81 protein-coding genes, 1 tRNA gene, 1 pseudogene and 1 other annotated feature (1 of these 84 cut by a window edge) are annotated in these 88,704 nt (G+C 59.7%); of the genes and pseudogenes, 31 read left to right on the top strand and 52 right to left on the bottom strand.

The genetic code is table 11. The annotated features are described in order from the left end of the window. Positions 1-125: 125 nt before the first annotated feature. Complete coding sequence (locus AGR13A_RS05710) at positions 126-1,094, bottom strand: LysR family transcriptional regulator (RefSeq protein ID WP_035217769.1); 969 nt, start codon at positions 1,092-1,094, stop codon at positions 126-128. Between the two features lie 150 nt (positions 1,095-1,244). Between AGR13A_RS05710 and AGR13A_RS05705 the strand changes: the two genes are divergently transcribed. Further along, positions 1,245-1,862 (top strand): FMN-dependent NADH-azoreductase, encoded by a 618-nt coding sequence (locus AGR13A_RS05705; RefSeq protein ID WP_035217771.1) that lies wholly within the window; start codon positions 1,245-1,247, stop codon positions 1,860-1,862. A 30-nt stretch (positions 1,863-1,892) separates the two neighbouring features. On the opposite strand, the gene AGR13A_RS05700 is transcribed toward AGR13A_RS05705, so the two are convergent. From AGR13A_RS05700 to ilvA, 3 genes are all read right to left on the bottom strand, one after another. Next, positions 1,893-3,158, bottom strand: coding sequence for a GGDEF domain-containing protein (locus AGR13A_RS05700; RefSeq protein ID WP_080834134.1), 1,266 nt, complete (start codon positions 3,156-3,158; stop codon positions 1,893-1,895). A 115-nt stretch (positions 3,159-3,273) separates the two neighbouring features. Then, positions 3,274-3,582 carry an HlyU family transcriptional regulator gene (locus AGR13A_RS05695; RefSeq protein WP_035217775.1) on the bottom strand — a complete coding sequence of 103 codons (309 nt, stop codon included), beginning with the start codon at positions 3,580-3,582 and terminating at the stop codon, positions 3,274-3,276. Positions 3,583-3,657: 75 nt separating this feature from the next. Then, a complete protein-coding gene (ilvA, locus tag AGR13A_RS05690; protein WP_080722820.1) occupies positions 3,658-4,932 on the bottom strand; it encodes a threonine ammonia-lyase in 1,275 nt (424 codons plus the stop codon). 80 nt (positions 4,933-5,012) lie between these two features. Here ilvA and AGR13A_RS05685 point away from each other — a divergent pair, with 80 nt between their 5' ends. Beyond that, positions 5,013-6,470: a TrkH family potassium uptake protein gene (locus tag AGR13A_RS05685; protein WP_035217776.1), complete on the top strand. Its 1,458-nt coding sequence runs from the start codon at positions 5,013-5,015 to the stop codon at positions 6,468-6,470. A 107-nt stretch (positions 6,471-6,577) separates the two neighbouring features. Beyond that, complete coding sequence (locus AGR13A_RS05680) at positions 6,578-6,832, top strand: heavy-metal-associated domain-containing protein (RefSeq protein ID WP_003496638.1); 255 nt, start codon at positions 6,578-6,580, stop codon at positions 6,830-6,832. A gap of 498 nt (positions 6,833-7,330) precedes the next feature. Here the strand turns inward: AGR13A_RS05680 and AGR13A_RS05675 are convergent, their stop codons facing one another. The 16 genes from AGR13A_RS05675 to AGR13A_RS05600 all read right to left on the bottom strand — a co-directional run bounded on the left by AGR13A_RS05675 (position 7,331) and on the right by AGR13A_RS05600 (position 23,224). Next, positions 7,331-8,824, bottom strand: coding sequence for an ABC transporter substrate-binding protein (locus AGR13A_RS05675; protein ID WP_080834132.1), 1,494 nt, complete (start codon positions 8,822-8,824; stop codon positions 7,331-7,333). Between the two features lie 240 nt (positions 8,825-9,064). After that, complete coding sequence (locus tag AGR13A_RS05670) at positions 9,065-10,075, bottom strand: ABC transporter ATP-binding protein (RefSeq protein ID WP_080834130.1); 1,011 nt, start codon at positions 10,073-10,075, stop codon at positions 9,065-9,067. A gap of 12 nt (positions 10,076-10,087) precedes the next feature. Next, positions 10,088-11,149 carry an ABC transporter ATP-binding protein gene (locus AGR13A_RS05665; protein ID WP_080834127.1) on the bottom strand — a complete coding sequence of 354 codons (1,062 nt, stop codon included), beginning with the start codon at positions 11,147-11,149 and terminating at the stop codon, positions 10,088-10,090. A gap of 108 nt (positions 11,150-11,257) precedes the next feature. After that, positions 11,258-12,163, bottom strand: a complete 906-nt coding sequence (locus AGR13A_RS05660) for an ABC transporter permease (RefSeq protein ID WP_051795859.1) — start codon at positions 12,161-12,163, stop codon at positions 11,258-11,260. Continuing rightward, complete coding sequence (locus tag AGR13A_RS05655; RefSeq protein WP_035217782.1) at positions 12,153-13,097, bottom strand: ABC transporter permease; 945 nt, start codon at positions 13,095-13,097, stop codon at positions 12,153-12,155. Before AGR13A_RS05655 ends, AGR13A_RS05660 begins: the two co-directional genes overlap by 11 nt. A gap of 72 nt (positions 13,098-13,169) precedes the next feature. Next, positions 13,170-13,658, bottom strand: a complete 489-nt coding sequence (gene cueR / locus AGR13A_RS05650) for a Cu(I)-responsive transcriptional regulator (protein WP_080834125.1) — start codon at positions 13,656-13,658, stop codon at positions 13,170-13,172. Between the two features lie 11 nt (positions 13,659-13,669). Next, entirely contained in the window at positions 13,670-14,692 is a 1,023-nt protein-coding gene (locus tag AGR13A_RS05645; protein ID WP_080834123.1) for a 2Fe-2S iron-sulfur cluster-binding protein, read from the bottom strand. Between the two features lie 12 nt (positions 14,693-14,704). Further along, positions 14,705-17,209 (bottom strand): heavy metal translocating P-type ATPase, encoded by a 2,505-nt coding sequence (locus AGR13A_RS05640; RefSeq protein ID WP_167377418.1) that lies wholly within the window; start codon positions 17,207-17,209, stop codon positions 14,705-14,707. Between the two features lie 246 nt (positions 17,210-17,455). Beyond that, positions 17,456-17,541: transfer RNA gene (locus AGR13A_RS05635), tRNA-Leu, on the bottom strand. A gap of 140 nt (positions 17,542-17,681) precedes the next feature. Next, the gene (locus AGR13A_RS05630; protein ID WP_080834119.1) at positions 17,682-18,398 is read right to left on the bottom strand and encodes a thermonuclease family protein; all 717 of its coding nucleotides are present in this window, start codon (positions 18,396-18,398) and stop codon (positions 17,682-17,684) included. Positions 18,399-18,585: 187 nt separating this feature from the next. Then, positions 18,586-19,119: a MerR family transcriptional regulator gene (locus tag AGR13A_RS05625; RefSeq protein WP_080834117.1), complete on the bottom strand. Its 534-nt coding sequence runs from the start codon at positions 19,117-19,119 to the stop codon at positions 18,586-18,588. Between the two features lie 273 nt (positions 19,120-19,392). Beyond that, positions 19,393-19,731: an integration host factor subunit alpha gene (locus tag AGR13A_RS05620; protein WP_035217795.1), complete on the bottom strand. Its 339-nt coding sequence runs from the start codon at positions 19,729-19,731 to the stop codon at positions 19,393-19,395. 243 nt (positions 19,732-19,974) lie between these two features. Next, positions 19,975-20,946: a beta-ketoacyl-ACP synthase III gene (locus tag AGR13A_RS05615; protein ID WP_080834116.1), complete on the bottom strand. Its 972-nt coding sequence runs from the start codon at positions 20,944-20,946 to the stop codon at positions 19,975-19,977. 4 nt (positions 20,947-20,950) lie between these two features. Then, on the bottom strand, positions 20,951-22,012 hold the full coding sequence (plsX, locus tag AGR13A_RS05610; protein ID WP_035218905.1) for a phosphate acyltransferase PlsX: 1,062 nt from the start codon (positions 22,010-22,012) through the stop codon (positions 20,951-20,953). 100 nt (positions 22,013-22,112) lie between these two features. After that, positions 22,113-22,676 carry a YceD family protein gene (locus AGR13A_RS05605; protein WP_035217799.1) on the bottom strand — a complete coding sequence of 188 codons (564 nt, stop codon included), beginning with the start codon at positions 22,674-22,676 and terminating at the stop codon, positions 22,113-22,115. Between the two features lie 8 nt (positions 22,677-22,684). Continuing rightward, positions 22,685-23,224, bottom strand: a complete 540-nt coding sequence (locus AGR13A_RS05600) for a ubiquinol-cytochrome C chaperone family protein (protein ID WP_035217802.1) — start codon at positions 23,222-23,224, stop codon at positions 22,685-22,687. Between the two features lie 269 nt (positions 23,225-23,493). On the opposite strand from AGR13A_RS05600, the gene AGR13A_RS05595 reads away from it, so the two are divergent. Beyond that, complete coding sequence (locus tag AGR13A_RS05595) at positions 23,494-24,024, top strand: outer membrane protein assembly factor BamE (protein WP_035217805.1); 531 nt, start codon at positions 23,494-23,496, stop codon at positions 24,022-24,024. Positions 24,025-24,101: 77 nt separating this feature from the next. Here the strand turns inward: AGR13A_RS05595 and AGR13A_RS05590 are convergent, their stop codons facing one another. The 12 genes and pseudogenes from AGR13A_RS05590 to AGR13A_RS05535 form a co-directional block, all read right to left on the bottom strand. Next, positions 24,102-26,240 (bottom strand): sodium-translocating pyrophosphatase, encoded by a 2,139-nt coding sequence (locus AGR13A_RS05590; RefSeq protein ID WP_080834115.1) that lies wholly within the window; start codon positions 26,238-26,240, stop codon positions 24,102-24,104. A gap of 220 nt (positions 26,241-26,460) precedes the next feature. Next, positions 26,461-27,684 (bottom strand): MFS transporter, encoded by a 1,224-nt coding sequence (locus tag AGR13A_RS05585; RefSeq protein ID WP_035217809.1) that lies wholly within the window; start codon positions 27,682-27,684, stop codon positions 26,461-26,463. Between the two features lie 21 nt (positions 27,685-27,705). Beyond that, the gene (gene nusB, locus AGR13A_RS05580) at positions 27,706-28,203 is read right to left on the bottom strand and encodes a transcription antitermination factor NusB (RefSeq protein ID WP_004441180.1); all 498 of its coding nucleotides are present in this window, start codon (positions 28,201-28,203) and stop codon (positions 27,706-27,708) included. 4 nt (positions 28,204-28,207) lie between these two features. Beyond that, positions 28,208-28,687: a 6,7-dimethyl-8-ribityllumazine synthase gene (locus tag AGR13A_RS05575; protein ID WP_003520804.1), complete on the bottom strand. Its 480-nt coding sequence runs from the start codon at positions 28,685-28,687 to the stop codon at positions 28,208-28,210. Between the two features lie 131 nt (positions 28,688-28,818). Next, the gene (locus tag AGR13A_RS05570) at positions 28,819-29,451 is read right to left on the bottom strand and encodes a LysE family translocator (protein WP_080817239.1); all 633 of its coding nucleotides are present in this window, start codon (positions 29,449-29,451) and stop codon (positions 28,819-28,821) included. A gap of 294 nt (positions 29,452-29,745) precedes the next feature. After that, the gene (locus AGR13A_RS05565) at positions 29,746-30,357 is read right to left on the bottom strand and encodes a riboflavin synthase (protein WP_003520802.1); all 612 of its coding nucleotides are present in this window, start codon (positions 30,355-30,357) and stop codon (positions 29,746-29,748) included. Next, positions 30,357-31,604: pseudogene (gene ribD, locus AGR13A_RS05560) on the bottom strand (bifunctional diaminohydroxyphosphoribosylaminopyrimidine deaminase/5-amino-6-(5-phosphoribosylamino)uracil reductase RibD). Before ribD ends, AGR13A_RS05565 begins: the two are co-directional and overlap by 1 nt. A 2-nt stretch (positions 31,605-31,606) precedes the next feature. Continuing rightward, positions 31,607-32,086 (bottom strand): transcriptional regulator NrdR, encoded by a 480-nt coding sequence (gene nrdR / locus AGR13A_RS05555; protein ID WP_003496675.1) that lies wholly within the window; start codon positions 32,084-32,086, stop codon positions 31,607-31,609. Positions 32,087-32,098: 12 nt separating this feature from the next. After that, entirely contained in the window at positions 32,099-33,388 is a 1,290-nt protein-coding gene (gene glyA / locus AGR13A_RS05550) for a serine hydroxymethyltransferase (RefSeq protein WP_035217816.1), read from the bottom strand. A 204-nt stretch (positions 33,389-33,592) separates the two neighbouring features. Continuing rightward, entirely contained in the window at positions 33,593-34,924 is a 1,332-nt protein-coding gene (locus AGR13A_RS05545) for a L,D-transpeptidase family protein (RefSeq protein WP_080834114.1), read from the bottom strand. 374 nt (positions 34,925-35,298) lie between these two features. Next, positions 35,299-35,808, bottom strand: a complete 510-nt coding sequence (gene ldtR, locus AGR13A_RS05540) for a transcriptional regulator LdtR (protein WP_026363448.1) — start codon at positions 35,806-35,808, stop codon at positions 35,299-35,301. A gap of 234 nt (positions 35,809-36,042) precedes the next feature. Then, positions 36,043-36,480: a DUF6163 family protein gene (locus AGR13A_RS05535; RefSeq protein ID WP_035217818.1), complete on the bottom strand. Its 438-nt coding sequence runs from the start codon at positions 36,478-36,480 to the stop codon at positions 36,043-36,045. A gap of 173 nt (positions 36,481-36,653) precedes the next feature. Here AGR13A_RS05535 and hemB point away from each other — a divergent pair, with 173 nt between their 5' ends. From hemB to AGR13A_RS05515, 3 genes are all read left to right on the top strand, one after another. Next, complete coding sequence (hemB, locus tag AGR13A_RS05530) at positions 36,654-37,667, top strand: porphobilinogen synthase (RefSeq protein WP_080836601.1); 1,014 nt, start codon at positions 36,654-36,656, stop codon at positions 37,665-37,667. A 97-nt stretch (positions 37,668-37,764) separates the two neighbouring features. Beyond that, positions 37,765-38,223 carry an RDD family protein gene (locus tag AGR13A_RS05525; RefSeq protein ID WP_035217820.1) on the top strand — a complete coding sequence of 153 codons (459 nt, stop codon included), beginning with the start codon at positions 37,765-37,767 and terminating at the stop codon, positions 38,221-38,223. Positions 38,224-38,401: 178 nt separating this feature from the next. Next, on the top strand, positions 38,402-39,160 hold the full coding sequence (locus AGR13A_RS05515; RefSeq protein WP_080834112.1) for an arginyltransferase: 759 nt from the start codon (positions 38,402-38,404) through the stop codon (positions 39,158-39,160). A gap of 89 nt (positions 39,161-39,249) precedes the next feature. On the opposite strand, the gene parC is transcribed toward AGR13A_RS05515, so the two are convergent. Further along, complete coding sequence (gene parC, locus AGR13A_RS05510) at positions 39,250-41,502, bottom strand: DNA topoisomerase IV subunit A (RefSeq protein ID WP_080834110.1); 2,253 nt, start codon at positions 41,500-41,502, stop codon at positions 39,250-39,252. A gap of 229 nt (positions 41,503-41,731) precedes the next feature. On the opposite strand from parC, the gene AGR13A_RS05505 reads away from it, so the two are divergent. Beyond that, positions 41,732-42,922: a hypothetical protein gene (locus AGR13A_RS05505; protein ID WP_035217826.1), complete on the top strand. Its 1,191-nt coding sequence runs from the start codon at positions 41,732-41,734 to the stop codon at positions 42,920-42,922. 41 nt (positions 42,923-42,963) lie between these two features. On the opposite strand, the gene AGR13A_RS05500 is transcribed toward AGR13A_RS05505, so the two are convergent. From AGR13A_RS05500 to aspS, 4 genes are all read right to left on the bottom strand, one after another. Further along, complete coding sequence (locus tag AGR13A_RS05500) at positions 42,964-44,445, bottom strand: SulP family inorganic anion transporter (RefSeq protein ID WP_080834108.1); 1,482 nt, start codon at positions 44,443-44,445, stop codon at positions 42,964-42,966. Positions 44,446-44,519: 74 nt separating this feature from the next. Further along, positions 44,520-44,575 (bottom strand) — a sequence feature (sul1 is cis-regulatory element that is thought to sense ions involved in sulfur or methionine metabolism; They are found in Alphaproteobacteria). A gap of 75 nt (positions 44,576-44,650) precedes the next feature. After that, complete coding sequence (locus AGR13A_RS05495; protein WP_080834105.1) at positions 44,651-46,762, bottom strand: methyl-accepting chemotaxis protein; 2,112 nt, start codon at positions 46,760-46,762, stop codon at positions 44,651-44,653. 103 nt (positions 46,763-46,865) lie between these two features. After that, positions 46,866-47,342, bottom strand: a complete 477-nt coding sequence (locus AGR13A_RS05490; protein ID WP_080834103.1) for an FUSC family protein — start codon at positions 47,340-47,342, stop codon at positions 46,866-46,868. A 1-nt stretch (position 47,343) separates the two neighbouring features. Beyond that, positions 47,344-49,131, bottom strand: coding sequence for an aspartate--tRNA ligase (gene aspS, locus AGR13A_RS05485; protein ID WP_080836597.1), 1,788 nt, complete (start codon positions 49,129-49,131; stop codon positions 47,344-47,346). Positions 49,132-49,310: 179 nt separating this feature from the next. Here aspS and AGR13A_RS05480 point away from each other — a divergent pair, with 179 nt between their 5' ends. The 8 genes from AGR13A_RS05480 (at position 49,311) to AGR13A_RS05445 (ending at position 56,977) form a co-directional block, all read left to right on the top strand. Next, positions 49,311-50,582 carry an MFS transporter gene (locus tag AGR13A_RS05480; protein ID WP_080834102.1) on the top strand — a complete coding sequence of 424 codons (1,272 nt, stop codon included), beginning with the start codon at positions 49,311-49,313 and terminating at the stop codon, positions 50,580-50,582. 82 nt (positions 50,583-50,664) lie between these two features. Next, complete coding sequence (gene rnd / locus AGR13A_RS05475; RefSeq protein ID WP_035217843.1) at positions 50,665-51,825, top strand: ribonuclease D; 1,161 nt, start codon at positions 50,665-50,667, stop codon at positions 51,823-51,825. Positions 51,826-51,904: 79 nt separating this feature from the next. Then, complete coding sequence (locus AGR13A_RS05470; protein WP_080834100.1) at positions 51,905-52,513, top strand: hypothetical protein; 609 nt, start codon at positions 51,905-51,907, stop codon at positions 52,511-52,513. A 183-nt stretch (positions 52,514-52,696) separates the two neighbouring features. Next, a complete protein-coding gene (locus tag AGR13A_RS05465; protein ID WP_035217846.1) occupies positions 52,697-53,725 on the top strand; it encodes an adenylate/guanylate cyclase domain-containing protein in 1,029 nt (342 codons plus the stop codon). Between the two features lie 141 nt (positions 53,726-53,866). After that, positions 53,867-55,225 carry an esterase-like activity of phytase family protein gene (locus AGR13A_RS05460; RefSeq protein WP_080834099.1) on the top strand — a complete coding sequence of 453 codons (1,359 nt, stop codon included), beginning with the start codon at positions 53,867-53,869 and terminating at the stop codon, positions 55,223-55,225. Positions 55,226-55,376: 151 nt separating this feature from the next. Further along, on the top strand, positions 55,377-55,724 hold the full coding sequence (locus AGR13A_RS05455) for a YunG family protein (protein ID WP_080834097.1): 348 nt from the start codon (positions 55,377-55,379) through the stop codon (positions 55,722-55,724). 137 nt (positions 55,725-55,861) lie between these two features. Next, complete coding sequence (locus tag AGR13A_RS05450; protein ID WP_080834095.1) at positions 55,862-56,209, top strand: hypothetical protein; 348 nt, start codon at positions 55,862-55,864, stop codon at positions 56,207-56,209. 135 nt (positions 56,210-56,344) lie between these two features. Next, entirely contained in the window at positions 56,345-56,977 is a 633-nt protein-coding gene (locus AGR13A_RS05445) for a DapH/DapD/GlmU-related protein (protein WP_080834093.1), read from the top strand. Between the two features lie 63 nt (positions 56,978-57,040). Here AGR13A_RS05445 and ppx read toward each other — a convergent pair whose 3' ends face one another. The 4 genes from ppx to AGR13A_RS05425 are packed head-to-tail and all read right to left on the bottom strand — an operon-like array spanning position 57,041 to position 62,749. Then, the gene (ppx, locus tag AGR13A_RS05440) at positions 57,041-58,564 is read right to left on the bottom strand and encodes an exopolyphosphatase (RefSeq protein ID WP_080834092.1); all 1,524 of its coding nucleotides are present in this window, start codon (positions 58,562-58,564) and stop codon (positions 57,041-57,043) included. Then, positions 58,561-60,807 (bottom strand): RNA degradosome polyphosphate kinase, encoded by a 2,247-nt coding sequence (locus tag AGR13A_RS05435; protein ID WP_167377519.1) that lies wholly within the window; start codon positions 60,805-60,807, stop codon positions 58,561-58,563. The genes ppx and AGR13A_RS05435 overlap by 4 nt, the downstream gene beginning before the upstream one ends. Before the next feature lie 53 nt (positions 60,808-60,860). Continuing rightward, on the bottom strand, positions 60,861-61,589 hold the full coding sequence (gene hdaA, locus AGR13A_RS05430; RefSeq protein WP_080834090.1) for a DnaA regulatory inactivator HdaA: 729 nt from the start codon (positions 61,587-61,589) through the stop codon (positions 60,861-60,863). Between the two features lie 2 nt (positions 61,590-61,591). Beyond that, positions 61,592-62,749 (bottom strand): AI-2E family transporter, encoded by a 1,158-nt coding sequence (locus AGR13A_RS05425; RefSeq protein ID WP_035217867.1) that lies wholly within the window; start codon positions 62,747-62,749, stop codon positions 61,592-61,594. A gap of 294 nt (positions 62,750-63,043) precedes the next feature. Here AGR13A_RS05425 and purM point away from each other — a divergent pair, with 294 nt between their 5' ends. The 3 genes from purM (at position 63,044) to AGR13A_RS05410 (ending at position 65,855) form a co-directional block, all read left to right on the top strand. Beyond that, complete coding sequence (gene purM / locus AGR13A_RS05420) at positions 63,044-64,117, top strand: phosphoribosylformylglycinamidine cyclo-ligase (RefSeq protein ID WP_080834088.1); 1,074 nt, start codon at positions 63,044-63,046, stop codon at positions 64,115-64,117. After that, a complete protein-coding gene (gene purN / locus AGR13A_RS05415) occupies positions 64,114-64,788 on the top strand; it encodes a phosphoribosylglycinamide formyltransferase (RefSeq protein WP_080834086.1) in 675 nt (224 codons plus the stop codon). The genes purM and purN overlap by 4 nt, the downstream gene beginning before the upstream one ends. Before the next feature lie 131 nt (positions 64,789-64,919). After that, on the top strand, positions 64,920-65,855 hold the full coding sequence (locus tag AGR13A_RS05410) for an omptin family outer membrane protease (RefSeq protein ID WP_080834084.1): 936 nt from the start codon (positions 64,920-64,922) through the stop codon (positions 65,853-65,855). 261 nt (positions 65,856-66,116) lie between these two features. Here AGR13A_RS05410 and AGR13A_RS05405 read toward each other — a convergent pair whose 3' ends face one another. After that, on the bottom strand, positions 66,117-66,734 hold the full coding sequence (locus AGR13A_RS05405; RefSeq protein WP_080834082.1) for an NUDIX domain-containing protein: 618 nt from the start codon (positions 66,732-66,734) through the stop codon (positions 66,117-66,119). A 58-nt stretch (positions 66,735-66,792) separates the two neighbouring features. Next, a complete protein-coding gene (locus AGR13A_RS05400; protein ID WP_167377518.1) occupies positions 66,793-69,015 on the bottom strand; it encodes a molybdopterin-containing oxidoreductase family protein in 2,223 nt (740 codons plus the stop codon). Positions 69,016-69,043: 28 nt separating this feature from the next. Here AGR13A_RS05400 and AGR13A_RS05395 point away from each other — a divergent pair, with 28 nt between their 5' ends. Continuing rightward, positions 69,044-69,907 carry a 23S rRNA (adenine(2030)-N(6))-methyltransferase RlmJ gene (locus AGR13A_RS05395; RefSeq protein ID WP_080834081.1) on the top strand — a complete coding sequence of 288 codons (864 nt, stop codon included), beginning with the start codon at positions 69,044-69,046 and terminating at the stop codon, positions 69,905-69,907. A 2-nt stretch (positions 69,908-69,909) separates the two neighbouring features. Here the strand turns inward: AGR13A_RS05395 and AGR13A_RS05390 are convergent, their stop codons facing one another. Continuing rightward, a complete protein-coding gene (locus AGR13A_RS05390) occupies positions 69,910-70,857 on the bottom strand; it encodes a lysylphosphatidylglycerol synthase domain-containing protein (RefSeq protein ID WP_080834079.1) in 948 nt (315 codons plus the stop codon). A 208-nt stretch (positions 70,858-71,065) separates the two neighbouring features. Between AGR13A_RS05390 and AGR13A_RS05385 the strand changes: the two genes are divergently transcribed. Both AGR13A_RS05385 and AGR13A_RS05380 read left to right on the top strand, forming a co-directional pair. Next, positions 71,066-71,824 (top strand): ribonuclease T2 family protein, encoded by a 759-nt coding sequence (locus AGR13A_RS05385; protein ID WP_080834077.1) that lies wholly within the window; start codon positions 71,066-71,068, stop codon positions 71,822-71,824. Positions 71,825-71,936: 112 nt separating this feature from the next. Further along, complete coding sequence (locus AGR13A_RS05380; protein ID WP_035217884.1) at positions 71,937-72,533, top strand: glutathione S-transferase; 597 nt, start codon at positions 71,937-71,939, stop codon at positions 72,531-72,533. Positions 72,534-72,650: 117 nt separating this feature from the next. Here AGR13A_RS05380 and AGR13A_RS05375 read toward each other — a convergent pair whose 3' ends face one another. Beyond that, positions 72,651-73,307, bottom strand: coding sequence for an outer membrane protein (locus tag AGR13A_RS05375; RefSeq protein WP_035217887.1), 657 nt, complete (start codon positions 73,305-73,307; stop codon positions 72,651-72,653). Between the two features lie 350 nt (positions 73,308-73,657). On the opposite strand from AGR13A_RS05375, the gene AGR13A_RS05370 reads away from it, so the two are divergent. From AGR13A_RS05370 to AGR13A_RS05350, 5 genes are all read left to right on the top strand, one after another. Next, the gene (locus tag AGR13A_RS05370) at positions 73,658-74,446 is read left to right on the top strand and encodes an SDR family oxidoreductase (protein ID WP_035217889.1); all 789 of its coding nucleotides are present in this window, start codon (positions 73,658-73,660) and stop codon (positions 74,444-74,446) included. Continuing rightward, positions 74,443-76,494, top strand: a complete 2,052-nt coding sequence (gene uvrC, locus AGR13A_RS05365; RefSeq protein ID WP_167377417.1) for an excinuclease ABC subunit UvrC — start codon at positions 74,443-74,445, stop codon at positions 76,492-76,494. Before AGR13A_RS05370 ends, uvrC begins: the two co-directional genes overlap by 4 nt. A 102-nt stretch (positions 76,495-76,596) precedes the next feature. Next, positions 76,597-77,184: a CDP-diacylglycerol--glycerol-3-phosphate 3-phosphatidyltransferase gene (pgsA, locus tag AGR13A_RS05360; RefSeq protein ID WP_035217896.1), complete on the top strand. Its 588-nt coding sequence runs from the start codon at positions 76,597-76,599 to the stop codon at positions 77,182-77,184. Beyond that, on the top strand, positions 77,184-77,438 hold the full coding sequence (gene moaD, locus AGR13A_RS05355) for a molybdopterin converting factor subunit 1 (RefSeq protein ID WP_080834076.1): 255 nt from the start codon (positions 77,184-77,186) through the stop codon (positions 77,436-77,438). Before pgsA ends, moaD begins: the two co-directional genes overlap by 1 nt. Positions 77,439-77,442: 4 nt before the next feature. Beyond that, complete coding sequence (locus tag AGR13A_RS05350) at positions 77,443-77,910, top strand: molybdenum cofactor biosynthesis protein MoaE (protein ID WP_035217904.1); 468 nt, start codon at positions 77,443-77,445, stop codon at positions 77,908-77,910. 46 nt (positions 77,911-77,956) lie between these two features. Here the strand turns inward: AGR13A_RS05350 and AGR13A_RS05345 are convergent, their stop codons facing one another. Next, positions 77,957-78,853: a branched-chain amino acid ABC transporter permease gene (locus tag AGR13A_RS05345; protein ID WP_080834074.1), complete on the bottom strand. Its 897-nt coding sequence runs from the start codon at positions 78,851-78,853 to the stop codon at positions 77,957-77,959. Between the two features lie 61 nt (positions 78,854-78,914). Here AGR13A_RS05345 and AGR13A_RS05340 point away from each other — a divergent pair, with 61 nt between their 5' ends. After that, positions 78,915-79,466: a CGNR zinc finger domain-containing protein gene (locus tag AGR13A_RS05340; RefSeq protein ID WP_080834072.1), complete on the top strand. Its 552-nt coding sequence runs from the start codon at positions 78,915-78,917 to the stop codon at positions 79,464-79,466. After that, positions 79,463-79,975 (top strand): hypothetical protein, encoded by a 513-nt coding sequence (locus AGR13A_RS05335; protein WP_080834069.1) that lies wholly within the window; start codon positions 79,463-79,465, stop codon positions 79,973-79,975. The genes AGR13A_RS05340 and AGR13A_RS05335 overlap by 4 nt, the downstream gene beginning before the upstream one ends. A 265-nt stretch (positions 79,976-80,240) precedes the next feature. Here the strand turns inward: AGR13A_RS05335 and ndk are convergent, their stop codons facing one another. Both ndk and AGR13A_RS05320 read right to left on the bottom strand, forming a co-directional pair. After that, positions 80,241-80,663 (bottom strand): nucleoside-diphosphate kinase, encoded by a 423-nt coding sequence (ndk, locus tag AGR13A_RS05325; RefSeq protein ID WP_003496769.1) that lies wholly within the window; start codon positions 80,661-80,663, stop codon positions 80,241-80,243. 103 nt (positions 80,664-80,766) lie between these two features. After that, a complete protein-coding gene (locus tag AGR13A_RS05320; RefSeq protein ID WP_080836585.1) occupies positions 80,767-81,462 on the bottom strand; it encodes a glutathione S-transferase family protein in 696 nt (231 codons plus the stop codon). Positions 81,463-81,718: 256 nt separating this feature from the next. On the opposite strand from AGR13A_RS05320, the gene AGR13A_RS05315 reads away from it, so the two are divergent. Both AGR13A_RS05315 and AGR13A_RS05310 read left to right on the top strand, forming a co-directional pair. After that, a complete protein-coding gene (locus AGR13A_RS05315; RefSeq protein ID WP_167377416.1) occupies positions 81,719-82,765 on the top strand; it encodes a GGDEF domain-containing protein in 1,047 nt (348 codons plus the stop codon). A 69-nt stretch (positions 82,766-82,834) separates the two neighbouring features. Continuing rightward, positions 82,835-84,718, top strand: a complete 1,884-nt coding sequence (locus AGR13A_RS05310) for an ABC-F family ATP-binding cassette domain-containing protein (protein WP_080836579.1) — start codon at positions 82,835-82,837, stop codon at positions 84,716-84,718. A 72-nt stretch (positions 84,719-84,790) separates the two neighbouring features. Here the strand turns inward: AGR13A_RS05310 and AGR13A_RS05305 are convergent, their stop codons facing one another. The 4 genes from AGR13A_RS05305 to AGR13A_RS05290 form a co-directional block, all read right to left on the bottom strand. Further along, positions 84,791-85,273, bottom strand: a complete 483-nt coding sequence (locus AGR13A_RS05305; protein WP_080834068.1) for a GlcG/HbpS family heme-binding protein — start codon at positions 85,271-85,273, stop codon at positions 84,791-84,793. Positions 85,274-85,376: 103 nt separating this feature from the next. Beyond that, positions 85,377-85,985: a response regulator transcription factor gene (locus AGR13A_RS05300; RefSeq protein ID WP_080834065.1), complete on the bottom strand. Its 609-nt coding sequence runs from the start codon at positions 85,983-85,985 to the stop codon at positions 85,377-85,379. After that, positions 85,982-87,643, bottom strand: a complete 1,662-nt coding sequence (locus tag AGR13A_RS05295) for a sensor histidine kinase (protein WP_080836577.1) — start codon at positions 87,641-87,643, stop codon at positions 85,982-85,984. Before AGR13A_RS05295 ends, AGR13A_RS05300 begins: the two co-directional genes overlap by 4 nt. A 115-nt stretch (positions 87,644-87,758) precedes the next feature. Beyond that, positions 87,759-88,704, bottom strand: the end of a protein-coding gene (locus tag AGR13A_RS05290; RefSeq protein WP_080836575.1) for an EAL domain-containing protein. 995 nt of this gene lie beyond the right edge of the window; the window shows 946 of its 1,941 coding nt (coding positions 996-1,941); its start codon lies beyond the right edge, outside the window — the gene reads right to left on this strand; its stop codon occupies positions 87,759-87,761.

Here is an 88,704-nt window from a genome sequence, read left to right as displayed (position 1 = left end):
GCAAGCTCTCGGTTTATTACGAACGTTGCCCCCTCATCCCGCTGCCGCGGACTTCTCCCCCTCGGGGAGAAGAAACACGCGGCACCTTCTCAGCCAAAAAGCATTTGTCGCGGTTTCAAATAATTTCACTCAGCGGCGACAGAAATATTCCTCTGTTTGCTTCCGGCAACTATCCTGTTGAAATCCTTCTGGTTCGGACAGGCCGACAGGCGCTGCTGGAATGCCGTGGCCAACCACTGGCCGGCGGGACCGGCGGGTGAATCGACACGGCGGAGCGCAAAGAGCGGGTACTCGCCCTGCTCATAGGCCTCGAGGTCCAGCGCCTTCAGGCTGCCATTGGTCAGATCGTTGCGGACGATCGATGCGGGCAGACCGCCCCAGCCGAGCCCCCCCTTGATGAGCTGATATTTCGTGGCGATGTCGCTTACCCGCCAGGTCTTGTAGGACAGAACGTTGAAGTCGCGTCCCTTGGTCAGCCCTGACGCGTCGGTGACGACGAGTTGCACCTCCTCACGGACATCGCCAAGGACCAGCGGCCGTTCGATCTGCGCCAGAGGGTGATCCGACGCGACGACCGGCAACATGAAGGAATGGCCGACCTTTTCGACGACCAGTTCGTCATCCTGGCGCAACAGCGCGCCGCCGATGCCAATGCCGGCCTTGCGGGAAAGCACCATGTCCATGACCATGCCCAGCTCGCCGACATTGAGGCTGAGGGTGACAGTGGGGAATTCGCTGCGAAAATCCCGCAGCACGGCAACAACCGCCTCTGCCGGCACCATGGTACTGATGGCGACAGAGAGTTCCGCCTCAAGCCCCTGCTTCAGCCCCTTGGCGCGGGCGCGCATTTCCTGCAGGCCGGCGACGATGCGCCTTGCATCCTCAAGCATGGCGCGGCCCTCATCGGTCAGCCGCGGTTGGCGAACGCCATTGCGCTCGAACAGGGTGACTTCCAGCTGCGCCTCAAGATTGGCGATGGTGTAGCTGACCACCGACTGGGCGCGATTGAGCGTCCGCGACGCAGCGGAAAAGCTGCCGGTCTCAGCCACCGTCAAAAACACCTGCAATTGGTCGAGCGTCGGGTTCGCGTCCATGTCCCATCCATTTCATCGATAGATGGCTTCCACATTATCACAGTTTTCTTGATGGCAGCAATTCCTCATATAGGGGGCAATGGAAGGGCGTCATGCTCTCCCGCCATCCCAAGGCGCCCGTCAATTCATCGCATATTGCAAGGAAAGACCATGTCCAACATTCTGCTCATCACCTCCAGCCCGCGTGGCGAGGAATCGGTCTCCAACAAGTTTTCCGGCGAACTCGCCAGCAAGCTGAAGGCCAAGTCGGCGTCCAACACCCTGGTCCACCGCGATCTCGCAGCCGACCCCATTCCGCATCTCGACACCGTCAAGACCGCCGCCATCCGCAAGCCGGCTGACCAGCGCACGGCTGAAGAAGCTGTTGCCGCAGACTATTCCGACAAGCTGGTTGCCGAGCTTCTGGCTGCCGACACGGTCGTTATCGGCACCGGCCTCATCAACTTCAACATCTATTCCGGCCTGAAGTCGTGGATCGACAATGTCGCCCGCGCCGGCCAGACCTTCCGCTACACCGAAACCGGCCCTGAAGGTCTTGCCAAGGGCAAGAAGGTCTACATCGTGCTCGCAGCAGCCGGCGTTTATTCGGAAGGCCCCGCCGCTCCGCTGAACCATGCCGTGCCCTACCTCAAGACCGTTCTCGGCTTCATGGGCATGACCGATGTGGAAGTGATCTATGTCGAAGGTCTGGCATTCGGCCCGGAAGCAGTCGAGAAGGCCGTTGCAGCCGCCGGCGCCAAGGTTGCCGAACTGGCGCAGGCCGCCTGAGCCTGTCTGATGGCGGCGTGATTGCCGCTATCAGCCGACCCACAATCCGTGACGGCCGTGGACCTGGTCCCGGCCGTTATTTTTTGCCGCGTAAAGCCGCGCATCGGCCTCCGATAGAAGCGCGCGAAAAAGCTGTCCGTCCTCGAAAGCCGTGGCGACACCGATGCTGACGGTCAATGGTGTGCCGTCCGGCCGTTGCAGGTCCGCGAGGATCGCCATTCTGAGATTGGCCGAGAAGGTAAGCGCGGCCTCATGCGGCACCGCCGGCAAAAGCGCCACGAACTCCTCACCGCCGAAGCGATATAAATGGCCATGCGGCTGCACGATGCGTTTCAGCACAGCGGCGAATTCCCGCAATATTTCATCGCCCTGCAAGTGCCCGAACGTATCGTTGACGGTCTTGAAGTGATCGATATCGACGATCAGCACGCTGACAGGGCGCTTTTTTTCCAGGCATTCCACGACGACCGAAGGCGCATCGAGTTCCATGCGGGCGCGGTCCGATACGCCGGTCAGCATATCGCGGCCGGAGCGGGACAAAAGCTCCTCGTAGCGTTCCCTGAAGGTGAGGTCGTTGAAAACATCGGTAACGCTGCGGCGCGTCAGGAAGCGGCCCTTTGCCACCGTCAGTTTGAGATAGATGGCGAAGAGCAGAGAATAAATGGCGACCGCCGCCATTTTCGCCTTCCAGCCATCGTAAAAAACATCGATCGGCGCGTTCAGCATATATCGCAACGCCGCGTAAAAACCGGCCTGATCCAGGCTTAGAATTACGACGCCGCAGATTGCGAAACGCAGCACGATATGGCGCTGCAAATAGCGCCCCAGCTTTTCGTAGAAAAGGATGATGGCGATGGCATCGATATAAAGAAGGCTGGTTCCCCAGACCATCAGCACACCCATCTCATCCAGAAAACCGGCGCTGACCGATTGTCCGGGCACAATCGCCACCGTCTGATGAAAATGGATGATCTGCGCCATGATGACGGTCAGTATGTTGCCGAGAAGCAAGCCGTAGATCGGCTGGCGGACGACCGCCGCATCCTCCCGCATATAAAGCATCAGGATCATCATCAGCTTGCCGGCAAAAAGGATCGACGAGCCGGGAGATGCCACGCCGAAGGGCAGCTCGACGTAAAAGACGGCCGCCAGATAGGTCTCCAGAAAATGCATTACCCCCAGCGCGGTGAGAAAAACACCGATGCCGAGAATATGCCGGTAATGAAGGAATGCCGTCATTACCGCGAAATAGACGATGGCCTCCGTCGCGAAGAGTGCCAGATTTGCCCATTGCATCGGCACATGCCCTATCTATCCACGTCGCGCGTTCATTGGCGCGACTCCATGCTCCTCGGGGACGATAGGCCGAAGCAACCAACGGAATCTTAATGCAAGTCGCAAGAAACCGTCATCATTTTCCTGGGAAAAGCGATGCGCCGTTCTGGTCGATGATCAATCTTGCCTTGCGGACCGTAAACTCGACGGCATCGTCCAGGCTGGTGAAGACATCGGCGCGCACGAATTCATGCACCAGTACTTCATCACCGACCTTTTTCTCGATACGGCCGGCCAGCCGGAACTGTCCGCCTTCTTTGAGAGGCGTCGCATAGATCAGATATTCGCCATGCGCATGTGGCTCCGCCTGCGCCGTCTTCTGGGGCGCGTCGGACGGCTGGCCGGAGCCGAAGGCCGAGAGGATTTTGGAAAAAAACGATGCCATGGCTTTCACTCCCTCAATCTATGTCACGTTCGAAGGGCGGAGATGATCCGCCCTTCCCTGTCTTTAACTCCCCGATCAGATGATCAGGTTCGACAGGATGTCGTTTTCAGTGATGTCTTCATAACCGAGACCAGCCGCCTCGAAGCGCTCCAGCAGGCCGGCGAAATTCTCCTTCGCGCTGGTTTCGATACCGATCAGGATCGAACCGAAATTGCGGGCCGATTTCTTCAGATATTCGAAACGGGCGATATCGTCGTCCGGGCCGAGCAGGTTGAGGAAATCGCGCAAGGCGCCGGGGCGCTGCGGCAGGCGTAGAATGAAGTATTTCTTCACGCCGGTGTAACGCATGGCGCGTTCCTTCACATCCGGCAGACGCTCGAAATCGAAATTGCCGCCGGAGACGACGGCGATGACCGTCTTGCCTTCCAGCTTCTCACGGCCGAGCTTTTCGAGCGCGGCGATCGCCAGCGCGCCCGCCGGCTCCAGCACCACACCTTCGAGGTTCAACATCTCGATGATCGTGACACAGATGGCGTTTTCCGGGATGAGCAAGACCTGCTCGGCCGGAAAGTCCTTCAGCGCCTTGAAGTTCAGGTCGCCGATGCGGGCAACGGCGGCGCCGTCGACGAAATTGTCGACCTTGTTCAGCGTCACCGGTTCACCGCGCTCTATGCTCTTCTTCAGGCTCGGCGCTCCTTCCGGCTCGCAGAACACGAAGTTCTCCTTGCGGACCGTGCCGGCGAGAAAACCTGAAAGACCCGCAGAGAGACCGCCGCCGCCAACGGGCATGACGACGATATCGGGCTTCGTGCCTTCCGGAAGCTGATCCATGATTTCGGCGGCGACCGTCGCCTGCCCCTCGATGATGTCCTCATGGTCGAAGGGCGGCACCATGTATCCGTCATTGTCCTCAACATATTTGCGGGCAGCGGCGTAACACTGGTCGAATATATCACCCACCAGACGGATGCTGATGAATTCACCGCCGAAGATGCGGGTCTTTTCGATTTTCTGCTGCGGTGTCGTCACCGGCATGAAAACGACGCCGTGAACGCCGAAATGGCGGCAGGCGAAAGCAAAACCCTGCGCGTGGTTACCGGCCGACGCACAGACGAAAATCTTGTTCTTGCCAGCCTTGGCCACCGCCTTGCGGAGAAAATTGAATGCGCCTCTAATCTTGTAGGAGCGAACCGGGGACAGATCTTCACGCTTCAGCCAAATCGACGCGCCATACCGACGGCTGAGATGTTCATTCAACTGCAACGGCGTTTCCGGGAATATTTCCCGCACTTCCCGCCGCGCTGCTTCCACAAGCTGCTTGTCCACGATAGTCAATCCATTGAAATTCATAATGGCACCCGCTATGCCATAGGAAGGCGTCCGAGACAAAGACTCATTTCAGCGCGGCAACGAACTCCGGGTTTCATTTCTTGAACAGTAACCTTCTGCGCTCGGTCATCTATGTGGCTTCCATCTTCGGGCTTTACATGGCGACGGCCATGTTTCTGCCGGCGCTCACCGATCTCTATTACGGCAATGACGACTGGATGGTGTTTGCGCTGTCGGGTTTCATGTGCGGCGGTTTTGCGCTTGCCTGTGCGCTGGCGACCCGTGGGCCGATAGCCTCCTTCAACAAACGTTTCGGCTTTTTGCTCGTCAACCTGCTCTGGCTGGTCTTTTCCGTCGTCGGCGCGGTTCCGCTTTACCTGTCCGAACTCAACCTGACGCTCGGCCAGGCAATATTCGAATCCGTTTCGGCCATTACCACGACAGGATCGACAGCCATCGCCGGTCTCGACAACGCGCCGCAGGGCATCCTTCTCTGGCGTTCGCTGCTGTGCTGGCTTGGCGGTATCGGTATTGTCGCGCTCGGCCTCTTCATCCTGCCGCTGCTGCGCGTCGGCGGCATGACCTTTTTCCGCATGGAATCGTCCGATACCGGCAACGACCGGCCTTTTGCGCGGCTGGCGAGCTTCACCCGGGCTTTCGTGGCCATTTACATCATCATGACGCTCGCCTGTACGATCGCTTACGATTTTGCCGGCATGTCGCATTTCGATGCGCTAAACCATGCGATGTCGACGGTCGCGACCGGCGGTTTCTCCACCCATGACGCGTCTTTCGCCTATTTCAACAATACGGCGCTGCTTTGGATCGCCACCATCTTCCTGATCTTCGGCAGCCTGCCCTTTTCGGTCATGATCCTGCTTGCGGTGCGCCGCCGGCTGGAAACACTGCGCGATCCGCAGATTGCGGTCTTCCTCGGCTATCTCTGCGCGATCTCGATTGCGGTCGGCGTCTACCATCATTTCAGGAACGGCGTGCCCTTGGATGACGCGCTCAGCCATTCCTTCTTCAACATGACCTCGATCCTTTCCACCGGCGGTTTTGCGAGTGATGACTATACGCTCTGGGGGCCCTTCGTTGTCGTCGTCGCCTTTTTCGCGACATTCATGGGTGGGTGTTCCGGTTCGACGGCGGGTGGTATCAAGGCCTACCGCTTTCTCATCATGTTCAATGTCGTGCGGGCGGGGCTGAAAAAGCTGATCTATCCGAACGCCGTCTATTCCGTTCGTTACGGCCAGCAGGTGGTCGATCCCGATACGATCAGAACGATCTTCCTGTTCGTCAGCTGCTTCATCGCGCTGTGGATTGCCGGCAGCCTCGCCATGAGCCTGATGGGCTATGATTTCCTGACAGCCACCTCGGCGGTGGCGACCTCGCTCGCCAATGTCGGCCCCGGCATTGGCCCGATCATCGGACCGGCGGGCAATTTTTCCACGATCAGCGATCCGGCGCTTTATCTGCTGTCGGTGATGATGCTGCTCGGACGCCTGGAAATCCTCACCGTTCTCGTGCTGCTGATGCCGATTTTCTGGCGCAGCTAAAATGGCAGCGCGCTCTTTCAGCCTTTATGAATAAAGCGCTTGACCTTCCCACGTTGGAATAGTCCAGGCTCCTCCTGTCACGACTTCCAAACCAAGGAGAACCGCCTATGTGCACCGCCCACCAGCATCACCCCGAAACCGCCGCCGCACCTGTTGATGCCGACCTTTCTTTCCATGTTGAAGACATGACCTGCGGTCACTGCGCCGGGGTGATCAAGGGCGCAATCGAAAAGACCGTTCCCGGTGCCGCCGTGCATGCCGATCCGGCAAGCCGCACGGTCGTGGTTGGCGGCGTCTCCGACGCGGCCCGTATTGCCGAAATCATCACCGCTGCTGGCTATACGCCGGAAGCGCGCGCCTGATCGGATGAGATACCGGCGGCGCCTTATCCCCGCTGCCGCCGGCTTCGCCTTGCCTGCCCCGTTTCACGCTGACTGTGCGTGACAATCTTTGGACGACATCGGTCGTCGCCCCTTCTCCCTCCCCAGATGGCAGATGCCCTCTCCTTTTTTGATCAGGGGTGGTGGTGGAGGTTTTCCGGTTTTAATGAAGCGAACACCATCCACATGCCGTTACATACCGGGCTTGTGCACACGTCTGACTTCAGTTTTTGGCCGGTAGATAAAGCCACAACATTTGTTGTATTCGTGACGTTCCCCTCCTCCGTCATTCCGGCCTTGAGCCGGAATCCAGCCAGCCCAAGTCCTTGGGCTGAAAGGAATCTTCCCGTCGTGCAGACGCACGTCGGCTGGATTCCGGCTCAAGGCCGGAATGACGGAGGAGAGGTTCGAGGGCCTTCTCATAAAAAAGACCCGGCTCTTGCGAGCCGGGCCTCTGTTCATCAGCAACATCACGCTGGTTTACTTCGTCGTCAGATCCTTCGTCATGATAAAGTAGTTGAGCGGATGCGGCTTGTAGTTTTCAAGCTTGGCCGAATAGGCGTCAAACACGGTTTCATGGATGAGGAAGACCGAGACGGCCTCGTCATAGATCTTTTTTGCCGCTTCGCCGTAGATGGCGTAACGCTTGGCGGGCTCGGCCGCAGCGTAAGCGGATTTGATCAGCTTGTCCGTATCCGCATTGCAATAATGCGAGATGTTGTAGCTGCCGCCACAGGTATAATCGGCGTTGAGGAAACCGGCCGGTTCGGCAACGTCAGTAGCGTAACCACGCGACAGCAACGCCATGTCGAAATTGCCGGCCAGCATATCCGGTTCGATCGCGCTATAGTCGGCAACGCGCACATCGACCTTGATGCCGACTTCCTGCAACTGGGCCTGAATGATCGCCGCGACATCCTTGAGTTCCGTCTTTGCCGTATAGGCGAGAAGCGTCACTTTCAGACTGCCGGGTGCGACACCCGCCTCCTTCAGCAGAGACTTTGCTTTTTCCACGTCATAGGTGGACTTGGATTCCTTTTCAGCCCAGGGCTCACCCGCTGCGAAGGGCATGGCCGCGCCCTTGACCACACCTTCATAGATACTGTCGGCGATGCCGCCCGTATCGATGGCAGCCTGGATCGCCTGCCGGACTTTGATATTGTTGAAAGGCGGTTTCGAATTGTTCAGCAACAGTTCCGTGATGCGGGGCGATGGGATCGGCGCAACCTTGACGCCATCGGTGGATTCGATGGTCTTGACCGTCCATGGCGGGACGAGACGCGAAATCTGCGCTTCACCGGTGCGGGCCTGGGTAGCGCGGGTATCGGCATCGGGCACGAAATTCACGCGTCCGCCCGCAAGTTTCGGCATGCCGCCCCAATAATCGTGGTTGGCCTCCAGAACCATATGCTGGCTGGGGTCAACCTCCGTGATCTTGAAAGGTCCGGTGCAGGTTCCCACCGGATCGACCTTGCCGTCCTTATAGGCGGATGGAGCAAGGATCGAGGTGGCGGGGCTCGCCATCTGCGCCGGCAGAAGCACCGAGGGCTCGATGGTGGTTATCTTCACGACATCGTCGCCGCCTGCCTCGACGGCGGCGATCAGCTTCGGCGAAAAGGCGCGGGCCGGAACGGGCGCCTTCAGAAGATTGCTCAGCGCATTGACCGCGGCCTTGGCATCGAGCGGCTCGCCGTTCTGGAACTTGACGCCCTTGCGCAGCTTGAATTCCCACACCTTGGGATCCGTCTGCTTCCAGGACTCGGCAAGGCTTGGCTCCAGCTTCATATCATAGCCGACGCGTACGAGGCTCTCGAAACAACCCGCGCGTGAGCCGAGATAGGCGTCGTCAGAAGCCATCTGCCAACCGGTTTTCACACCAAAATTATCGTCATAGGTAATCGTGGCGGCCTTTGCCGCGTCAGCTCCTAACGAAACCACAATGGCGCATGTCGCCAAAAGTGTGTGTTTGACCATAGAATATTCCCCTTTTATTTTTGATGACAACGCTCACAATTCATTTACATTCACAAAATTTCCAATTTTCATTTATTATTTTTTTGAATGACAAAGCATATCCTCTAGATGTTTACTCAACATCCATCTGAATATTATTCATTTTATGTTTTTATACTCGGAATATAATTCCGATATTAAATCGCAAACGCACTATTCATCTGTTTTTATCGGGTCAGAAGACTGTTATTGCGTTGTCCCTCAGCCCCACTCGCGCCAATGGTGACAGCGTGCGGAATGCTCCCCGGCGACCGTTTCCAGAACCGGTTCCTTTTCGCCGCAAATCTGCGTCGCATATTTGCAGCGGGTGTGAAATTTGCAGCCGCCGGGAGGATTGAGCGGGCTTGGCAAATCTCCGTCCAGAAGCATTTCCGGCGCATATAGTCCGGTCTCATCCAGCATCGAAGAGGCGATCAGCGCCTTCGTATAAGGATGCTTCGGCGCCCGGAAAAGCTCCTCGCGGTCAGCGATTTCAACGATGCGCCCGAGATACATCACCGCGATGCGGTCGCAGAGATAACGCACAACGCGAAGGTCATGGGAAATCATCAGGACCGTCAAACCGTGACGGCGCTTCATGTCCATCAGAAGGTTGAGGATCTGCGTGCGCATCGAGGCATCGAGCGCCGATGTCGGTTCATCGCACACAAGGAAGCTCGGATTGAGAAGAAGCGCACGTCCTATGACGACACGTTGCAATTGCCCACCGGAACACTGGCTTGGATAACGATCATAAAAGGAGGCATCGAGGCCGACTTCTTCCAGCATCTTGAAAACACGGGCCACACGTTCATCGCGTGTGCCGATGCCATGCTGGGCAAGCGGCGCTTCCATGCTTTGTCCGATGCGCATGCGCGGATCGAGTGCGGAATAAGGGTCCTGAAACACCAGCTGCACGACCCGGCGCATGCGCCGGAGCGTCTCGCCCTGCATATGCAGAATATCGTGGTCGCCAATGCTGACTTCGCCTTTTGTCGCGTGGGTCAGCCGCGTTATCAGCCCGGCGACGGTGCTCTTACCGCAGCCGGATTCACCAACGAGACCCAGCACTTCGCCTTCGCCGATGGTCAGGGAAACATCGTCGACGGATTTCACCACCCGGTGACCAAGCCCGGATATCGGGTAATATTTGCAGAGGTTCTTCGCCACCACATAGGGGTGGTTCTTGCTGTCCGCCGATGGCGGGGTCTGTGTCTTCTCTGTCGATAACATCGCTACCCTCCCTCAGCAGACCGCGTGACTGGTATGGCTGGCATGGTCATCGTCAACCGCCCAGCACCGTGCTTTGCGCCCCTCGGGCAAGCTATTCAGATCGGGTTCCGATGCCATGCACCGGCTGCCCATGCCAGCCGACTTGGCCAGCGCGCAACGCGGATGAAACCGGCAGCCGCAGGACATGTCATGGGCCTGCGAACTGGAGCCCGGGATTGTCAGCAACTGGCCTTCGCTGTCTGTCGTCAGAAGCGAGCAGCTGATCAGCGCCTTGGTGTAGGGGTGTTGCGGTGACTTGAGGATTGCCTGGGTCGGCCCCTCCTCGACAATGCGACCGGCATACATCACCGCTATCCGGTCCGCGAATGCGGCGACGACCGACAGGTCGTGGGTGATGAGCAGTGTCGCAAGCCGGCGCTTGCGGCGCTCATCGTCGAGCAACCGCAATATCTGTGCCTGCACCGTGACATCAAGCGCCGTTGTCGGTTCGTCAGCGATCAGCAGTTGCGGATTGCCGGAGAGTGCCGCCGCGATCATGACACGTTGCGCCATGCCGCCCGAAAGCTCATGGGCGAAACATTGCGCCCGCGCCGACGGATCGGGAATTCCGACATCCGACAAGAGGCCGACAACCCGGCTGAGCGCCGCGTGCCGGCTCATCTTGCGATGTATCCACAGCGGCTCGGCAACCTGTGTCCTCACCCGGCTGGTCGGATCGAGCATGGCCTGGGGTTGCTGGAACAGCATGCCGATATCGGCACCGCGCAGCGCATCAAGCTCGGAGGATGACAAGGCCAGAATATCGCGACCGGCAAAGGAAATACGGCCGGAATTGATTTCCGCGCCCTGCGGCAAGAGCCGCATCAGCGACAGCGCCGTCATGCTCTTGCCCGATCCGGATTCGCCGACGAGAGCGACGACTTCGCCAGCATTGACGGAAAGCGTCAGACCCGAAATAACAAACTTGCGGCCATTTTGCGCCGGCACCGAAACATGCAGGTCCTCGATTTCCAGAAGCGGCGTCCGCTCCGGAGATATGGCCGTATTGGCATGCGTTTGTCCTTCGATATTCATAAGAGTTCCCCTTATTATTTTTGAATCGGAGGCATTTGCGTATTTTCATGCGGCTTTAGACGATATTACTCTCCTTCCGGCTCTCGATCATCGTTTGTTTCATGAACCTCAGTGACCGTTCGTTTTCTTGGTCTCCAGGTTGAGGCCATGGCCGATCCACGTGACGCTGAGCGCCGACAGGAAAATCGCCAGACCCGGTGCGATGACGAGAACGGGCATCCGCTCCGCATAAGCCTGCGCATCCGCCAGCATCAGCGCCCAGTCGGCGGCCGGCGGTTGCACGCCGAGGCCGAGAAACGACAATCCACCCACCGTGATCAGCTTGTGGCCGAAGCGCAGGAAGGCAACGGCTGCGATGGGCCAGATGGTGTTGGGGATGACATGCCGGAAGATGATGAAACGCCGCGTGCAGCCCAGTACTTCGGCGGCGCGGATATATTCGCGTGAATTGATGGAAAGCGTCAGCCCGCGTGCCAGCCGCGCAAAGGGTGTCCAGCCGACAATGGTCAAAGACGCGATCAGCGTTCCATATCCCGGGCCGAAAATGGCGACGAGGAAAATGGCGATCACCACATCCGGTATGGCAATGAGCAGATCCACCACGCGCATCAATATCTCGTCAAGGACGCCACGGCTGCGGCCGCTGATAATGCCGATGAAGGTTCCGATGACGACCGACAGAATGACCGTGATGGCGGCAATCGTGACCGTGAAACGGCCGCCGATCAGCAGCCGGCTCAGGACGTCGCGCCCGAGATGGTCGGTTCCCAGCCAATAGGCGGCGCTGGGGGCATTCAGCCGCAGGCGCAGATTCTGCTGCGCGGGATTGTAGGGCGAAATCCACGGCGCGATCACCAGCAGGAGGATGATGACGAGAAAAATCGCCGATCCCGCATAGAAGGTCCAGTGCCGCCGGCTGATGAAGTCCGTGAACCGGGACAGTGTCGAGGGGCGCTTGGGCGTGGTCATCGGCATGGCGGCAGCTGTCGCGCTCGGAAAGTGACTAATGGTCATGGTGACCTCGCATTGCAGGATTGATCAGGACATAAAAGCCGTCGGCCAGGGTATTGATGAGGATGGACAGGGCGACGATGCAGATGAAACCGCCCTGCAGCATAGGAATATCCCGATTGACCACGGCGTCGTAGAGCAGCCGGCCCATGCCGGGGATGGCGAATATCACTTCCACAACCACCGATCCGCCAAGCAGGCCGGCAAGCCACAATGCAAAGAAGGTGACGACCGGAAGCGAGCCATTGCGGACACCGTGCCGCAGGACCGTGCTATGCATGCCGAGGCCGCGGCTGCGGGCCGCCGTGATGTAAGGCGCACGAAGAACCTCGGCCATGGCGGCGCGCGTCACCTGCGTGAAATAGGCCAGCGGACGCAGGGTCAGCGTCAGGGCGGGAAGCACCAGCGAGCGCCAGCTATCCCATCCCGCAGATGGCAACCAGCCGAGATAAAGCGCGAAAACCAGCGCCGACATCGGCGCGAACCAGTATTCCGGCGTTGCAACAAAGGTCTGGATCATCAGCGTCGCGAAATTGTCCAGCCGTCCGCCAGGGCGCATCGCTGCCAGCGTGCCGAGCGGCAGGGCGACGGCGACGGCAATCGCAAGGGCAGTCAGCGCCAGTGTCACCGATACCCAGAGCGACCGCAAAAGCTCGGCGGCTACCGGCTGGCTGCTGGTGAAGGAAAAACCGAGATCGCCCCGCAGCGCGCCAGACAACCACGCGAAATATTGCACATAAAGCGGACGGTCCAGTCCGAGGCTTACCCTCAGCGCCTCGACCGCATGCGGATCGAGCGCCGTATCGCGCATGCGCGACATGAGAATGGTACGGGCCGGATCGCCCCCCGCCATATAGGGCAAAAGAAACGCGATGACGGAAACGATCGCCAGCATCAGGCACAGAATAAGAAAGCGCTGTAATATCTGTATCCACATGGCCTGGTCTCCTTCACCACAATTGGTGTTTGCACTGCAATCTTTTGCCGGTGCCCGACAGGGAACGGCTGTTTATTTCACGAGGCGATGTAGTTCCGTCAGCGGACCGGACGTACCCTTCAGCATGCCGGACCGCTTGGGCACCGCCGCCACCGCTACAAAATCGGGATCTTCGGATTGCGCCAGGTCCTGGATGATCGGGCAATCCGGCTCACCATTATCAGGGCAATAGGTCGCGAGATTTCGAAGCGTATCGGCCATGTCCCGAAGCGAATGCATCTTCGCTTCCAGGTCGACGACATGTTCCATGACGATGCGCTTGACATCGCAGGACGCGCCGCCCGGATCGCGCCACAGGGTCATGAGCTGCCGGATCTTTTCGATTGAAAAACCGAGGTCGCGACCGCGCCGGATGAAGCGCAGCGTTTCCAGATCGTTGGCGGTATAGACCCGATAACCGGATTCCGTGCGGTTTGCCGATTTGATCAGGCCGATCGTTTCGTAATGGCGGATCATCTTTGCAGAAACACCGGATGCGGTGGCGGCTGTGCCAATATTCATCGATCCTGCTCCTATCTTTCGGGAGTGAAAAACACGTCTGCATGAATGTCGGCGGTGCGAATGCCCCTTGCCAGAAGCTGTGGCACCGTCGCCTCGATCATCGCCGGCGGACCTGCGAGATAGGCCTTCCAGCCATCGAGATCGTCAAAGTCATTCGCCACGGCTGAGCCGACATAACCGCACCGGATTTGCGCATGTTCTTCATTCGAGAGAACCGGAATGAAGCTCAGATTACGGTGCGTTGCCGCAAGTTCCTCGAAACGGTCGACCATATAGAGGTCACGCTGCGCACGGGCGCCGAAATAGACGTGGATCGGGCGCTCGCGACCCGTGGCCCGGCCCGCGGCAAGCGCTGCCTCCACCACCGCCTTCACCGGCGCCAGCCCCGAACCGCCGGCAATGCCGAGGATCGGTCCGCAATGTTTTTCGCGCAGGTATGAAGACCCGAAGGGACCGACGAGCGTGACAGGATCGCCAGCTCTGGCATTCGCGAAAATATGGCCACTCGTGACGCCGCCGGGGACATGCCGGATGTGGAATTCTATCAATTCCTCATCAATGCGGCTGGCGATGGAATAGTCACGCGGCGAACAGTCCTGATAAAGCAGGCGCACATATTGCCCTGCCTTGAAGGTGAACAGTTCGCGGTCGTTGAGCCTGATCCGAATGAGCTTGATATCATGCGTCGCGTCAATCGCTTCAGCAATAACGCCTTCGAAACGGCCGGTCGGAATATCGGCGAACTCATCCTCGCCGTCGAGCCAGCCGATGGTCACGTCGCTGAGCGGCACGGCGCGGCAGGCGAGCGTCAGGCCCTCGACCTTTTCTTCTTCGGTCAATGAAAAAGGCGTGTGCTTGAGAAGGTCGATCTCACCCGAGACGAGGTGCGACTTGCAGGCCCCGCACCGGCCCATGCGACAGCCATGCGGATAAGAAATCCCGGCGGCAAGGGCGGCCTGAAGCACGGTTTCACCCTGCGCCGCCAGAATGCTGCGTCCGATCCGCGGCAGATAGACTGTGTTTCCAGGCGTCATAACATCAGCCTCCTATTCGGCCGCTGCGAGTTGCGTGTCGGATGATCTGTCCACAAGCGGCGGGCGGAAGCTTTTGAGGCGCAGCGCATTCGTCAAGACGAAGACGCTGGAGAGCGCCATGGCTCCGGCAGCAAGGACAGGCGACAGCAGAACGCCGTTGACAGGATACAATATTCCGGCCGCCACGGGAACGAGCGCGGCATTGTAGGCGAAGGCCCAGAACAGATTCTGGCCGATATTGCGGATCGTGGCCTTGGAGAGCGCGATGGCATTGGCAACGCCGCGCAAATCACCCGACATCAGCACCACATCGGCGCTTTCAATGGCGACATCCGTACCCGTGCCGATGGCAAGCCCGACATCGGCTGCCGCAAGGGCCGGCGCATCGTTGATGCCATCGCCGACAAAGGCAACCTTCCGCCCGCCAGCGGCCAGCCTCTTCACAGCGTCCACCTTGCCGTCGGGCAAGACTTCCGCCACCACCTCGTCGATACCGAGACGACGGGCAATGGCTTCGGCGGTGCGGCGGTTGTCGCCGGTGATCATCGTGACCTTGAGACCAAGCGCGTGCAGCGCCGCTATCGCTTCCGGCGTCGTCGGCTTGACCGGATCGGCAACGGCAATAATCACTGCCAGTCTGCCATCCACGGCGGCATAGAGCGGCGACTGCCCTTCCCGGCCAAGCCGGTCGGCTTCATCAGCGAACATCGTGACATCGTAACCGAGCTTCACCATGAACCGGTCAGCTCCGGCCTCGACCCTGCGACCGTCAACCGTTGCCGCTACGCCGAAACCAGGGGTCGCCTCAAAGCCCTCCGCATCGGCAAGTGTCAGACCGCCATGTTTCGCCGCCTCGACAATCGCTTCGGCAATCGGATGTTCGGAACGGCTCTCAAGCGAGGCGACAAGGCGCAGCACTTCATCCGGATCGAAGCCTTCCGTCGTGGAGAAATGAACCAGCGTCGGCTTGCCGAGCGTCAGGGTGCCGGTCTTGTCGACGGCGATGACGTCGGCGTCACGCAGGGTCTGGAGCGCATCGCCGCGGCGGAACAGGACACCCATCTCGGCGGCACGGCCGGTTCCGACCATGATCGATGTCGGCGTGGCAAGGCCCATGGCGCAGGGGCAGGCAATGATGAGGACCGCGACGGCGTTGACGAGCGCAAAGGTAAGCGCCGGCTCCGGCCCAAGAACGAACCAGACGATGAAGGTGGTCAGTGCTGCCAGCATCACCGCCGGCACGAACCAGTTGGTCACCTTGTCCACCAAAGCCTGAATGGGCAGCTTGTCGGCCTGCGCCTCCTCGACCATGCGGATGATCTGCGCGATTAGCGTATCGGCACCGACCTTGGTGGCGCGGAAGGTGAAGGAACCGTTCCTGTTGACCGTGCCGCCGACAACTTCGGAGCCTGCCACCTTGGTCACCGGTACAGGTTCGCCGGTAATCATCGATTCATCGACATAGGAGGAGCCATCAAGCACCAGACCGTCAACGGGCACCTTCTCGCCGGGGCGGACAACGATCACATCGCCGGTCACAACATCCTGCAGCGGCACGTCAATGGTTTCACCGTTGCGCAACACGCGGGCCGACTTGGCCTGCAGGCCGACGAGCCGCTTTATCGCCTCGCTGGTGCGACCCTTGGCGCGTGCCTCGAGAAAACGGCCGAGCAGGATGAGCGTGACGATAACCGCCGCCGCCTCATAATAGACATTGGCCGTGCCTCTCGGCAGGATTTCGGGCACGAAAGTGGCAACCACCGAGAACCCCCAGGCGGCGGCGGTGCCCAGCACGACAAGCGAATTCATGTCCGGCGCCAGCCGCAGAAGCGCCGGTATGCCCTTTTTGAAGAACCGTAAGCCGGGTCCGAACAGGACGAGTGTGGTCAGCGCAAATTGCAGATACCAGCTTTCCCGCATGCCGACGGTTTCCATCACGAAGTCATGGATGGTGGGCACCATATGCGAGCCCATTTCCAGAACGAAGACCGGCAGCGTCAGGGCGACCGCGATAGCAAGGCTGATTTTCAGACCGCGCAATTCAGCTTCGCGCCGGTCGGGCTCATCACCCTTGGCTTTATCGGCGGCAGTCTCGCTCGCCTTATAACCCGCCTGTTTGATCGCTTCCGCGAGGGTGGCGGCCGAGACGGCATTGCCGGCAACGCGGACGGTGGCGCGCTCCGTCGCCAGATTGACGCTCGCATCGGAAACACCGGAGACGGCCTTCAGCGCCTTTTCGACACGCCCGACACAGGAGGCGCAGGTCATGCCCTCAATATCGAGCTCGACGGTTTTTTCTTCGACGCCGTATCCCGCATTCCGGACGGCATCGATAACGGCCAGTACATCAGCCGGACCGGAAAAAGAAATATCGGCGCGTTCCGTTGCCAGATTGACCGAAGCCTTGAGAACACCCGGCACCTTGGCAATCGCCTTTTCCACACGGCCAACACAAGAGGCGCATGTCATCCCATCGATGGCTATCGTATGGCTCGCCCGGAGCTGGATTTGTGACATGCTTATGACCCCTCTTTTCTTGTATTAAAAAAAGATAGGGCTTCCCATCGTGGCAAGGTCAATAGGCTCTTTTGGGTGATTTTTACGGAAAAATGCCGTCCGCTTAACCACGTTCATTTTTTAGGCTAACCCGCCTGATTCAGTGCGGCCTATGCCAAAAAATGAGCGAATCCGGCGCAAAACCCATGCGGAAAGCCCGCGGGTCGCAGAAAAACGAAAGAGAAATCTTGTAATCTGGAATGAAGATGGTGCGGACGGCGGGACTTGAACCCGCAAGACCAATGGTCGGCAGATTTTAAGTCTGCTGCGTCTACCGATTTCGCCACGTCCGCAATGCCGCGCCGCCTGCCGATCCGGCTCTGGCGCTGCAAAACTGTTTCGTCATTGTTCGGGACTTGAACAAACAGCGTCCAGCCCCAAGCCTCCACAGTGCCTCATCTACACAGGAGGGACCGTTTCGGTCAACGGGGCCTTAGCCACACCAGGACTGATTTTTTGCCGAGGCCGGATGTGCCAGACCTTCCCGCACGAGCTGATCGGCAAAGGACACGCCCGAACGCGAAAGCCGTTTGCGTTCCATGGTTTGCTCGCCCGCGGCCCCGGAAGAGGCCACATCGAAGGCGCCGGCGTTCAGCATATCCCGAAGCCTGACCTTCGCAACGAAACCGCGCTGGCGCTCTTCCATGCATCGCGCCCGGTCGATCTGCGGAACCTCGATACCGGCAAGCTGCATTTTCACGCCCTTCATCCAGAAGGTGTTGCCATCAGCCACGCAATTGTTAAGCCCCGAGCGGCCGCAAAAGGCGAAGGCGCCGGTTTTTTCCCCAAGCGAGATTTTTTCGACGGATGGACGTGTTTCCGGCAGGATAGCGGCGACCTGCGCCGGCGGCATGGCGATTGAGCGTGGCGGCACCGGCCCGCTGCCCGGCAAGACCGGCGATGCTGGCCGAATGGCCGCCGCCCTCTCCGGCGCGGCGGTCTCGCGTTTCGCGGCAACGGCAACCTTGGGTGAACTTGTCGTCGTCTGCGTGGACCTTGCGGCATGCCGCTGTGGCAGAAGGCTGTCGCGATGTTCATAAGCCTGAATGCCGCCGGCAACCACGCCCAGCATCAGCACCCAGGGCCACACGCTGCCGCCGCCCGATTTCTTCGCCGTGCGGCGCCGTGCTGTCGATTTTCGGTTGCTCACGATCGGACTCCTTTTTACGGAGCCGCATTATCGGCCAAAGGAGTTTCCGAAAGGTTGGCATTTTAGAGAGTTTGCGTTTTCCCCAAATCGCGAAAACGATCTAACTCTTTGTTTTTGCGTGTTTCCGGGCGAAAATCCGCGGTCCACCTTTTTGGTGGAAGCGCCTCAAGAGAGTTGTGGAAAACTGTCAGCGAACCTGATCGAGCAGCCGCTTGCATTCGAGGAGGTCGAACAGGGCTTCCTGCAAAAGCGCCTGATCATCCTTGCCGATACCTGACTTGCCGACCGATATTTCGGCATCGCCGCCGCCACCGCCGAAGCCGAAAAAACGGCCGCTCGGCTTTGCCTTCGGACGGCCGACGACCTCGTCCCCATCGGTATCGATGACGCGCGGTTCGGCGACTTCCTTCTCACCGCTCGCCGCCATGATGGCTTCCATGGTGGCAAGATCGCCGGAGGCGATGGCCGCCACGAAGCGGTTGCCATTGGCTTTCAGCAGCTTCTGGACACCTTTGATGGTGTATCCATGATCATAAAGAAGATGACGAATGCCCTTCAGGAGATCGATATCATCGGGGCGGTAATAACGGCGGCCCCCGCCCCGTTTCATCGGCTTGATCTGCGGAAAGCGTGTTTCCCAGAAGCGCAGCACGTGCTGCGGCAGGTTCAGCTCATCCGCCACTTCACTGATCGTCCGAAACGCGTCGGGGCTTTTGTCCAAATTTCCACTCCCATCCGGACCCGGAGCGCCTTGCATAAAGCCGGGCACTGAACAAGAACGCTTCTCAACCGCCGATCCGTGCATCACAAATCGCGAAGACCTCAAGCGATCCCCGCATCGATGCCCGAAGCGGCAAGATGCCATTTAGTAAAATTGATTATGATGCGAGTCGACCGGATTTCAACGGCTTGCACGTTGAAATTCAAGTATGTTCACAGGAAGAATGGAGAAAAGGCCTGCCAGGGGGCAAAAAAAGGCTTTGGGACAGCCGGCTCAGGAGCCAGCTTTCTGGCCCTTCTGTTTGGCCTTGCGGGCCGTATGCGCCTTGAGAATACGCTGTTTCAGCACGTTCGAGGCCTTGAAGGTCATGACGCGGCGCGGCGAAATCGGAACTTCCTCACCCGTTTTCGGGTTGCGGCCGATGCGCTCGTTCTTTTCCCTGATCTGGAATGTCGCGAAAGACGACAGCTTGACGACCTCGCCACGGGTGATCGCGTTGCAAATTTCGTCGATGATCGTTTCGACCAGTTCGGCGGATTCGGTGCGGGACAGCCCGACTTTACGAAACACAGATTCTGCAAGATCTGCGCGTGTCACTGTCTTCCCGGCCATTTTTCCCCACAAACCGTGTCTGAATTTTTCTCTAGGAGCCGCCGAGATTATTTCCCTTGTGGCGACCGGTCAAGCGATTGTTCCAGATTCATTTGAGGCTTTCGGCAATCAGTGCAAGGGCTTAGAGCGACTGATACGGTTTTGACACAGGCTCGGGCCGCTCCGGCGCATCTGATCGGGGCATGAGCGCGAAAATTACAACCGATTTCGCGCCATCACCCCGGCAAACGCGCAAATTGCGCCTTACCAACGCAGCAGCACTGCACCCCAGGTAAAGCCGCCGCCCATGGCTTCCAGCATGACCAGATCGCCCTTCTTGATGCGTCCGTCACCGGCCGCAACGGCGAGCGCCAGCGGAATGGAGGCCGCCGAGGTATTGCCGTGCTGATCGACGGTGATGACCACCTTTGCCGGGTCGATGTTGAGCTTCTTCGCGGAACCGTCGATGATGCGCTTGTTGGCCTGATGCGGAACGAGCCAGTCCAGGTCATCCGCCGTCGTGCCCGTCGCCTCGAAGGCCTGCTCGATGACGTCGGTGATCATGCCGACGGCGTGCTTGAATACTTCCCGGCCTTCCATGCGCAGATGACCGACCGTGCCTGTCGTCGAAGGTCCGCCATCAACATAGAGCTTTTCCTTGTGCGAACCATCGGATCGCAGCTGCGCGGTGAGAATACCGCGATCGTCAGAGGTGCCCTCGCCTTCACCGGCTTCAAGCACAAGCGCGCCGGCACCATCGCCGAACAGAACGCAGGTGGTGCGGTCCTTCCAGTCGAGAATGCGCGAGAATGTTTCCGAACCGATCACCAGAACACGCTTGGCCATGCCGCCGCGAATATAGAGATCGGCGGTCGATACGGCATAAACGAAGCCGGAGCAGACGGCCTGCATGTCGAAGGCGAAACCGTGGGTCATGCCGAGGCGGTTCTGGATGTTCACCGCCGTTGCCGGAAAGGTATTGTCCGGGGTCGATGTGGCCAGAATGATGAGATCGATATCGTCAGGCGTCAGGCCGGCATTGTCGAGAGCGGCGCGGGCCGCCGCCTCGCCAAGCGACGCGGTCGTTTCACCTTCGCCGGCGATATAGCGCTGCCGGATGCCCGTGCGCTGCACGATCCATTCGTCGGAGGTCTCGACGACACCTTCGATTTCACTGTTGGTCATGACACGCTTCGGAAGCGCTGCCCCGAAACCACGGACTATAGAACGGATCATTCCCTTATTCCTCGTCAGCCACGAGAGCTTCGGGCGCCGGGGGCGGAAGCCGTCTTGCGTGGTAAATCTTCAGATCGTTTTCAATTTTCGCCGTCAGTCCGTTATGGACCATGTCGTAGCCGACATCGACGGCGGAAGCAAAACCGATGGCATCCGTGCCGCCATGGCTTTTGATGACAATGCCGTTCAGGCCGAGAAACACGCCGCCATTGACCTTGCGCGGGTCCATTTTTTCCCTGAGCACATCAAAGGCGCTTTTCGCCAGGATATAACCGATCTTGGCGAAGAAGCTGCGGGAGATCGCCTCACGCAGAAGCGTGGTGATCTGGCGCGCGGTGCCTTCGGCGGCTTTGAGCGCGATGTTGCCGGTGAACCCTTCGGTCACCACCACATCCACCGTACCCTTGCCGATATCGTCGCCCTCGACAAAACCGCGATAGTCGATGGTGCCGAGATCGGCCTCGCGAATGAGACGTCCTGCCTCACGCACCTCTTCCTGACCCTTGACCTCCTCGACACCGACATTGAGCAGGCCGACAGTGGGACGGTCGATATCGAACAGCGCGCGCGCCATGGCGCCACCCATCAGGGCGAAATCAAGCAATTGCTGGGAATCGGCACCGATCGTCGCGCCGACATCGAGAACGATGCTTTCACCTTTCAGTGTCGGCCAGATGCCGGCGATTGCCGGGCGTTCCACCCGCGCCATGGTGCGCAAACAGAATTTGGCCATGGCCATCAGAGCGCCGGTATTGCCGGCGGAAACGACGACGTCGGCTTCACCCAGCTTCACGGCCTCGATGGCACGCCACATGCTGGAGACGTAACGGCCGCGACGAAGCGCCTGGCTTGGCTTTTCATCCATGCCGACCGAGACTTCACAATCGTGAAAGACCGACTTTTCCCGAAGGGCGGGATATTGTGCCAGAATGGGGTCGCATTTGCTCTTCTGCCCGTAGAGCAGAAAAGTTACATCATTATGCCGTTCAAGCGCCTTGGCAGCACCGGGTATGGCAACATCAGGGCCGAAATCGCCACCCATGACGTCAATCGCTATTCTGATCACTCGTCCCTTATCCTTCTTGCCGCCACTCAAGCGGATTTCGCGCGAAAATACCTTTTCCGGCTCCTGATACAATATATTTATTTCAGCCTGTCGGGGCCATTCAGTCTTTTTTCCAGTCTTTCAGCACGGCAAAGGGCGACGGACGCTTCTCTGCTTCGGGCTCCTTGTCGGCCGTATCAGCGAATTCGGCATCCGATTTGCGCGGATAGGGATCGATCGCAAGGGCCGCAAATTCCGCCACCACAGCGCCCACATCGATGCTGTCGCCGGTGAACTGGTCGGGAATATCCGGACCATCAGGGTCGAGCACGATCTCGCCCTCCTCGTTGGTGACCATGCGCGCGAGCTTCGACCCTTCGGGAACGAAGATGTGCTCCACCGCCTCGTCGATCTTGCTCGTGACCGGCTCCAGCGTCACCACGCAGGACTGGGTCACGGCCGCATGAACCTCGCCCTTGATCTTGATGCCATCCTTCTTCCAGCGGGTAACCTGCAGCTCCGCCTTCAGATAGTCGACGGACACCACATCCCAGAATTTCGCCAGCGCCTTCAGTTCCTCGGCATTGGCTTCGAGACCAATCCTGACGGGATTGGCGGAAATATGGCCTACCTTTACGGGATAGGAAAAAGGCAGGTCGTCATTTGCGGCGTGTCGCGCGTTCATCGTAAACCTCATTGTCCAGGCAGGGGCAGCGTCAGGCTTCCGGTCGCTATCGTTTCCTCGGAGCATGCGGAAAGGGCGGAAGACGTTTCCATCATCCAACCCGCCAGCCCGTCCAGCTGCGGCGCCTTATCGTCTGTCTGCGGATATATATTGCGCGCAAGCGCCGCGGCAAGGGCAACGGGGTCGGATGCATCCAGCGCCGCCGCGTAGGATTCCAGCCGCCCGTAAAACATGCCGGCAAATTTCTTCATCCGTTTCGGCACGCCCTGGTCGCCGATACCAAGTTCACGGATGGAATGATCGATATCCTGAAAAAAGGCGTCGACGATCTCCTGAGCGATCTCCTGCCCGCTGACACCTGATGATTTGGTGCGGCGGAAATAGAGAATCATGATGATCGACAGCATTTCGAAACGGCCCATCACCGTGTCGGGAACACCCAGATCGAGATAAAATTCAGGCGTGCGGGCAGCAGCCGTCAAGGTCGCATATTGGCGGTCGACTATGGCGCGGTTGTTGTTTTTCTTCCTGAACAGCCCGAATATCATTGTTTTTTCCGAACGTGACCGGTGAATTCGCTTACCGCCCATCGCACTTGTTGCATGATTGTCAAAGCTGGTTTACCGAAGCATCCACGAATTGCAATGCTGTCGCGGTCACGTTCGTCTTTGCGCTGAAACAGTCGAAGAGAACCGGAGGAGTTCCAGAAGGCCGGGAAAGCATTGAATTTGGGGGGTGATCGGGATTTTCCGTCCCCGGATTGACACAATCATGTGCACAGACACTGTGCACCACGCAATGCCGGAAGGTGCCATTCATGATCGCAGTCGGGAAAACGCAGTTGAGCAAGCAGAAATCCGCAAGTCAGGGCAAAATTCTGAGCAAAACGGCCATCGCAATCGTCCTCGCGTCCGGCCTGCTTTCCGCCTGCACCAGCACGACCGATGTGTTCCACAATGGTTATGTCATGGACGACCAGGCGCTCCAGCTGATCCCCGAAGGTTCCAGCCGCGAGCAGGTTCTGCTGACCATGGGTACGCCCTCGACCACGGCGACCTTCGGCAACGAAGTTTTCTACTACATCTCGCAGAAGCGTGTGCGCCGCGCCGCCTTCATGAAGCCGACGCTGGTCGAGCAGAATATTCTCGCGATCTATTTCAACAAGGACGGCGTGATCGAGCGCAAGGCCAATTACGCGCTGCAGGACGGCAAGGTCTTCGACACGATTTCCCGCACCACCCCGACAGGCGGCAAGGATCTGACGTTCCTGCAGCAGCTGCTGTCCGGCGGCACCTCGGGCGCCAATATCGCCAAGAGCATTCTCGGTCAGGGCAACAACACCCCCTGATCGGAAGAAGAAACGGAAAACTCAAAGGCCCGGGGATCGCTCCCCGGGCCTTTTTCATTCGTCGGAATCTTAAGCCTTCAGTGGGCAAGAACTGCGAGCAGCAACAGCGCCACGATATTGGTGATCTTGATGGCCGGGTTGACGGCCGGACCGGCGGTGTCCTTGTAGGGATCGCCGACCGTATCGCCCGTCACCGAGGCCTTGTGGGCATCGGAACCCTTGACGTGGCGCACGCCGTCCTTGTCGATGAAACCGTCCTCGAAGCTCTTCTTGGCATTATCCCACGCGCCACCACCGGAGGTCATGGAAATCGCCACGAACAGGCCGTTGATGATGACGCCGAGCAGCGATGCGCCAAGTGCCGCGAAGGCAGATGCCTTGGAACCGGAAATCAGCAGCACACCGAAATAAACGACGAGCGGCGCCAGAACCGGCAGGAGCGACGGAATGACCATTTCCTTGATCGCCGCCTTGGTCAGAAGATCAACCGCCTTGCCATAGTCCGGTTTTTCCGTTCCGGCCATGATGCCCGGCTTTTCCCGGAACTGGCGGCGGACTTCTTCGACGATCGAGCTTGCCGCCTTGCCTACCGCCGTCATCGCAATGCCGCCGAAGAGGTACGGAATGAGGCCGCCGAACAGCAGGCCCGCCACGACGTAAGGATTGGCAAGGCTGAAGGAAATCTCGCCAATATCCTTGAAGTAGGGATAGGTATCGCCATTGGCGGCGAAATAGGACAGGTCGTTGGAATAGGCCGCAAACAGCACCAGCGCGCCGAGACCGGCAGAACCGATGGCGTAACCCTTGGTGACGGCCTTGGTGGTGTTGCCGACGGCATCCAGCGCGTCGGTCGCCTTGCGCACGTCAGGATCGAGACCGGCCATTTCAGCGATACCACCGGCATTATCAGTCACCGGGCCGAAGGCGTCGAGCGCCACGATCATGCCCGCCAGACCCAGCATGGCGGTGACCGCGATGCCGGTGCCGAACAGGCCGCCGAGCTGGTAGGTGCCGATGATGCCGCCGACAATGACGATGGCCGGCAGCGCCGTCGATTCCAGCGAGACCGCAAGACCCTGGATGACATTGGTGCCGTGACCGGTGACCGACGCCTGCGCGATGGAATTGACCGGGCGCTTGTTGGTGCCGGTGTAATATTCGGTAATGACGACGATCAGTGCCGTCACGACAAGGCCAACAATGCCGCACAGGAAGAGGTTGGTGCCGGTGATCTCCATACCGGCCACCGTGCCGACCGTGCCCCAGCCCACCGTCGCATGGGTGGCGACCGCCAGACCGGCAATGGAGAAGATACCCGTGGCGATCAGGCCCTTATAGAGTGCGCCCATGATGGAATTGTTGGTGCCAAGCTTGACGAAGAAGGTGCCGGCAATCGACGTCAGGATGCAGGCGCCGCAAATCGCCAGCGGATAGACCATGGCGCTTTCCAGTATCGGCGTTCCGGCAAAGAAGATCGCGGCGAGAACCATGGTCGCGACGACAGAGACGGCATAGGTCTCGAAGAGGTCAGCGGCCATGCCGGCGCAATCGCCGACATTGTCGCCGACATTGTCGGCAATGGTTGCCGGGTTGCGCGGATCGTCTTCGGGAATTCCAGCCTCGACCTTGCCGACGAGATCGCCGCCGACATCGGCACCCTTGGTGAAGATGCCGCCGCCGAGGCGGGCGAAGATTGAAATCAGCGATGCGCCGAAGCCAAGCGACACCAGCGCATCGATCACCTCACGCGAACCGGCCGCATGGCCCATCACCGAGGTCAGGATGAAATAATAAATGGAGACGCCGAGCAGCGCGAGACCGGCCACCAGCATGCCGGTGATCGCGCCCGACTTGAAGGCGATGTCGAGACCGGCGGAAAGGCTGTGCGAGGCGGCCTGCGCGGTGCGCAGATTGGCGCGCACGGACACATGCATGCCGACGAAACCGGCGGCGCCCGAAAGCACCGCGCCGATGAGGAAACCAATGGCTGCCATGGCCGACAGCAGATACCAGGCGAGAACGGCGACGATCAGTCCGACGATGGCGATGGTGAGATATTGACGGGTGAGATAAGCCTGTGCGCCTTCACGGATATAACCTGCTATTTCACGCATACGCTCGTTGCCCTGATCGGCATCGAGAACACTCTTGGTCGCCCATACCGCGTAAACCACGGACAGGATACCGCATAAAATCACTATGGGTATTACGGTCATGCGCACTTACCTCCCAAAAAGCCGGGTCTCACTCCCTCCCCGGCGTGGCGAAACCTTGTGCAAGGACCGGATGATCGCAAGCGCTCCGGGTCCTGTCGTGGCCATTTGTTCCCCTCCCAAGGAAGAATGACCTGCGCGGCAAGATTGCGTTGGCGAAAGGCGTGGCGTCAAGCCCACAATTTTGCCTGAAACATGAAAGGGGTAGAGCGCTGACGCAATCTCAGGCGGCGTTTTTGCGCGGGGTCAGCAGCAGCGACAGGACAAGCAGCAGGCAAAGGCCGGCCACCGGCCAGATGACGAGGTTCATTACCGACCAGCCCCAGGCCGTGAACACCTTGCCGGAAGAGAAGGATGAAAGCGCCACCGTGCCGAAAAGCACGATATCGTGGAAACCCTGCACCTTGTCCGCCTCATGCGGGCGGTAGCTGGAGGTGATGATGGCGGTAGCGCCGATAAAACCGAAATTCCAGCCGAGCCCAAGGAGAATGAGCGCCGCCCAGAAATTCCACAATTCGATACCCATATGGGCGACGACGGCGCAGGCCATCAGCACAACGAGGCCGGTCGCGACGATTTTCTCCGCCCCGAATCGGGAGATCAGCATGCCGGTGAAGAAGCTCGGGCCGAACATGGCAAGAACATGCCACTGAATGCCGAGGGTCGCGAGTTCGGAGGGGAAACCGCAACCGACGACCATGGCGAGCGGTGCGCCGGTCATCATGAAGGTCATCAATGCGTAGGAACCGATACCGCAGACCATGCCGGTGACGAAACGGTGCGTGCGGACGATCTCCGACAGGGGCCGCACCGCGTGCGCATGAGTAGAAGCGGCCTTTGGATCCGGTAATTTCAGGAATGCCAGAATCGCAATCGAGATGATGCCAAGCGGCACCAGCGCGATAAAGGCGCCGGCGAAGGTGACCGGCGCGAACACGTCCTTGCCGAAAATGGCAAGCTGCGGGCCAACGATGGCCGAGATGATTCCACCCGCCAGGATCCAGGAAATGGCTTTCGGCTTGTAAAAGGATGGCGAGGCATCGGCGGCGGCGAAGCGGATTTTCTGCGTGAATCCGCCGGAAATACCGATCAGCAGCAGGCCGACGGCAAACAGCCAGAAATCCGCACGGAAGAGCGCTACGGCAGCAATACCGCCGCCAATCGAGCACATCAGCGCGCCGACCATGAAGCCTGCTTTGCGGCCGAGAAAGCGGGATGCGGCTGCTACGCAGATGGCGCCGAGCGCAACGCCGATATTGAAGCCGGTGAGAGGCGCGGTCGCCAGTGACTTGTCCGCGCCGAGCAGCTGATAGCCGGCAAGTGCGCCAACCGAAAAGCTTAAGGGCGCAGCCGATCCCATGATCGCCTGCGCGATGGTGAGGAGGAAGACGTTGCGCTTCGCCTCGTCCAGTTGAACTTCTAGTCCGGGGACGGAAACGGCGCTCATGTCTTCCTCACCTGTTTTACTTCAGCGTTTTGCCTCGCCGCGCACCTGCTTGGCAATGCGGTCAAGCACCGCATTCACGAGCTTCGGCTCATCATGCTCGAAGAAAGCACGGGCGATCTCGACATATTCCGTGACGATGACGGCGACCGGCACGTCCTTGCGCTCCAAAATCTCGAAAGTGCCGGCACGCAGAATCGCCCGCACGGTGGCATCGAGGCGCGACAGCGGCCAGTCTTCCAGAAGGGCCGAGCGAACCAGCGGGTCGATCTTGGTCTGATCGCGGACGACGCCGGAAACGATGGAACGGAACCAGGACGGGTCAGCTTTCAGATAGGTGTCGCCATCGACTTCCTGGCCAAGACGGTGCGCCTCATATTCGGCCACGACTTCCATAACGCCGGTTCCGCCGACATCCATCTGGTAAAGCGCCTGCACGGCCGCAAGGCGTGCAGCGCCGCGCTGGTTGGCTGGCTTTACCGAAGGCTGGCGCGGTTCACCGCCATTTTCAACATTCGACATGCGTTCAGCCACCCAGTTTTTTCTTCAGCTCGATCATCGTCAGCGCCGCACGCGCCGCGAAACCGCCCTTGTCCTTGTCGGAACGACGCACGCGTGCCCATGCCTGCTCGTCATTCTCAACGGTGAGGATGCCGTTGCCGATCGGCAGCGATTCGCTGACGGCGAGATCCATCAGCGCGCGGGAGGATTCGTTGGAAACGATGTCGAAGTGGTAGGTCTCACCGCGAATGACCATGCCGAGTGCGACGAAACCGTCATATTCCGTGCCGTCATTGTCAGCACCGTCAAGCGCCATGGCGATGGCGGCGGGGATTTCCAGCGCACCCGGAACGGTAATGACGTCATAGGTGGCGCCGGCCTCATCGAGCGCGAATTTCGCGCCTTCGAGAAGGGCATCCGCCATATCGTCGTAAAAACGTGCTTCCACGATAAGAAGATGGGGTTTGGACATGATATTTTCCTGAAAAGCTTGATGCCGGATCATACCGGCTTTTGCGGCGGTCAAACCACGGCTGGCCATTTTTGGCAAGTAATTTCATGTGTCAGCGGCGCAAGAGGCCGCGTTTGCGGGGCATTTGGCCGGGTTTCAAGCCTTCCGGTGCTGCTCCGCGACAATCAGGTTTTCTGGAAGGCGAGATGGACGCCAAGCCCCATCAGCACCGTCCCGGCCGCGCGCCGGGCAAGCACCTGCACCGCCCCGGAACGCTTCAGACGCCCGACCATGGCGCCCGCCAGAAGCACGCCGACAAGATCGGCCGAGGAAAAAATGAAATTGACGGCGATGCCGAGGATCAGCAATTGCAGCCAGACCGGAAAGGCCGCCGCAGGGTCCACGAATTGCGGCAGGAAGGCCAGAAAGAACAGCGCCGTCTTCGGATTGAGCACATCGACGATGATGCTGTCGATGAAGGCGCGGCGGGCCGATTTCGGCTCGATGGTCAGATTGACCGCCTCGCCCTCAAGCTTGCTGCGCAGCATCGAGAAGCCGAGCCAGATGAGATACAGCGCACCGCATAGCTTCACCGCCAGATAAAGCCATGGCACGGCCTGAAACAGCACCGAAAGCCCTGCGGCAGAGGCAAAAATGTGGAAATAGCAGCCGACATGGATACCAAGCACCGCCATCAGCCCGGCAAACCGGCCGCGCGCCATGGTCTGCGCCGCCGCATAAAGCATGGCCGGACCGGGGATATAGGCGAACAAGGCGGTGGTTATGAAAAAGGCTGTCAGCAGTTCGAAGGACGGCATGATGTATTTCCCTACCCGTTTGGCTTGCGGTCGATATCAAACGGCTAAAAGGTCTTATAGCGTTTCCGGCTTCATCGGAAGCGGGGTGCTTGAGAACAATTGCATATGCCGCGATTTCAGGTGTTGGCACTCCCCTTTCCGTCATTCCGGCCTTGAGCCGGAATCCAGTCGACGCGCGTCTGCGCGGCGGGAAAAATTCTTTCAGCCCAAAGACTTGGGCTGGCTGGATTCCGGCTCAAGGCCGGAATGACGGAGGAGGCGTCGGTGCGTCCTCCTCTCCAAAGCATCGTCACATTACGCTGAGGGAAATTCCGCAAGCCTTGCGGCATAACGTGCCATGGTATCGACTTCGAAATTGACGAAATCGCCCGGCTGGCGTTCGCCCCATGTGGTGACAGTCAGCGTGTGGCGGATCAACAGCACGTCGAAATCCGTGCCTTCGACGGCGTTGACGGTCAGCGAGGTGCCGTCGAGCGCCACGGAACCCTTGGGCGCAACGAATTTCGCCAGATGCTCCGGCGCGCGCAGGCGAATGCGCACTGCCTCGCCTTCGGATTCCACCGAAAGGATTTCCGCCCTGCCATCGACATGGCCGGAAACGATGTGGCCGCCAAGCTCATCGCCGATCTTGAGCGCCCGCTCCAGATTGACGTGGGTACCCTTTTGCCAGCCGGCAATCGTCGTCAGGCGCAGCGCCTCTTCCCAGGCCTCGACCTCGTACCAGCGCTCATTGCTGCCGTCTTCCGGCAACCTCGTCACCGTCAGGCAGACGCCGCCATGGGAGATCGATGCGCCCATATCGATGGTCTTGGGATCGTAATTGGTCGCCACCCGCAGACGCACGCCTTCCGCCAGGGCTTCCAGCTCGGAAACGGTTCCAACGTCGGTGACAATTCCGGTAAACATCAAATCGGCCTTTCATAATCGAAGCAGCGATCCGGCCCATAGGCGGTTTCGCTGATCAGTGCATAGTCGCCCGTGATATCGGCACGGTTGAGCGGCGTTTCAATGCCGCCTTCGCCGATCACGACCGGGCTTTCGAACAGCATGATACGGTCCACCAGCCCGGCTTCAAGGAATGATTTTGCGGCAAAGGCGCCTCCTTCGACCAGAAGTTCCGACATGCCGCTTTCGGCGAGAATGCGCAGGAGGTTTTCGAGGGTTGGGGCTTCGAGGATCTGGACGCCGGCCTCGGTGAGGAGTTGGCGTCGGTGGTCGCGGTTACCCCCTCTGCCCTGCCGGGCATCTCCCCCTCAAGGGGGGAGATCGGCAAGGGGCTAGCCGCTCGTGCAAATTGTGCCTCCGGCTCACCCTCTCCAGCTGCCGATGCGGGGCGAAGCAGCGCTCCATCGATCTCCCCCCCTTGAGGGGGGAGATGCCCGGCAGGGCAGGGAGGGGGGTATCGCCGCAACGATCACCGGCACCTCCCGCGCTGTCTTCACCAGCTTCGATGTCAGCGGCAACTCAAAATGCCGATCCAGCACGATACGGACCGGCGAGCGCTGCTCCATCCCCGAAATACGCACCGTCAGTTCCGGATCGTCAGCAATCGCCGTGCCAATCCCCACAAGGATGCAATCACAACGCGCGCGCAATTCATGCACGGCATGGCGCGCCTCGGGACCGGTGATCGCCACCTGCCCCTCGCCTTTCCTGCCGATCATACCATCGGCGGAAACGGCAAGTTTCAGAATCACATGCGGGCGTTTTTTCACCTGACGCGTGAGGTAGCCGGCAAGCGCTCGCTGGCCTTCCGCGCGCAACAGGCCGGTTTCCACGACAATGCCGGCATCCCGTAAAATCGTATAGCCGCGGCCGGAAACGCGCTCATCCGGATCGTCTACCGCCACGACCACACGGGCGACGCCGAATTCCACCAGCGCATTGGCGCAGGGAGGCGTCTTGCCCCAGTGTGAGCAGGGTTCGAGCGTCACATAAGCGGTCGCGCCGCGCGCCGCCTCGCCGGCTATTTCCAGCGCCTGCCGTTCGGCATGCGGGCGGCCGCCAATGGCGGTCACGGCTTCGGCGATGATTTTTCCGTCTTTTACGAGAACACAGCCAACCGATGGATTGGTAAGCGTCTGGCCCTGATGGCGAAGCGAAACCTCGATTGCCCGGGCCATGAATCTTTCGTCATCGGCGCGGGTGGTCACGGCTAGACTCCGGCGTCCGTATCGCGGGCGATCTTGGCGTTGATTTCGGCAATCACGTTTTCAAAATCCTCGGCATGGCTGAAATCGCGATAGACCGAGGCGTAACGCACGAAGGCCACGTCATCGAGGCTCTTCAGCGCTTCGAGAACCTGCAGGCCGATTTCTTCCGAGGGGATTTCCGTCTCGCCGGAACTTTCCAGGCGGCGGACGATGCCGGAGACGGCGCGCTCGATACGGTCGCGGTCGACCGGGCGCTTGCGCAGCGCGATCTCGAAGGATCGTACCAGCTTTTCCCGGTCGAAGGGCAGCTTGCGGCCGCTTTTCTTGATGACCATCAGCTCGCGCAGTTGCACGCGCTCATAGGTCGTGAAGCGGCCGCCGCAATCGGGGCAGATGCGCCGCCGGCGGATGGAGGTATTGTCCTCCGCCGGACGCGAGTCCTTGACCTGTGTGTCTTCGGAACCGCAAAATGGGCAGCGCATCGTCTTCCTCTCTTACATGTACGGGTACATCGGGAAACGGTCGGTCAGGCCGACGACCTTTTCACGCACCGCAGCCTCGACGGCGGCGTTGCCCTCGTCCGAATTGGCAACCTTCAGACCATCGAGAACCTCCACGATCAGCTTGCCGATTTCGCGGAATTCCGCTTCCTTGAAACCGCGCGTCGTGCCGGCCGGCGTGCCAAGGCGAACACCAGAGGTGACGAAAGGCTTTTCCGGATCGAAAGGAATGCCGTTCTTGTTGCAGGTGACGTAGGCGCGGCCAAGAGCTGCTTCCGCGCGCTTACCGGTGGCGTTCTTCTTGCGAAGATCGACCAGCATCAGGTGGTTGTCGGTGCCGCCGGAGACAACATCCAGACCGCCTTCGATCAGCGTTTCGGCCAGCGCCTTGGCGTTCTTGACGACCTGTGCGGCGTAATCCTTGAATTCCGGCTGCAGCGCTTCACCGAAGGCGACGGCCTTTGCGGCGATGACGTGCATCAGCGGGCCGCCCTGCAGGCCGGGGAATACAGCCGAATTGAACTTCTTGGCCAGATCCTCTTCGTTGGTAAGGATCATGCCGCCACGCGGGCCGCGCAGCGACTTATGCGTCGTCGTGGTGGCGACATGGCAGTGCGGGAACGGCGACGGATGCTGGCCACCGGCAACGAGACCGGCGATGTGGGCCATGTCGACCATGAGGTAAGCACCGACTTCATCGGCGATTTCGCGGAAGCGCTTCCAGTCCCAGATACGGGAATAGGCGGTGCCGCCGGCGAGGATCAGCTTCGGCCGGGTTTCCTTGGCCTTGCGCTCCACTTCGTCCATGTCGAGCAGGTTGTCGCCTTCACGCACGCCGTAGGAGACGACGTTGAACCACTTGCCGGACATGTTGACCGGCGAACCATGCGTCAGATGGCCTCCCGAGTTCAGGTCGAGGCCCATGAAGGTATCACCCGGCTGCAGCAGCGCGAGGAACACGGCCTGGTTCATTTGCGAACCGGAATTCGGCTGCACGTTGGCGAAGTTGACGCCGAACAGCTTCTTGGCGCGCTCGATGGCGAGTTCTTCAGCGATGTCGACGAACTGGCAGCCGCCGTAATAACGCTTGCCCGGATAACCTTCCGCATATTTGTTGGTCATGATCGAACCCTGCGCTTCGAGCACGGCGCGGGAAACGATGTTTTCCGAGGCGATCAGTTCGATCTCGTGGCGCTGGCGACCCAGTTCCTTCTCGATCGCGCCGAAAATATCCGGATCGACTTCGGCAAGCGGACGGGAGAAGAAAGCATCTGTGTTCGACATGGTGAAGGCTCCTGAAACAGTAATGCGATGGCGTCTTAGCGCCCTGCCCGGACAAGAGCAATACGGGCTGCGAGATTTGCCCGTCAAACTGCGACGTTGCGACAAAAAACGACAGTTGTTTTTTCAAAAGCAGCAGTAAAAAGAGGAAAAGCCGCGCCCGGCAGGGCGCGGCCTTTCATTTACGGGTAAATTCGATGGCAGAGATCAGTTGCGCGGCAACAGGTCGTCGTCCACAGCGCCGGCCGGCTGCTCCATGCCGCTCGTGGTGTTCAGCGCCAGTTCGGCGTTGCCATCCTTCTCATAGATGTCATCACGGAACTGCACCACGCCGTCCTTCGCCGACCATGCGGTGATGTAGACGAAATAAACGGGAACTTCCTGCGCCAGCTTGATCGGCGTGTTGACGCGGGTGGCGATGACACGTTCCATTTCCTGACGAGACCAGCCGGGCGTGTCGCGCAGCAGCCAGCTCGTGAGGTCGCGCACGTTCTGCACGCGCACGCAGCCGGAGGATTCAAACCGCATCAGCTTGTTGAACAGGCCCTGCTGCGGCGTGTCGTGCATATATTCGTTGTTCGGATTGTGGAAGTTGATCTTCGTCGACGACATGGCGTTGATCTTGCCGGGGTCCTGACGGAACATCAGGTTCGGCGCCTTCGGCGCGAACCAGTCGACCGCGGTCGGCGAAACTTCCTGTCCCTTGCCGTCGATGAGGCGGATATTGTTCCGCTCCAGATAGGTCGGGTCCTTCTGCATCAGCGGCACGATGTCCTTTTCGACGATCGAGCGCGGCGCTGTCCAGTAGGGGTTGAGAATGACTTCGTAGATCTTGGAATTGATGACATGGGTTGGGCGGCTGGCGCGGCCGACAACGGCCGTGTTGCGCAGCACGACGCGTTCGTTTTCAACGGCTTCGATGGCCGCGGCCGGGATATTCACCATCAGGTGGCGCTGGCCGAGATCGCCGGACATGGACTGGATGCGCACGAGGTTGGTCTGCAGCTGCGCCAGACGGATCTGAGCCGAAACATTGAGCGCCTTCGTGGTGTATTCGCCGCTGACGCCATCGGCCGGAAGGCCGTGGCGGGCCTGGAAGCGCTTCAGCGCACCGTCGACATAGGAATCGAAAGCGCTGGAAATGCCGGCTTCGCGCGGCAGGTCACCCGAAACCATCAGGCGCTGGCGGAGTGCCTGCACGGATGGGTCGGAAACGCCGATCTGAAGGCGCTGCTGGGTGGCGGGCACGTCCGGCCAGCCGCCATTCTGCACGATCTGCTGATATTGCATGATCGCCTGCTGCATATAGACAGGCGCTTCGCGTCCGAGAACCGGATTGTTGGAAACGACGCCCACGGCGGAACGCGACGTATTGGCGTCGAACTGGTCATCCCAGTTGCCGCGGCGCGAAGAGCCCATGAGATCGTTGAGCGCGTTCTGCGCAAAGGCCGGCGCGGCAAGCGCGGCGGCGCCAACGGAAACGGCCGAACGCAGAAGCGCGCGGCGCGATACGGAATCGGAAACGGATTTCTTTGTCATTCTACCTACCAGCCACTTTGTTCGGCATTCTCAACAATGCCTAAATCAATATGATTAACAAACACGTATAACGTGCCTGCCGGCTGGTGATACTCAATACCCATCCGCTGGGCGCTATTGTCTGGCAGAACAGTCGGGACTTGCCGCGACAGCAGGAGAAACAGCCGGCTCCTTCGCCCTTGCCGGTCCCATATCAATATGGCCGATTCGTGTCACGGCCCTATTCTCACGAAGCTTTGTTCGCCTGAAAAACAGTGCGAAGGCTCGATAAAGGGATGGGCTTGACAGGCAAAAGCGCGTGGCGGCGACGTTCGGAATCCGCAAGCCGGGAGCAAAAGGATGCCCCCGGCTTAAACAGTGAAACCGTCGCGGTATTACAGGCGATAGGCGATCGAGTCGTTCCAGAAGCGATCGAGGCGCTGCAGCAGCTTGTTCATTTCGGAGAACTCACCGGTGCCGATGCCGCCGACCTTTTCGATCGACCCGACGTGGCGTTCATAAAGGCGGGCAACCGTTTCGGCGATTTCCTGGCCCTTCTCCGTCAGGCTGATGCGGACCGAGCGGCGGTCGACACGCGAGCGCTGGTGGTTGATGAGACCGAGATCGACCAGCTTCTTGACGTTATAGGAGACGTTCGAGCCGAGGTAATAACCACGCGAACGAAGCTCGCCGGCCGTCAGTTCGGAATTGCCGATGTTGAACAGCAGCAGGGCCTGAACGGCGTTGACGTCATCGCGACCCTGACGGTCGAACTCATCCTTGATGACATCGAGGAGGCGGCGGTGGAGACGTTCCACCAGGTGCAGCGACTCCATGTAGAGCGAGCGGATGGTATCTTCATGTGCATCGGCAACAACGGCCTGGGGCTTAACTTTGCTATTGATCATGACTGCCTCACTGTTTTGTCTGGCGGTGTGTTTGTTTGTCTCCCGCCTTGAGTGAGAACCTAATCAATGCGCATAAAATTCTACTTAAAAGCTACGATTAACAAATGGTTACCTGCATTTCCCCCGGAGGGCCCAACTTGTGGCGAAGCGGGAATGCCTCAGGCAAATCTATTATAAATCAATATCTTAGCCTTGAAATACAGCCCAAAATCAGGCCGAATTGCTTTATTCTTATGGTAAATCAATTCTTGCGCGCTCTTCATTTTGGCGCTGATCCAGCCAGAAAGCGACCAGAAATAGTATATAAATGGTTGCCACCAGACCGTGCATGACGGGCACCAGCGTGTTGGCGCCGAAGATATGCGGCCACACCTTGTACATGGCGATCTGCGCGCCCGCGCCCATGACCCAGATGACCGCCCCCCAGGAGGCGCCGAGCCAGAGGCCGAGTGCCGCAACCGGGAAAATGACCGCCAGTGCACTGCCCGCCACCCGCCATGGCAGGTTCAGCATGTCGAACCGGCCTTGCCCGCCCAGCGAATATCCCGTCAGCATCGCCCAATATTGCAGGCCAAACCAGAAACAGGAGACCGCGACCAGCCTCATGAAGACCAGAAAGAGGATTTCCGTAAGCGGACGCTTCGGCAGAGGTTGAGAATCAGGTTCCATGGCCGGAAGATACGGTCTCGACGAACGGGCGACCAGCCCATATTGAATTCCACGGCTTGCCTTGTCAAAACATCACGCCGGTGCGGGACGCCGATGAGGGAAGATTGTCGCATTCGCATGGGCCAAGCTTCATGCTATGCAGCTTTCCAAATTTGATCGAAGGACATTCTTACATGCAGGACAAAACGCATCTGGTCGACGAGATCACCGGCCATCGCCGCATGCGGCGCAATCGCAAGGCGGATTGGACGCGCCGTCTGGTGCAGGAAAGCCGCCTCACCGTCGACGATCTCATCTGGCCGGTCTTCATCGTACCAGGCAGCAATATTCTCGATCCCATTCCGGCGATGCCGGGCGTCAACCGGATGAGCGTCGACAAACTGGTGGAAGCCGCGAAAGAGGCCGCCGATCTCGGCATTCCGGCAATTGCTACCTTCCCGAACATCGAAATGGAGCTGCGCGACGAGACCGGTTCCAACGCACTCGAGGCGAATAATCTCATCAATCAGGCAACCATCGCCGTCAAGAAAGCCGTTCCCAATATCGGCGTGATCACCGACGTTGCGCTCGACCCTTTCACCAGCCACGGCCATGACGGCATTCTGCGCGGCGACGAGATCGTCAATGACGAGACTGTGGAACAGATTATCAAGGCGGCGATCCTTCAGGCGGAAGCCGGATCGGACATTATTTCTCCATCGGAGATGATGGATGGCCGGATCGGCGCCATCCGTCGCGGTCTCGATGCCGCCGGACACCAGAATGTCGGCATCATGTCCTATGCGACGAAATTCGCTTCCGGTTATTACGGCCCCTATCGCGAGGCCATCTCCACCGCCGGCCTGCTGAAGGGCGACAAGAACAGCTATTACATCAGCCCCGCCAACGGCATGGAGGCAATCCGCGACGCCGCTCTCGACGTGGAGGAAGGCGCGGATATGCTGATGGTCAAGCCCGGCCTGCCCTATCTCGACATCTGCTGGCGGCTGAAGGAGAATTTCGGCCTGCCGACCTTCGCCTATCAGGTGTCCGGCGAATATACCCAGATCAAGGCAGCCGCGATGAACGGCTGGATCGATGGCGAGCGCGTGATGATGGAAACGCTTCTCTGTTTCAAGCGTGCCGGTTGCGATGGCGTTCTGACCTATTTCGCCATCGAGGCCGCACGCAAACTGGCAAAGGGCTGAGGCCCGCACTTATTGTATTCGGTCGTTTTCTTCCCATATTGTCTGCTGACACGGCACTGATGCCGCGCTGTCATGCCTTCTCAGGAGAAAACGACCGATGAGCCTCGACCAGAACCCCACCTATGCCGCACCGGATGACTGGCGCGCCTATAGCGGCGTCCTGAGCCGGCGGGTCTTCGCGTTCCTGATCGATTATGCGATTGTTCTCCTGTTGTGCATTCCGGCAGCTGTGATCGTCTTCTTTCTTGGCGTGATTACCCTCGGCCTCGGCTTCTTCCTCTATCCGGCGCTGTTCGTCATCGTTGCGGTGCTTTATTTCGGCATGACGCTCGGCGGCCCCTCGCAGGCGACCCCCGGCATGCGGGCGATGGGGATAGCCATGGCGCGGATGGACGGGCGGCGAATCGATTTCCTGCTGTCGACCGTTCACATCGTGCTTTTCTGGGTCATCAACTCGGTTTTGACGCCGCTGATCCTGCTTGCAGGCCTGTTTACCGAGCGTTCGCGCCTCGTTCACGACTTCCTGCTCGGCACCGTCATCGTCAGAACGCGCTGATATTGCGGAAAGCCACGCAAACGTGGCTTTCAAACCCCGCAAATGCCGCATCTCGCAGTTGACGTTTTCCGGCATTTTGCCATTCTGTGACATTATGCATGTCGCTTGAAGCGCCGCCGCCAACCCCGTGAAATCGCGGCGCGCTTTCATAACAGACGCAGGAGGCGATCACGGTTCGATGAACACGCAGGCGACGCCCTCTCCCCAATTCTATCTTACGGCGCCGGCCACCTGCCCCTATCTGCCGAACCAGATGGAGCGGAAGGTCTTCACCCATCTGGTCGGCCCGCGCGCTTCGGAAATGAACGATCTTCTGACCCAGGGCGGTTTCAGGCGCTCGCAGAACATCGCCTATCGCCCGGCCTGCGAAAACTGCCGCGCCTGCGTCTCCGTGCGTATCCTGACCGAACAGTTCCAGCCGACGAAATCGATGCGGCGCGTTCTGGCCGCCAACAGGGACGTCGTCGCCACGGTTCATGCCGCCGAGCCCTCCACCGAACAATTCGCCCTGTTTCGCCGCTATCTCGACCACCGCCACCAGTCGGGCGGCATGTCCGACATGTCGGCGCTGGACTATGCGATCATGGTGGAAGACACGCATGTGAATACCCGCATCATCGAATATCGCGTGCGCGAGCCCGGCTCCGGCATCGATTCCAGCAAGCGCGGCGAACTTCTGGCCGTGGCGCTCAGCGATGTGATGAGCGATGGCCTCTCGATGGTCTATTCCTTCTTCAATCCCGATCTTGAAAAACGCTCGCTCGGCACCTTCATGATCATCGATCACATCACCCGCACCCGCGCACTTGGCCTGCCGCATGTCTATCTCGGCTACTGGGTCGATGGTTCGGAAAAGATGGGCTACAAGACCCGCTACCATCCGCAGGAGCATCTGACGCCGCGCGGGTGGGAGGTTTACCACCCCGAAGAAAAATGAACTCTCGTTAACGCCTCAGCGAATGCTGAGCTCTTGAAGTAAAGCAGGAAAGACGTCCCGGCTTTGCAACCGGGAACGTCATTTACGTATTACCCGCCAAATTTCCCGCTGCGCGGAAAGCCCTTCGGCACGGTGCGGCCAACAGTGGCACGGTCGGCCAGCCATTCGCGCAATTCCTCACCCACCTTGTTGAACAGACGGCCGGCCGTGTCGGACCATGACAAGCCCTCAGCGAGCGCGAAACATTTCACGTCAACGACGCCGCCATCCTTGTAGCGCTGCAGGCGCACGCCCTTGCCGCGCGACATTTCCGGCACCTGCGAAAGCGGGAAGGCCAGGAGCTTCCGATTTTCGCCGACGACGGCGACATGGTCGCCCGTGACCGGCACGGCGAGCTTGGCTTCATCCGGCATCGAGACATTCATGATCTGCTTGCCCTTGCGGGTATTCGCGACCATTTCGCTCTCGGGCACGATGAAACCATTGCCGGCCGTGGAGACGAGCAGCAACTTGCGCGATGGATCGTGCACGAAGGCGGTCAGGATGTCCTGATCGTTTTCCATGTCGACCATGATACGGATCGGCTCGCCATGGCCGCGACCGCCCGGCAGCTTGTCTGCGCCGAGCGTATAGGCCTTGCCGCCTGTCGTCAGCAGCAGCAGCTTGTCCGTCGTCTGCGCCGGGAAGGCCAGTTTCGGTCCGTCGCCTTCCTTGAAGGTGAGAGACGAGGTATCGGACATGTGTCCCTTCAGCGCCCGGATCCAGCCCTTCTGCGAGATGACGATGGTGACCGGTTCCTTTTCGATCATCGCCTGCTGGATGGCCTCGATATCGGCATCCGGCGCATCCGCGAACTGCGTGCGGCGGCGGCCGATCTCGGTTGCCTTGGCATATTTCTTTTTGACCTCGCCGATTTCCCAGGCGACGGTCTGCCATTGCTTGTCATCGGAAGCGAGCAGCGCCTCGATCTCGGCCTTTTCGCTGCTGAGTTCATCGAACTCCTTGCGGATTTCGAATTCCTCCAGCTTGCGCAGATTGCGCAGCCGCATGTTGAGGATGGCTTCGGCCTGATTGTCGGTGAGCGACCACTTGGCCATCATCACCTGTTTCGGCTCATCCTCCTCGCGGATGATGCGGATGACTTCATCGAGATTGAGATAAGCGACGAGCAGGCCACCGAGAATCTCGAGCCTGCGGTCGATGGCCGCCAGACGGTGGCGGGAACGGCGGACCAGCACATCCTTGCGGTGCGCCAGCCACTCGCTCAACACCTCGTTCAGCGCCATCACCTTCGGCACCTTGCCGAGCGACAGCACGTTCATGTTGAGCGGCAGGCGGCTTTCGAGGTCGGACAGGCGGAACAGCGATTCCATCAGCAGCGTCGCATCGACGGTGCGGCTCTTCGGCACCAGCACGATGCGCACGTCTTCGGCCGATTCGTCGCGAATATCCTCGAGAAGCGGCAGCTTGCGGGCAATCAGCAGCTCGGCGATCTTCTCGATCAGGCGCGATTTCTGCACCTGGAAGGGGATTTCGGTGATGACGATCTGGTAACCGCCGCGGCCGAGATCTTCAGTCTCCCATTTGGCGCGCACGCGGAAACCGCCACGACCGGTCTTATAGGCATCGAGAATATTCTCACGGCTCTCAACGATCACACCGCCCGTCGGCAGGTCGGGGCCGGGAATGAATTCCACCAGCTTTTCAACCGTCGCATCGGGATGCTTGATGAGGTAAAGCGCCGCGTCGCAAAGTTCATGGGCGTTGTGCGGCGGGATCGACGTCGCCATGCCCACCGCAATGCCGGAGGCGCCGTTGGCGAGCAGATTGGGGAATGCGCCCGGCAGGACGACCGGTTCCTCGTCTTCTTCGTTATAGGTGGCGCGGAAATCCACCGCATCTTCGCCGATCCCCTCGAGCAGCAGCGCCGCAACCTCGGTCATGCGCGCTTCGGTGTAACGATAGGCGGCGGCGCCGTCGCCATCGATATTGCCGAAGTTGCCCTGCCCGTCGACAATCGGATAACGCTGGGAGAAATCCTGCGCGAGACGCACCAGCGCATCATAGACAGACTGGTCGCCATGCGGATGGAATTTACCGATCACGTCACCGACGATACGGGCGCATTTCTTGAAGGCCGAGTTGGGGCGAATGCCCATTTCACTCATGGCATGAATGATGCGGCGGTGAACCGGCTTCAGGCCGTCGCGCACATCCGGCAGCGCACGATGCATGATCGTGGACAAGGCGTAAGCGAGGTAGCGCTCTTCAAGCGCCGCCTTCAAATCGACCGGATGAATGTTATCGTCTCCGCCTGACGGAGGTACAAGATTTTTTCCCATGGTGCTTGACTAGCGGAAATGCCGATTCCCGGCAAGAAATTCGGGGGTCTGCCCTGTGGATGAAAGCAACTCTTTCATACTGTTTTTTGTTAACCGCGTTGCAGATGCCGCAATGCCGCCGTCATGGGAATCGATCTAAATCCTATAGACCTTTGAATAATCGCGAATATAAGTATCACCATTCGAATTCGGACACGGTGCACAGCCGTACGTTGAGGGAAGAAACATCATGAGACTGAAATCCACCCGGCAGGTTCTTTTCGCGAGTGCCGCGCTTCTTACGCTTTCGGCACCGGCCTTCGCGCTGGATGGCGGGGATGTGCTGAAGAAGATCAATGCGGCCTATGCCGCGCAGGGCGGCGAGATCGCTGCCGGTTCCGTCGCCGTCAACGGCTCGACGGTGACCCTGAACAGCGTGACCTTCAACGCGGCCGCCGATCCGGCCAAGAAGATCCCGGTCGGCAATGTGACGCTCGAAGGCGTCGAGGAAAACAACGGCGGCTACAAGATCAAGAACGCCCGCTTCGATAATATCGACTACAAGCAGGAAAATGTGGAGATCAAGGCAAGCGACATCTACATGTCGGGCCTCGTCATTCCGGGCGATGCGACCACCGGCACCATCGATGCGCTGATGTTCTACGACGAAGCGCATAGCGGTCCGGTTTCCGTTTCCATCGACGGCAAGCCGGCTTTCTCGCTCGAGGAAAGCACCGCAACCATGTCCGTCAGCGACGACAAGGCTTCTATCGGTTTCGAACTCGACGCATCCGGCTTCAAGGCCGATCTCAGCGAAGTGACCGATCCCGGCACGAAGGACGCGATTGAAAAGCTCAATCTGCAGGCGCTTTCCGGCGACATGACCATGAGCGGCAGCTGGGAAGTGGCCTCCGGCACCATCGACGTCGAAGAATATGCCATCGACCTCGACAATGTCGGCCGTCTCAACATGTCGTTCGGCTTCTCCGGCTACACGCTCGACTTCATCAAGTCGATGCAGGAGACGGTGAAGGCGCAGGCCGCCAATCCGAACAAGGAACAGGCGGACCAGGCAGCAAGCCTCGCCATGCTCGGCCTGATGCAGCAGCTTTCCTTCGTCAACGCTGAAATCAGCTTCGAAGACGCCAGCATCACCAAGCGCGCCATCGACTATGCGGCAAGCCAGCAGGGCATGACGGGCGACCAGCTTGCCCAGACCATCAAGGGCATGGCGCCGATCATGATGGCCTCGCTCAACGTTCCGGAATTGCAGAACATGGTGTCGGCGGCGATCAACACCTATATCGACAATCCGAAGAACTTCTCGATCACCGCAGAGCCGGAAAAGCCGGTTCCGTTCCCGATGATCATGGGCGCTGCCATGGGCGCGCCGAATACCCTGCCGAAAATGCTCGGCGTGACGGTAACGGCAAACGAATAGAACCAAAAAGCCCCGGTCATGCCGGGGCTTTTCTTTTGCACTCAGTGCAGCGGCGCGACAGCGCCATCCTGTTTATCGTGCAGGGCGAAGCGGTCGATCATGTGGGCGCTCGCCTCGTTGACGCCGATCACCTCGACCCGCCTGCCGGCCTTGCGGAATTTCAGGACCACCTTGTCCAGAGCGCCAACCGCCGAAATGTCCCACAGATGCGCCTGGGTGACATCGATTGTCACCGCCTCAACCTCCTCGGCAAAATCGAAGGCGGCGATGAAGCTTTCCGTCGAGGCAAAGAAAATCTGGCCATCCACGCGATAGACCCGCTCCCTGCCATCGGCTGAAAGCTCCGGCCGGACATGGAAGAGTTTCGACACCTTGCCCGCGAAAAACACGCCGGAAAGAAGGACGCCGACCAGCACGCCCTTTGCAAGATCATGGGTCGCAAGCACCGTGCCGACCGTGACCAGCATGACGATGCTTGACGATGGCGGGTTGCGGCGCAGATCAAGGATCGAACGCCACGAGAAGGTGCCGATGGAGACCATGATCATCACCGCCACCAGCGCGGCCATGGGAATGATGCGCACGAGATCATCCAGCACCAGTATGAGGAACAGCAGAAACGCGCCCGCGACGAAGGTGGACAAGCGGCCACGACCGCCGGAACTGACATTGATGACGGACTGGCCGATCATGGCGCAGCCGCCCATGCCGCCGATGAGGGCAGACGCAATATTGCTCGTCCCCTGCCCGATGCATTCCTGGCTCTTGTTGCTGCCCGTATCCGTCATGTCGTCGACGATCTGCGCCGTCAGCAGCGATTCCAGAAGACCGACGGCGGCGAGCGCGACGGAATAGGGAAAGATAATCTGCAGCGTCTCGAAGGTCAGCGGCACCTGCGGCAGGGCGAATATCGGCAGCGTCGAGGGCAACTCACCGAGATCGCCGACCGTGCGGATATCCATGCCGGAGAAGACGGCGACACAGGTGAGAACGATGATGGCGACCAGCGGCGACGGCACTATTTTGGTGACCAGCGGGAAGAGATAGATGATCGCAAGACCGGTCATGATCATGACGTAGGTTTCGACCGGCACGCCGATCAGCTCGGGCAATTGCGCCATGAAAATCAGGATCGCCAGCGCATTGACGAAGCCGGTCATGACCGAACGCGAGACGAAGCGCATCACCCTGCCGAGTTTTACAAGGCCCGCCAGAATTTGCAGCACGCCCATGAGGATGGTGGCGGCGAAGAGATATTGCAGCCCGTGTTCCTTGACGAGCGTAACCATCAGGACGGCGGTGGCGGCGGTTGCCGCCGAGATCATGCCCGGTCTGCCGCCGGTAAAGGCGGAAACGCAGGCAATCGCAAAGGAGGCGAACAATCCCACCTTCGGATCGACCCCGGCGATGACGGAAAAGCCGATGGCTTCGGGAATGAGGGCGAGTGCCACGACGATGCCGGAAAGGAGATCGCCGCGAATATTGGAAAACCACTCACGTCTGTAAGTCTGAAATCTGTTCATTTGATTTTTTCGCAAAGAATGACGCACCGGCCGGAGCCATGTCCGGTAGATTGAAAAGGAATGTCGGTGCTTTGCGTTGTCTGGCGGATCGGCGGCCAGAAGAGCCACCCGGGGTTTCACCGGGTCCGTGGTGAGTAACCCATCTATAAACAGCAAAAAAGCGGGCGGCAAGTTGCGCACCCGCTTTTCGATGGCTGGACCTATATCAGGCCGCTTCGCGCTGGCTCATCCTCTGCATCTGCATGTCCGTCTCGCTCAGCTGAAATTGATAGACCAGTTCCTTCAGCCGCGCCGTCTCGCCGGCCAGCATGGCGCTGGCGGCATTGTTTTCCTCGACCATGGCGGCGTTCTGCTGCGTGCCCTGATCCAGATGGTTGACGGTGGCGTTGATTTCGGAAAGGCCGAGCGACTGCTCCTTCGTGGCGACGGCGATCGCCTCGATATGATCGTTGATTGTCTTGACCGAGCCGCCGATACGCGAGAGGGCGGCCCCTGTTTCGCGCACGAAACGCGCACCGTCCTTCACCTCTGTACTGGAGTTGCGAATGAGCACCTTGATCTCGGCGGCCGCCTTTGCGGAGCGTTGCGCCAGTTCCCGCACTTCCTGGGCAACGACGGCGAAACCGCGTCCCGCCTCGCCCGCACGTGCGGCCTCGACACCGGCATTGAGTGCAAGAAGATTGGTCTGAAAGGCAATCTCATCAATGACGCTGATGATGCTGCCGATCTTGCCCGATGACTGTTCGATCTTTTCCATCGCCATGATCGTATCGACAACGAGATCGGCCGTGCGGCTGGCGTCCTCGTCTGCGGAATGGGCGACCGCACGGGCTTCCACCGCACGCTCCGCCGAAATGCGGATATTCGTCGTCAATTCATCCAGCGCAGCAGCGGTTTCCTCCAGCGAGGCGGCCTGCTGCTCGGTGCGGCGGGCGAGATCGGCAGCGCTCTGGCTGATCTCCTGGCTGCCGCCATCAATCGCCACGCTCGACTGCACGACGCCGGACATGGCGGCATCGAGCTGGCGGATCGTCCGGTTGAGATCGTGGCGCAGGGCTTCGAAATCCGGGGCGAAAGGCTCATGGAGTTCGAAGGAGAGGTCGCCGGCGGCAAGGCGATGCAGCGCCGCCGCAAGTCCCGTTGTCGCCTGCATCAGCCGCGTCTTCGCCTCGGCCTCCGCCTCGCGCTGGAACCGCGCTTTTTCCTCTTCGGCCTGCCGGCGGGCGACAAGGGCTTCGGTCTCCAGCTCTATCTTGGCGATGGCCGCCTGCCGGAAAACCTCAAGCGCCTGCGCCATGGCGCCAAACTCGTCACTGCGGCGAAGGCCGGGGACGTCGAGCTCCGTCTCACCTCCCGCCAGACGACGCATCGCGCCGGTAATGGCGGTGGCTGGACGGGTTATCGAACGGCCAATGAGATAAACTCCGGCAAAAAGGCTGATAACGGCGAGCGCGATAAGCGCGACAACGATGGAAACGGTTGTTTCCGCCGCAGTCTGATTTTTCAGCGCGCTGGCTTCCCGCTCCTGGCGATAGGCCGTGGAAATATCCGCGACAACGGGCAGCAGCGCATTATACGCAGTGGCGACCGTTTCGCGCGCCTTCTGCTCCTCCAGCACGGCCTGCGCATAAAAGCGGAAGGAGGCAGTGTAAATTTCCAGAGCATCCATGATGCGCTGGCGCTCCGCGCCCGGCCGGTATTCCTGCTTCACCAGCGCCTTGAAGGTTTCCACCTCGGCGGCATGTTTGCCCGTGTAGGCTTCATCGCGCCGCAAAATGAAATCCTTTTCATGCCGGCGCATCATCAGCATGCTGGCACGGATTTCGGCATTGGCGACGGTGTCGATGAGCTTTTCGATGGAATGCACGCCATTGCGCATGGCGCCCTCAAGGCCCTCTGTCGGCGTGAGGCCCAGTTCCGCATTCTTGGCGACCAGCGCCTTCATGCGGTCAGAATAAGCAGCAGCACCCTGCGCGAGCGCTTCAAGCCGCGTCCGGGTCTGCGGCGTCGCCTCGTCTGCGAGATGGTTCAAAGACTGCCGGACCTGATCCATCGTCTGGTCAAGCCGCGCAACGGATTTCATATCGCGGGTCAGCAGAAAATCTCTCTGATGAAGACGGCTTTCATGCAAACCGTCCTCCAGCGCCGCCAGCACCCCGTCCCGCTCGATCAGCGTCTCTTCGGCGACGCGATAACGCGCCTCCATCTGCCTTTGCCAGAGCAGCATGCCCGCGATGACGGCGATCCCGCACAGCGCTGCCAGTGCGAGCATGGATACGCGATGCGCAATTTTAAACGTCGAGATCAGCGAAAACATTCAACCCTCGTTTGCAGATTTCACGATGGGATGAATGATTGAGAAGGTTTAAGAACTCCTCTACTGGATTTGTCAGTTTAATTAAGGTTTTATGACAAGACCGCTAGAGCTTCAGCCGCTCGCGAAAGAAGACGAGCGCTACGGCCACACCTGTCGCCACACCCACGATCACATCGACAAAACGGACAAAACCGGCAGCCTGCGGCCCCATCAAAAGCACCAGCATGGCCGAAGCGCCAGCCTGTATCGGCACGACCGGCGGCAGGCCGAACATGGAGGCGAGGATCATGGCGATGAAAGTCGCCGAGGCCAGCCGGATTTCAGCGACATCATGCGGGACGAGGAGCGCAATCTCCCCGACGAGAATGCCGACGGTGACACCAACCATCAGGCCAAGGCCCTGGCGAACATGGCTTGGAATTCCCGGAGCAAGGCAGATAAGCGCGCTGATTGCGGCAAAGACGGGTTGCGGATGGCCCAGCCACCGATGCGCGACCCAGAACGCAAAAGCGGCCGCAAGTGCGGCCGCCAATCCACGGGTGAAGGCTGCACGAACCCGGTCGAGCAGCGTCTTCACCATATCAGTCCTTCTTGGACGGAACGACGCGCAGCGCCAGCTCACGAAGCTGGGTCGGCGTTGCCGGCGACGGCGCGTTCATCAGGAGGTCCTGCGCCTGCTGGTTCATCGGGAACAGCGTGATTTCGCGCAGGTTCTTCGCGCCAACAAGCAGCATGACGACACGGTCGATGCCGAAAGCGCAACCGCCATGCGGAGGCGCGCCATACTGGAAGGCACGGTAGAGACCGCCGAAACGCTCTTCCACATCGCTCTGCGACAGGCCCACCTTTTCGAAGGCCTTGACCATCAGTTCAGGCGACTGGTTACGGATCGAGCCGGAGGCGATTTCGAAGCCGTTGCAGACCGCGTCATACTGGAACGCCTTGATGGAGAGCGGATCCTGCCCTTCCAGCGCTTCCAGACCGCCCTGCGGCATGGAGAAGGGGTTGTGGGCGAAGTCGATCTTCTTTTCTTCCTCGTTATATTCGAAGAAGGGGAAATCGACGATCCAGCACATTTCGAAACGGTCGCGGTCGATCAGGTTCAGCTCGTCGGCGGCGCGGGTGCGTGCCTCACCGGCAAACTTGTAGAACTTGGCGGGATCGCCGGCGACAAAGAAGCATGCATCGCCTGCCTCAAGGCCGAGCTGCTGGCGCAGCGCCTCGGTGCGTTCTTCGCCGATGTTCTTGGCGAGCGGACCGGAACCGCCGACCTTGCCGTCCTCTTCCTTCCAGAAGATATAGCCGAGGCCGGGCTGTCCCTGAGACTGTGCCCATGCGTTCATGCGGTCGCAGAAAGCGCGCGAACCGCCGGTCTTGGCCGGAATGGCCCAGACCTGAACCTTGGGGTTGGAAGCGATCATGTTGGCGAAGACCTTGAAGCCCGAACCGTCGAAATGCTCGGTCACGGCTTCCATGACGATCGGGTTGCGCAGGTCCGGCTTGTCGGAGCCATATTTGCGGATCGCCTCGTCGTAGGGAATGCGCGGCCACTGTTTGGTAACCGGCTTGCCTTCGGCGAATTTCTCGAACACGGCCGTCATCATCGGCTCCATCGTGGTCCAGACATCTTCCTGGGTCACGAAGCTCATTTCGACGTCGAGCTGGTAGAACTCGCCCGGCAGGCGGTCGGCGCGCGGGTCTTCATCGCGGAAGCATGGCGCGATCTGGAAATAACGGTCGAAACCGGCCACCATCAGAAGCTGCTTATACTGCTGCGGCGCCTGCGGCAGCGCGAAGAACTTGCCTTCATGGATGCGCGAGGGCACGAGGAAGTCGCGCGCGCCTTCCGGCGAGGAAGCGGTGAGGATCGGCGTCGTATATTCGGCGAAACCGGCATCGGCCATGCCGGTGCGCATGGCGGAGATGATCTGCGTGCGCTTGACGATGTTCTTGTGCAGCGTTTCGCGGCGAAGATCGAGGAAGCGGTATTTCAGGCGAACGTCTTCAGGATAGTCAGGCTCGCCGAAGACCGGCAGCGGCAGTTCCTTGGCAACGCCGAGAACCTCGATTTCCTGCGCATAAAGCTCGATCTCGCCGGTCGCCATGCCCTTGTTGACGGTGTCTTCCGAACGCGCCTTGACGAGGCCATCGATGCGGATGACCCATTCACCGCGAACCGTCTCGGCAACCCTGAAGGCCGGGCTGTCCGGATCGGCCACCACCTGGGTGATGCCATAGTGGTCGCGAAGGTCGATGAAGAGAACGCCGCCATGATCTCGCACGCGATGAACCCAACCGGAAAGGCGAACGGTTTCGCCGACGTCGGACTTGCGGAGAGCGGCACAGGTGTGGCTGCGGTAACGATGCATTTTTTTATCCTGGAACGTGTCGTGGGCCAGATGGGCGGCACTGTCGAAATTTGCCGGAAAAGCGCATGGCCAGCCTGATTTGTCAAGGCAAAGCACAACAATGTCGCCTTCTGGCTGTCCTTTCCCCCTCCTTGGCTTTAGATAGTCCTAATCAGCCCGCCAAACCGAGTCGGCCCGCAATGAGCCAGATCAGACCTCTTATCCCGCTTCTCGTCACCGCCGGCATTCTGATCGGCGGTAACGGCCTGCAGGGAACCTATATAGCCTTGCGTGGCCTCTCCGAAGGATTTTCGGCCAGCACCATCGGCCTCATCAGCGCCGCCTACAGCATCGGATTTGCGCTTGGCTGCATTTCGGTGACGCGGCTTCTGCGCAAGATCGGCCATATCCGCACCTTCGCCACCATGGCGGCCGTCGCGTCGGCCGCGTCGATCGCCATGCCGCTGGTCATTCATCCGCTGTTCTGGATGCTGATGCGTTTCGTCATCGGCATTGCTGTCGCCTGTCTTTTCGCGGCGATAGAAAGCTGGATCAACGCGCAGGTGACGAATTCCAACCGGGCACGCACGCTTTCCATCTATCGCTTCGTCGATCTCGGCTCCGTGACGCTCGCACAATATATCATTCCCATCGCCGGCATCGACGGACCGGTGGTATTTTCGCTGATCGCCATGGCGCTCACGCTGTCGCTGGTGCCGATCTCGCTTGCCGACAAATCCAACCCCGCGCCGCCGAAACAGATTCCCTTCAATCTTTTCGCGGTCTGGCGCATCTCGCCGCTTGCCGTGGTCGGCTGCGTGGCCGTCGGCCTCAGCATGGCGGCGTTTCGCAATATCGGACCGATCTATGCCGAACAGATCGGGCTTTCCGTCACCGCCATCGCCACCTTCATGAGCGCCGGCATCATCGGCGGCGTGGTGCTGCAATATCCGCTCGGCGTCTATTCCGACCGCTACGACCGGCGCATCATCATTCTCGCCACCACGGCCGGGTCGGTGATCGTCGGCCTGTTTCTCGCCTTCTTTGCCGGCACGGATGAGTGGAGCAACATCATCGGCGTCTTCATCTTTGGCGCCTTCGCCCTGCCGCTCTATTCGTTGAGTTCCGCCCACGGCAACGACCATGCCAAGGAGGGCGAACATGCGATGGTTTCCGCCGGGCTGCTGTTCTTCTGGTCGGTGGGCGCAACCGTCGGGCCGCTGCTTGCCTCCGTGCTGATCGACCAGTTCGGTCCGAAAGCGCTGTTCAGCTATACGGCCGCGATCCAGATCGTTTTCATCGCCTACACCATATACCGGCTACGGGTGCGCGAGGGCGTTCCCGTAGAGGAGAGAAACTGGCGGTTCCGCTCGCTTTTGCGCACATCCGCCTATTTCCAGAAGCTCGCCGCGCCCCCGCCACCCAAAAAGGACGGGCAAGAGCCAAATCCGCCCGAGAAAAACGATCCTTAAGCCTTCAAAAGCGGGCTTTGTATTGACATGCGCCCGGCAAAGGGAAAGTAAGACGGATAATTTTCACGAGTGGCCATTTGCAATGATTGAAACGACTGCCGCCCTCGCCGAAGCCTGCACGGAACTGGCGAAATCGGAATTCATCACCATCGACACCGAATTTCTGCGGGAAACGACCTTCTGGCCGGAACTCTGCCTCGTGCAGATGGCGAGCCCGACGCTCGAGGTGCTGGTTGACCCGCTCGCCAAGGGTATCGACCTGACCCCGCTTTTCGAGCTGATGGCCAATCCTGCCGTCGTGAAGGTTTTCCACGCCGCGCGCCAGGATATCGAAATCATCTACCATCTCGGCGGGCTTATTCCGCATCCGATCTTCGACACCCAGGTCGCCGCCATGGTCTGCGGTTTCGGCGATTCGATCTCCTATGACCAGCTGGTGCAGAAGATCAAGAATGTGCAGATCGACAAATCCTCGCGTTTCACCGACTGGAGCCGCCGCCCGCTGACCGACAAGCAGCTGGACTACGCGCTGGCCGACGTGACCCATCTGCGCGACGTCTATCTGGCGCTGAAGGCGCAGCTGGAGCGCGAAGGCCGCTCGCTGTGGCTGACCGAAGAGATGGATATTCTCGAATCGCGCGATACCTACGACATGCATCCCGACGATGCGTGGCTGCGGCTGAAATCGCGTCTGCGCAAGCCGACGGAACTTGCGATCCTCAAATTCGTCGCCGCCTGGCGCGAGCGTGAGGCGCGGTCGCGCAACGTGCCGCGTTCACGCGTTTTGAAGGACGACGCCATTTTCGAAATCGCCCAGCAGCAGCCGAAGGATGCCGAGGCCCTGTCGCGGCTTCGCACCATCCCGAAGGGCTGGGAGCGTTCCGCTTCCGGCACGGCCATCATCGAAACCGTGAACGCGGCGCTGGCGCTTCCCAAGGAAGACATGCCGAAGGCACCGCGTCACAGCCATGCGCCGGAAGGCTCCGGTGCTGCCGTGGAACTGCTGAAGGTCCTCCTGAAGCTGACCGCCGACAAGCATGGCGTCGCCGCCAAGGTCATCGCCAATAGCGAGGATCTGGACAAGATCGCCTCCGAGGGCGAAAAGGCGAGCGTGGCCGCATTGACCGGCTGGCGGCGGGAACTCTTCGGTGATGTGGCGCTGAAACTCATCAACGGCGAAGTGGCGCTGCGTTTCGCCGGCAAGAAGGTCGAGGCGGTTGAGGTGGCAGCGAGCGAGCCGTAATCGCCCGCGCGCCGGACCGTAATTTCGCCCGCATCGCATTCCATCTCTGTGCCGATAGTTGCGCTTTGAGGGTATTGCCATGAAACCTGCCAGCACGCTTCTGGTGGCCGCCTCCGTGGCGGTCGCAGGCATCCTCCCTGCCCCCGCAAGCACCCACGCCGATGATGGCAAGGTCGATCTTCAGGGAGAATGGACGACCGACTGCCTGAAAATCGGCAAGAATGACCGGCACGGCATCGTTACGCGCATCACGATACGTGGCGAAAGCATGCATGCCGTCTCGCAGATCTACGCCCGCAACAGCTGCCAGCAGCCGACTGTGCAGGTGCGTTACGAAGGCGCGCTGGATGGCGGGCTGAAAGACCATGACAGCCTGCTGTTTGCCCATACCGTCACCTCGATCACCATGACGCCGAACGACCCCGCTGTCGTCGAACATTATAATGGCGACCCGAAAGGCACCGGTTGCGGCCTGAGCGGCTGGAAAGAGAATATTCCTTTCGATGTCGACGGCAAAACCTGCGCGGCAATCACTTTCGCCGGCAGAGGAGAAACCCTGTTCGACCGGGCATGGATAGAGGGCAACCGGCTGCGCTTTGCCGCCTTTCCGGTCAAATGGTCGAACCGCTCGCCGGACGACCGACCGCAATCCCCGCTTGAAACCGTCTATTACAGAACATCCTATTAGACGTAACGCGGTATCAGCACCCGTTTTGCGGCAACAGGGCAACAACCTTTCCAATCCTTCATGTGACCTTACCGAAAGGTCACTTTTTGCAGCGCATTTTCCGCATTAATGTCGCATATGACCTGAACAGAAGCTTCGCCCGGCGGGAACGGCGGGCTTCCCTTCCCGAGATCAAGAACCGATATGAGAAAATTGCTGCCCATTCTGGATTACGTGGTGCTCTTCGTTGCCGTGGCCGGCAGCGGCGTGGCCTATGCGCTTCTGGAATATGGCGGCGGCGCGCTGATCGGTGCTACCTATGCGCTGTTCGCCTGCACGCCCATCCTTGCTTTCGAGCGCGGCTATATCATGCCGGGCCTGTCGCGGCAGGTCAGCGCCCTGCCGACACCGGCCTATATCGCCGTCGGCCTCATTATCTACGCCATCCTCGTCTTTTGCGGCTTCGGGCTTGGTGGCACGATCCTTTGGCTCAGCGGGATATTTCCCGGCACCTGGAAGCGGGCGGTGCATGCCGAGGTGCAAACCCTCGTCTTTACCCTCATCGTCTGCGGCATCATCGTTTTCATCATGCGCGTGCGTGAGCTTCTCGGCCGCGATATCTTCATCGACCTCATTCTCGGGCGCTACAGACGCCCGGTGAGCGAAGACCGGGTCTTCATCTTCATCGATCTCGTCGGCTCCACCTCCTTCGCCGAAACCCATGGTGACCTGAAGGCGCAGGAGTTTCTCGGTGAAATCTTCGCAAGCTATGCCGCGCCGGTGAGAAAGCACGGCGGTGTCATCGACGATTACATCGGCGACGCCGCCATCATCACCTGGCCCTATCACATGGCGATAAGGCGGGCGGCCTGCGTGCGCTGCGTTTTCGACGTCCAGGCGACCATCGAAAGCAATCGCGACATGTGGCTCGCCCGCTTCGGCGAAGTGCCGCGCCTGCGCTTCGCCATCCATGGCGGACCGGTCATCACCGCCGAAATCGGCGTCGACCATCACAAGATCACCTATTTCGGCGACACGGTGAACACCACCTCACGGCTCGAATCGCTGAGCAAGATGCTGGGACACCCCGTGCTGATTTCCGCCGATCTTGCGCATCAGCTGGTGCTTCCCAAGGGCGTGCGCAGCGAATATCTCGGCGAACATGCGGTCAAGGGCCGCGGCCAGACGCTCGGCGTGTGCACGCTCAGCCAGTATCAGGCCCCTGCTGCTTAAGCCAAGACGCGGGGGCAATACTGGCTTTTTAGGACATCGTCATCAAAATTCATCAAAGCTTCAAACGACAATCACCTGCCTGTCATGCGACGACCATATCGCCTCAATCCTGTCTTCAACAGGAAATGAGGGGTCTCCATCATGAAGCACGTTCTTTTCGCCTCCTGCGCTCTTCTTGCGCTCGCCACCGCTTCGCATGCGGTTGAGAAGGAGTTTCCGGCAAAGCTGGTCTCCCACGCCATTCTGCCGGCCAATACCATCATCGCAGCACCCGCCGATGCACCGGAGCACCTCAAGACCTCCGCCAAGTTCACGACGGCCGACCGCAAGCGCGCTGAAGGTCTCGGCACCGTGCCCGGCAAGGACGGTGTGCGCCTGACCGGCCTTTCCATGCCGTTCAACGGCCAGCCCATGCAGGGCTTTTCCGGCATCAAGGCCATGGCCGACGGCAGCTTCTGGAGCCTTTCCGACAATGGTTTCGGTTCCAAGCTCAATTCCAGCGACGCCATGCTGATGCTTCACCATCTGAAATTCGACTGGGACGCCGGCAAGGTCAATGCGCTTGAAACCGTGTTCCTCTCCGACCCTGATATGAAGGCACCCTTCCCGATCGTTCTGGAAGGCTCGAGCAAGCGTTACCTGACGGGTGCGGATTTCGACGTTGAATCCATTCAGCCGGTTGCCGATGGTTTCTGGGTGGGCGAGGAATTCGGGCCTTACATCCTGAAATTCACCCGCGACGGCAAGTTGACCGACGTCATCACCACCAAGGCTGGCGACATCGAGGTGAAGTCCCCGGATCATCCGACCCTGGCACTGCCCGGCAACCCGACGCAGAAAATGCCGGCTTTCAACCTGAAGCGTTCAGGCGGTTATGAAGGCATGGCGCTCTCCAAGGACGGCTCCAGGCTCTATGGCCTTCTCGAAGGCCCGCTCTACACCGCCGACGGCCAGGTGGAGAAAACCGAAGACGGTTCGACCGCACTGCGCATCATCGAACTCGACACCGCCAAGAAGGAATGGACCGGCCGCACCTGGCTTTACCCCTTGGCCCAAGGCGGCGAAGCCATCGGCGACTTCAATATGCTGGACGACAGCACGGCGCTGGTCATCGAGCGTGACAATGGCGCCGGCACCGCCGACAAGGCCTGCGCCGACCCGAAGAAGCCGGAAGCAAACTGCTTTGCCGTGCCCTCCAAGGTCAAGCGCATCTACAAGATCGAGTTCAATGACGCCAATGTCGGCAAGGCCGCGCGCAAGATCGGCTATATCGATCTGCTGAAAATCTCCGATCCTGATAACAAGAAGCGTCAGGGCGGCAGCAATAGTTTCTACGACATGCCTTTCGTCACCATCGAGAATGTCGATCGCGTTGACGCCACGCATATCATCGTCGGCAACGACAACAACCTGCCCTTCTCCGCCGGCCGTGCGCTGGACAAGGCCGATGACAACGAGTTCGTCCTGCTTGAGGTCAAGGACCTGCTCGACGCGAAGTAAAAAAGGTGCCGGAATCCATTCCGGCACCGTCCGCACCTGGTGCGAATTCAACGGTCGGAGCGTCCCACCGCCTTCACAGGCTGCGCGGCGCTCCGTTTCTCCTCTGACCATGCCTGACCCGGAACGCGGTTCCGAAACAGGAAAGACCCAAATGCAGGACCATGCCGAACGACTCTATTATGCCTTAAGGAAAAGCTGGTCGGGCGAGACCAGCACCCTCTGGTCGCGCGAAAACCCCGCCCGGGGACAGGGCGGCGTCACAGCGCTGGTGGTTCAGGATATTTTCGGTGGCGAACTCGCCAAAACTGCCGTCAGCGGCGCGGACCATTTTTACAATATCATCGAGGACATTCGCTGGGATTTCACCTTCGCCCAGTTCGATGTCCCCGTCGGTTATCAGGATAGGCCGGCCACCCGCACCGAGGCGATGGCGAGGATCACGCCACTGCAATATGCCTATCTCAGCGCTTGCATCAGGAAGGCGCTGGGACACGGCTGACCGCTCACACATCGATGCCGGTCGCCTACCGGTTGTTGCGGTTTGAACGCATTATTTGAGGCTTTCCCCGCAAAGCGGACACAATCCATGCGATAGTATCGGCTCGCAAAACGAGACGCAGCGAGGAGATATGTCCGATGAATGATAGCTGTCCTGTCCTGACGCCCGCCGAACGGCAGGCACAGAATATAGTGGAACGGACAGAAGAGGCTATGGTGGCTGCAATTGACGCAGCACTTGAGCGCGCCAGCAAACAGGCCGCCGAGGAACTCCAGAGCATTGGCTCAGAAATACAGCCGCCCGCCTATGAGTATTTTGCCGCCGTCGCACATCAGCAGCTTTTCCTGTTGTTATGCGGCGCCAACAGGGGAACATTCCAGGGCGGGGACCCCGAAGTTGCAGCCCACCTCATCAGGAACGCTCAAAACATATCCGACCATTACTGGAAAAAGAAAGACGCTGCTGCGGATGTTTCAGGCGGCTGACCGCGCTGCCCTTCTGCCTGAAAGCATAGTTTCGGGCGACACGCAGTAGCCCGGCAAGGTCGGGCTTATCTGGCAGTCTCACGTCACAGAGCCTTCATCATCCCCGGCTAAGCAGGCGCAAATCCGGAGGCTGGAATGGATTCGACTGCACAAATCAACCGTCCAAAAATCGCAGAAACCGTCATCCATCCCACCGCGAGCATCAGAGATGCAGCTATCGGTAGATGTTGCGAAATTTTGGCGGATACCTCCCTGCACAATGTGGAACTCGGAAATTACTCCTATCTTGGCCCCCGATGCATGGTCGGAGATGCGACCATTGGAAAATTCTGCGCCATCGCTGCGGACGTGAGGATAGGAGCGCCAAACCATCCGATGGATAGACCGTCCATGCATCGTTTCAGCTACTGCCCGGAATATTACGCAACAGATGCTGTCCGCGACGACGCCTTTTTCGATCAGCGCAAACAGGACCGCGCCATCATCGGTCACGATGTGTGGATTGGTCACGGGGTCATTGTGTTGCCGGGCGTGAAAATTGGGAACGGCGCCGTGCTGGCAGCCGGCGCTGTCGTCACCAAGGACGTGCCGGCCTACACGATCGTCGGTGGCGTTCCCGCAAAAATCATTCGCGAGCGATTTTCACGGCGTATCGCGGAGACGCTCACTGCAATCGCCTGGTGGGACTGGCCGTTCGAAACGATCATCGCGCGGCTTAGCGACTTTCAATCAAGCGATATCGAAGCCTTTTGCGAGCGCTGGTCCTAGCGCGTCGTTACAACTGTTCCGGCCGGCGATTGCTGCAGGCGCAAACGAAAAAACATCCGTTCGTTACTCGAACACGAATGCCAGCCGCTTGCCCGTCAGCTTCGCAAGCTGCTGCAAACGTCCGTCCAGACGCTCACCAGCGAAATCGCAATAATCATGCGGTACGACGAATTCCAGGTCCACATCCGGATTGGTGGATTTGCGGAATTTCAGGTGGTCGACGACGCCAGGCATCGAAGCCGAGAAGAGGTAGACGACGCGCAGCAGGCCGCCGAGAAGTTTCCCCAGCTCCAGCAGGCGATCGCCAGCCATGGCTGCGAGCGGTTGGGTGGTGCCGTTGTCGTTCAGCCCCTCGAAACGGTAATAATTGGCAAGCGCGATATAGGCGCGGCCCGGATGGGTGATCGCCACGAAGGAGGAATGGGCGATGATGTTCAATGCCTGCAGGCCACGATAGTCTGGATGGGCGCGCCAGCTGATATCGGCCAGAAGGCAGGCCGCCTGCCGGTAACGGCTTTCCTCTTCCGTCTCTTCGATACCGAAGACCGGGAAAGTGCGGCCGCTCCAGTCCGCCAGTTCACGTGCATGTTCAGGCGAACGGGCGCGCAGAATGGCAAGTTCGTCGGCGGTGACCAGCAGCGGATCGGAATCCCGCTCGGTCTCCGTCAGGAGCGAATAGAGATAACCTTCGCGCACGCCCTGCGCCGAGAAGGCGATCTTTGCCGGTTTCATGACCTTCAGAACTTCACGCATGGCGATGGCGCCGAAGGGCAGCAGCGAACGGCGGTTCTTGGATACCGCCTGCCAGGCCGGGTCCTTGCTGTCCCTGGAGACGATAACCTCTTCCAGAAAATTCAGCATTTCTTCCAGCGGCAATTCGTAACCCTGCATCATGTGCAGCGGATAGCCGGTGATTTCCATGTGCAGCTTGGCGATATTTCGCCATGTGCCGCCCACGGCATAAAAGGTACGCCCCTCGCCCGCGGACAGAAGTTTTGCGAAGGATTTGACGTGTTTTCTGGCAATGGTCGCGGCTTTTTCCAGCGAGCCGTCCGATTGCTCCGACAGTCGCAGGCCGCCGAGCGGCAGGGTGATGCCCTCGCCGCAGCTTTTGCCCTTGATGTCGATGAGTTCAAGCGAACCACCGCCCAGGTCGCCGGCAATGCCATCCGGCTCGTGGAAACCGCTGATAACGCCATAGGCGGAATAAAGCGCTTCCTTCTCGCCTGACAGCACCTCGATCTCGCAACCGAGGATCGCTTCGGCTTCGCGGATGAAATCCGGCCCGTTTTCCGCTTCACGCGCTGCCGCCGTTGCCAGCACGTAGAGCTGCTGCGCCTGCGCCTGTTCGGAAAGCGCATGGAAGCGCCGTAGGGCCATCAATGCCCGGCCAACACCTTCCTCATGCATGCGGCCCGTCAGCGCCAGCCCCTTGCCGAGACCGCAAAGGACCTTTTCGTTGAACAGCACGGCGGGCGCGCGGGAGAGGCCTTCATATACGACGAGACGAACGGAGTTCGAACCAATATCTATGACGGAAACGGGGGCAAGGCCGGTCAGCCGCCCCTGTGCTTCTGATCGAGTCATTCAGCCTGTTTCTTGCGGGACGAAATCAACCCGGCAATCAATTTGGGCGCACTGGATTTCAAGGCTTCACCACGTCCGGAAAGGCTGGGATTGGTCATGAAATAGTGCTGCGCGTTGAACGGTTCTTCGCCTTTACGCACCTCGATGCGCCTCGACGTTCCGTCCGCAAGTATCTCGTAGCTCTGCTGGTTGTCAATGAGATTGCCCAGCATAATCTGTGAAAGAACCTGCTCGTGCACGGTGGGGTTGGTGAGCGGCACCAGCGTTTCCACACGGCGATCGAGGTTGCGCGGCATCATGTCGGCGGAGCCGATATAGACCAGCGCCTTGTCGGAAGGCAGGCCGAAACCATTACCGAAGCAGAAGATGCGGCTGTGCTCCAGGAAGCGGCCGACGATCGATTTAACGCGGATATTGTCCGACAGGCCCGGCACCTGCGGACGCAGGCAGCAGATGCCGCGCACCACAAGATCGATTTCCACACCGGCTGCACTGGCACGGTAAAGGGAATCGATGATTTCAGGATCGACCAGCGAATTCATCTTCATCCAGATCGCCGCAGGCGCGCCGCGCTTGGCGTGTTCGATCTCTTCATTGATGTGCTTCACGATGCGCGAGCGCAGCGTATAGGGCGAAATCGCGAGCTTCATGCCTTCTTCCGGTTCGCCATAACCGGTGATGAAGTTGAAGATATTCGCCATGTCATGGGCGATCTTCGGGTTGCAGGTGAAGAAGGAAAGGTCGGTATAAATCTTGGCCGTGATCGGGTGATAGTTGCCGGTGCCGAGGTGGCAATAGGTCCGGAGCTTGCCGTCTTCGCGGCGCACCACCATCGACATCTTGGCATGGGTCTTCAGTTCGATGAAGCCGAACACCACCTGCACGCCGGCTCGCTCCAGGTCGCGCGCCCAGCGGATATTGGCTTCTTCATCGAAACGTGCCTTCAGCTCCACCAGCGCGGTGACGGACTTACCCGCTTCGGCCGCGTCGATCAGCGCGCGAACGATCGGGCTGTCATTGGAGGTGCGATAAAGCGTCTGCTTGATGGCAAGCACGTCGGGGTCGCGTGCGGCCTGCAGCAGGAACTGCACAACCACGTCGAAGCTTTCATAGGGGTGGTGAACCACCATGTCCTTTTCGCGGATGGCGGCGAGGCAATCGCCGGCATGTTCGCGCACGCGCTCGGGGAAACGGGCGTTGTAGGGTTCGAATTTCAGGTCGTCGCGCGGCGCCCGCACGATTTCCGAAATGGTGTTGAGTGCGAGAAGGCCGGGCAGAACGGCGACGCGATTATCCGGCACGCCAAGTTCGTGCACCACGAACTGGCGCAGCGACTGCGGCATTTCGCTGTCAGTCTCGATGCGGATAACGGAGCCGCGGCGACGGCGCTTCAGGGCGCTTTCAAAGAAACGGACCAGATCTTCCGCCTCTTCCTCCACTTCGATATCGCTGTCGCGGATGATGCGGAAGGTGCCGAAACCACGCACCGTATAGCCGGGATAAAGCCGGTGAATGAACAGGCCCACCACATCTTCAAGCGTGATGTAGCGGATGGCGTTCCTGTCATCCGGCAGACGCACGAAACGGTCGAGCGCCGGCGGCAGGCGCAGAAGCGCGGTCATCGGCTCGCGGCCATTGACGCTGTCGAGCTGCAGGCCCATGGAGAAGCCGAGGTTCGGAATGAACGGGAACGGGTGCGCAGGGTCGATGGACAGCGGCGTCAGCACCGGGAAAATGCGTTCCTCGAATTCCGTGCCCAGCCAGGTCCGATCCGCATCGGAAAGTGCCGCAGGGCGCACGACGAAGATGTCTTCCTTGGCGAGATATTGCTGCAGAACGGCAAGCGAGGCCTGCTGCTCCATCTGCAGATTGTCGATTTCCTTCAGAATGTCTTCCAGCTGCTCGGCCGGCGTCTTGCCATCGGGCGTCTTGACCGTGATCTTCTGGCGCACCTGCCCTTCAAGGCCGGCGACACGAACCATGAAGAACTCGTCAAGATTGGCGGCGGAGATGGAGAGAAAACGCAGCCGCTCCAGAAGCGGGTGATCCGTATTCAGCGTTTCTTCCAGAACACGGCGGTTGAACTGCAGCCAGGAGAATTCGCGGTTGATGAAACGGGCGGGGCTGTCCCAGAGGTTCTCGCCCTCGATCACCGGCTGAACCTTGTCCAAATTGTCCTGCGCTACTGCGTCCATGCCCTGTTCCATCCCCTGACCTAATTCCGTCCCGTGATCCTGCTGCATCGCGTGATCGTCCTTCTTGCCCGTATAACAGTTTGACGACGGAACTGTGACAGTCAATCGCCGTCCAGCCCCTCGCCCACCGCTGCACTCTCCATCGCGTTGAGAACTTCCGCCGCCAGCGGACGGGTAATCCTTGTCCCACGCGAGAGCGCCAGCCTGTCGATCCGGTCCACGATCGTCTGCGCCGTATCGAGCGAACGCTCCATTCTATTGACGATGTAACCTATGAGTTTGTCATCCATGTAAAGCTGACGGTCGGCAAAGAGTTTCATCAGCACCTGCGCCAGAAGTCCCTCATCCGGCTCGCCGGTCTCCACCACGGTTACGGCTTTGAGACGCGAGCGCAGATCCGGCAGCGTCACCGGCCATGCGGCCGGCCATTGCCGGCTGGTCATCAGAAGCGTCTTGCCGTGCTGGCGCACGCTGTTGATGACGTGGAAGAGTTCGGTGTCGTCGAAACCGCGGCGATCGGCATCTTCGAAAAGCACCGGTGCGCTCTCGGCCGCTCGCGCGGCATCCGCACCGGCCTGCGGGTGGATTTCCACGGCGCCGCTGATGTTTTTCCAGATATTGGCGAGATGCGACTTCCCCGAACCCGGCGGCCCGGCGAGCACAACCACGGGCGATGGCCAATTCGGCCATTCATCAACGAGGCTGACCGCAGCCTCGAGCGAAGCGGATACGAGAAGGTCTTCCCTGCCGGAGGCGGCCTGGTGCGAGAATACGAGCGGCAGCTGCTCGGCCTTCGACCGGGCGTTGTCGGTTTTGATCTGGTCAGTCATCGTCAGCCCTGACCGTCCGCCTTGGTGGAGGACGTTTCCCTTTCTTCCAAGGCAGGGTTGGCCTCCCACGGAAGGTTGGCGGCGTGTCCGTGGTAAAGATCGCTTTCAAGATACCGCGACAAGGCGAAGCGGACAAGCACGCCGACGGCCGCCGCGGCCGGCACCGCAACCAGAAGGCCGACAAAGCCGAAAAGCGCGCCGAAAGCGAACAGGGCAAACATCAGCCACACCGGATGCAGGCCGACGCTTTTGCCAACGAGCTTCGGCTGGAGGATGTTGCCCTCGATGAACTGGCCGGAGAAGAACACGGCAAGCGTCAGAAAGACATAAATATAGTCCGGCCAGAACTGCACGATGGCGACGCCGACGGCGAGGATGAGGCCGACCATCGAACCAATATAGGGGATAAAGCTGATGAGGCCGGAGAAAAGGCCGATCAGCAGGCCGAAATTGAGGCCCACCAGCGACAGGCCGACAGCATAATAAACGCCGAGGATAAGGCAGAGCGACCCCTGCCCGCGCACGAAACCGGCAATCGTATTGTCCATGTCGCGGGCGATCTGGCGGACGGTATGCACGTAGTCGCGCGGTATCCAGCTGTCGACCTTGTCGATCATCCTGTCCCAGTCGAGCAGCAGATAGAAAGCGACGACGGGCGTGACGACCAGCAGCGACACGACGTCGACCAGCGATTTGCCGGAATTCCATATCTGCGTCAGCAGGGTGCCGATAAAGCCGGCGCCCTCCGTCAGGAGCTTTGAAAAATTCTCCTTCACCGAGTTGATCTGGCTGCTCACCCAATCAGGCAGGAGGTTGGTATCCGCACCCGCGATCAGCTGCTGCAGGGACGATATATATTGCGGGATTCGGGTGATGAATTCCGACGCCTGGGCGGCAATCACCGGAATGATGATGATGAGCGACAGCGCGAAGATCAGCACGAAGGAAACGAGAATGACGACGGTTGCCATCAACCGGCTGAGGCCGCGCCGTTCCAGCCAGTCGGCGACCGGATCGAGAAAATAGGCAAGCGCCATGCCCGCCACGAAAGGCAGGAGAATGGAGCTGAAGACCATCAGGAAAAGGATAAAGACGGCAAGCACGCCGATCCAGAAAAACACCTGTCGGCGCAGGTTCGTACCACTCACATGGGGTTGCATCCGTTCATCCTCTTGTCGCCGTCCCTTAACCGCCCATGATGGAGATAGGATGCGCATGTGCACATGGTCAAGACCGGCAATCCGGCAGCGTCTGGCAGGCAGGCGCCGGACAGGTGCATCGAGGGCCCGTTTTCAAGCCTGCACGGACCATTCCCGGTCCAGAAACCCGAGGCAGGTAAAATGTCAAACCTTCGCAAAGCCGTTAAAAACCGGAGCTTTTGCCACGCAAACCCTTGCATCAGGCCCCGTGCCGTGCGAATGGCGACGCCAAAGGAACCAGCGGAGACGAGAGCCATGAGCCAGTCGGGCAAGAACGGTCTTACCTATAGTGACGCAGGTGTGGATATCGACGCCGGCAACCTGATGGTCGAAAAGATCAAACCGGCGGTGCGTTCAACGCGGCGTCCCGGTGCGGATGGCGAAATCGGCGGCTTCGGCGGCCTGTTCGATTTGAAAGCCGCGGGCTTCACCGATCCGGTTCTGGTGGCCGCCAATGACGGCGTCGGCACCAAGCTGAAGATCGCCATCGATGCTGACTATCATGACACCGTCGGCATCGATCTCGTCGCCATGTGCGTCAACGATCTCGTCGTCCAGGGCGCGGAGCCGCTGTTCTTCCTCGATTATTTCGCCACCGGCAAGCTCGACCCCGACCAGGGTGCGGCGATCGTTTCCGGCATTGCCGCCGGCTGCCGCGAATCCGGCTGTGCGCTGATCGGCGGCGAAACCGCTGAAATGCCCGGCATGTATTCCGACGGCGACTACGATCTCGCAGGCTTTGCCGTGGGTGCTGCCGAACGCGGCCAGCTTCTGCCGGCCGGTGATATTTCCGAAGGCGACGTCATTCTCGGGCTTTCATCCTCCGGCGTGCACTCGAACGGTTTCTCGCTGGTGCGCAAGATCGTATCCATCTCCGGCCTCGCCTGGGACGCCCCTGCCCCCTTCGCCGACGGCAAGAAGCTCGGCGAAGCGCTGCTGACGCCGACCCGCATCTATGTGAAGCCGCTTTTGAAGGCGATCCGCGAGACCGGCGCGCTGAAGGCACTGGCGCATATTACCGGCGGCGGTTTCCCGGAGAATATTCCGCGCGTTCTGCCCAAGCATCTCGCAGCTGAAATCGATCTCGACGCGATCAAGGTTCCGGCCGTCTTTTCGTGGCTGGCAAAAACCGGCGGCGTCGAAGCCAAGGAAATGCTGCGAACCTTCAATTGCGGCGTCGGCATGATCGTGGTCGTTTCGGCTGAAAATGCCGAGAAGGTCACGAACGCCCTAACAGCGGAAGGCGAGACCGTTTTCCCGCTCGGCCGCATGGTGGCCCGCGAAGAGGGCGCGCACGGCACGATCTACAAGGGCGCTCTCAGCCTATGATGAGTGCCGCGCTCCCGTCCAGCCGCGCACGTGTCGTCGTTTTCATCTCCGGCGGCGGCTCCAACATGGTGTCGCTGGCCAAGGCCTGTCAGGCGGTGGATTTCCCGGCGGAAATCGTCTGCGTGATATCGGACAAGGCCTCGGCGGGCGGATTGGAAAAGGCACGGGAGCTGGGCATTCCCACGCTGGTCTTCGAGCGCAAGACCTATGCCAGCAAGGCCGAGCATGAGGGTGCCATCCTGGCTGCGCTTGGCGAGATTGCACCTGACATCATCTGTCTTGCCGGTTACATGCGGCTGATCTCGGGAGACTTCATCGCTCCCTATGAAGGTCGCATCATCAATATCCACCCTTCCCTGCTGCCGCTTTTCCCCGGGCTGCACACCCACCAGCGCGCCATCGACAGCGGCATGAAGATTTCCGGCTGCACCGTGCATTTCGTCACCGAAGGCATGGATGAAGGCCCGACGATTGCACAGGGCGCGGTGCCGGTCATGTCCGGCGATACGGCAGACACACTCGCGGCTCGGATTCTGACCGTCGAGCACCAGCTTTATCCGCTGGCCCTGAAGCTGCTTGCGGAAGGCAAGGTGCGGATGGAGGGCGGCAGAGCCGTCATTACGGACGGCGCAAGTAAATCTGAATATACCAATCTGATTTCTGCGTCTTGATAGAGGTATTTCTAAAGTACAAAAATGCCTAAAATGGTATTTTCGGCAAAATAAACCAATCATTTACCATAATCACCTTTAATGCCCGCAACGGCCCATATTTCAGGCCCTCCGGTCATTCAGGAGCGATTATGCTGTTTTTGAGATTTCCCCTTCCGCTTTCGGCCCTCTTGCTGATAGGCACAAGCCTGCCGCTTGCCGCTGAACAGGGTGGCATCACTGCTTCGCTCGATGCCGGCGTTCTCAATCTCAAAGCGACGGAAACGGTCCATATCGGCGGTAGCAAGCTAAGCGAACTCGAATGGGAAACAAAAAACGCCATGGCGCTGCGAGGCTCACTCGGGCTTGAGCTTGCGCCCGGCTGGCGGGTGAAGGCCGAAGGCCGCGTCGGCTTCGAGGGCGACGGCTATATGACCGACTATGACTGGGTTTGGCCTTTTTCCAGAGATAGCTCCAAGGACAATTGGAGCCACCGTTCCCAGCATGACGATACGCGGCTCGACCATTATTTTTCGGGAAGCCTCGAACTCAATCGCATGTTGCTGGACGATCCGCAGCAATATCTCAGCGCCGGCGTCGGTTTTCGCTATACGGATGTGCAATGGTCGGCCTATGGCGGCAGCGCCGTTTACAGTCTTTTCTCGCGAAGGGATTTGAGCATCAAATTCAACGACGGTGAGAAAGGGATAACATACCGCCAGCAAATCCCGGTTTTCTACGGTAACCTGACGGGCGGCCAAAGGTTCGGCAACTGGTCGCTCAATGCCGGTGTGGAGGGCGGCGCAATGGTCTATGCCAAGGCCACGGACGACCACTGGATGCGCGACATGCGCTTCACCGACAAATTCGACGTTGCCGGCATGTTCGGGGTAAAGGCGGGCGTTGCCTATGACCTGACGGAGAACGCCTCGATCTATCTCGACGGCGCGTATGACTACACCAGCCTCGGACGCGGAGACACCCACTATAGCGGCGCAGGCGCTGGAGGCCTTTCATCGGAAAAGAATGCCGGCGGCGGCGACCTGCAGTCGATTTTCGTGGGGGCTGGCGTCAAGGGAAGGTTTTGAGCCGACAGCGACACCCGCCCCATAAGCTTACTTGACCAAGCCTGCTCCTCGCCTATCGTCGGGAAATACAAACGAGGTTGTGGTGCAGCTTGTGAAGGCAAATGATCTCCAAGCCCGGCGAGTTCTCATCGCCGCAATAAGGGCAGAACGGCCGCAACGAAAACAAGCGGCCCTGGATCGGATCAATGCCTGGAAAAATAAGGGTCGCAAGTAGCCGATTTCGTCGCGAGTGCTGCGACCCTCACGCATATCAAACCGAAGTCAAAGCCGGGTGCGATTCAACATCGCCCATTGCAGCAAAATAATCGTCTTGGAATCGGTGATTTCACCCGATGCGATCATCGCGAAGGCTTCGTCCAGCCCGTAGGTCAGAACTTCCAGATCCTCGCCTTCGGTTTCCAGCCCACCGCCCTCGCCGGCCTGCAGGTCGAGATCGATACGGGCGACGAAGAGGCTGACCTTTTCCGTGAGTGTTCCCGGGCTGGCATACATGTCGAAGAGGTAGTCAACTTTCTCAACCGCATAGCCGGATTCTTCCATCGCCTCGCGGCGAATGGCGTCGGCGGCGTTGTCGTCGTCGAGAAGTCCCGCCGGCACTTCAATCATGAAGCTCTGATCGCCATTCACGAAGGCGGCGGGGCGAAACTGGCGCACCATCACAACACTGTCACGTTTTTGATCGTAAAGCAGGATGGCGGCGGCGCTGCCGTGGTCGTGGACTTCCCGCACGATACGGATCGTTTTGCCATCCGGCATGCGCTGGTCGAAAATGAGCTTCTGCATATGCACGAAGCCCTTCCAGACGGTTTCTTTTTCCACCAGCCGAATTCTGCCGGCATCCGTATCGGCCGGAATGTTCTTCGCTTGCGTCTGTGTCACCGGATATGTCCCTGCCTGTCGTGCAATTATCTGAGCCTGCCCCTGTTGCGGCGCAATATCAAGTCTGGCTGGTCTGATCTTCCCGGCGCAGCCACACCTTGTTGTCGTGGAAAGCCGCGCCGCCATAGGGGGCAACGGCATCGGCACCGGTCAGCACGTTGATACCCTCCCCGTCCAGATGCGCCTTGTTGGGCCACAGCCCTTCAGCGACCAAAACGCCGGATCTGGCACCCTCCACGATTTTTGCATGGAGGCGTACTTCGCCGCGACCATTGCCGATGCGCACGATGTCGCCATCGGCAATATCGTTGCGGCTGGCGTCCTCGGGACAGATCATCAGTTCCGGACGGCCTTCCTTCTGCACGGAGGTTTTCGTTTCCGCGAAAGTGGAGTTCAGGAAGTTGCGCGCCGGCGATGTCGCCAGCCTGAATGGATGATCCTGATCGGCCGTTTCGATGACGTCCACCTGATCCGGGAATTTTGGGAATTGCGAAACGGGGCCCATCACGCCGATATTCTTCGGCGGCCGGTTGGGAGACGGCCCTGTCGCCCATTCGGGGCTGAAGCGGAATTTTCCGTCGCCATAACCGAAACCCTCGAGATAATGCGCCACCTCGAAAGCAGGCTGCGCATCGATCCATTTTTCTTCCGCCAGCGTGTCGAAATCGCCCCAGCCGCTGACTTTCAACATGCGGTCGACATGGTCGCGGGCCGAAAGGCCGAAACCCGGCATATGGTCGATGCCGAGACGTTTCGCCAGTTCTTCGATAACGAAGAGATTGGTGCGCACCGTTTCCGGCGGCTCCACCAGTTTGGGGCCGAGCAGAATGTGGTTCTGGCCGCCGGCACGGTAGATATCGTCATGTTCGAGGAACATGGTGGCGGGCAGCACGATATCGGCAACTTCAGCCGTCTCCGTCATGAACTGCTCATGCACGGCAACGAAAAGATCGTCGCGCAGGAAACCCTGCTTCACCAGCCGCTGCTCGGGTGCGACATTGACGGGATTGGTATTCTGGATGAGCAGCGCCGTCACCGGGCCGCCATGACGCAGCGCTTCCGCGTCACCCGTCAGCACGCGGCCGATCTGCGACTGGTCGAGCTGGCGCACGCCAGGGTCGGCATAGGCCGTGCCCATCAGCTCCGCCTTGTTGAGCCGGAAGATATCACCATTGTTATGAAAGGCGCCGCCGCCCTCATATTGCCAGGAGCCGAGAACCGTCGCGATAGACAGCGCAGCATGCATGGCGACAGCGCCGTTACGCTGGCGGGCAAAACCGTAACCCAGACGGAAGAAGGTCTTTTTTGTCGTGCCGACGAGCCTTGCGAAATCCTCGATCTCCTCGACGGAGAGACCGGTGATTTCAGACGCCCATTGCGGCGTCTTTGTCTTCAGATGCGCCTCCAACCCGGCCGGATCGTCCGCAAACCGCGCCATGTAGTCGCGGTCGGCATAACCGTCGCGGAAGGCGATGTGCATGATGGCGCAGGCAAGCGCGGCATCCGTGCCCGGACGCACGACGATGCGCATATCCGCCTGTTTCATGGTCGGATTGTCGTAGATATCGACGACGACGATCTTCGCGCCGCGTTCCTTGCGGGCCTTGACCGCATGGGTCATGACATTGACCTGGGTGGCGACAGCATTGGTGCCCCAGATGACGACGACATCGGCTTTGGCGATCTCACGCGGATCGGGACCGCGCAGCGCGCCCGTGCCCATGACATAACCGGTCCAGGCCATGTTGGTGCAGATCGACCCGAAGAAGCCGGAATATTTCTTGGCATGGCGCAGGCGCTCGATGGAATCGCGCTGCACCTGCCCCATGGTTCCGGCGTAGAAATAGGGCCAGATGGCCTCCGCGCCGTGCCGGGCTTCAGCCTTGACGAAGGCGTCGGCGATCTCGTCCAGCGCCGCTTCCCAGGAAAGCTCCTGCCAGTCGCCAGCCCCCTTTGCTCCCTTGCGGCGCTTCGGGGTCAGCAAACGGCCGGGATGATAGATACGTTCGGAGTAACGCGCCACCTTGGCGCAGATGACACCGGCGGTGTACGTATTGGCATTGGCGCCGCGCACACGGCCGATGCGGCCTTCGGCATTGATATCGACTTCCAGCGCGCAGGCGCTCGGACAGTCGTGCGGGCAGACCGTGTGGCCGATGCGGGTTTCGGCCTTCGGAGTGGCGTTTTTAGCGGAAATCGGGGTCGCAACGTTCATGTCTTTTCTATATTGCATCAGCGATGCGGCAAAAAGGCCGAAGTGACGTCCATCAAGAATATTCATCATCACCATCGGCAAGCGAGACAAATCCATGAACTACCGCCACATCTACCACGCCGGCAATTTCGCGGATGTTCTCAAGCACGCTATTCTCGCGCGCCTCGTTCGCTACCTGCAGAACAAGGACAAGGCGTTTCGCGTGCTGGATACCCATGCCGGCATCGGCCTTTACGACCTGTCCTCGGAAGAGGCGCAAAAGACGGGCGAATGGCAGACCGGCATCGGCAAGCTGATGGAGGCCGATCTTCCTGCCCCCATCGCCCAATTGCTGGAACCCTATCTTTCCGCCGTCAGGGAGCTCAATCCGGATGGCGGCGTGCAGTTCTACCCCGGTTCGCCGAAACTCGCGCGCATGCTGTTTCGCCCGCAGGACCGGCTTTCGGCCATGGAACTGCATCCGGACGATGCACGCGCCTTGTCGCGCCTGTTCGAGGGCGATTATCAGGTGCGTGTCACCGAACTGGACGGATGGCTGTCGCTCGGCGCACATCTGCCGCCAAAGGAAAAGCGCGGCCTTATCCTCGTCGATCCGCCGTTCGAGCTGGAGAACGAATATCAGCGGCTCGCGGATGGCCTGAACAAGGCCTATCGGCGTTTTTCCACCGGCACCTATTGCCTGTGGTATCCGCTAAAAAAGGGTGCGCCGATCAAGGATTTTCACGAGCGGCTGCAATCCTTCGAGATTCCGAAGATGCTGTGCGCTGAGCTTTCCGTAAAAAGCGACCGGCTGGAGGGCTTAAGCGGTTCCGGCCTCATCATCGTCAACCCGCCCTATACGCTGAAGGACGAGCTGCACACGCTGCTGCCATTCCTGAAAACGGTGATGGCGCAGGACCGGTACGCTTCACACCGCGCCTTCTGGCTGCGCGGCGAGGAAAAACCGGAGGAGGATTGAGCCTACCTCAGCCCTTCCCGTTTCTGCGCCTGCGCAAGCTGTGATCGCTCGAAGAACAGGATCACGAACAGGGCCATGATGAAGGGAATGATGAGGTAGAACAGCCGGAATACCAGCAGCGCCGCAATCACGTCCGCCGGGTTCATATCCGGCAGGCCGGTGACGAAGACCAGCTCCAGCACGCCGAGCCCGCCCGGCGCGTGCGAAATCAGCGCCGCCGAGAATGAAATCAGGAATATGCCGAGGATGATCATGAACCCCGGATTTCCCGCCTCCGGCAGCGCGAAATAGATGATGCCTGCCGCGCCGATCAGCTCGATCGGACCGATAACCAGCTGTTGCGCCACCAGTCTGGGCGCGGGATAGGGCAGGAAAAACGAGCGGATTTTCAGCGGTTTCAGCTTCAGGAGACTGCCAAGCACATAAAGACCGACAACGACAAGCAGCAGGATGCCGGTTGTCGTCGATGCCTCTACGGGCAGGATACCGGTAAAGCGCTCGGTAATGTCAGGCTCATAGACCAGCACCATGCCGATAAGCATGATCGTGCCAATGGTGAAGGTGAAAGAGCAAAGGGCGACGAGCACGCCAACTTCCCCGACGCTCAGCCCCTTGGACGTATAGGCGCGATATCGCACCACGGCACCGGAAAAGACTGAGGCGCCGACATTGTGGGAAAGCGCATAGGTGGTGAAAGAGGTAAGCGTGATGAAGAACCAGTTCACCTTGCGGCCGAGATGCTGGAGCGCAATACGGTCGTAACCGGCAAGAGCGGCATAGGCCACCAGCGTCGAGAGGCCGGAACACACCCAGTCCCGCGCGCGAATTGCCATCAGGCTTTCCCACAGGTCATCAAGCGAGAGGCCGCGCAGCTCATGATAGAGCAGCCAGGCTGAAAAACCGATTGTCGCCAGACCAACGACGGGCCAGATGTATTTCTTCAATGTCATGCGGCCATGCCCGCCTATTTCCCCCAGCTTCACCCCAGCCCGACTTCCGTCTTTCGCGGAAGATTCGTCTGACTTTATTCGTTATGCGGCGAAGCTTTCAACCTTTTCATGGAAGATTGCCCGTTTGCCCCGTTCACAAATTTATGTAAGACCGATTTGTCGCCGACGGTGATATGAGGTCGTCCATTTTCGGGGGAACGTGCGCGGAATGAAGCGTTATGCGGGTTTCATCGCCTTGGGTCTTCTGTCGCTTGCAGCGCTTTGGTTTGCGCAGGAAAAACCCGCCCCGAGCAATTCATCAAATGGCTGGACCATCTATCCGCCGTCGCAACCGGCCGGGCGCTCCCAGCCGGATAATGCCCGGAACGACGCTGGCGGAAAATCTGCAGCCCGAGGAACCGGCTTCGATTTTTACGTTCTCTCCCTATCCTGGTCGCCGGCATTCTGCGCCAGTTCCGAAGGCTCCGGTAATCGCCAGCAATGCGGCAGCGACCGGCGTTACGGTTTCGTCGTGCATGGGCTTTGGCCGCAAAACGAGACTGGCTATCCCGAATTCTGCAAAAGCAGCGAACCGGACCGTGTGCCTGACGCGATCGGCCGTACCCTGTTCGACATCATGCCTTCCATGGGCCTGATCGGCCACCAGTGGCGCAAACACGGCTCGTGCTCCGGCCTTTCGCAGAAGGACTATTTCTCGGCAACCCGGGCCGCCTTCGAGACGGTCAGGCTGCCGGAGAGGATTGCCTCGGGTGCCGGAGCGGCCAGCCTCTCTGCGGACGCAATAGAAACAGCCTTCACCGATGCCAATCCCGGCATGTCGAAACGCGGCGTCTCGATCAGCTGCGATGGAAGGCGCCTCGAGGAAGTCCGCATCTGTCTCAACAGGGACATGACATTTCGTGAGTGCCCCGAGCTGGACCGCAAGGGCTGCCGCGCCAGTGCGACAGAAATCGTTCCCATTCGCTAAGGCGGACCGGATGCGCCCTATTTCTTTATTTTACATATTTTCCAGACATAAAGCCGCTACGTAGTTTGTTGGACATACTCTCGTTACCCGACGTCAACCATAGGACCCGACCATGGAACTGCTCTATTCGCCCGCCTCCCCCTACTCCGCCAAGGTGCGCATGGCCGCCCGCCATCTCGGCATCGACATCACCTCCGTGCGCGTCGACACCAATGCCGAGCCGGCAACGCTGATGGACAATAATCCGCTCGGCAAGATTCCGGTCCTGCTGCTGGATGATGGCGGCTCGGTCTATGACAGCGTGGCGATCATGCACTATCTGGACCGCCTTTCGGGCGGCAAGCTCTACCCGAAGAAGAACGGCAAGCGCACGGAAGTGGAAATTCTGGAGGCGCTTTGCGACGGCATCATGGATTGCCTGCTCGCCATCGTTTACGAGCGCCGTTTTCGCCCCGAAGACAAGATCCACCAGCCATGGATCGACAAGCAGTGGAAAAAGGTGGTGAAGGGTCTCGACCATCTGAATGCGAACCTGCCGAAAACCGGCAAGAAACTGCATGGCGGCCATTTCGCGCTTGCGGCGATGATCGGCTATCTCGATCTGCGTTTCGCCGGTGAATGGGCTGAAGGGCGAGATGCGCTGGCGCAGTGGCCCGAGACATTCGGCAAGCGTTTCGAAGCATACGCCGAAATGAAGGCCGCCGCCTGACGCAGAAGCAGGACAGATGCCCGGCCTTATCGCCGGGCATTTATTCTGGGCACATGTCGCAGAAACAAAAAAGCCGGGGCGTAAACCCCGGCTTTTCCTTTATCGATCCGCGAAGGATCAGAACTTGACGCCGATACCAGCCTTGACGGAATGATCGTCGAAACCACGCGAGAACGCGCCGGAGTCGAGACCGTAGTCCTTCTTCTGGTAGTCGCTGTAGCGATATTCCAGACGGGCGGTGATGTTGTCCGTAACCATGGCTTCAACACCGGCACCAACGGTGTAACCGAGGGCGGTGGCGCTGTCCTTGGAGGTCGCGTCACGAACCTTGTTGTCGGAGACAGCAAGACCGGCCGTACCATAGAGCAGGAACGGGTTCATGTCGTAACCAACGCGGCCACGCAGCGAGCCGTTGACACCCTGCTTGCCTTCGACGGCGTTACCGGCAACCGTACCGGCAGAGCCCTTCTCGTCGCCCAGGTTCACGTCTGCTTCAGCACCGTAAACGATCTGGCCGCTCTGCATGTTGTAACCACCGTAGAGGCCGCCACCGAAGCCCTTGGCGTCACGGCCGTCATTGCTGGAGCTGAAACGGCCCCAGTCATAGTTGACCGTACCACCGAGGTAAGCGCCGGACCAATCCTTGACCGGTGCGGGCTGGTCGTAGGACACCGGTGCCTGGGGCACTTCGTTTACGGCGTCAGCGGCGTGAGCAGCCGAGAAGCCGGCAGCTGCCATGGTCGAAGCCATAAGGGTTGCTACGAAAATACGCATGCTATTCTCCTTTCAGGACCGCTCTGCACTCAAAACATTGTTTTCAGACGCGGTGTAAAAATCGTCGGGTTAATCGCCCCTCTGGAAACTGAACTTGATGGGAGAATGCGGAGATCAAAGAGCCAAAATGTGAATTGTTTGGGGCAGAGACGTGACTAGAATTAGACGTTGCCTAATTGCCACAAGGGTTTTATTAACCCTAACAGAAGCCTAATCAGCAATAGATCGGCTTTAAACTTAGTTATATTCAAATTAAACCGAAATTGCATTGTGAATAAAAAATCGCCCAATTCTTTTGGGGCCGACGGACAGCTTGCGATTTGCATTTATATCCAGCAAATAGGGCTGAGATGAGCAAATGCAGGTCCGCCGTGAAAGAAAATATACCGAAGACAGTCTTGATAACCGGAGCCGCCCGAAGGCTTGGGCGGGCGATCGCCACGGATTTGGCCGCCCACGGCTTTGCAATCGCCGTCCATGCCAATGCCTCGATGGCTGAAGCCGAGGAATTCGCTAACGAAATAAGGCAGAACGGTGGCAAAGCCGTCGCCGTTCAGGCGGATTTGACACAATCTGCGCCGACAATGGCGCTTGTCGAACAGGCATCTTCCGCGCTCGGCCCCATCGGCGTCGTCGTCAACAATGCGTCCGTTTTCCTCAACGATTCGGCTGAGGCCCCCGATCCGGCGGTCTTCGATGCGCATTTTGCCGTGCATGTCAGGGCCCCTTCCCTCATCGCGGCCGCCTTCATCGAACAATTGCCACAGGATAAATCCGGGCTGATCGTCAATATCATCGACCAGCGCGTGCTTGCGCTCACGCCGCGTTTTTATTCCTACACGCTTTCGAAATCCGCCCTTTGGACCGCGACGCGGACGATGGCACAGAGCTTTGCACCACGCGTCCGGGTCAATGCCATCGGACCTGGTCCCACCTTCAAAAGCGAAAGACAGGCGCCGGAGGACTTTCAGGCGCAGATCGACGGCCTTATATTAAAGCGTGGTCCTGCCGCAGACGAGTTCGGGCGGACGATTCGCTTTCTTTTCGACACGCCGTCGGTCACCGGACAAATGATCGCGCTCGACGGCGGCCAGCACCTTGGCTGGGAAACCCCTGATGTGGCGGAGATTAATGAATGAACGGAAAGAAGCTGCCTGATGGCGGTATTCTCTTCGATGAAACCGACGACGAAGACGACGATGCAAGCCTTGCCGCGACAGAAGCGGCCGAGGCTCCGCGCGACGTTGCCGGCATGGACTGGAATGCAGGCTGGAAGAATGAATCCGGCCTGAAGGGCATGGACCTCATCGGCGAATTCGTCAAACACCTGCCGAATTCGCCAGGTGTCTACCGCATGTTCAACGAGGCGGGCGACGTGCTTTATGTCGGCAAGGCGCGCTCGCTGAAGAAGCGCGTCGGCAACTATGCGCAGGGCCGTGTCCATTCCAACCGCATTGCCCAGATGGTGCGTTTCACTACCCATATGGAATTCGTCACTACCCGCACGGAAACAGAGGCGCTTTTGCTTGAAGCCAACCTCATCAAGCGCTTGCGGCCGCGCTTTAACGTGCTTTTGCGTGACGACAAGTCCTTTCCCTATATTCTCATCACCGCCGACAACCGTGCGCCGGCGATCTTCAAGCATCGCGGTGCGCGGGCGCGCAAGGGCGATTATTTCGGACCCTTCGCATCGGCCGGCGCCGTCGGCCGAACGATCAATTCGCTGCAGCGGGCCTTCCTGATCCGCACCTGTACCGACAGTGTTTTCGAGACCCGCACGCGTCCCTGTCTTCTTTACCAGATCAAGCGCTGTTCCGGCCCCTGTACGCATGAGATCAGCGATCAGGGGTATGCGGAACTCGTCAAGGAAGCCAAGGATTTCCTGTCCGGCAAAAGCCAGAGCGTCAAGACCGCCATTGCGCGGCAGATGAACGAGGCGGCCGAGGATCTCGATTTCGAGCGCGCCGCCGTCTATCGCGACCGGCTGGCCGCACTTTCCCATGTCCAGAGCCATCAGGGCATCAATCCGGCCGGTATCGAGGAAGCGGATGTTTTCGCCATTCATCACGAAGGCGGCATTTCCTGCATTCAGGTGTTCTTTTTCCGCACCGGCCAGAACTGGGGCAATCGTGCCTATTTCCCGAAGGCGGACCCGTCCCTGCCCGGCTCGGAAATTCTCAACGCATTCCTTGCGCAGTTTTACGATGACAAGCCGGTGCCGAAGCAGATCCTGCTGTCCGAAACCGTCGAGGAACAGGAATTGCTGGCCGCAGCACTCGGCGAAAAAGCCGGCCACAAGGTCACGATCAGCGTGCCGCAGCGCGGCGAGAAGAAGGACATTACCGACCATGTTCTTGCCAATGCCCGCGAGGCGCATGGCCGCAAGCTGGCGGAGACCTCTTCGCAGGCACGGTTGCTGAAAGGTTTTGCAGAAACCTTTAGCCTGCCCTATGTGCCGCGCCGCATCGAGATTTACGATAACTCGCATATCATGGGCACCAATGCCGTGGGCGGCATGGTGGTGGCGGGGCCGGAAGGTTTCGTGAAGAACCAGTATCGCAAGTTCAACATCAAATCGACCGACATCACGCCGGGCGACGACTTCGGCATGATGCGCGAGGTGATGACCCGTCGCTTCTCGCGCCTGTTGAAGGAAGAGGGCAAGCCCGACCGCAGGCAGACGCAGACGCCAACGCCGGAGGAAGCCGCCGACATGCCCTTCCCCACCTGGCCGGATGTGATCCTGATCGACGGCGGCCAGGGCCAGATGACGGCGGTGCGCGCCATCCTTGATGAACTCGACATACGCGACAGCGTGATCGCCATCGGTGTCGCCAAGGGTGTGGACCGCGATGCGGGCCGCGAACGTTTCTTCGCGGATGGGCGCAGCGATTTTTCCCTGCCGCCACGGGATCCCGTGCTCTATTTCATTCAACGCATGCGCGATGAAGCGCACCGTTTCGCCATCGGCTCGCACCGGGCGCGGCGCAAGAAGGAAATGGTGCGCAATCCGCTGGATGAAATCTCGGGGATCGGCCCCGGACGCAAGCGCTCGCTGCTGCAGCATTTCGGCACGGCGAAGGCTGTTTCCCGTGCCGGTCTCAACGATCTGATGGCGGTTACCGGCATTTCCGAAGCGGTGGCGCGGCAAATCTACAATCACTTCCACGAGAGTAGTGGCGATTGAGCCCGCGCTGGCGCAACGAACTGCTAAAAAAACATAATCACATGTTGACGCTATCCGTCAGGGGCGGCATCAAGGCAGCTTATCCAGACTGACAGGTTTCCCATGGCTTCGCGCGCATACAGCATCCCCAATCTCCTCACCTACGGCCGCATCCTCGCGGTTCCTGTCATCGTTCTGTGCTTTTTCATCGAAGGAAAGCTGGAAAGCTCAGATTTCGCGCGCTGGACGGCGCTCTGGCTGTTCATCGTCGCCTCGCTGACCGATTTCCTCGATGGTTATCTGGCCCGTATCTGGAACCAGACATCCAATATCGGCCGCATGCTGGACCCGATCGCCGACAAGCTGCTGGTGGCCTCCGTTCTGCTGCTGATGGCTGCGGATGGCACCATTGCCGGCTGGTCGCTCTGGGCGGCCATCACCATCCTCTGCCGTGAGATTCTGGTCTCGGGCCTGCGGGAATATCTGGCGGCGCTGAAGGTCAGCGTTCCCGTCACCCGCATCGCCAAATGGAAGACCACCATCCAGATGGTGGCCATCGCCTTTCTTCTCGCCGGTCCTGCGGGCGACAAGGTTCTGCCCTACACGACCGAAATGGGAATTACGCTTCTCTGGCTGGCCGCGGCACTCACCATGTATACCGGCTATGATTACTTCAAGGCGGGCCTCAAGCATATCGTGGACGAAGACTGATGACACGGATCGTTTATTTCGCCTGGGTGCGCGAAAAGATCGGCACGGACGAAGAAGAACTGGATATCCCCTCCTCCGTCACCACGGCCGGTGAACTGATCGCCTGGCTCACAAGCCGTGGCGAAAATTACGAAGCCGCCTTCGAATTTCCGGATGTGATCCGCGTTGCGGTCAATCAGGAACATGTCGAACATGACGAGAGCATTGCCGGCGCGCGCGAAATCGGCATTTTCCCGCCCATGACCGGGGGATGAGTGGATGCAGCCAGCCGTCAAGCCGACGATCCGCGTGCAACGCGAAGATTTCGACGCTGGGGAAGAAACCCGCAGGCTGACGGAAGGCGACGGGAGCATCGGCGCGGTGGTGGCCTTTACCGGGCTTTGCCGTGACGATGGCGGCACGCTGGCAGCGCTGGAGCTTGAACATTATCCCGGCATGGCGGAAGCGGAAATGACCCGCATCGCCGATCTCGCCATCGAGCGTTTCGCCCTTCTCGGTCTCACTGCCATCCATCGCCACGGCAAGATCGCTGCCGGCGAAAATATCGTCCTTGTCATTGCCGCAGCCCGGCATCGGCAGGCCGCCTTCGACGGCGCGAATTTCGTGATGGATTACCTCAAAACATCGGCCCCGTTCTGGAAAAAGGAACATGGCAAGGATGGAACGACGGGCGATTGGATCGCGGCAAAGGCGACGGATGACACGGCCAAGGACAAGTGGCGGTGACGCTTCGTCTTTACGGACGGAAAACCCCACTTCTCCTCGAAATGCGCTAAGGCGCTTCCACCCTGCTGCGCATGACGATGAGCCAGCCGACCAGAAGAGCAAGGACCGCCGCGTCCCGCCAGACGACCGGGCCGTAACCGACCCACAGGGTTTCCGCAAAACCGACGGCGGCTGCCCCCAGCGCGCAGACGAGCGGGCTGGTATAACCGCCGGCCGCCGAAATGAGCACGACCTTCAGACCGAAAACCAGCCCGGCGCCGAAATCCATCGTGCCGTAATAAAACGTCGCCAATACGCCGGCGATGGCGGCGACAAGGCCCGCCGCGCAATAGGAGAGCAGGAATATCCTGCCCGCATTCACGCCGCAGAGCGAGGCGGCGAAAGCATCGTCCGAGACCGCCTTCCAGCAACGGCCGAAACCGGAACGCCGCAGATAAACGGAGCCTGCGAGGATGAGCAGGCAGAAAACAGCCGTATTCAGCATCTGCATCGGCGTCAGGGTGACGGCAAAACCGCCCTCAGCCCAGAACCGCACCGGTTCGGACAAAAGCGGCGGCAGCCATAATTGCCGGGTGCCGGCGGCGAGTCTGGCGCTTTCGGTGAGCGCGATCAGCACGCCGATGGAGGCGACCGTCACCGCATTGGGAGAGGCTTTCGCCAGCGGCCGCATCACCGCCCTGCCGATGAAGGCCGCCGCCCATAACCCGCCGAACAGACCCATTCCCGCCCCAAGGGCAAGCGTTGCGGGCAGGACCAGCCACAAACGGTTCCAGCCGAAATCGGCAAAGAGCAGACAGGTCTGGCCGGCGAAGGCGAAAATCGCGCCATAGGTGACATCCGCCCGTCGGGTGATCGAAAAGGCGATCGCGTAGCCGAAGGCCAGAACCGCATAAAGCGAGGCGACCGGCACGGCATTCAGCAATTGTTGCAGGAAATAGGCCAAGCGCGTCCTCCCATCATTATTATAACTGTTAAAATACGTTTTGATAGTTATAATATGCGCCATGACCTTTCGCTGGACAGCTCATCGTTTCGCAGGCGGCGCATTGGCACTCGATGTCGCCAACAGCATCATCTTGCGTTCCGACGCGGCAAAATCGATCGACCGTTTTGCCGCGCCGGAGCAGATCGTTGCCTTTGCCGAAGCCGCGATACGTCTCAGTGCAGAGCGAGGCAGATTTCCCGCGCTCATCGCCCCCGAAGCGGAAAAGCGGCCGGTTTTTCTCGGTCTGCGGGAAGCTATCGACGGCTATTTCCGTTCCTCGATCGCCAGTGGCGGCGATGATGACGGCAGGCTGGCGGAGCTTCTTTTCGCCTGCGGCGCGGCGTTGCGGTCGTTTCCGTCCGCGACGAGCCTCGGCAATGCGACAGCCCATTCCGCCCTGTCGCTGCTGGCAGTAGAAACGCAGGAGCGCCTGAAGATTTGCGGCAATTGCGGCTGGCTGTTCATCGACCGCAGCAAGAACAGAAGCCGGATCTGGTGCGACATGGCGGTGTGCGGCAACCGACAGAAGGCCAGCCGGCACTATCATCGGAAGAAGGAGGCAGAGGAATGAAAGGAATTGCCGTTTCATTGCTGGTGATTGCGACGACGCTTGCCCTCTCCGGTTGCCAGCGGGATGAGCCGCGCGATGTCGCGAAGGTTTCGGGCCGTATGTTCGTCTTCAACTATCGGGTGGCGATTGCGACCTATCTGGTAACACTGCAACGCGTTGCGCCTATCCGCGACGGCAGTACGGTGGAGGCGACCTTCGAAAACCCCCGAGGCGGCGCTGAGCTGACGACGCGGGAGAAAATTTTCCCGATGGACGAAAAGATTGCCATTCAAAGCCCGCCGGTCGAATGCGTGAAACAGGACCGGCCCTACAAGGTCACCATCCGCATCAAGGGGCCGGAAGGCGATATTCTGCAGACGATAGAGACCACGATCCGCTCCGACACGGACCAGTCGCTTCTTCCGGCCAGGCCGCTCACGGTCGGGCCGCTCTATACGCCCAATCCGGAGGTGTTCAAACCGGATGGCACGATGGATATGCGGCCGGTCGAGGGGTGTCCGGCGTCGTGAAGACCTCCACCCTCATTCCTGTGCTCGTCACAGGAATCTAGCCAGCTCAAGTCCTTGAGCTGGAAAGGGTTTCTTCGCCGCGCGGACGCGCGTCGGCTGGATTCCTGTGACAAGCACAGGAATGAGGGGACGGATGCTCGGCACAGGAACCAATCGCCCGGCAAACAAAACAAAAAACGGAGCCTTTCGGCTCCGTTTCATCGAGTCTTTTCAGCGGCTTCACATAATCACCTGAGAGGGTGATTCAAGCCGTTGATATTTTGAATCAGCCGACGATTTCGGTTTCAGCGAACCAGTAGGCGATTTCCTGTGCGGCGGTTTCCGGAGCGTCGGAACCGTGAACGGAGTTTTCGCCGATGGAGAGCGCAAACGTCTTGCGGATGGTGCCTTCCGCAGCCTGGGCCGGGTTGGTGGCGCCCATGATTTCGCGGTTCTTGAGGATGGCGTTTTCGCCTTCCAGAACCTGTACGATGGTCGGGCCGGAGGTCATGCCTTCAACGAGTTCGCCGAAGAAGGGACGCTCCTTGTGAACGGCGTAGAAGCCTTCGGCTTCGCGCTTGCTCATCCAGACGCGCTTGGAGGCGACGACGCGCAGGCCGTTGTCTTCAAATACCTTGGTGATCGCGCCCGTCAGGTTACGCTTGGTTGCGTCCGGCTTGATCATCGAAAATGTGCGTTCAATCGCCATGTGTCCGTTTCCTTTTCCTTCAGAGAAAGTGGGCGGTCTTTACCCGCCCAAACTCCCGAAAACAAGGGGGTTCACCCATATTGCAGCGATGAGAACAGACATTTCACGCCGCTGTCACACTGCGGCCTCTCGCATCGTAGAGATCAAGGCAACCTTCGAACCAGTCGCGGACCGGATCGTTTTCGGAAAACAAATCCGCCCCGGTGGTGATCCTTGCCCATTGCAGCGCGCCGAAAACGATGTAATCCGCAAATAGCGGCGATGTGCCGCCAATGAAGGGCTGGAAGCTCAGCATGCGGCGGATTGGCGCCAGCAGGAGCGGAAAGGCAGCGATCTCCGCCTCGCGGTTTGCCACCACATCCTCCAGCGGCCGTCCCAGCGCCTTCGTCCGGCTGTCGCGGAAATAACGGCGATCCGGCTCGTCCAGCATGTCGTGGATATCGAGCACGGCAATGCGGACGATGGCCGGATGAAGCTGGGTCTGCGACCAGCTTTCAACAAAACGCGCCATGGCCTTGCCGCCCTCCCCGTTGAAAAGCGATGGCCGCTCCGGATAGGCATCATCGAGATAAAGGGCGATTTCAAAGCTGTCGCTCACCAGCTGGTCGCCATCACGAAGGATCGGCACCGTCTTCGAAAAACCATCCTCCACGGTGGGGATCACCGTGAATGGCAAAGGGCGTTCCTCGAAATCCAGTCCCTTATGCGCCAGCGAAAGCACTGTTTTCCAGCAATGGGGAGAAAACGGCCGGGAGCTGTCACTTCCGCAAAGCGAATACAAGGTTCTGGAGGTCGTCATAGGCTGCACCCTCTTCTGTACTATCGGAGAGGCGATATAAGAACGGCCGTCGCCTGAAATCAAATCAGGATTTGTCATGTTATCGATCAAAAGCCGTTTGCGACGGACGACCTTCGCCACGCCGCAGTTTATGCTTGAAGAAGGCGAAAATCTCCCGCGAGTTTAGGCTATTTTAAACCGTCGCGTGTATAAGTAACCCCACTCGGAAACCGACTATTTCGGCGAATTCATAAATACGATCTCTTTGGGGCTGACCGTGACGACATCTGCTGGCGATAAAAAACGCGAACAGTCCAGAAACGGTCTTGTCGTTACGAGGATCACGCAATTCATCGCCAAGATGAACATTGCGCCGCTGCCCCGCAATTATGAACTGATCTATGAAATATTGTCCGGGCATAATCCGGCGATGGGGCGCGATATTCTGGCACTTGGCAACGCGCCGCAACAGCATGAAATCGACATTGTCGGCCAGAGACACAATCTGCCCGGTTTCTCCCGGATCGAGGCGGAACAGATGGCGACAGAGGCATTCGAAACCCTGAAGCAGATTTCCGCGCGGCTGGAGGCCGGCCTGCAGCGGACTGAAACATTCGTCACCAGCCTTTCCGATGAAGACCGGCATGAGCCACCGTCACTGGAGCGGCTTGCGCAATTGATGGGCGACATTCACGAGGAACAGACCAGCCTCAAACATTTCGTCTCCATGGGTGTGATGAAAATCCGCGAGGTCGAGAAACGCCGGGCCGAGCTTCAGGCGAATTCCCTGCGTGACACCCTGACGGCGCTTCCCAACAGGGCGGCATTCTTTGAAAAACTCGGGGACCTCTATGCGGGCGATCAGGCGGCGTCCGCCACCTCGCTGGTGCTGCTCAACATTGATCGCTTCCGCGAAATTAACGGCAAATACGGCCCCACCGCCGGTAACAAGGCGCTTCGACGGCTCGCCGCGCTCTTCCGCAGGACGATCAAGAAGGACGATTTCGTGGCCCGCATCGGCGGCAATGAATTCGCGTTCCTGTTTGCCGGCGTCTCGCAAAATACGGCCGAAGCGATTGCCGAGCGGTTGCGGCAAAACGTGGCGGCCCTGCGCTTCGTAACCAGCGAGGGCGAAGGCGAACATCTGACGGTATCGATCGGGGTTGCGGCAGTGGACGGCACGACGACGCCCGCCGAGTTTTTCAGCCATGCCGAACTCGCCCTGCTCTCCGCCCGCTGCGGCACGCGCAATTGCGTCACCGGCTACTCCCGGGACGTGGCGCAGCACAGCCGCAGCAGCTATCTGGCGCAGCTGGGCTGTTGACGCTGCATTCTGATGTGGTGTGGCGCGGGCGCTCTTGCCTTGGCCACGCAGTTCAGCCAAAACGGCGCCATGATTACGATTACCGATCTTTCCGCCCGCATCGCCGGGCGTCTGCTTCTTGACCATGCCAGCGTGACGCTTCCCGCGGGCGTGAAGGCGGGCCTCGTTGGCCGCAACGGCGCCGGCAAATCCACCCTGTTCCGGGTCATCACCGGCGATTTTTCTGCGGAAAGCGGTTCGGTAACGATCCCGAAACAGGCGCGCATCGGCCAGGTGGCACAGGAAGCGCCGGGAACGGAAGAATCGCTGATTTCCATCGTGCTTTCCGCCGACAAGGAACGCAGCGCGCTGCTGGCCGAGGCGGAAACCGCAACCGATCCGCACCGGATCGCCGAAATCCAGATGCGGCTCGTCGATATCGACGCCCATTCGGCGGAGGCCCGTGCGTCGAGCATTCTTGCCGGCCTCGGCTTCGATCACGAAGCACAGCTTCGTCCCGCCTCCTCCTTTTCCGGCGGCTGGCGCATGCGCGTGGCGCTTGCCTCGGTGCTGTTTGCCGAACCGGATCTTCTGCTGCTTGACGAGCCGACCAACTATCTCGACCTCGAAGGCACGCTCTGGCTGGAAGACTATATCCGCCGTTATCCGCATACCGTCATCATCATCAGCCACGACCGCGATCTCCTGAACAACGCCGTCAACTCCATCGTGCATCTGGACCAGAAGAAGCTGACCTTCTATCGCGGCGGTTACGACCAGTTCGAGCGGCAGAAGGCCGAGGCCGACGAATTGCAGATGAAGGCCAAGGTCAAGAACGACGCCGCGCGCAAACATCTGCAAAGCTTCATCGACCGTTTTCGCGCCAAGGCCACCAAGGCGCGTCAGGCGCAAAGCCGCATCAAGGCGCTGGAGCGCATGGGCACCGTCGCCGCCGTGATCGAAGATCATGTCCAGCCGATCACATTTCCCGAACCGGAAAAGCAGCCGGCATCGCCCATCGTCGCCATCAATGGCGGCGCCGTGGGTTACGAGCCGGGCAAATCGATCCTGAAACAGCTCAATCTGCGGATCGACAATGACGACCGCATCGCGCTGCTCGGCTCAAACGGTAACGGCAAATCGACCTTTGCAAAATTCATCTCCGGCCGGCTTGCCCCGCAGGCGGGTGATCTTCGGGTCGCGCCCGGCCTGAAGATCGGCTTCTTCGCGCAGCACCAGCTGGATGATCTCGTGCCGGATGAAACGCCGGTCGAACATGTGCGCAAGCTGATGCCGCTGGCGCCGGAGGCCCAGGTGCGGTCACGGGTGGCGCAGATGGGCCTTGCGACGGAGAAGATGGCGACAGCGGCAAAGGACCTGTCGGGCGGCGAAAAGGCCCGGTTGCTGATGGGGCTTGCGGCCTTTCACGCGCCCAACCTGCTCATCCTCGACGAACCGACCAACCATCTCGACATTGACAGCCGCCGGGCGCTGATCGAGGCGCTGAACGATTATAACGGCGCCGTCATCCTGATCTCGCACGACCGGCATCTTATCGAGGCGACGGTGGATCGCCTGTGGCTTGTGGCCGACGGCACGGTCAAAACCTTCGAAGGTGATATGGAGGAATATCGCGATCTCGTCGTTTCCTCCGGCAAGAGGAAGGAAGACAAGGTCGAGGCAGCTGCCGATCAGGCATCGAAAGCCGACCAGCGTAAGGCCAATGCGGAAAAGCGCGCCCAGCTCGCCCCGCTCAAGAAAAAGATCAATGAAATCGAATCCCTGACGGCGAAGCTTGAGAAAATGATTCAGGCGCTCGACACGGAACTGGCGGACCCTGCCCTGTATGAAAAAGCGCCCGCCAAGGCCGCGCAGAAGGTGAAAGAGCGTGGCGAAGCCGCCGCCAAACTTTCCGATGCGGAAGAGCAATGGCTGCTGCTTTCCGGCGAATATGAGGAAGCAATGGCGGGCTGATGCGCGACGGCGCGGCGCTGGCGTGCAGAACGGCGGCTTCCTGCGAAGCCGCCGGATCCATATTGACGATGCTTATTTCGCGCCGATGGCGGTGAGGCCTTCGCGGGCGCATTCGGCATCAATGGCGCCCGACGGTGCGCCGCCAACACCGATACCGCCAACCAGGGCTTCACCGATCTTGATCGGCAGGCCGCCAGCCTGAATGACCAGACGCTCATCCATGGTCCGCAGACCTTCATTGGCAGGCTTGGAAGCGATGAAGTCGGCAATCTCGCCAATGTCACGGCCAAGCGATGCGGCCGCAAAGGCCTTGCCGGTTGCGCTGGAGACCGTATGCGGGCCGGAACCGTCGGCCTTCAGCGTCACCTTGGTGGCACCGTCACGGGCGACAATGGTGACGGTGACGGCGCTGCCCTTTGCGGTGCAGGCCTGAAGCGCTGCCTTGGCTGCCTTCTCCGCCATTTCGAGCGGCAGATAGGGCGCGGTCGGCAAGGACTGTGCGAAGGCTGCCGAAGGGGCAATCAGAAGCGAAGCGATAAAAAGGTTACGGAGCATGGAAAGGTCCTCTTGCGTGGTAAGGACTGCACCCTAATCGCAAGGCGCCCAGCCGCGAATCCGTAAGACTGGCCGGCCAGTCGGTAGTTCTACCGATCCACGTTTAGCTATCCCCGCCGCCTTCCAGCCAAAGCCTTGTCATTTCCGCCTGTGATGTGGTTCCGAGCTTGAGGCCGATGGCGGCGCGGTGGCTGTCGACCGTGCGCGGCGACAGGCCAAGCCCTTCGGCAATCTGGCGGGTGGTAAAGCCGAGCGCGATGCGTTCGAGTATCTCCCGCTCACGGGCTGTCAGCAGCGACAACAGCGCCACGGTCTCGGCCTGCTGCGCCTTTGCATCCAGCGTCCGGGCAAGCGTCTGGTGCGCCTTCTGGATCGCGTCGATCAGATCCTGCTCATCCACGGGCTTTGAGAGGAAATCCACCGCGCCGTTGCGAAAGGCACGGCGGCAGGCATCGATATTGCCATGGCCGGAAATGATGATGACCGGCCAGTCGACACCTTCCTGCAACAGCTTTTCCTGTAGCTTCAAGCCGGTGATCGCCGGCATGCGGATGTCGAGGATGAGGCAGCCCGGCTCGAGGCTCGACAACTGCCCGAGAAAAACCATGGGATCGGCAAAGCCCCTCGCCTTGATGCCAACGGTGGACAACAGGAGGATCAGCGCCTTACGCACCGCCGCATCGTCATCAACAAGATAGACGGGCAACGTCATGGCCTCTGCGCCTCCGCCATGGGTAGAACGACCCGGAAAACGGCACCCTTTTCACCGTCGAGATAAAGGATTTCACCGTTGGCGCGCTCCACCAGCCTTTGGCTGAGCGCAAGTCCCAGTCCCATGCCGTTGTTTTTCGTGGTTGCGAAAGGCGTGAAAAGCCGGCCGCGCAGTTCCGGCGCTACACCGGGGCCATTGTCAGTGACTTCCAGCACCGCGAAATCGCCCTGCCGGCTTAGAGTGGCAGTGACTACGCCTCGTACCTCCGAGCTACCGAGAGAATCGAGGGCGTTGCGCAGGAGATTGAACATCACCTGCTCGATTTCCACCGGGTCGACTCTCACGGCAAGCGGCACGTCCGGCACGGCGATATCGATAACCACATGCTGACGCGCCGCCTCACCGGCCAGCAGCGCATCGACGTTGCGTAGCGCCACGCGCAGGTCATGCGCCACCGCCGGCTGGCGGTGCGGCAGAGACCAGTTGCGGAACCGGTCGAGCATGTTGGAAGCGCATCGCGCCTGTTCGACCATGTCATCCAGAGCCCCGGAAAGTGTTGCCAGGTCATGACGGGCAAGAAGCCGGCGGCCTGCCTGCGCCTGCGCCAAGATCGCCGTCAGGGGCTGGGTCAGCTCATGTGCCAGGCCACTGGCCATCTCGCCCAGCGCATTGACGCGCGACGCATGGGTGAGCCTTGCTTCCATGCCGCTCAGTTCTGCCCGCCTTTCGGCGACCCGCATGCGCGTCCTCTGTCTTGCCATCACGATGCCGAGGAGGAAAATGACACTGGCGCCCGCCACCCCCGCCAGCAGAGCCCAGCCTGGTAAAAGGTCCCGCCAGGTGATGGACAGGGCAACTTCCAGAAGCAGCGGCTGGCTGGCGCTGCTCAGCTGCCGGACATATTGCGGTTTTTCAGTCGGTTCCTGCGGACCGAACAGTACTGTACCATCCGGCATTTTCAGCCGGATCACGGCCTGTTTCGACGACCAGAATGGCGCATCGGAGGCCAAAAGTCCCGCACTGTCCACGGCAAGCACCAGAACTTTCGACGCCGTCTCGCTGTTGGGGCTGCGTTTGACGATCATATAGTGCCCGGGCCTGAATGCGCTCGCCAGCAATGCGGGCCGGCCGGTAAAGACCGATGCCGCCTTGCGGATCGCCGTCGCCAGTTCATCTTCCAGCGGCCGGGTACCGATGGCAGGACTTTCGCCGTTGAGGGAAACCAGCTGGACTTCATCGATACGCGGGTAAAATTGCAGGATCGGCGCCGCCACTTCGAGCAGCAGGCTGTGGTTGGCACCCTGCTCCGCCTGCACCACCGCCGAAAGCGCGGTCACATGGGCGTCGTGCTGATCCGCGCGGCGCGAAGCCTCAGCCTGCAGGGCATCGCTCTGCCGCTCCAGTTCGCCAAGCAGGCTCACATATTGGTAAGCCGCCAGGGCGGAAATGACCGCCACCATAAAAAGCGCCCAGACCAGCAGCGTCCTGAGCAAGGACCGTGCGGCCGGCAGGCGCGGGTCGCCCGGCATGCCCTGGCGACCGGACGCAGCATCAGCGACAATACGCAGGGATGGGCTGGCGCCCGTTGCCCGTGCGGCTGCTGTCTCTGGCAAAGGTTTGCCGGGTCTGTCGTTCCCAGCGTCGTTGTTTTCAAACATGCGTTCGCTCGCGTGACCGGAAAACACGGTCGGACCATGGGTTCGTTGAAGAACTTCCTCAGCACAGACCAGGGCAACATTCAATCCGCAGGACGCCGAATTTCATTTGACAGGACTAGGCGCATTCCCTGCGCGGCTGCAAACGCTCAAGCGGCACGGCAGGTGAATAGAGATAACCCTGGCCGAAACGGATACCCATCTGCATGAGAAGCCTGCTCTGCTCCTCCGTTTCGATGCCTTCCGTCACCAGCTTGGCACCGTAACGCTCGGCGCTTTCGAAGGCGAGCGCGATGGCCTCCCTGAACCTTGACTGGTCGAGCCGGGACGTCATCCAGTGATCGATCTTGACCTCCTCGAAAGGGAACCTCGCCAGCAGGGTGAGTGCGGCGTAACCCGTGCCGAAATCATCCAGCGACAGCCGTACGCCGGCGGCGCTCAGCCTGTCGAAATTCTGCTGCACGATGTCCGTGGTGGGTATCCTGCTCATCTCCGTCACCTCGATCGACAGGCGATGCGCCGGAACCGCCATTTTGTCCAGAAGCGCCACGACCCGGTCTGCGAAACGCGGCGAGGCAAAGGACGAGGCGGAAATATTCACCGCCAGGTGAAAATCCGGATCGAGGCTATGCAGGTCGGCGAGATCGCGGACAACGGCTTCGATCGTCGACCACTCGAACTCCACCAGCAGCCGGTGGCGCTCGGCAATCTCCAGCACATAATAGGGCGAGAGCGGCTGTCCGCGCACGTCCACCGCCCGTAAAAGGGCCTCCGCGCCAATCATGCGGCGATTATGCATTTCAAATTTCGGCTGATAATAGATCGGCGGCTCGCCGGATTTGATCCAGCTGACCAGCATCTGCCGCACCCCCTCGTCCCTTGTCGCTTTCTCGGCGAAAGAAAAGGGGAAAATCTGCACCGGGTTTTCGCCTCCCTTCAGCGCCAGACTGAGATGCCGGAGGAAGGAGGCGACATTCTGCCGGGAAAGCATATCGAGGTTGGCGGCACCGATTTTCAGATACGGAGCCGGTCCTGCCCCCGTCGATCTGGAAAATGCGCTCAGC

Source organism: Agrobacterium genomosp. 13 str. CFBP 6927 (assembly GCA_900012615.1).
Classification (GTDB): Bacteria; Pseudomonadota; Alphaproteobacteria; order Rhizobiales; family Rhizobiaceae; genus Agrobacterium.
This window is presented reverse-complemented; position numbering and strand designations above follow the sequence as displayed.

Bases quoted from the DNA above. Each gene is read 5' to 3' on its own strand.
- AGR13A_RS05710 (WP_035217769.1), bottom strand. From the start codon at position 1,094: ATGGACGCGAACCCGACGCTCGACCAATTGCAGGTGTTTTTGACGGTG.
- AGR13A_RS05705 (WP_035217771.1), top strand. From the start codon at position 1,245: ATGTCCAACATTCTGCTCATCACCTCCAGCCCGCGTGGCGAGGAATCG.
- AGR13A_RS05700 (WP_080834134.1), bottom strand. From the start codon at position 3,158: ATGCAATGGGCAAATCTGGCACTCTTCGCGACGGAGGCCATCGTCTAT.
- AGR13A_RS05695 (WP_035217775.1), bottom strand. From the start codon at position 3,582: ATGGCATCGTTTTTTTCCAAAATCCTCTCGGCCTTCGGCTCCGGCCAG.
- ilvA (WP_080722820.1), bottom strand. From the start codon at position 4,932: ATGAATTTCAATGGATTGACTATCGTGGACAAGCAGCTTGTGGAAGCA.
- AGR13A_RS05680 (WP_003496638.1), top strand. From the start codon at position 6,578: ATGTGCACCGCCCACCAGCATCACCCCGAAACCGCCGCCGCACCTGTT.
- AGR13A_RS05675 (WP_080834132.1), bottom strand. From the start codon at position 8,824: ATGGTCAAACACACACTTTTGGCGACATGCGCCATTGTGGTTTCGTTA.
- AGR13A_RS05670 (WP_080834130.1), bottom strand. From the start codon at position 10,075: ATGTTATCGACAGAGAAGACACAGACCCCGCCATCGGCGGACAGCAAG.
- AGR13A_RS05665 (WP_080834127.1), bottom strand. From the start codon at position 11,149: ATGAATATCGAAGGACAAACGCATGCCAATACGGCCATATCTCCGGAG.
- AGR13A_RS05660 (WP_051795859.1), bottom strand. From the start codon at position 12,163: ATGACCATTAGTCACTTTCCGAGCGCGACAGCTGCCGCCATGCCGATG.
- AGR13A_RS05655 (WP_035217782.1), bottom strand. From the start codon at position 13,097: ATGTGGATACAGATATTACAGCGCTTTCTTATTCTGTGCCTGATGCTG.
- cueR (WP_080834125.1), bottom strand. From the start codon at position 13,658: ATGAATATTGGCACAGCCGCCACCGCATCCGGTGTTTCTGCAAAGATG.
- AGR13A_RS05645 (WP_080834123.1), bottom strand. From the start codon at position 14,692: ATGACGCCTGGAAACACAGTCTATCTGCCGCGGATCGGACGCAGCATT.
- AGR13A_RS05640 (WP_167377418.1), bottom strand. From the start codon at position 17,209: ATGTCACAAATCCAGCTCCGGGCGAGCCATACGATAGCCATCGATGGG.
- AGR13A_RS05620 (WP_035217795.1), bottom strand. From the start codon at position 19,731: ATGGCCGGGAAGACAGTGACACGCGCAGATCTTGCAGAATCTGTGTTT.
- AGR13A_RS05615 (WP_080834116.1), bottom strand. From the start codon at position 20,946: ATGATCCGTTCTATAGTCCGTGGTTTCGGGGCAGCGCTTCCGAAGCGT.
- AGR13A_RS05605 (WP_035217799.1), bottom strand. From the start codon at position 22,676: ATGAACGCGCGACACGCCGCAAATGACGACCTGCCTTTTTCCTATCCC.
- AGR13A_RS05600 (WP_035217802.1), bottom strand. From the start codon at position 23,224: ATGATATTCGGGCTGTTCAGGAAGAAAAACAACAACCGCGCCATAGTC.
- AGR13A_RS05595 (WP_035217805.1), top strand. From the start codon at position 23,494: ATGATCGCAGTCGGGAAAACGCAGTTGAGCAAGCAGAAATCCGCAAGT.
- AGR13A_RS05590 (WP_080834115.1), bottom strand. From the start codon at position 26,240: ATGACCGTAATACCCATAGTGATTTTATGCGGTATCCTGTCCGTGGTT.
- AGR13A_RS05585 (WP_035217809.1), bottom strand. From the start codon at position 27,684: ATGAGCGCCGTTTCCGTCCCCGGACTAGAAGTTCAACTGGACGAGGCG.
- nusB (WP_004441180.1), bottom strand. From the start codon at position 28,203: ATGTCGAATGTTGAAAATGGCGGTGAACCGCGCCAGCCTTCGGTAAAG.
- AGR13A_RS05575 (WP_003520804.1), bottom strand. From the start codon at position 28,687: ATGATCCGGCATCAAGCTTTTCAGGAAAATATCATGTCCAAACCCCAT.
- AGR13A_RS05570 (WP_080817239.1), bottom strand. From the start codon at position 29,451: ATGCCGTCCTTCGAACTGCTGACAGCCTTTTTCATAACCACCGCCTTG.
- AGR13A_RS05565 (WP_003520802.1), bottom strand. From the start codon at position 30,357: ATGTTTACCGGAATTGTCACCGACGTTGGAACCGTTTCCGAGCTGGAA.
- nrdR (WP_003496675.1), bottom strand. From the start codon at position 32,086: ATGCGCTGCCCATTTTGCGGTTCCGAAGACACACAGGTCAAGGACTCG.
- glyA (WP_035217816.1), bottom strand. From the start codon at position 33,388: ATGTCGAACACAGATGCTTTCTTCTCCCGTCCGCTTGCCGAAGTCGAT.
- AGR13A_RS05545 (WP_080834114.1), bottom strand. From the start codon at position 34,924: ATGACAAAGAAATCCGTTTCCGATTCCGTATCGCGCCGCGCGCTTCTG.
- AGR13A_RS05535 (WP_035217818.1), bottom strand. From the start codon at position 36,480: ATGGAACCTGATTCTCAACCTCTGCCGAAGCGTCCGCTTACGGAAATC.
- hemB (WP_080836601.1), top strand. From the start codon at position 36,654: ATGCAGGACAAAACGCATCTGGTCGACGAGATCACCGGCCATCGCCGC.
- AGR13A_RS05525 (WP_035217820.1), top strand. From the start codon at position 37,765: ATGAGCCTCGACCAGAACCCCACCTATGCCGCACCGGATGACTGGCGC.
- AGR13A_RS05515 (WP_080834112.1), top strand. From the start codon at position 38,402: ATGAACACGCAGGCGACGCCCTCTCCCCAATTCTATCTTACGGCGCCG.
- parC (WP_080834110.1), bottom strand. From the start codon at position 41,502: ATGGGAAAAAATCTTGTACCTCCGTCAGGCGGAGACGATAACATTCAT.
- AGR13A_RS05505 (WP_035217826.1), top strand. From the start codon at position 41,732: ATGAGACTGAAATCCACCCGGCAGGTTCTTTTCGCGAGTGCCGCGCTT.
- AGR13A_RS05500 (WP_080834108.1), bottom strand. From the start codon at position 44,445: ATGAACAGATTTCAGACTTACAGACGTGAGTGGTTTTCCAATATTCGC.
- AGR13A_RS05495 (WP_080834105.1), bottom strand. From the start codon at position 46,762: ATGTTTTCGCTGATCTCGACGTTTAAAATTGCGCATCGCGTATCCATG.
- AGR13A_RS05490 (WP_080834103.1), bottom strand. From the start codon at position 47,342: ATGGTGAAGACGCTGCTCGACCGGGTTCGTGCAGCCTTCACCCGTGGA.
- aspS (WP_080836597.1), bottom strand. From the start codon at position 49,131: ATGCATCGTTACCGCAGCCACACCTGTGCCGCTCTCCGCAAGTCCGAC.
- AGR13A_RS05480 (WP_080834102.1), top strand. From the start codon at position 49,311: ATGAGCCAGATCAGACCTCTTATCCCGCTTCTCGTCACCGCCGGCATT.
- rnd (WP_035217843.1), top strand. From the start codon at position 50,665: ATGATTGAAACGACTGCCGCCCTCGCCGAAGCCTGCACGGAACTGGCG.
- AGR13A_RS05470 (WP_080834100.1), top strand. From the start codon at position 51,905: ATGAAACCTGCCAGCACGCTTCTGGTGGCCGCCTCCGTGGCGGTCGCA.
- AGR13A_RS05465 (WP_035217846.1), top strand. From the start codon at position 52,697: ATGAGAAAATTGCTGCCCATTCTGGATTACGTGGTGCTCTTCGTTGCC.
- AGR13A_RS05460 (WP_080834099.1), top strand. From the start codon at position 53,867: ATGAAGCACGTTCTTTTCGCCTCCTGCGCTCTTCTTGCGCTCGCCACC.
- AGR13A_RS05455 (WP_080834097.1), top strand. From the start codon at position 55,377: ATGCAGGACCATGCCGAACGACTCTATTATGCCTTAAGGAAAAGCTGG.
- AGR13A_RS05450 (WP_080834095.1), top strand. From the start codon at position 55,862: ATGAATGATAGCTGTCCTGTCCTGACGCCCGCCGAACGGCAGGCACAG.
- AGR13A_RS05445 (WP_080834093.1), top strand. From the start codon at position 56,345: ATGGATTCGACTGCACAAATCAACCGTCCAAAAATCGCAGAAACCGTC.
- ppx (WP_080834092.1), bottom strand. From the start codon at position 58,564: ATGACTCGATCAGAAGCACAGGGGCGGCTGACCGGCCTTGCCCCCGTT.
- AGR13A_RS05435 (WP_167377519.1), bottom strand. From the start codon at position 60,807: ATGCAGCAGGATCACGGGACGGAATTAGGTCAGGGGATGGAACAGGGC.
- hdaA (WP_080834090.1), bottom strand. From the start codon at position 61,589: ATGACTGACCAGATCAAAACCGACAACGCCCGGTCGAAGGCCGAGCAG.
- AGR13A_RS05425 (WP_035217867.1), bottom strand. From the start codon at position 62,749: ATGCAACCCCATGTGAGTGGTACGAACCTGCGCCGACAGGTGTTTTTC.
- purM (WP_080834088.1), top strand. From the start codon at position 63,044: ATGAGCCAGTCGGGCAAGAACGGTCTTACCTATAGTGACGCAGGTGTG.
- purN (WP_080834086.1), top strand. From the start codon at position 64,114: ATGATGAGTGCCGCGCTCCCGTCCAGCCGCGCACGTGTCGTCGTTTTC.
- AGR13A_RS05410 (WP_080834084.1), top strand. From the start codon at position 64,920: ATGCTGTTTTTGAGATTTCCCCTTCCGCTTTCGGCCCTCTTGCTGATA.
- AGR13A_RS05400 (WP_167377518.1), bottom strand. From the start codon at position 69,015: ATGAATATTCTTGATGGACGTCACTTCGGCCTTTTTGCCGCATCGCTG.
- AGR13A_RS05395 (WP_080834081.1), top strand. From the start codon at position 69,044: ATGAACTACCGCCACATCTACCACGCCGGCAATTTCGCGGATGTTCTC.
- AGR13A_RS05390 (WP_080834079.1), bottom strand. From the start codon at position 70,857: ATGACATTGAAGAAATACATCTGGCCCGTCGTTGGTCTGGCGACAATC.
- AGR13A_RS05385 (WP_080834077.1), top strand. From the start codon at position 71,066: ATGAAGCGTTATGCGGGTTTCATCGCCTTGGGTCTTCTGTCGCTTGCA.
- AGR13A_RS05380 (WP_035217884.1), top strand. From the start codon at position 71,937: ATGGAACTGCTCTATTCGCCCGCCTCCCCCTACTCCGCCAAGGTGCGC.
- AGR13A_RS05375 (WP_035217887.1), bottom strand. From the start codon at position 73,307: ATGCGTATTTTCGTAGCAACCCTTATGGCTTCGACCATGGCAGCTGCC.
- AGR13A_RS05370 (WP_035217889.1), top strand. From the start codon at position 73,658: ATGAGCAAATGCAGGTCCGCCGTGAAAGAAAATATACCGAAGACAGTC.
- uvrC (WP_167377417.1), top strand. From the start codon at position 74,443: ATGAACGGAAAGAAGCTGCCTGATGGCGGTATTCTCTTCGATGAAACC.
- pgsA (WP_035217896.1), top strand. From the start codon at position 76,597: ATGGCTTCGCGCGCATACAGCATCCCCAATCTCCTCACCTACGGCCGC.
- moaD (WP_080834076.1), top strand. From the start codon at position 77,184: ATGACACGGATCGTTTATTTCGCCTGGGTGCGCGAAAAGATCGGCACG.
- AGR13A_RS05350 (WP_035217904.1), top strand. From the start codon at position 77,443: ATGCAGCCAGCCGTCAAGCCGACGATCCGCGTGCAACGCGAAGATTTC.
- AGR13A_RS05340 (WP_080834072.1), top strand. From the start codon at position 78,915: ATGACCTTTCGCTGGACAGCTCATCGTTTCGCAGGCGGCGCATTGGCA.
- AGR13A_RS05335 (WP_080834069.1), top strand. From the start codon at position 79,463: ATGAAAGGAATTGCCGTTTCATTGCTGGTGATTGCGACGACGCTTGCC.
- ndk (WP_003496769.1), bottom strand. From the start codon at position 80,663: ATGGCGATTGAACGCACATTTTCGATGATCAAGCCGGACGCAACCAAG.
- AGR13A_RS05320 (WP_080836585.1), bottom strand. From the start codon at position 81,462: ATGACGACCTCCAGAACCTTGTATTCGCTTTGCGGAAGTGACAGCTCC.
- AGR13A_RS05310 (WP_080836579.1), top strand. From the start codon at position 82,835: ATGATTACGATTACCGATCTTTCCGCCCGCATCGCCGGGCGTCTGCTT.
- AGR13A_RS05305 (WP_080834068.1), bottom strand. From the start codon at position 85,273: ATGCTCCGTAACCTTTTTATCGCTTCGCTTCTGATTGCCCCTTCGGCA.
- AGR13A_RS05300 (WP_080834065.1), bottom strand. From the start codon at position 85,985: ATGACGTTGCCCGTCTATCTTGTTGATGACGATGCGGCGGTGCGTAAG.
- AGR13A_RS05295 (WP_080836577.1), bottom strand. From the start codon at position 87,643: ATGTTTGAAAACAACGACGCTGGGAACGACAGACCCGGCAAACCTTTG.